Below are 113,137 nucleotides of genomic sequence, written 5' to 3' on the forward strand. Positions count from 1 at the left end.
TGCCGCAGCAGCTGCGCGGTTGACCTGACAACGTGGTGAAGCCCCTGGTAGATGGGTTTTCGACCAAGAGAACCGCGTCCATCAGAGGCTTCACGTGCTTGTCTACCCGTCGGGCGTCGACGTGTCCAGCTCTGCCCTGCGCTTCCTCAGCCAGCAGCTGCGGCGGCACCGTCGCGCCATCGGCTCACGCTGGCGGCGCCTGAGCGCCGGCCGCCAAGCCCTGCTCACACTCGCCCATCTTCGGGTGGGTCATACGTATGCCCAGATTGCAGCAGGATTCGGCGTGGGCACCACGACGGCCTACCGCTACGTCACCGAGGCTGTCGAGCTCCTGGCCGCCCTTGCCCCCTGCCTGGCGGACACAGTGCGAACCGCGTCGGTGAAGGCGTATCTGATCCTGGACGGCACGCTCCTGCCGATCGACCGCATCGCCGCCGACCGCCCGTTCTACTCCGGCAAGCACAAGAAGCACGGGATGAACGTGCAGGTCATCGCAGATCCCTTCGGCCACTTGCTGTGGGTCTCACCGGCCATGCCCGGTGCGGTCCACGACGTCCGTGCGGCCCGTGAACACGGCATTGTCGGCGCCCTCACCGAGGCTGACATCAAGTGCTGGGCGGACAAAGGCTACCGGGCGCCGGCGGCACGGTCCGGATCCCGTACTGGGGCAGGTGGGAGACACCCTCCGCAGGTCAGAAGGCGGCGAACCGGTCCCACGCGAAGATCCGGGCCCTCGTGGAGCAGGCCATCGCGACCCTCAAGTGCTGGAGGCTCCTCCGCAAACTGCGGTGCTCGACGACCCGGATCACCAGCCTCGTACAGGCCGTCCTCACCCTCCATCTGACCAGCTCAGAGTGAAGATGGAAAAGGCTCACTGAGCATTTTCAGCGTGGCCACTGTTCGGGTGACGGTGGCAGGGTGAGGGCGAGGTAGGTCCGCAACAGACAGGGCTCCCGTGCCGTTGAGCTGTCCGGCAGAGCGCTGAGGCTGTTCAGCACTACGGCAGCGTGCGGGACCAGCAGCACCAGGCCGACCACGTCGGCGGGTCCTCGGGGGGCGCCGGTCTGCGTGGCGGGTTCTGCTGCGGCTTTCAGCGGGCGAGCGGCATTTCCGTAAAAGCCAGCAGGTCCGGGCCCGGTGCCGGGCGGCTGGTGTCGCGTACCAGCGGGTGCAGCCGCGACCGGCAGCTCGTCCAGCCCGGCCGAGGGAGCGCCACGTTAACTCGACACTTCCTCCCGTCGCCGGTCATCGCTGGCCGTGGCGGGGATGGCGTTGTCGATGAGGACGGCGGCGATGGCGGCGGCGGTGGGGAAGGCGTCGGCGTTGAGGACACGGGTGCGGGCCGCGGCGCCGTCGATGAGCAGCGCGAGCTGCTCGCCGAGCTGTTCAGGGTCGGCGGCGCCGGCTTCGCGGGCGGTGTCGGCGAGCCGCGCGGCGACGGCTCTCTTGTAGTCGCGTGCGTACTGGGACGCGGGGTGCTGGGGGTCGTTCAGTTCGACGGCGGCACCGATGTAGGGGCACAGGGGGGTGGTGGGGGGGATGTCGAAGGCGGCGAGGAGTCGCTCGCGGGGCGTGAGGTCAGTGCGGTCGAACACGCCGGACAGAACGGAGGGGTCGAACCGGCGCAGGTACTCGGCGACGAGTTCGTCCTTGCCAGTGAAGTGCTGGTAGGCCGTGCGCTTGGACACCTCCGCCACCGCACAAAGCTGGTCCATGCCGGTGCGGTTGATGCCCTGCTCGCGGAACAGCTGCTGGGACGCGCTGAGGATGCGCTCGCGGGCGCCCCGGCCGCGGCGGCGGCCCGTGGGGCCCTTCTCCAACTCCGTCATGGCTCCACCCTACCGCAACTGGGTAACGACCGGTGTACATAGTTTGCGTCCTCACCGCCCGCCCCGTACCGTAAGCACACAGGGCGGTGTACATAACACCGTCACCCCAGTGCGCACGGCACCACCGACCCAAGGGAATGGCTATGGGAAAGCTCGACGGCAAGGTCGCGGTCATCACCGGCGGCTCCACCGGCATGGCGCTGGCCGGCGCGAAGCTGTTCGTCGATGAGGGAGCGCACGTCTTCATCACCGGCCGCCGCCAAGGCGCCCTGGACGAGGCCGTGAAGCAGATCGGCCGCAACGTCACCGGCGTCCAGGGCGACGCCTCCGACCTGGAGGACCTGGACCGCCTGTACGACACCGTCAAGCGGGAGAAGGGCAGCCTTGACGTGCTGTGGGCCAGCGCCGGAGGGGGCGAGCCTGCCCCGCTCGGCGAGATCACCGAGGTCCAGTTCGACACCTGGTTCGGGCTCAATGCCCGCGGCACCCTGTTCACCGTCCAAAAGGCCCTTCCGCTCTTCAACGACGGCGGCTCCATCCTCATGACCGGCTCCAACGCCTCCCTCGGCGCCTTCCCCGGCTGGAGCGTCTACGCCGGCAGCAAGGCCGTCCAGCAGGCATGGGCCCGAATCTGGCTCAACGAGCTCAAGGACCGCCGGATCCGCGTCAATGTCCTGACCCCCGGCCAGGTCGCCACCGCCAAGCAGGAAGAACTCTTCGACGAGGCCACCAAGCGCCAGTTCGAGTCCCTCATCCCCCGCGGCCAGATGGGCCGCCCCGATGAGATCGCCACCGCCGCCCTCTTCCTCGCCTCCGACGACTCCAGCTACGTCAACGGCATGGAACTCGTCGCCGACGGCGGCACCACCGCCATCTGAACCGAACAACACACAATCAGGGCAGGACATCTCATGAGCAGCATCAGCATCATCGGCACCGGGAACATGGCCCGCACCATCGGCGCGCGGGCGATAGCGGGCGGCAACACCGTCGAGGTCATGGGCCGCAATCAGTCCAAGGCCGCTGACCTGGCTAAGGCTCTCGGCGGCGGCACCACGACGGGAGAATGGGGGACCGCCCCGGCCGGGGACATCGTCATCGTGGCCCTGTTGTACGACGGTGTCGTGCCGGCCGTCGCCCAGTACGGAGACGCTCTCTCGGGCAAGGTCATCGTCGACATCAGCAACCCTTTCAATTCCACGTTCGACGGGCTAGCCCACCGCGAGGAAACCTCGATCGCGCAGGAAGTCGCCAAGGCCGCCCCGGCCAGCGCCAGTGTGGTGAAGGCGTTCAACACCATCTTCCGTCATGTCCTGGAGAAGGGGCGGCCCGACGTCTTCCTCGCCGGCGATAACGCGCAGGCCAAGGCAAGTGTGGAGGCGTTCATCGAGAGCCTCGGGCTGCGCCCGCTGGACGTCGGCGGCCTGAAAATGGCGCACTGGCTGGAAGGAGCGGGCGTGGTCACGGTGGGCCTCGCCAACCACGGGGTGGGGAACTTGAACTTCGCCCTCAGCGTCACCGAACTTCCCGTCTGAGCAAACGATTTACTGAGCCTTTTCGGAGCGGCTGCCGATCGGGGGACGGAGCTGGCGTGAGGGCGGGGTGCGCAACGCACAGCGCTCCCGTGCCGTTGAGGGAGGTGTCCGTTGCCTCAACTCAGCAGCACAGGAGCCCTGTTGGTTCCCTACCCGGCCGCACTCGACCTCCCGCACACCCTGGTCGAGTGGGTCACGATGCTCATCGTCACCCGTGAGGGTGACAGGCGCTGCAAACTCCCGCCGCACCGGCGCGCACTCGTCGCGCTGGTGTACCTGCACCGCCACGACACCCTCGCCCGGATCGCGGCCGGCTTCGGGATATCCGTCGGCACAGCCCATGCCTACGTGACCACCGTCACGAGCCTGCTCGCCGACCGGGCCCCGGGCCTGCTGAAGACGCTGCGCGAGTACGGTCCCGAGTTCGTCCTTCTGGACGGCACCCTCGCCGAGTGCGACCGCGTCGGCGGCAGCCGCGCTGATTACTCCGCCAAGCACCGCCGCCACGGCGTGAACGTCCAGGTCGTAACCGATCCGATCGCCGAGGTTCTGTGGATCTCGCCCGCACTGCCGGGCCGCACCCCCGACCTGACCGCGGCCCGCACCCACAAGATCATCCGGATCTGCGAACGCCAGGGTGTCCCCATCCTCGCCGACCGCGCCTACACCGGTGCCGGCCTGCACGTCACTACTGGCCTGAGACGTCCGCCCGGCGGGGAACTCACCCCCACCCAGCGCACCGTGAACCGTGCCCTCGCCCAGACCCGAGCTCCCGTCGAACGCGGCATGGCGCGACTGAAGTCCTGGCAGATCTTCCGCAGATCCCGCATCAGCCCAAACCGCATGACCATCATCGCCAAAGACATCCTCGCCCTTGAGAGGCAACGCTGAAAATGCTCACTGTCTCCGGCAACCTTTTCGTGAACTGCCGAGAATTACCACAGTCGTGAGAAAGCTTGCCGGGAATTTCCTGCCGATTACATCCGAAGAAGCACGAAGATGAATTCCTTCAACTCGGCGCACACGCCCAGAGGAATCATTACTGAATCGGCCCGGAGTTGTCACGCTTCAAAACCGGCCGATGCCCCAGCGTCACACTGTTTCGAAATCGGTTTACCGGGTTGAATGGCGGGAAAGCCGTCATTAGTGCTTCGGGCAGAGGGCACGTCCGTGGGAGCGATCAGCTCCGAAGGACGGGTGTCTCCCTTCATCCGTGCGTGCGCCCCATGGTGTTCTGCCCAGTCGGCAACCCCATGAGGGAGTTGTAAACACCATGCGCAGTACGATCACCACGAAGCGGCATACGCACTACGACGCCCCCGATACCGCTGCCCCGTTCGCCCACCTGGATGGTCTCCCCGACGGGCCCGAGCGACAGGCTCTGCGCGACGAGATCGTGCAGGCGTGGATGCCCATGGCGGAGCGAATCGCCGGCAAGTATCGCGGCCGGGGCGAGTCCGTCGAGGATCTGACCCAGGTCGCCGCGTTGGGCCTGCTCAAGTCCGTCGACCGTTACGAACCAGGCCGGGGCAACGCGTTCGAGAGTTATGCGGTCCCGACCATCGTCGGAGAGATCAAGCGTCACTTCCGCGACCACATGTGGGTCCTGCACGTGCCGCGCCGGGTCCAGGAGGCGCGTAACAGGGTGCGCACCGCCATGAAGGAGCTGGCACCGACGCTCTCGGGCCGCCGGCCCACCGTCACTGAGATCGCCGACTACGCACACCTGACGGAAGACGACGTACGCACCGGTCTGGAAGCCCTGGACAGTTTCGCGACCCTGTCCCTGGACGCCGAACTGCCCGGCGGTGACAACGGATACACGCTGACCGACGCACTGGGCGAGTCCGATGCCGGTTTCGACCTGGTCGTCGACCGCGAAGCCGTCAAGCCCGCTCTGCGCACCCTTCCCGAGCGCGAGCGGACAATCCTCTACCTGCGGTTCTTCTGCGGCATGACACAGAGCCGCATCGCGGAACAGCTCGGCATCTCGCAGATGCACGTATCGCGTCTGCTCAGCAGCAGTTGCGCGTCGCTGCGCGAGGAGGTGCTCTCGGATCGACGAGCAGAATGAGCCACACGGAGGGTGGCAGAGACCCCAGCCACACGGAGGGTGGCAGGGTCCCCAAGAAAGCGCCACGCTCCGTCGACACCCATTCATCGACCGGGCCATGCCATGCCGCCCCTGGAGAGGCGCCGGTCCTTGTCGAACCGGGCTCCCACGGGCGGGCCTTCGTCTCGTGCGCCTCCCGGCTGCCGAATCCGCGCCGTCAGTGGACTTCTTCGAGCCTGCCCGTGGCCACGTCGAAGACGAAGCCCCGAATACGCTCCTTGTGCACGATGAAGGGGTCCGCCTTGATCCGCGCGATCGACTGCCGGACGTCCGTCGCCAGATCCCCGAAGGCCTCCGCGGCCCACGGTGGACGGATACCGGTGTCCTCCTGGACCGCGTCCTTGAAACCGTCGTCGGTGAAGGTCAGCATGCCGCAGTCGGTGTGGTGGATGAGGATGACCTCCTCGGTGCCCAGGAGACGTTGGCTGATGACGAGCGAGCGGATCTCGTCCTGCGTGATCACGCCGCCGGCGTTGCGGACGACATGTGCCTCCCCATCGTTGAGGCCGAGGATCGCGTACACGTTCAGCCGCGCGTCCATGCATGCCACGACGGCGAGTTGCTTGGAGGGCGGCAGAGGGAGGGGGCCGGAGAAGGTCTCGGCGTACCGGGCGTTGTTGAGCAGGAGCTGATCGGTCACGGACATGACGGACCTCGGTTCTCGTGCGGTGCGGCTCGGGCGGGGAAGGGCCGGCGGCTCCGGAACACCCGGGCCGCAGGACGGGCTCACATGTCCCGGCGACAGAATCCGTCGAAGAGATCATCACGACGCGAGGGCCAGAAGCCCGTCAGCGTGATGAAGAAGGTCGGCATCACACCAGTGAACCCGTTGGCATCCGAGTCGGCAATGCAAAGCGTGTTCGGCTGTGCTTCGAGGCACCCGCGATGTTCCGCGGGGCGGACAGTTCGTGGTGCGGTGCCACCCGACGCCGTACCCCTTCTCCGTGATCCGCGAAGCCATGGTGTGCCGCCTGGTCGTCGACCTGTGCCGCCGTACGGCTTCACGGCCGGCGGCGGATTTCCTTCCCCTCGTCCCGCGGGTCAGCTCCCCCCTGCCATATGCCGTTCGCCCGCCGGGAACGTGGTGTTCCCGGCGGGCGAACGGTCCGAATCGGCGGGGTGTTACGGGACGAGCCTGAGGAGCTTGTTGGGCGAGCCGGTGCCGATGCCGGTCAGGACGTTTGATGTGGCGCCGCTGACCAGGGCGCCGGCTACCTGGGCCGGAGTGGCCGTGGGGTGGCTGGTGAGGTAGACGGCAGCCGCGCCCGACACGTGCGGGGCGGCGAACGACGTGCCCGACCCGGTGTAGGTGGCGGTGTCGGAACTGTTCCACCCGGCGGTGATGTCCGATCCGGGGGCGAACAGGTCAACCCTGGAGCCGTAGTTGGAGTAGCTGGCCCTGGCGTCGCTACTGGTGGTGGCGCCGACGGTGATGGCGCTGCTCACCCGGGCGGGGGAGTAGTTCGCGGCGTTGGCGCCGGAGTTGCCGGCCGCGATGGAGTAGGTCACTCCGGAGGCGATCGAGTTGCTGACCGCGGTGTCCAGGGAGGTGCTGGCGCTGCCTCCGAGGGAGACGTTGGCCACGGACGGGCTGGTGTGGTTGGCGGTGATCCAGTCGACCCCGGCGATCACTCCGGCCGTGGTGCCGGAACCGTCGTTGCCGAGGACCCGGACCGCCACGATCTTGGCCTTCTTGGCGACTCCGTAGGTGCTGCCCGCGACGGTGGTGGCGACGTGGGTTCCGTGGCCGTAGCCGTCCTGGGCGGTGGAGTCGTTGTCGACGAAGTCGTAGCCGTAGGAGGCCCGGCCGCTGATCTCCGCGTGGGAGATCCGGACGCCGGTGTCCAGGACGTAGACGGTGGCCCCGCCGCCCGCGGTGTCGGGGTAGGTGTAGGTGCCGCTCAACGGGCGAGCCGCCTGGTCGATCCGGTCCAGTCCCCAAGGGGCTTTGGACTGGGTGGCGTCGACGTGGACCTTCTGGTCCTGCTCGACAGTGGCGACGGACGGGTCGGCGGCGAGTCTGCGGGCCTCGGTGGAGGTGAGGGTCGCGGTGTAACCGTTGAGCGCGGAACCGAAGGTGCGCTTCACCTTGCCGCCGTAGCCGGATATCAGGTTCCTGCCGTTGGCGGAGGCGGCCTTGATGCCCGCCGAGGTCTTGAGGGTGACGATGTAGCTGCCGGGGACGGCCGTGGCCGACCCGGCGTGCAGCACCCGGCCTTCGGCCGAGGCCGCGTGTGCCGGTAACGCGGTTCCCGCTCCCAGGGCTGCGGCGGTGACGGTCGTCGCGATCGCCGCGGCGATCCGCCGCCCGGTGGTATGGATCAGTGTCATCGCGAGGGTTCCTTCTCGATCGGTGGCGCGCTGTGCGGGCGCGCTCGATGGGACATCGCTTCACACATCACCGGAGGCCGGAGTCAGCGCCTGCGGTCTCTCCACCGTTGAACACCGCGGACCGGGGGAACAAGGGAAAACGAGTTTTGTCATATCCCTGCCATGGCGCGTGCACGACACGCAACGGAGCGTCATGTGGGCGCAAAGAAGCTGCAGTGGTGGAGGGGGGCCGGCTGTGCTGAGCACCGACGGCCACGGGGTCGGCCGACGGACCGTCATGAAGACCGTGAGGGCCGTGAGGGCGATGAAGGCGATGGGGGCATGAGAGCCATCTGGGTCACGGGGGAGTCGTGGCCTTCACATGCTCAGCGCTGCGTCAGCTCCAACTCCAGCAGCCACTCGACGACTTCCGTGTGGTGCCGGGCCTGCCGCGGATCGGCGCCCCACGCGTACAGCCCGTGCCCGGCCACGACCACAGCCGGCATCCGTGGATCCCGCGCCGCCTCCAGCCGGTCCCCGAGCACCTTCATGTCCTGGCTGTTGCGGATGACCGGCAGCGTCACCTCGACGTCATGGGCCGGCTGGCCGACGCCCTTGAGCATCTCCAGGTCTTTGAAGACGATCCCGCCCGGCTGCCGGTACCCCATCGCCACCGAGGCCACGGTGTGCACGTGGACCACCGCGCCCGAACCTGTCAACGCGGCGACCCGCGCGTGCAGTTCGGCCTCGGCCGATGGCCTGCCCGCGCCGACCGGGGCGCCCTCTCCGTCGACCAACACGACGTCCGCGGGCGTCAGTTCGCCCTTGTCGTGGCCGCTCGCGGTGACCGCGAGCCGCAGCGGGTTCCGGGAGAGCACCACGGACAGGTTGCCGGACGTGCCGCGCATCCATCCGAAGGAGGCGAACCGGGCGGACTCCGCGGCGAGGACCGCCCCCGCCTCATCGAGGTCGAACGCGGTGATGTCGGCGGTCATGTGCTGCTCCCGGCTGTGCTGACGCTGATCTCCTCGAACGTTCCCGCCTGCGCGTGGTTGCCGACGCCCTGCTCGAAGTACGGCTCTCCGGGACGCCGGATCCCGACGGTGAGCCAGCCCGCCGAGCGGGCCGCGTCCAGCTCGCCGGGCCGGTCGGAGAGGAACAGAAGCCGCTCGGGCGCGAGACCTGTAGACCGAGCGATACGGCGGTACGACTCCGGTTCCTGCTTGGGGCCGGCGTTCTCGGTGTCGTAGAGGCCGAAGACCAGGGGCAGCAGATCGCCCTCGGGGGTCGAGGAGAACCACGCCCGCTGGGCCGCCACCGAACCGGACGAGTAGACGTACAGTCGCAGGCCCGCCGCGTGCCAGGCGCGCAGGGCCGGTACGACGTCGTCATAGAAGTGCGCGACGAGGTCGCCGTGTGCGAAGCCCGCCGACCAGATGAGGCCCTGGAGGGTCTTGAGCGGGGTCGCCTTGCGGTCCTCGTCGAGCCAGGCACCCAGCGTCTTCACGACGGCGGCCGCGTCGGCGTGCGGGTCGCCGGTCAGCTCGCGCACCTGCGCGACCGCCCGTGCCACCTCCGGATCACCGCCCCGCTCGGAGAGCAGTGCCGCGAAGCGGGAACGCGAGTACGGGTACAGCACGTCCACGACGAAGCCCGTGGCGCTCGTGGTGCCTTCGATGTCGAGCACCACGGCGGCCGCGTCGAAGCGGAGGGCCGGAGCCGGCAGGCTCACGCCGCGGACCTGTCCGCCTCGTACCGGACCGCGATCGTGTCGTAGTCCGGGAAGCGGGAGGAGATGGTCGAGCCCGTGAAATTGCCGATCCAGCCGTCCTCCTCGTGGAAGAAGCGGATCGCGGTGAACGACGGCTTCGTGCCCATGTCGAACCAGTGCGTGGTGCCGCGCGGCACGCCCAGGAGGTCGCCCCTCTCGCAGAGGACCGCGTGCACCTCGCCGTTGACGTGCAGGTAGAAGATGCCGGAGCCGGAGACGAAGAAGCGGACCTCGTCATCGTCGTCGTGCGTGTGCTCGCGCAGGAACTTCTCGCGCGCGGTCTTCGCCTTCGCCGGGTACTCGGGGTCGTCGCTCGGGTGCAGGCCGAGGACGTCGACCGTGGTGAAGCCCTCCTCGGCGCTCAGCCTGTCGATCTCCGGGCCGTAGGCGGCGAACACGGTCTCGCTGCCGGCGTCGAACGGCACGTCCTCGTGGATCGGCCACCGCTCGTAACGCACGCCGAGCGGCTTGAGCGATTCCGCGATCTCGGCAGGGTCCGAGGTGCGGCGGATCAGGGTCTCGGGACCGGAATCGGACCAGGTGGTCAACAGGGTCATCAGAGCAACTCCAGAGACTGGACGGGAAGTCCGGATAGCGACACGGACACCGGACGGGGCGGATCGGCCCGCGGAGAAGGAAGCGGAGGCGGCGCGCGGCAGCGGCGGACAGCGATCAGCCGCGACACCGCGCGCCGGTACAGCGCCGCATGCCGGGCATGGAGAGCGCGTTCACGCGTGGTGTCGCCATCGGGGCCTCACTGTGCCGGATCGGGTGCCGGTCCCGTGATGGTAACTCCAGGCCGAACAGCCCTCGGGGATACCGTAGTTGTTGTCTCATTTGGCGACAGAGAAGCCGCCGGCAAGGCGTCCGACCGGCTGGAAGTCGCCGGGTGAGCGCGTGCGGCGCCCGCCCTGACTTCAGCCGACTGCGAGACCGGGTGCAGGCGGCCATCCTGGCCTACGAGAGCGGGCTGATCCGCCCGCGCGGAGTTCCCGCCGACTGACTCCCCGCGGTCACAGCGCTCGCGCCGCGTACGCCCGGACATCCGCGTCCGGGTCGGCCGTCGCCGTGGCCAGGGCCGCGCGGGCGTCCTCGGCGGCACGGTGCCGGGTCAACGCCAGTACGGCGGCCTTGCGAACGTCGGCGTTCGGGTCGGCGAGAGCCTTGGCCAGGGCAGGGACGGCCAGGCCGGGGTCCGCGCCCGACAGGGCTGTGGCGGAGCCGACCCGGACCTGCCAGGCCTCGTCGGACAGGGCGGCCACGGCAAGCGCGTCCAGCGGCGCCGGGCAGCCTGTGGTGCCCAGTGCCTCGTAGGCGGCCGCACGCACCAGGGCGTCGGGATCGTCGATCAGCTCGGACAGGGCCGAGTGAGCCGCGCCGGGGCCGGGGCCCGTCGATGTGGTGTCGGCGATCTGGTTCGCGACGGTGGTGCCCAGTGCCTTGGCGATCGTGACGCGGACCTCGCGGGACGGATCCCCGGCCGCGCGGGCCACCTCCGCGGTGGCGTCGACCGACACGAGCGCACGCACGGCCGCGATGCGGACGGCGACGCTCGAGTCCGACAGGGAGTCCCGGAACAGTGCGGCGTCACCGAGACGCAGGGCGCGCAGGACGTCCAGCGCGGCGGCCCGCACGACGGGGTCGGCTCCGGACAAGGCGGCGGCGAGGCCGTCGCGCAGCGCCGGTTCGGGCGGCAGCGTCTCGACGAGTTCACGCAAGGAGCCGGCCGCGGCCTCACGCACACCGGCGTCGGCGTCGACGAGTGCCGTGGCGAGGGCGGGTCCGGTGCCGGGCGGCACGGTCTCGGTCAGGACCGTGACGGCCGTCCGGCGGACGATGGGATCGGCATCGCTCAAGTAGGGGGCGACGGAGGACAGTTCAGCTTCCTCCTCCGCGAGCGAGAGGAGTTCGAGGAGGCGCGGTGTGGTCGGCGCGTCCGTGGCGGTACCGCGGTGGACGGTCGCGCTGCCCGGTGCGGCCCCCTGCTGCATCGTCACCGGTGCCGCTTCCCGGGCGCCGGCCGTCGCCACCTGCTCCGGGTGGACCTCGCCCAGATGGCGGGAGGGGCCGCCGACCGGGGTGAAGCCGTCGACCGGAACCAGATACGGAGCCACCGGACGGGTGGTGAACTCCATGGTTCCGGACGGCGACTTGTACAGGTCGAGGTGGTGGAACCAGGAGGTGTCGTCGCGCTGAGGGTGGTCGAGGCGGTCGTGGTAGAGGCCCCAGCGGGACTCCGTGCGTGCCAGCGACGCGCGCGCGGCCATCTCCGCGCAGTCGCGGATGAAGGTGACCTCGGCGCAGCGCATCAGCTCGTGGGGGGTGCGGGCGCCCATCTCCGCGATGTCGTCGCGCATCCGCTCGAACGCCTCCAGGGCGAGGGAGAGGCGGGCGCCGGACTTCGGCGGGGCCACATAGTCGTTCACGAAGCGGCGCAGTTTGTACTCGACCTGGGTCTGCGGCGGGCCGTCCGGGTTGCGCAGGGGGCGGTAGACCAGTTCGTGAGCCTCGCGCAGTTGGCCGGACGGCAGTTCCCCCTCGTACGCCGTGTACCGGGCCGCGTCCGCGCCCGCCAGGTCGCCGAACACGAACGCGCCGATCATGTAGTTGTGCGGGACACAGGCCAGGTCTCCCGCGGCGTACAGACGCGGCACGGTCGTACGGGCGTGGTCGTCCACCCGTACTCCCGAGGCCGAATGGCCGCCGCACAGACCGATTTCGGAGATGTGCATCTCGATGTCGTGGGTGCGGTAGTCGTGGCCGCGGCCGGAGTGAAAGGTGCCCCGGGTCGGACGCTCGGTCGAGTGCAGGATCGACTCCAGGGCCGCGACCGACTCCTCCGGGAGGTGGCTCAGCTTCAGGTACACCGGGCCGCGGTCGGACGCCACCTCCGCCGCGAACTCGGCCATCATCTGACCGGACCAGTAGTCGGAGTCGACGAAGCGTTCGCCGTGCCGGTTGACCTGGTAGCCGCCGAAGGGGTTCGCCACGTAGGCGCAGGCCGGGCCGTTGTAGTCCTTGATCAGCGGGTTGATCTGGAAGCACTCGATACCGGTGAGTTCGGCACCCGCGTGGTACGCCATGGCGTAGCCGTCGCCCGCGTTGGTCGGGTTCTCGTACGTGCCGTACAGGTAACCGGAGGCGGGCAGGCCGAGGCGGCCGCAGGCGCCGGTCGCCAGGATCACGGCGCCCGCGCGGACGGTGACGAACTGCCCCGTACGGGTGTTGAATCCCGCCGCGCCCACTGCCTGCCCCCGCACCGTCAGCACGCGGACCGGCATCACCCGGTTCTCGATGCGGATCCGCTCCCGCATCTCGCGCCGTCGCAGCTGCCGGTAGAGAACCTTCTTGACGTCCTTGCCCTCCGGCATGGGCAGCACGTAGGAGCCGGAGCGGTGCACCTGGCGGACCGCGTACTCGCCGTGCTCGTCCTTCTCGAACTTCACCCCGTACGACTCGAGGCGCTGCACCATGGCGAAGCCGCGGGTCGCGGTCTGGCGGACGGTGGACTGGTCGACGATGCCGTCGTTGGCGCGGGTGATCTCGGCGACGTAGTCGTCGGGTTCGGCGCGGCCCGGGACGACGGCGTTGTTGACGCCGTCCATGCCCATGGCGAGGGCGCCGGAGTGGCGGACGTGGGCCTTCTCCAGCAGGATCACGTTCGCGCCGTGCTCCGCGGCGGTCAGCGCCGCCATGGTGCCGGCGGTGCCGCCCCCGATGACGAGGACGTCGCAGCTCAGCTCCTCGGCGTCGCCGAGGGCGGGGATCTGCAGGGGGGTGTTCACGGGAGTGGTCACCGGTGTGCCTTTCAGGTACCGAGCGAGGAGAGGACTTCGCGTCGCAGCGTCACGCGTGCCGGGTCGTCGTGCGCCGTGCGGTCGCGCGGCCGAGGCACGGCTCGTAGCGCGGCGAGCCGGCCGGAGCCGAGCAGCGCCACCCGGTCGCCGAGGAACAGGGCCTCGTCGACGTCATGGGTGACGAACACGACGGTCGCGCCCGTGCCCCGCAGCACCTCCACCAGAAGATCCTGCATACCGGCGCGGGTCTGGGCGTCGAGGGCGCCGAAGGGCTCGTCCATGAGGACGGCGCGCGGCGCCGGCGCCAGGGCGCGGGCCAGTTGCGCGCGTTGGCGCTGGCCTCCGGAGACGCGGTGCGGCAACTGCCGGGACTGTTCGGCGAGTCCGACCCGGGTGAGCCAGGACTCGGCCTGGGCGCGGCGGTCTGTACGCGGCAACCCCTGGATGGCGAGCGGCAGTTCGACGTTCGCGCGCAGGGTGCGCCAAGGAAGGAGAGCGTCCTCCTGGAAGATCAGGGCGCGGTCGGCGGAGGGGCCCGTCAGCCGGCGGGTGTCCTGGGTCACCTCTCCGGCGAGCGGAGACAGCAGCCCGGCCAGCGTGCGCAGCAGCGTCGACTTGCCGCAGCCGGACGGGCCCACGACGGTGAGGATCTCGCCGGGAGCCACGTCGAGGTCCACCCCGTCCAGCACGGGCGCGCCCGGGCGGCCGAGGGTGGCATGGCGCAGTGCGAGCCCCGCCCCGGGGCGCGACGGTGAACGGACGTCAGACAAGCTGGTCATGGGGCACGTCCTCCTCGGTCCTGGACGCCACCGGTACGGGGGTGGCGGTACCGTGAACCCGTCGCGGGACCCGCGCCCCGGGCACGTACGACGTACGCGGCAGCCAGTGGGTCAGGCGACGGCCCAGGAGCTCCACGGCCGTGGAGGTGATCCAGCCGAGGACTCCGATCGTGACCATCCCGACGAACACCCCCGGATAGTTGACGATCGTGTAGTCCTGCCAGGTGCGGTAGCCGACGCCGTACTGGCCGGAGATCATCTCGGCTGAGATGACGCAGATCCACGAGACGCCGAGGCCGACCGACAGGCCGCCGAAGATGCCGGGCAGCGCGCCCGGCAGGACGACCGAGCCGAGGATCCGCAGGCGGCCGCCGCCCATGGTGCGCACCCCCTCTTCCCACACCGGGGTCAGCGCGCGGACGGCGTGCCGGGTGGAGACCAGGACGGGGAAGAAGGCGGCGGTGAAGGTGATGAAGACGATGCCCTGTTCGTTGGAGGGCAGGAGGAGGATCGCCACGGGGACGAGGGCGATGGCCGGGATGGGCCGGATCACTTCCAGCAGCGGGCCGAGCAAGTCCTCGGCGAGGCGGGAGCGGGCGACGAGTACGCCCGTGGCCACGCCCAGGACGGCGGCGAGCAGGAAGCCGGTGAGGATGCGCGTAAGGCTGTCGGTGAGGTCCGTCCAGTAGTCGGGGCCGGACAGGCGGTCGGTGAAGGTGCGGGCCACGTCGGCGACCGTGGGGAACTGCGAGAAGCGCAGCCACAGGTCGACGTTCCGGCTGGTCAGCAGCTGCCAGATGCCGAGGGCGGCCGCCAGTGAACCAAGGCGCAGTGCGAACCGGCCGGCCCGCCGCGGATACCGGGGTGTGAACCGGCCGGTCCGGTGCGCGTCCCGGGTCATGAGGCCCGCCGCAGCGCGTCGGCGTATGTGATGACGCGGGCGCCGCCGTGCCCGGCCACGTACGCCTTCGCGGTCGCCGGTGCGACGAAGGGGAGGAGCCGGTCCCCGTCGGCCGCCCAGACCGCCTTGTCGGCGAACCACAGGGTGCCGGTGGTGGCGTCGGGAACGTAGGCGGCGCGGATCGCGTCCTTGTGCTGGGCGACGTAACGCAGCAGCGCTGTGGGGGACTTGAAGGTACGGGTCCGCTCGGCGTCCTTGAGCCACACCTCGCCCGCGACCGGTGCGGGCGTCGCGGCGAGGCCCTTGGCGTAGGCGGCACCGAGAGCCTTCCTGACGTACTGGTCGTCGACGAAGGCGTCCACGTCCACGTCGCCGGTGAGCTTCGCCGACCTGAGGATCGCCACGTCCCGCTTCAGAGCGGAGACGAGCTGCGGCTTGATCGCCGGGGCGAAGGTGGAGATGCCGTGGGCGCCGTTGTAGAGGTAGACGACCTCGGCGGGCAGGCCGGTGGCCTCGGCGACCTTCTCGGCGGCGGGGACGGGGTGGGCGTTGAGATAGTCCGTGGCCTCCGCCTGAGCCTTGAGGAAGGCTTCCAGGACGGCGGGCCTCTCCTTGGCGAAGTCCGCGCGGGCGGTGACACCGTGGAAGGTCGGCAGGTTCAACTGGGCGCCGTCGTAAAGGGCCTTGGCCTTGCCCTGGTAGGCGAGCAGACCCGGCCAGGCGACGAACTGCGACAGCGCGTCCGCACTGCCCCCGGAGAGGGCGGAAGCCCCCACAGCCGGCTGCTGGTTGAGCTTCTCGATGTCCTTGTCCGGGTCGATGCCGGAGCGTTGCAGGGCGCGTATGAGTGTGCCGTCGGCAGCCGAACCGATGCTCGTCGAGACCTTCTTGCCCTTCAGGTCCGCGAGGGAACGGAGCTGGGAGTCGGGGGCGGTGACGATGGTGTTGAGGCCACCGCGGAGGTTGTATCCGGTGACCGAGACGAGATGGGTGGGGCGGCCGAGCTGCTTGCCCCGGGCCGCGTTGATGAGCAGCGGGAAGTCACCCATCGAGCCGATGTCGATCTTCCCGGCGGTCATCTGGGCGGTGATGGGGGCACCGGTGGCGTAGTCCTGCCAGTCGACCTTGTAGGTGTGGCCGTCGTGGAGGGCGTTGAGGTCCTTCTCGAAGTAGCCGAGCGAGCGGAGGAGGGTGCCTGCCGTGACCGTGTTGATGGTCTTGGACTGGTAGCCGACGGTGACGGTGACGGTGGAGCCCTCGCCTCCCGCCGTGGCGCTGCCGCCGCAGGCCGTCAGGGGGAGGAGAAGGAGAGAGCTTGCGACAACTGCTTTGAATTTCATGGGAGTTCTGTGCCTTTCACCGGAGCAGGTAGGGCATGTTGACCGTGACGGCTCCGGTGGGACAGCGGGCCGCGCACGGGCCGCAGTACCAGCACTCGTCGACGTGCATGTACGCCTTGCCGCTGCCGTCGTCGATGGCGAGGGAGTCCAGCGGGCACATGTCCACGCAGAGCGTGCAGCCGTCGATGCACTTCGACTGGTCGATGGTCACGGGCACGTCGGCCCGCTGGGGTGCCAAGGGCATGGCTGTCTCCGGGAAGGTCGTACGGAGGAAAGGGACGGTGTCAGAGCGACCGGTGCAGAAGGCCGCTCATCGTGATGCGGTCGCCGCGGAATCGGATGAACTCCAGGTCGACCGGGCGGCCGTCGGCGAGGTGCGTGAGCCGTTCCAGCATGAGGACGGCCGCGCCGCGCGGGGCTTCGAGGACGGCGGCGGAGTGGGCGTCCGCCGTGACCGCCTCCAGGGTGATCTCGGCGTGACCGAGGGGCCGGCCGGTGATGGTCTCCAGGAGGCGGAAGACGTCGGTGTTCTCGAGGTCGGCGCCGAGCAGGGCGGTGCCGACGTCCAGGGGGATGTAGGTGAGGTCGAGGGAAAGAGGGAGACCACCCAGGCGGCGCAGGCGCTCGATGTAGAGGACGTCGGTGCCGGGCGGGACGTGCAGGCGCTCGGCGACGGGGGCGGGAGCCGGGGTGGGGCCCACCGTGCGGACCTCGTTGGTGACCCGGCCGTGTTCACGGAGGGTTTCGGCGAGGCCCATCAGGCGGTCGAGGCCGTGGGGATACTTCCGGGCGACGACCACGGTGCCGACGCCGGGCTGGCGTTCGACGAGGCCTTCGGCCCGTAGAAGGTCAAGGGCCTGGCGGACGGTGTTGCGGGAGGCCCGGTAGTCGTCGGCGAGGGTCGACTCGTGAGGCAGTGTGCCCGTGGGGAAGCCGCCCGTGAGGAGCAGACGGCGTAGGAGATCAGCCAGCTGCCGGGCCCGGTCGGCGCGCAGTCGACGCCGCGCCCGGTGGGCGGCGACGGTGGTCGCCCCCTGGCCGGCGTGGTCTCGGATGCGGTCGGTGGGAAGCACGGGTCGAACCCTATCCATCCGATAGGGATAGGCGTGTTGCTGAATTGTTGCGCCACCTGACGCATGGCCGAATGCCACCCTGACCTGGTGTTTTCCGACGGACGGCGATACATGTGCCAGCGACTGCCGGGCCGGGGGAGGGGTGCCGGACGCCGCGGGGTGCGTTCCGCGGCGAATCCGGTCCCGACCTCGCCATGCCGGCCCAGGGTCCCGGCCGCCACATGGCACAGCCCACGGCACTGCTCTCTCCACGGCCGGCAGTTCCATGTTTCCGCAATGTGAGACCTGGCCGGAACTTGTTGACCGACGGCGTGGTGTCTGCTCAACTCACGTCCCATGACCCCGCGCGTGGATTTGACTCGGAGGCGCCACATCGACCTGGCGCACGTCTCCAGCGCGTTCTGTTGTCGTTGACCCCCAAGGCGTGTCGCTGATCCGCGAAGCGGTCCTCGGCAACGGCCGGTGCGCGCCGATGGCGTAGCACCGGAAGGGGCGGGTGCGAAGCCTCCGCCCCGGTCTGTCCTCCCAGGGACCGCGGTATCCACCGCATGACTGCCTGCTTCCCCCGCTCCTCTCTCCGCTCCAGCTCTCCCTCCGTCGGAAGACGCAGCGCGGCGCGAGGCCGGTGAGGGGATGCCCCCGCACCAGCGGGGCCAGGGGCACGTCGCGCAAGTGGCGCGGGCCCGGCGGGACTTCGACACGCCACCCCCGGACAGGTGCGCGCCGACCGGCGTGACATCACGACCGCCGCCACACGGCTCGGCCTGCGTCCATTACACCCCGCGCAGTCGTCGGGGCCGTGGCATCGCGACCGGACCCCGCACCGGCTCGGTCACCGTTCCTCGCCGCCATCACCCGTTCATTCCGACGTTCGGCACCGACGGTGCGCCCGATTCCTCGAGAGGGACCTCCTCATGCCTCCGACCATCCGCAAACTCACGGGCCGCATCGGCGCGGTCGTCGAGGGCGTCGACCTCACCGCGCCGCCCGCCCCCCCGACGATCGCGACACTCCGACAAGCCATCGACGAGCACAAGGCGATCGTGTTCGACCGGGTCCGCCTCGACAACGTCGGGCAGGAGCGCGTGGCCGGGTGGTTCGGTGAACTCACCACCGCTCACCCGAACGTTCCGGCCGCCGACGGCACGACGAACGTGCTCGCCGTGGACAGCGAGACGTCCAAGGCCAACGAATGGCACACCGACGTCACCTTCGTGGTCAACCCGCCGCAGCTCACCACGCTCCGGTCCATCGTGAACACGCCGTACGGGGGCGAGACGCTCGTCGCGAACGCGGCCGCGGCCTACCGCGACCTGCCCGACCCGCTCCGCGCCCTCGCGGACGTGCTGCGCGTCGTGCACACCAACCAGTACGACTACGCGCGCCCTTCGGCCACGTCGGCGCCGCGCGAGGAGTACGACCGGGTCTTCGTCTCGACACCGTACGAGACAGAGCATCCGCTCGTACGGGTGCATCCGCTCACGGGTGAACGCGGGCTCTTCATCGGCGGGTTCGCCAAACGGATCGTCGGCCTGTCGAGCGGTGAGTCGGCGGACCTGCTGCGCATCTTCCAGTCGTACGTGACCCGTCCGGAGAACATCCTGCGCTGGGCCTGGTCCCCCGACCAGTTGTTGATCTTCGACAACAGGATCACCCAGCACTACGGCGTGGACAACTACGACGACCACCCGCGCCGCCTCAACCGTGTGACGGTCGCGGGAGACGTGCCGGTCGGTGTCGACGGCCGCCCGAGCGAGCAACTCGTCGGTGACGCCTCGCACTACAGCAAGGTGCTGGAGGTGGCGGCCCGATGACCGAGGTCAGCCTCAAGAGGCCGGTCGTCGGGCCCACGGCCGCCGAACCGACGACCGCGCCGGAGCGCGAGGTCTTCCTGCCGCGCGACGCCCGCCGTCCGACCCTGCTCCGCACACTCCGTGAGCGGCTGCGCTGGCCGCTCGGGATCTACACGACTCCGGCCGTGATCCTCATCGCCTGGGAGATCCTGGCCAGGACCGGAGCCGTGAAGAAGACCTATGCCCCGGCACCGACCTCCATCGTCAAGTCCGCCGTCGATCTATGGCAACAGGGCGTTCTCGGGCCGGACTTGGCCATCTCACTGCAACGGGCCGGCATCGGTCTCGCGCTCGGTCTGACGGTGGGCATCGTCAGCGGAGTGCTCGGCGGGCTGCTGCGCAGCGGCGAGTATCTGTTCAACGGCCTCGTGCAGATCCTGAACACGATCCCGCTCCTCGCGGTGCTGCCACTCATGATCGTGTGGTTCGGCATCGACGAGCTCACGAAGGTGCTGCTGATCTCGTTCGGCGCAGGCGTCCCGATGTATCTCAACCTGTTCGCCGCGATCCGGGGTGTCGACCAGCGGCTGATCGAGATGGCACGCACGACGGGCGCGGGCACCTGGCGCCTCGTGACGCGGGTACTGGTGCCCGGAGCCCTGCCGGGGTTCCTGGTCGGACTCCGGTTCTCTCTCGCGTACAGCCTTCTGGGTCTCGTCGCCGCCGAGACGGTCAACGCCGACAAGGGGCTCGGGTTCCTCATCACTCAAGGGCAGACCTACCTGCAGACCGGCCAGGTGTTCGTCGGGCTGGTGATCTACTCGCTCCTCGGTCTGATCGCCGACCAGTTCGTCCGGGTTCTCGAGCGGGTGCTGCTGCGGTGGCGCCCCAGTTATGAGGCGGCATGAGTACCACGGTTGTTCCGAACGGCACCCGGACCCACCAGCAGGCGGGCGCCGTCATCGAGCAGGTCGTCCGCCGGTTCGGGGACCGGGTCGTCCTCGACCACCTGGACCTCACCATCGCCGACGAGGAGCTCGTGGTCCTGCTGGGCCCCTCCGGCTGCGGGAAGAGCACCCTCCTGAGGCTGCTCGCCGGGCTGGACCGGCCCGACGGCGGGCGGGTGGAGGTCCCGGCGAAACGCGCGATCGTGTTCCAGGGCGACCGCCTGCTGCCGTGGCAGCGGGTGCTGCGCAACGTCACCCTCGGCCTGCGCGGACCGGACGCCGACCAGCGGGCCCTCGACGTGCTCACCGAGGTCGGACTCGCGGGCCGCGAGAAGGCGTGGCCCAAGGAGCTCTCCGGCGGCGAGGCCCAGCGGGTGTCGCTGGCGCGGGCGCTGGTCTCGGAGCCCGAACTCGTGCTGCTCGACGAACCGTTCGCGGCGCTCGACGCGATCACGCGGCTGCGCATGCACGACCTGGTGCGGGAGCTGCGGAGCAAGCACCACGCGGCCATGCTGCTGGTCACCCACGACGTCGACGAGGCGATCGCGCTGGCCGACCGCGTCGTCGTCATGAGCAACGGACGCATCGGCACCTCGCACCTCGTGGAGCTGTCGGCCGCGGACCGCGAGGCGAGCATCGCGCGAGAGGAACTGCGCTCCGCGCTCCTGGAGGACCTCGGCCTGGCCAACCAGAACTGACTTCATCCGCCACATCCACCGACCTCTCCCACCACAGCACAGAAAGCACGTGAGAACTCATGTCCAGAAGCACCTCCCGGATCGTCGCCGCCGTCGGCCTGCTCGCCCTGGGGAGCGGCCTCGTCGGCTGCGCGTCGACGTCGGAGGCCGCCGCGCCTCTGAGCGGCTCCAGCGCATCAGGCTCCGGCAGCCATCCCGAGTGGAAGAAGTACACCTTCACCATCGGTGACAACGGCGGTGACGGCAGCCAGGAGCTGGCGAAGATCACCGGCGTGTTCGACAACGCGCCCTACAAGGTGAAGTTCGCCCGCTTCACCTACGGCCCGCCGCTCGTACAGGCGGCCGCGTCGGGCGACATCGACCTGGGCAGCGTCGGCGACGTCCCGCCGATCACGGGCGCCGCGAAGGAGTACGGCTTCAAGATCGTCGCCGTCAACCGCTCTCTCAGGCCCGACCAGGCGCTGGAGAACATCATCGTGCCGAAGGGCTCGAAGCTGAAGACGCTCAACGACCTCAAGGGCAAGAGGATCGCTGTACCGCAGGGCAGTTCGGCGCACGGTCTGGCCCTGAACGCGATCAAAAGCGTGGGCCTCAGCCTCAAGGACGTGAAGCTGGTCTTTCTCGACCCGGCGGCCGGAGCCACGGCGTTCAACACCGGCAAGGTGGACGCCTGGTCGATCTGGAACCCGCAGTCGGCGATCGCGGTCAAGAACGGCGCGCGGATCCTGGCCAAGGGTCTTCCGCCGATCGACCAGACGAGCAGCTACTACGTCGCCAGTGACACGTCGCTGAAGGACCGCACGAAGCGGGCGGCTCTCACCGACGTCCTGAAGAGGCTGTCCCGCGAGTTCGCCTGGGCGGTCAAGCACCCCGACCAGCACGCGCAGGCGCTCTCCAAGGAGCAGGGCATCCCCCTGGCCGATGCCAAGGCGACTCTGGCCGCCTTCCAGTTCCGGGTCACTCCGGTGGGGAAGGCGGACATCGCGGCGGAGCAGAAGCTCGCCGACTCCTTCCGCGAAGCGGGCCAGATCACCAAGGAGGTCGACGTCTCGTCGATCACCGACAACCTGCTCCCGGCCGGATACGACAGTTCGAAGCTGTCGGTCGGCTGAGCCGGTACACCACGAACGGACTGGAGAGCAGCAGTGAGCGATCAGAGACGACGCCGGCTCCATCTCAACGCCTTCCTCATGGAGGCCGGTCACCACGAGGCGGCGTGGCGGCTCCCGCACAGCAACCCCCGGGCGGACTTCGACCTGCGGCACTGGATCGAGCTGGCTCGGCTGGCGGAGAGCGCCAAGTTCGACTCGCTGTTCCTCGCGGACGGCCCGGCCATCGCCGGCACGGGCGAGTTCCGGCCGCCGGGCCAGCTCGAGCCGCTCACCCTGCTGACCGCCCTGTCACAGGCGACCAGCAGGATCGGACTCATCGCGACCGTGTCGTCGACGTACAACGAGCCCTACAACCTCGCCCGTCGCCTCGCCTCGGTCGACCACGTCAGCGGCGGCCGGGCCGGGTGGAACATCGTCACCTCGGCGGGCGCCGACGAGGCGGCCAACTTCGGCCTCGTCGACCGTCCCGACCACGCCGGGCGGTACGCCCGGGCCGACGAGTTCCTGCACATAGCCAAGGCGTTGTGGGACAGCTGGGAGTCCGAGGCGGTCGTCGCCGACAAGTCCACGGGGCGCTACGCCGACCCCTCGCGGCTGCACAGGCTCGACCACCGGGGCACGCGCTTCTCGGTGGCCGGCCCGCTCAACGTCGCGCGCCCGCCGCAGGGTCACCCCCTGCTCGTGCAGGCCGGCTCCTCCGAGGACGGCAAGGACTTCGCGGCGCGGCACGCCGAGGCGATCTTCACCGCCCACCAGACGTACGAGCGCGCGGCCGACTTCTACGCCGACATCAAGGCCAGGACCAGCGCCGCGGGGCGTGACCCGGACGGCGTGATCGTGCTGCCGGGCATCGTCCCGTACATCGGGTCGACCGAGGCGGAGGCACGGGCGCTGGCGAAGCGGTTCGACGACCTCCGCGTCCCGGAGTACGGGCTGCGTCAGCTGGCCGCGGTCTTCGAGACCGAGCCGTCGGTGTTCGAACTCGACCAGCCACTGCCGGACTTCATCCTCGCGAGACCGAAGCTGGAGGGTTCGCAGAGCCGCTCCGACCTGATCATCGAACTCGCCGTACGCGAGAAGCTGACGGTCCGCGGGATCATTTCGCGGCTCGGCGGCGGCCGGGGGCACTTCGAGTTCATCGGCACGCCCGAACAGGTGGCGGACACGATCGTCAGCTGGTTCGAGGGCGGTGCGGCGGACGGGTTCAACATCATGGCGCCGGCCCTGCCCTCCGGCCTGGAAAGCTTCATCGAGCACGTCCTGCCGATCCTGCGCGGCAAGGGCCTGTTCCGTGAGGAGTACGAAGGCGCGACCCTCCGCGAGCACTACGGGCTGGCGGTGCCGGGCAACCAGTTCCACGGGGAAGGAGCCTCTGTGTCCCTGTGACCGACACAGGCCGCCTGCTCATCGCATGTCGGACGTGGCTGTCTCGCACGGTGAGACCAGCCGCGAGTGTCCCGACGGGTCAGGGGTTCGCCCAGGCGTCCGGCGTGTCGGTCAACGCGGAAACATCGGCGGGTAGTTGGGCCGATGCGACGTCGGCGAGCGACACGCCCTCGAGGATCTCGCGCACGTTGGACCGCAGCGCGATCCACAGGGGAAGCAGCGACTGGGCCGGACCGGTGTAGGAAAGGTCCGGGGGGCGGACCCCGCGCACTGAGACGAGCGGTCCGTCCACGGTGCGTATGACATCGGCGATGCTGATGGACTCGGCGGGTTTGGCCAGCCGGTAGCCGCCGTTGCCGCCGCGCTGGCTGAGCACGAGACCACCCCGGCGCATGTCGTTCAGGATGCCCTCGAGGAATTTGTGGGGGATGTCCTGGGCGTCGGAGATCGCCTCGGCCTTCAAGGGCCCGTCATCCCGTGACGCGGCGAGCTGCAGCGCGGCACGTACCGCGTAGTCCGCCCTGGCTGAAATCCGCATGTGCGCATTATCCCGTACGGTTCGGTCGGTCTCCATCGCGGGCGGGCAGCCGGGCGGGGGCAAGGGTTCCGCCCCCGCCCGGTCGCCCGGACCCCTGCCCGGCGCTCCATGTCCTGTCGGTCAGAGAGGCGGGACGAACGGAGGGTGCGCACCGTTGAGGAAGTAGTCCCCGACGTCACGGAGCCGGTGGGCGACGGGCTCGTAAAGGGTGTGGGTCCGCGCATTGCGCCAGAAACGGTCGAAGCCCAGTCGCGAGGACGCTGAGCGGGGGCCGACGATATCGAGGGCGCGGGCGGTGGACTCCTGTGCGGCCCGGGAAGCGGCGGCTTCGGCCATGGTTACGAGGACCGAGACTTCCGCGTACTCGTCGTAGGTGAGGTCTTCGCCCCGTGCCAGCCCGCTCTGCACGGCTGCCACCGCCTGCTCGGTGAGTGCGGAGGCGGAGCGGGCTAGGACGGTGAGTTCTCCGTAGACGGTCAGCACCTGCGGGTCCTGGGGGGAGCCGACCGGCCAGGTGGGATGCCAGAGCGCGTGGCCCGCCCTGCTGTACTCACGGGCTTCGGCGAGCACTCCCTCGGCCATGCCGAGAAGGAGCTGGACGGAGAGGAGGCGCCCGACCGGCGATGTGAGAGCTGTCCGGGGCGACAGGACGTCCTCGTCCGCGGACAGGGAGCCCAGTACGTTGTCGGCGGCGACCGGCACGGCGTCGAACTCCACGCTGCCGCCGGCCGCGAGCCGCTGGCCGAACGTGTCGGTGTCGCCCTCGATCCGCACACCGTGATGAGCGGGATCGACGACGACGGCGAAGGGTTCGCCGGTGTCGGCCCTCTCGGCCCGTACGGCGAGACGGTCGGCGACCAGGACGCCCGTGGCATAGCTCTGCCGACCGTCCAGCACATAGCCACCGGCCTTCCTGGCCAGCGTCAGAGGCGGTTCCTGACGGGCGAATCCACCACCCCAACACCAGGGTTCCTTCATGGATCGCCGCACGACCCGAGCGGCGGGGGCGGACCCGCCGAAGAACAGGGCGCTCCACGACAGGAAGTAGTGAGAGGCCAGCAGTTGACCGATCGCGCCGTCGGCTGCTGCGATCTCCCGGACGACGGCGTACGCCGTGGGCCAGTCCGCGCCACCTCCCCCGGCCCCGGCCGGTACGAGGAGCGTCAGCAGTCCCGCCTCGCGCAGTCGGGACACCTCGTCGAAGGGGGTCTTGCCTGCCTGCTCCCTGGCCACGGCGTCCATGGACAGGTCGTCCGCCGATTCGCGGGCCGCGCGCAGCCAGTGTGCGCGGCCGGGTCCTGTCCGGTCGGATTCCGCTGCGGGTCCGGACGGCGCGGTGGCAACGCCCATGGTGATGGTCTCCTCAAGTTCGTTGGCAGGGCGCGGTGTCGGGGCTCTCGTCCTGGTCGGGCACGTACCTGTAGCCCACGCGCCGTACCGTGACGATCCGGCGCCGGTGGGCCTCGCCCAGCTTGCGGCGCAGCCGCGCGATGTGGACATCCACGGTGCGGCCGTCGCCGATGTGGTCGTAGCCCCAGACGCCGGCCATCAACTGCTCGCGCGAGTGCACCTGACGGGGGTGCAGGACGAGATGGGCCAGCACCTCGAACTCCATGTACGTCAGGTCGAGTTCACGTCCGTCCAGTTCCGCGACATGGCGCGCCGTATCGATGCGGAGGGCACCGTCGTCCACCTGCCGCACGGGAGGTGAGTCGGTGTAGGCGAGCGGTCGGATCTCCGGCCGTGTCACGTCCTTGGCGAAGAGCTGGGTGGGGTCGGTCCCCTCGGGGACGAGCAAGAGGTATCCCACGAGGCGTGGGGAGCCGTGCTCCTCGGTGCCGCTCGGCGCCGCGTCGTCCACGAGGCGCAGACGGCGCGTGCCGGGGAGTGCTGGATCCGAGGAAGTGGTCTGGGCCGGGAGTGCCGTGGTCATGGCGGTCGCCCTTCAGAAGTTCGTCGGTCGTCGGGCGCAGGGGGTGGTGCGCCGGATCACCTGGGATGAGAGGGAGCGGGGTGGCACGCGCGGTGTGTGGCGCGTGCCCTACACGCGACAGCAGGCGGCGCTGACGACGTGACCAAAGTCGACATGCCGACGACGAACGAGTCGTTGCTGCGTGGGGGCCATGTGCATCATCCTGCGCACCCGCCGGACGGGCGGTCAATGCTTTCCTAGTAAATCGATAGGAAATGTAGGGAACGCAACACCGCGGGCGGGCCCGCCGGTTCACCGTCGACCGCCCGCAGGTACTGCTGAAGGCCGGTCCAGCATCCGGGCCGTAGTTGACGGGAAAGCGAGGTGTACTGCTGAATTGATCGCATGAACGCCGAGCAGCACCTGGTCACCCGCGACTACATCGACTTCGGTCGGGTGTGGTCCGCGGCGTGTTGCGGCTGACGCGGCAGCGGGCCGTCTGAACGGTTCCGCCCTCCCTCGGTGTCCCCGTAGCGTGCCGAGTTCTCTCTTCGCGTGACCGTCGTATCCCGTGCACTGAACTCACGTCGACTCCGTGCACGGACGGTTTTGCGAGGCGGGACAGCGCTACCTGCTTCCTTGCGGCGACCGAGGTCCCCACCCCACCCCGGCATCGTCACACCTGCTCACCCACGTGGATCCAGCGCCCTGAAGCGCCGTCACACCCCGCCGCACCGAGGGCCGCTCCGCCGCGCCCACGTGCTGCCCACGGCACGGCCCCACAGGACTTGAGGAAAGGTCATCTCCCATGCCAGTGGAGTTCCTTGGCATCGCAGCCACCAACGACGGCTCCGAAACCACCCCGCGCTCCGGCGCAGCCTTCGACAAGGAGTACACGCTCCGGCTCGCCCGTGCGCACGAGGACCACGGCTGGGACCGGGTGCTGTTCGCCTACGGTTCCGGATCTCCGGATCCCGCGCCGGCCGCCGCCTACATCGCGAGCAGGCTGGAGCGCCTCCAGATCCTGCTCGCCCACCGGCCCAACGTCTCGTACCCGACCTTCGCCGCGAAGACGTTCGCCACCCTCGACCAGATCAGCGAGGGCCGGCTGGCCGTGCACTTCATCACCGGCGGCAACGACCACGAACAGGGCCGCGAGGGCGACACCCTCACCAAGGACGAACGCTACGCCCGCACCCGCGAGTACATCCGGATCGTCAAGAAGATCTGGACCACGCACGAGCCCTTCGACCACGAGGGGGAGCACTACCGCTTCCAGGACTTCGTCAGCGACGTCTTTCCGGCCCAGCATCCCCGTCCGAACGTGTCGTTCGGCGGCTCGTCTCCTGCCGCGTACGCCGCCGGGGGCGCCGAGGCTGACATCTACTGCCTGTGGGGCGAGCCCCTGGAGAAGACCGCCGAGCAGATCGAAGCGGTGAAGGCCGCCGCGAAGGCTGCCGGTCGCACCGACGTGCCCCGCATCCAGGCGGCGTTCCGCCCGATCATCGCCCCGACCGAGGAACTGGCCTGGGAGAAGGCCCACCGCACGGTCGGCGCGATCAAGACCCGCAAGGAGAAGGGCGATCCGGTCACCAAGCGCCACAGCGGCCACGCTCAGCCGCAGAACTCCGGCTCGCAGCGGCTGATCGCCATCGCCGAGGCGGGGGAGCGCTACGACCGAGCCCTGTGGACCCCGACCGCCGCCGCGACCGGTGGCGCGGGCAACTCCAACGCCCTGGTCGGAACCCCGGAGACGGTCGCCCAGGCGCTGCTGGACTACTACGACCTCGGCGTCGACATCCTCTCCGCCCGCGGCTACGACCTGCTGGGCGACGCGATCGACTTCGGCCGGTACGTGATCCCGATCGTCCGCGAGGAGGTCGCCAAGCGCGACGCCGAGCGAGCGGCGCGTGGCACACAGGACCTCGCGGCGGTGCATGGATGACGTCCGTCACCCGACCACCCCGCCCGTAGCCGAGCTGACGGTCGTTCAAGTGGCCATGTCCGACCCGAGGGTGGGACCGCCGTGTACGTGGGATCCGGACACTTCAATGGACGACCGTCATCCCGGGAGGTCACGGCGGCGGGCCTGAACACCCGCCGCTAGCCCACGAGTTCGCATACGAGCGCGGCGACCTGGTCGGCTTCGATGAGGAAGCCGTCGTGACCATAGGGGGATTCGATCACCCGCAGGTCATCTGCCGTCCGGATCCCGGCGGCCAACTCCGCCTGCTGAGTGAGGGGATACAGGCGGTCCGAGCTCACGCCTGCGACAAGTGTCCTGGCGGTCACGCGGCGCAGGGCGGCGCGGGTGCCGCCACGACCGCGACCGATGTCATGGGTGTTCATCGCGTCTGCCAGCACCACATAGCTGGCCGCGTCGAAGCGTCGGACCAACTTGTCCGCGTGGTGGTCGAGATAGGACTCGACCCGGTACCGCCCGCCGTTCCAGGGATCCTCCGTCCCCTGGGGCGCGCGACCGAAGCGGACCTGCAACTCCGGCTCGCTGCGGTAGGTGACGTGGGCGATGCGGCGGGCCAGGCCGAGCCCAGCGTGCGGACCCCGGCCCGAGTCGTGGTAGTCGCCGCCGCGCCAGTGCGGGTCGCCGCGGATGGCATGGAGCTGGATGTTGGCCCAGGCGATCTGCTCCGCGCTTGCCGCCCCCGTGGTGGCCAGCAGAAGCAGAGCGCGCGTGCGCTCCGGATACGAGACAGCCCATTCCAGGGCGCGCATCCCGCCCATGGAGCCGCCGACCACCAGGGCCCAGCGGCCGATGCCGAGTGCATCGGCCAGGCCGGCTTCCGCAGCGACCTGGTCGCGCTGGGTCAGTGAGGGGAAGGCTCCACCCCAGTGCCGTCCGTCGGGACGCGTCGAGGACGGTCCGGTGCTGCCCTGGCAGCCGCCCAGCACATTGGGGACGACGACGAACCAGCGGTCCGTGTCCAGTGCCAGACCGGGCCCGATGAGCCCGTCCCACCAGCCGGGGGTGGGGTGACCGGGCTGGGCCGCTCCGGCGGCATGGCTGTCGCCGGTGAGCGCGTGGAGCACCAGTACGCCGTTGGAGCGGTCCGGCGCGAGCCGCCCCCAGGTTTCGAACGCGAGCCGCACGTCGGGCAGTTCACCTCCCGCTTCCAGCGCCAGGGGCTTCTCCCGTACGTGCCACTGGCGGCGACCCGGGGGGTCCCCCTCCCGCCAGGCCCCGGAGGCCGGCGGGAGAGGGACCGCGGAAGGCGTCAGTACGGTGTTCAGGACGCGCCCTTGGCCGCGCGGAAGCCTGCCTCCAGGTCCGCCTTGAGATCGGCGAGGTTCTCGATGCCGACCGACAGCCGTACCAGGCCGGGCGACGTGCCGGTCGCCGTCAACTGCGCGTCGTCCAACTGGCTGTGAGTGGTGGACGCCGGATGGATGATGAGGCTGCGCACGTCGCCGATGTTGGCGAGATGGCTGAACAGCTCGACGGCGTCGACGAACCGCTTCCCGGCTTCGACCCCGTCCCGCAGTTCGAAGGCAAGGACCGCGCCGGAGCCACGCGGCAGATACCGCTGCCCTGCCTCGTACCACCGGTTGGACTCCAGGCCCGGATAGTGGACGGCGGCCACCTCGTCGCGCTGCTCCAGCCATTCGGCCAGGGCCTGGGCGTTGGCCGAGTGCCGCTCGATCCGCAGGCTGAGCGTCTCCACGCCCTGCAGGAGCAGGAACGCCGAGTGCGGGGAGAGCGCCGGACCGATGTCGCGCAGCAGCTGCACCCGCAGTTTGATCGCGAAGGCGCCCGGACCGAGCGCGGGCCAGTACTGCAGGCCGTGGTAGCTCGGGTCCGGCTCACTGAAGTCGGGGAAGCGGTCGGCGTGCGCGCCGAAGTCGAAGGTGCCGCCGTCGACGACGACACCGGCGATCGTGGTGCCGTGGCCGCCGAGGAACTTGGTCGCGGAGTGGACGACGATGTCGGCGCCGTGCTCGATGGGCCGCAGCAGATACGGGGTCGGCACGGTGTTGTCCACGATCAGCGGGACACCCGCCTCGTGTGCGACGTCGGCCACCGCCCGTACGTCGAGGACGTTGCCGCGCGGATTGCCGAGTGTCTCGGCGAACAGGGCCTTCGTGTTCGGCCGGATCGCCGCTCGCCAGGCCTCGAAGTCGTCCGGGTCGTCGACGAAGGAGACCTCGATGCCGAACTTCGGCAGCGTGTGGCGGAACAGGTTGTACGTGCCGCCGTACAGGGACGTGCTGGAGACGATGTGGTCGCCCGCACTCGCCAGCGTCAGGATGGCGAGGGTCTCCGCGGCCTGCCCGGAGGCCAGGGCCACCGCGGCGACCCCGCCTTCGAGCGCGGCGATCCGCTGCTCGAAGACGTCCTGCGTCGGGTTGTGGATCCGGGTGTAGATGTTGCCCGGCTCGGCGAGCGAGAACAGGTCGGCGGCGTGCTGGGTGTCGCGGAAGACGAACGAGGCGGTCTGGTAGATCGGCACCGCCCGCGCCCCGGTCGTCGGGTCCGGCGCTGCACCGGCGTGGATCTGCTTGGTCTCGAACGACCAGGCCGAGGTGTCGGGCCCGGCCGGTTCGTCCTCGGGGGTGTGGCCGGCGGTGACGGAGTCGATGGGCTGGCTCATGGTTCTCCCTTGCGCGGGGCGTGCGGGGGTGCGTGAAGCGACCGCGGGACTGCCGTCCGGACCGCGAAGGAGCAGGGCGGAGGACGGTGCGGTGCGGTGATGAAGAGAGGGTTCAGATGCCGGAGCGCGGCGTCAGCTCACGGCGGAACAACACATGGTGGTGACACGCCCGTAGTCAACGTGGCGGCGGGTCACAAGCACGGTCATGGAGTCAGATAACCACAGATGGTGACGGTTCACCAGCGTGACTTGGAGGAAGGCGGCTCGGGCGGCCCCGCCCGGCCGTCGCCCCGGTCGCCGTCCCGGCCACGGCATCCGGACCACCGCCGCACCCGTCCTGCGCGGTGGGCGGCGGGGCGATCGTCGCCACGGCGGTGGCGTCCGGGCCGCGCGGCGACCCGGACACGGGGGTCTCGCGGAGTCCCGTCAGGGCTGTCCGCCACGCTCCAGGGGGAGCCTGTCGCCCGCCTCGATCGCGACCGGCAGCCGGTTCTCGGCCGGCGGCAGCGGGCAGGTCGCCAGATCCGTGTAGGCGCAGGGCAGGTTCGCGGCGCGGTTGAAGTCGAGCGTCACCCTGCCCTCACTGCCAGGTGCGGCGATCTGCAGGGCACGGTTCGCCGCGTAGGTGGTCACGCCGGAGGTCTTGTCCGTGAACAGCACCATCAGGCTGCCAGGAGCGTTGCCGTTGAACGCGGTGAGGTGCCGCGGCACTCCGTCCAGCTCGAACTCGACCTGGCCGGGGGAGTCGTAGACATGCTCCAGCCCTTCGACGGCCGCACCGACGGTGACCGCGCGCGGCGCGTCGAAGGGCAGGAACCGCCCGGCGCGGACCCAGCGGGGATCAGGGGCGTAGGCCGGGGTGCGGGTGAAGGCGGCGCGCAGCGCGTTGCCGGGATGGCGGGGCCGCAGAATGTCGTGCCCTCCGCGCTTGGCGACCTCGATCACCGCGTCACCCGAGCCGACATACACGCTGTCCCGTTCGGCGATGACGCCGAAGTCGTGTCGCCCGCGCACCACTTGCCCGTCGACGGTCAGTTCGTCCTCCGCCTCCAGCTCGACCACCACCCCGTCGGCGGTGCTCGACCAGGCTCCCGGGGCGTCCTCGAACCGGGTCGGCAGCGCACTCAGCCAGTGGAGGCTGGTGATCGCGAGAAACCCGTGGGGGCCGGCGAGTACCGCCTCCTTCCCCCGGTGCCACTCCTCCCACTCCTGGACGAAACTCACCCGGTCGATGTCTTGGACGGTCATGTCCACTCCCTCCGGCTGCACTTGATGTTCTCCGTGCAACTGCCGTGCCCGTCCATGTCATTCCGGCACGGCGAACTCTTGACGCCGAGAGAATTGTCGATCTACGGTGAGCGCGAGCTACGAGTTCCGGTGATCAAGCCCTGGCTGGCCGGACGGCAACCCTCGACGCAGCGGGGTGCCCCAGGTGAAGGCTCGGCGGATATTCCAGTTCTGCAAGTGCGATCCGACCGGCCCGTGAGCCGGCGACACCCCAGGAGGACGGCGTGGCAAGTGCCCTCGTGCTGTGCTCCCGACGTCATGTCGACCTGCTGATGGTCTGCAGCTGTCTCTGTCGCGGCTGATCGACTCGTCGGCCGACTCGACGACGTTCAGGCAACTCCCTTTTCATCCTTGACGTTTCACGCGACCGCGCACGCACGCCTGGTCGGCCTCCTGCCGACCCGTCCGGCTGCCGCGGCTCCCACGCGTCCCCACCCATGCGGAAGCAGAGACCTGCCATGGCTCAGCACAACAGCCCGAGACCGATCCGATCCGTCCGCCCCGGCCTTGGAGCCCTGTCACTCGGGACGGCGTTCCTGGTCGCCCTGACGGGCTGCACGAGCACCAAGGATTCCAGTGGTTCCGGTTCCGGCGGTGCGACGATCACCGTCGGTACGACGGACCAGGTGACCAGCCTCGACCCGGCGGGCGCCTGGGACGCGGGCTCCGGCACCATCGAGACCGAGGTCTACGCGACCCTGCTCAGCGTGAAGAACGGTGCCACGGAGGTTTCCCCGGACCTGGCCACCGGAATCAAGCTCACGGGTCCCAAGGAGTACACGGTCACCCTCAAGAAGGGGCTGAAATTCAGCAACGGTCACCGACTGACCTCGTCCGACGTCAAGTTCAGCTTCGACCGCAATCTGAAGATCGCCGACGAGAACGGCCCGTCGTCGCTCCTGTACAACCTCGACTCCGTCGCCGCCCCGACACCCACCACCGCCGTCTTCACCCTCAAGTCCGCCAACGACACGCTGTTCCCGCAGGTGTTGTCCACCGCGGCCGGCCTCGTCGTCGACGAGCAGGTCTTCCCCGCGGACAAGATCCTCGACGACAAGGCCATCGTCGCGGCCAAGCCCTGGAACGGCCCGTACGGCGTCACGAGTTACGACAAGAACTCGCTGGTCTCCTTCACCGCCAACAGCGCCTACGGCGGCCAGTTGGGCACCCCCAAGACCAAGAACGTCCAGCTCAAGTACTACACCGACGCCAGCAACCTGAAACTCGACGTCCAACAGGGCACCGTCGACGCCGTCTACCGCACCCTCACCACAGCCGACCTCGACGACCTGGCCAAGAAGAAGGACGTCAAGGTCCACACCGGCTCCGGCAACGGCATCCGCTACATCGTCTTCGACTTCACCACCCAGCCGTACGGCACCAAGACCAAGAACGCCGACAAGGCCAAGGCGCTGGCCGTACGCCGGGCCGTCGCCGACTCCGTCGACCGGGCCCAACTCGCCCAGCAGGTCTACAAGAACAGCTACCAGCCGCTGTACAGCTCCGTACCCGACGGACTCACCGGCGCAACCGACTCCTTCAAGTCGCTCTACGGCGACAAGAAGGGCGGCCCCGACAAGGCCGCGGCCGCCGCACGGCTGAAGGCGGCCAAGGTGAGCACCCCCATCACCCTCAACCTGCAGTACAACAGTGACCACTACGGCTCGTCCTCGGCCGACGAGTACGCGCTGATCAAGACGCAGCTCGAAGCCACCGGACTGTTCAAGGTGAACCTCCAGTCCACCGAGTGGACCCAGTACGGCAAGGACCGCATCAAGCACCTCTACCCGCTCTATCAGCTGGGCTGGTACGCCGACTACCTCGACGCGGACAACTACCTCGCGCCCTTCTACTCGGCCAACAGCTGGGTCGCCAACGACTACTCCGACCCCGCCGTACGCGAGCTGATCAAGAAGGAGGAGTCGGAGAGCGACACCGCCGAGCGAGCCGAACTGCTCAAGCGGGCACAGGACAAGGCCGCCGCGTCGGTGCCACTGCTGCCGCTGCTCCAGGGGTCCACCGCGATCGTCACCCGTACCGACATCAGCGGTGTGCCCGACGAGCTGAACAGCGCGTACACCTTCCGCTGGGCCGGGCTCGCGAAGAAGTGAGCGCCCTCACCCAGGACACCCCCGGCGCCGTCGGTATCCCGGCCGACGGCGCCGGGGGGTACGGACTCGCCCGCTACCTCGTGGTCCGCTTCCTCCTCATCATCCCCACCATGTTCATCCTGGTCAGCCTCGTCTTCTTCCTGATGCGCGCGACCGGTGACCCGATCAGCGCCGCCTTCGGCGACCGGCTCACCCCGGACCAGCTCCAGGCCAAGCTGCACCAGGCGGGCTACGACCGGCCGTTGCTCACCCAGTACCTGGACTACCTGAAATCCCTGGCGACCGGCGACTTCGGCCGCACCGTCACCGACAACCAGCCCGTGACACACGTGCTGGGCACGTACGGCGCCGCCACCGTCGAACTCGCCTTCTACGCCCTCACCGTGGCGCTCGTCGTGGGCGTCCCCCTCGGCATGGTGGCGGCCTCCCACCGGGACCGCGCACCCGACGCGGCGCTGCGGCTCTTCGCCGTCCTCACCTATGCCACCCCCGTGTTCTTCGTGGGACTGCTGCTGAAGCTCGTCTTCGCGATCCAGCTCGGCTGGCTGCCGGCGTCCGGCCGGGCGAGCACCGACGTCCAGCTCTTCCTCCAGAACCAGACCAGCACGACAGGGCTCTACCTCGTCGACGCTCTCCGCAGCGGCGACATACCGGCTGTCACGGACGTCCTGAAGCACGCCGTGCTCCCCGCCCTGGCGCTGGGCCTGCTCGTCGCCGGCATCCTCCTGCGGCTGGTGCGCACGAACCTGATCGGCACCCTCGGCGCCGACTACGTCGAGGCTGCCCGTTCCCGAGGCGTGGCGCCCTTCCGCCTGGTCACCCGGCACGCCACCCGACCCGCCCTGATTCCCGTCGTCACCGTCCTGGGACTCCAGGTCGCCGGGCTGCTCGGCGGAGCGGTGCTGACGGAGACCACCTTCGAGTGGAAGGGCCTCGGCTACGAACTCGCCCACTACCTGACGGTGCGTGACTTCCCCGCGGTACAGGGAATCGTGGCCCTGTTCGCCGTGGTCGTTGCGGTGACGAACTTCCTCGTCGATGTCGTCGCGGCGCTGATCGATCCCCGAGTGAGGTACTGAGCCGTGGCCCAACTCCTCGTGCGACGGCCGACCCTGCTGCCGGACCGCCTGCGCGCACGGCTGCTCACCGGCGGCGCGGTGCAGCGCGCCATGCTGCTCACCGGCGCCGTACTCACCGCGCTGTTCCTCCTCACCGCGCTCCTCGGCCCCCTGCTCGCCCCGTACGGATACTCACAACTCCAGGACGGCGGAGGACTGTTCGGGTCGCAGCAATCCCCCAGCGGGGCCCATCCGCTGGGCACCACCATCGCGGGGTACGACGTGCTGTCCCGCACAGTGTGGGGCGCCCGGACCGCGCTGGAGATCATCCTCGCCTCGCTGCTGCTCTCCGTGGTCCCCGGCACCGTGCTGGGCCTGGCCTCCGGCTATCTCGGCGGACGCCTGGACCGGTTGCTGGTGGGGCTGGCCGACGCGCTCTACGCGTTCCCGCCACTGCTGCTCGCCATCGTCATGTCCATCGTGATCAGCGGCGGACAGTCGAGTCTCGTCGGAGGCCTCGGCGCGGCGGCCTGCTCGGTCGCCGTGGCCTTCGTACCGCAGTACTTCCGCGTCGTACGGGCCGAGGTGATCCGGGTGAAGGCGGAGCCGTTCGTGGACGCGGCCCGAGTCATCGGCACCGGGACCTGGCGGATCATGTTCCGGCACGTGCTGCGCAACTCGGTCCGCACCCTCCCGCTGATCTTCACCATCAACGCCTCCGAGGCCATCCTCACCCTCGCCGGGCTCGGCTTCCTCGGCTTCGGCATCGAGCCCAACTCGGCCGCCGAGTGGGGCTACGACCTCAACCGATCGGTCGCCGACGTCACTTCAGGCCTGTGGTGGACCGCGATACCGCCGGGCCTGGCCATCGTGCTCACCGTGCTCGGCACCACCCTGCTCGGCGAGAGCCTCACCGACCTGGCCGACCCGCGGCTCCGGCGGCGCGGCGACTCGACCGCGACCGCCACCGGAACGGACGGAGGCGCGGACCATGCCTGACCTGCTGCGCATCGAGGACCTGCATGTCACCTTCGCCACGGACGCCGGTCCGGCCCCCGCGGTGAAGGGGGTGAGCCTGTCCGTCACTCCAGGGGAGGTGCTCGCCCTGGTCGGCGAGAGCGGCAGCGGCAAGACCGTGACCGCCAAGTCGGTCCTCGGGCTGCTGCCCGCCACCGCGACCGCCCGCGGCCGGGTACTGCTCGGCGACGGCACCGTAGGCCCGGCAGAGGACGTGCTCACCGCGTCCCCTGCCCGGCTGCGCGCACTGCGAGGCACACACGCCGCCATGGTGTTCCAGGAGCCGTCCACCGCGCTGAACCCGGTCTTCACCATCGGCTGGCAGCTCACCGAGGGCCTGCGCGCCCACGGGCACGGCGGCGGCAAGGCCGAACGCAGGGCCCTCGCCGTCGAATGGCTCGAGAAGGTCGGAATCCCGGACCCGGCCACCCGCGTGGACCACTACCCCCACCAGCTGTCCGGCGGCCAGAAGCAGCGCGCCGTCATCGCCATGGCCCTCGCGCTGGGCACCCGGCTCATCGTGGCCGACGAACCCACCACGGCCCTGGACGTCACCGTCCAGGCGGAGATCCTGGAACTCCTGCACCGCTGCCGCACCGACTACGGCACCGCCGTCCTGCTCATCACCCACAACATGGGTGTGGTCGCCGACCTCGCGGACCGGGTGGCGGTGATGAGCGAGGGCAAGGTGGTGGAACAGGCCCCGGTCCGCACGTTGTTCGCGGCGCCCCGGCACTCCTACACCCGCAAACTGCTGGCCGCCGTACCGGTCTTCGGCGAGGGAGGCCGTACGCCGGCCCCCGCTGGGGACGACGAGCCGCCGGTCGTCAGAGCTGCCGGGCTGGTCGTGGACTATCCAGGGCGACTGGGGAGGAAGGGTTTCCGGGCGGTCGACGGCGTGAGCTTCGAGATCCGGCCGGGTGAGGTGCTCGGACTGGTGGGGGAGAGCGGCAGCGGCAAGACCACCATCGGCCGGGTCGTCGCCGGACTGACGGACGCGACAGACGGTGAACTCGCGGTGTTCGGCGAGCCGTTGACGGCTCGAAGGCGCACGCGCGGTCGGGCCGGCCACATCGGCTACGTCTTCCAGGACCCCGCGGCCAGCTTCAATCCGCTGCTGACCATCGGCGACAGCATCGCGGAACCGCTGGCCGTTCACCGGCGCCAACTGGGGGCCACGGCGATCCGCACCGAGGCCGAGGCGCTGCTGGAGTCAGTCCACCTGCCCCGGGGCTATGCCGGCCGCTACCCCCACGAGCTCAGCGGCGGCCAGCGTCAGCGCGCCGCCCTGGCCCGTGCGCTCGCCCTGAGGCCCCCGCTGCTCATCGCGGACGAACCCACCTCGGCGCTCGACGTGTCCGTCCAGGCGAAGGTGCTCGACCTCTTCACCGAACTGCAGCGGGAGCTGGGCTTCGCGGCGCTCTTCATCAGCCATGACCTCGCGGTGGTCGAGCAGGTCGCCGACCGTGTCGTCGTCCTGCACCGCGGCCGGATCGCCGCGTCCGGTTCCACCGCCCAGGTCCTGGGCAGCCCACAGGACGACTACACCCGGCGACTGGTCGCCGCGCTGCCCGTCCCCGATCCGGTTCGGCAGGCCCGCCGCCGGGATCTGACCATCGACGCCCCTGACGCCCTCGACGAAGGAGTGGCAAACGTATGACCGACACCGTGGTGGACGTGGTCGAGCAGGTGCTGAGCAGTACCCCCGTGTTCGACGGCCACAACGACCTGCCCGTGGCGCTGCGCGCCCGCTCCGGCAACAGCGTCGAGGGGCTCGCCGACGGCCGCCCGGACCTCCACACCGACCTCCCCCGGCTGCGGGCGGGAGGGGTCGGAGCGCAGTTCTGGTCGGTGTACGTCTCCTCGGAACTGCCCGAACCCGAGGCCGTGGTAGCCACGTTGGAGCAGATCGACGCCGTCTACCGGCTCGTCGCCCGCTATCCGGACACGCTGCGGATCGCCTACACCGCGGCCGAAGTCGAGCACGCGGTCGCCGAGAGGCGGATCGCCTCCCTGCTGGGCGTCGAGGGCGGTCACAGCCTCGCCGAGTCACCCGGCGTCCTCCGCTCGTACGCCCGACTCGGCGTCCGCTATGTGACCCTCACCCACAACGACAACACCTCCTGGGCGGACTCGGCCACCGACGAGCCGGGCGTCGGCGGCCTGAACGACACAGGCCGCGCGATCGTCGCCGAACTCAACCGCACCGGCCTGCTCGTGGACCTCTCCCACGTCGCCGAGTCCACCCAGCGGGCGGCCCTCGCGGCCTCCACCTCGCCGGTGCTGTTCAGCCACTCGTCCGTACGCGCCCTCAACGACCACCCGCGCAACGTAAGCGACCCGGTTCTGGAACTGTTGCGGGACAACGGCGGTGTCATCCAGCTCACCTTCGTGCCGTACTTCATCTCCGCCGAAGTCGCCGATTGGTCAGCGGAGTTGCAGGCCGAGCGAGAGCGTCTCGGGCTGGCGGCCCAGGCCTGGACCTGGCCGCGCGCACCACGACCGGGCGAGGACCCGGCCCTGGTCGCCGAAGAGCACGCGGCGGCCTTCGCCGCATCCGCCGACGAACGGCTGCGGCGCTGGACCGAGGAACACCCCCGCCCCGAGGTGACGGTGGCCCAGGTCGCCGATCACGTCGAGCACGCCCGCGAGGTGGCGGGCAGGGACCACATCGGCCTCGGCGGTGACTACGACGGTGTCGACCACCAGCCCACGGGCCTCGCCGACGTCTCCGGTTACCCGGTGCTGCTGAGCGAACTCGCCGACCGCGGCTGGTCCCGGGCCGACCTGGAGGCGCTGACCGGCCGCAATGTGCTGCGCGTCCTGCGCGAGTCCGAGCACCGCGCGGCCGAACCGCTCTGGCCGACGGCCCCGCTGCGGTGAGCGCACGGTGATGCGCGCACGCCGATGGGCCGACGAGTTCGCCCGGTGGACGCCGGGCCTGCTCGCGGTCGGCGCCTGCCTGTGGGGACTTCCGGCGGACGCCGGAGCCGGGCGGTCGTCCGCCGTCCGGACACCCGGAGTGTCCCGCGGCCCACATCCCGCTGACGGACGTGGAGCGGGAGCTCTGGTCCGCCCTGAACCTGAAGGCCTGAGAACCAGCCCTCAGGATCTCCGGCGCATCACCCTAGGAACGACTCACCCGCGACCGCACCCGATCGAGGAGCCGGAGCCCGTCGCCGGTCGTGAACCACCGGGTGTGGTCCACCAGATACCGGTAGGCCAGATCGGCGTTGGCCAGCGATCCGGTGATGCCGTGGAAGTAGCCCAGTTCGGACAGGGCGAACTCGGCGTGCACGAGCGGCAGCAGCTCGGGCAGGGCGGCCGACTCGGCGGAGCTCAGCGCGCGGACCGAGGTGTACCCGTCGAGGAGCGCGTCCACGTCGTCCGGGCGGACGGGGCGGGACGGGTCGAGCCACTGGACGGTGTTGCGCTCGATGGCGGTCGCGAGGTCGTGAACGGCGGTCGTGCGGTCACTCAGGCCGAAGTCGAGCACGGTCGAGACGGCGCCGGTCGCCTGGTCCCAGAGCAGATTCGAGGCATGCCAGTCGTTGTGCGTCCACAGCGGTGCGAGGCGGCCGAGGTGAGGCAGCAGACGCTCGTGGAAGGGAAGATGCACCGTGCGCAGGTCCTCCCGCCAGGGACGTCCCGCCAACGCCGCCTCCAGCGCGGGCCGTTCGGCCGCGTACGCCTCCAGCGCCGCCTCGGGATCGACCGCCGCGAAGATGCCGAAGGAGGAGACGAGGGGCTGCGGGCGCCTTCTCGGGGCACCGAACCCCTCCGCCGCCAGATGGAGTTGGGCGAGTGCGACACCGGCGGCCCGGGCATGGGCGACGGACGCGAACGGCGACCACGACAGCGCGTCCCGGTAGAGATCCGTCCCCGTTCCGGCCGTATGGACCTCGTACACCCACGGCCCGCGCGCCTCGACCCCCAGCACCTCCACGACCGGCGCACCCCGGTCCCGCAGATACCGCAGGAAGGCGTGCTCCTCGGCCAGACCTTCCACGGTGCGTACGTCGCTGTGGTGCCGTTTCACGAAGAGCCGGCGCCCGCCCCGCTCGACAAGTGCGGCCGCCGACAACGGGCGCGGGCTGCGCCAAAGTATCCGTACGGGACCGACGACGGCCTCGACCTCCGCCTCGGTGAGCGGAGGCCAGTCCGGGGCCACCGGTTCCGTACCCATGCCATGGGCCAGGAGCGCGCTCATCCGGCCGTCACCTCCTTCACTCGGCTCACGCGGCCGCTGAGGGAGTCCAGCAGCCGCCGCTCGGTCGCCGCGAACTGCGGCTCGGAGAGGGCGTCGAGACCGCGCGGGCCCGAACGCGGCACCTCGATGCGCTCCACGACCGTGGCCGGGCGGGGCGAAAGGACATGCACCGTGTCGGCGAGCAGAACCGCCTCGCGAATGTCGTGTGTGACCAGGACGACCGTCCAGCGGTAGCGCTGCCACATGTCGGCCAGCCACAGCTGCATCTCGGTGCGGGTGAGCGAGTCGAGCGCGCCGAACGGCTCGTCGAGCAGCAGCACGGGCCGCTCCAGGACGACGGTGCGCAGCAGGGCCGCGCGCTGCCGCATACCGCCGCTGAGCTGGAAGGGGTAGGCGGACTGGAAGCCGTCGAGGCCGAAGGCGTCGAAGAGTTCGCCGGCCCTGCGCCGCGCCTCCTTCTTTCGCACTCCCTGGGCCTCGAGTCCCAGCGCCGTGTTGTCGAGCACCGTGCGCCAGGGGAACAGCAGGTCCTTCTGGGGCATGTAGGCGACCTTGCCCGAGGCTACGGACGCGGGGGCGCCCTCGACCAGGATCTCGCCCGAAGTAGGCCTGTCCAGACCGGAGATCAGGTTGAACAGGGTGCTCTTGCCGCTGCCGCTCGGGCCGATGACGGCCGCGAACTCACCCGGCTCCACGGTCAGGTCGAGGTCGCGCAGCACCGCGAGCGACCCGAACGTCTTTCCCGCGCCCCGCACTTCGAGGCTCATGACCGGCCCTCCTTCACCAGCGCCCGCTCCCAGGGGAGGACGAGTCGTTGCAGCAGATAGGTCGCCCCGAACAGGGCGATGCTCAGCGCGGCCGTCACCGCGACCGCCGCGAACACCAGGTCCGTGCGGAACGCGCTCTTCTGCGCCTGCATGTAGATCCCGAGGCCCTTCTCGGCGCCCGCGTACTCCGCGAAGACCGCGCCCACCACGGCGTACGTGATGCTCACCCGCAGTCCGGTGAAGAAGTGGGGCAGCGCGCTCGGTACCCGGACCAGCCGGAAGGCGCGCACCCGGCCCGTGCCCAGCGAGCGCAGCAGCCGCATCGCGTCGCGGTCGGTGGCGGCGAAGCCCGCCGCCAGGTTCGCCGCGAGCGGGAAGAACGTCGTCAGGGTCACCACCAGCATCTTCGGCAGCAGACCGAAGCCGAACCAGATGATGAGCAGCGGCGCGACGGCCACGATCGGGATGGTCTGCGAGGCCACCAGGAGCGGATAGAGGCCCCGGCGGGCCACGGCCGAGAAGTCCAGCACCACGGCCACCAGCCAGGCGGCGGTGAAGGACAGCGTGAAGCCGAGCAGGGTCTCCTGGAGAGTGGGCAGCGTCTGGTCCCACAGGTCGCCACGGTTCGCCCACCCTTGCGCCAGGACGCGGCCGGGGCTGGGCAGCACCGTCGGGTCGACGGCGGCGGCGGTCACGTACACCTGCCAGCCGGTCACGAGCACGGCGAGAACGAGCAGCGGCGGCCAGACCGCGCGCAGGGCCGTCCTCACTTGGTGTCCGGGAGGTAGGCGTCGGTGAAGAACGTCGAGGCGTCCGGCGCCTTGGTGAGCTTCTTGCCGTTCTTGTCCACCAGCAGTCCGGACGTGAACTCGAAGTCGGCGAAGTCCTGCCAGCGCTTCGCCGTCTGGGTGCCGATCGTGCCGTCTGCGGCCCGGTAGTACTCCTTGGCGAGCAACGCCTCGCTCCTCTTGACCAGTTCGGTGTTGGTGAGCGTGCTCCTGTTGGCCGCTATGAGGAGGTCGCCGGCCTGGTCGGGGTGGTCGGCGGCGTACTCGTACCCCTTGTCGACCACGGCCAGGAACTTCTTGGCGACCTCGGGGTTCTGCTTCAGGTACTGCCCGGAGGAGGCGATGAGGGTCGAGTAGATGGCCGGGAAGCCGTAGTCGGCGAGCTGGAAGTCCTTGAGGGGCTTGCCCGTGAGCTTCGCCTCCAGGCCCTCCCAGGTGGGCATGGGCATCGCGAAGTCCGCCTTGCCCGCGTAGAGGGCCGCGTACGCCGAGGTGTTGAGCGTGATCTGCCGGAACGCGCCCTTACCGCCGTCCTCCTGGATGACCTTCCGCAGCAGGGCCTTCTCATAGGGCGCGCCGAAGCCCGCGTACGTCTTGCCGTCCAGGTCCTTGGGGGACGTGATGTCGTCGCGGCCGGCGCGCACGGAGACCGTGACGTTCGTCTTCTGCGTGACGGCGTACACGGAGGTGATGTCCTGGCCCGCGGCGCGCGCGGTGGTGACGCCCTCCTGGTACGAGATCCCGAAGTCCGCCTTGTGGCCGGCGATCAGCGTCTCCGGCGCGGTCGAGCCGTACGGCACGATCTTCAGGTCGATTCCGGCGTCCTTGAACCAGCCCTTCTGCTGGGCGACGTAGATGCCGGTGTGGTTGGTGTTGGGCGTCCAGTCCAGGGCGAGGGTGACCTGGGTGGTGCCGTTCTTCGCGGCGGCGGACGTGGAGTCCTGCGCGGCGCAACCCGTCGTGGCCAGGGCGGCGGCGGTGGCCACGGAGAGCAGGATGGTCGTACGGGATCTCATGGGGTTTCCTCGGATGGGCGCGACGGTGCTGGGGGCGTGGGAAAGTGCTCGTCACGCCCGACACAGCGCGCTGTCGACCCGCATGAGGTCGATGGCCATGCGTCGCGTCAGTTCCCTTGCCTGGCAGGTCATTCGGCGCCCGCCAGGGCGGTGGCCAGCAGGTCGTTCGTGTACGACGACCGCCAGTCGCGGGCGTGCGGGACGGCCTTGTGCCGTGCGAGCCAGTCGGCGTAGGGGCCCATGCGGGTCTCGTCTATGACACCCCAGTTCCCGTCGGCGTCGGTCCAGGTCGGTGCGACCAGGCCGAGGGAACGGGCGATCAGGGGGCGCGAGAAGTAGGGGATCACGCGTTCCAGAAGGGCGCGGGCGCCGCTCTGGTCGGCCGCCGCGGAGGCGTAGCCACGGGCGGTGGCGGCCAGGAAGGCGCGTACCAGGTCGGGGCGGTCGCTAGCGAGGCTCTCACTCGTGCCGAGGAGGTAGCTGTGGTAGCGAGGGGCGCCGATCTCGTCGACCGGCCAGGTCAGGCGCTGCTCTTCGGGCAGGTCACCCCGCAGGGCGTCCCAGGACCAGTACGTGCCGAAGGCGGCGTCGGCCTCCCCGGAGGCTATGTCGTCCACGGTCAGCTCGCGATAGCCCGCGTCGACGGTGATCACGGCGTCGGGATCGCCGCCGTCCGCCGCGACCAGGTGCCGGACCATGGCGCGTCCGCGCGGGGTGGGGTTGTAGGCGAGGCGGCGTCCGGCCAGGTCGCGCGGGCGGGTGATGCCGGTGGAGCGGGTGGTCTGGATCGCCTCCAGGGCGCGGTGGTTGACGGCGGCCACGGCGAGCAGCGGCCGGCCGGGCGCGGCGCGGCGGGCCAGCAGCCTGTTCGGCGGGAAGAGGCCGAACTCCACCTCACCCCGGGCGAGGTACTCCAGGGTGTCGCCGCGTCCCGGATCCTGGACGGTGAGTTCCACGTCCAGGCCCGCCTCGCGGTACCAACCGCGCTCCCGGGCGACGTACAGACCGGCGGAATTCGGCCAGGGGTGGAAGTAGTCGAGCATGACTCGGACGTGCGGCATGGGCAGACGGCTCCATGGACGGCAGACGGCGGAAGGCCGAAGGCGGACGGCACTCAGGCGCGCGGGCCCGTGGCCCGGATGCCTGGTGAGAAGAGGAAGGAGAGGGGAGAGACCGGACGGGTCAACAACAGGAGCGGGCCGCCACGGCGGACGCCGGGGGACACTGCTGCTCGACTGCTGAAGACATGCGGTACTCCTACGCGGGCACTGTGGCTCAAGTGATGCGGTCGGCGTTCCCATGGGGACCGGACCGGCAGATGCCGGCACCGCTCCCAGACGCCCTCTCAGCCCAACCGGGTAGGGGCTCCCGCGTAGATGGCCGAAACCATAACCCCGGGCAGCCGATGCTGTGCAAACGAATCCCACGATGTGGGACGAGCACGCCTGGTGAACGAGACCTCGCAGATCAGGCGCGTCCCCGGCGAGCGCCACCGGGTTAGCATCCCCGCCATGACCGATCCCCTGCTCCCCGGGCCCCTGGTCGACGACGTGTGGCTCGCGGCCCGCCTCGGCGACCCCCGGCTGATCGTCCTCGACGCCACGGCGCTGCTGCCGTCGCCCCGCCACGACGGTGACCACCGGTCCGGCAGCGGTCGCGCCACATGGGCCGAGCGCAACATCCCGGGCTCGCGCCACGCGGACCTCACGGGCGAACTGTCGGAGCAGGGAGCGCCGTACCACTTCGCGGTCCCGGCACCGGAGACGCTGGCCGCCGCACTCGGGCGGCTCGGTGTCCGCGACGGCTCGGAGGTCGTCGCCTATGACAGCGGCGGAGGTATCTGGGCGGCCCGGCTGTGGTGGATGCTGCGGTCGATCTCCGTACCGGTGGCGGTACTGGACGGTGGATGGCAGGCGTGGGAGGCGGCCGGACACCCGATCGCCCGCTGTGACGAGTCGGGCGGCGGCGAGACGAGTGCCGCACCGGTCTCGGGTCCCCTCACCCCCGTAGCCCGTCCCGGCATGTGGACTGGCATCGAGACGGTGGAGGCCGTCAGCCGCGGAGAGCGTCCCGGCACGCTGGTGTGCGCGTTGCCGCCCGGCGGATTCGACGGCTCCGCCCCCACTCGCTACAGCCGACGCGGCCACATCCCCGGCAGTCTCAGCCTGCCGGGGCGTGGCCTCCTCGACGGCACGGGCCGTTACCTGCCCGCCGCCGAACTCGCCGAACGCGTCGGCACGGTCCTCAAGGACGACGGGTCGCCGGTGATCCTCTACTGCGGCGGTGGCATCTCAGCCGCCGGCACCGCGCTCGCCCTCACGCTCCTCGGCCGTCAGGACATCACCCTGTACGACGGTTCGCTGGAGGAATGGTCCCAGGATCCCTCCCGGCCGCTCACGACGGGCACCTGACTCCCGGCGGGCGCGTGAACGGCCCTGTCGGTCTTGGCCGTTGTTCCTCGCTGTTCCTCGCTGCTCCTCGCTTCATACGGCCAGCAAGGTCTTTCCCACGTTGCGACCCGCCTGCATCAGCTCGTGTGCCCGGGCCGCGTCGGCGAGCGGAAGGATGTCGGTGACGTCGATGTGCACGCTTCCCGAGGCGACGAGTTCCAGGGCTGCCAGAGCATGGGCTCGCAGGAGGCCGGGGGCGCGTCGGGCGACGTCACCGATGTTGTAGCCGGTCAGCGCGCGGTTGTTCTTCCACAGGGGGAGGAGCGGCAGGTTCAGGTCGGGGTGGCGTGCGGCTTCGCCGTAGAACGCGACACGGCCGAAGGGGGCCAGCAGGTCCAGACTGGCGAGGCGCGTGGGGCCGCCCACGGGGTCGAGGACCACGTCCACGCCTCGCCCGCCGGTCGCTTCGCGCACCGCGCCGGGGAAGTCCTCCCGCGGGAAGACCGCGTCGTATCCGAATCGTTTGGCGTACTCGGCCTTGTCGGCGCTGCCGACGGTGCCGTACACGGTGTCCGCGCCGAGCGCACGGGCCATCTGGGCGGCGACGGAGCCCACGCCTCCGGCCGCCGCATGGATCAGGACGCTGTCGCCGGTGCGGAGCCGGGCCGCTGCGGCGAGGACGCCGTAGGCGGTGGGAAGGACGAGTGCGGCCCCGCCGGCGGTCTGCAGGTCGGTCTCGCCGAGTGGGGTCCGCAGCGGAAAGGTGAAGCGGGCCGGGGCGATGGCGTACTCGGCGTAGCCACCACCGTCGGGCAGGTACACGGCGACAGGGTCCCCGACGGCGAGCCCGCTGACGTCCTCACCCAGTGCGGCGATATGCCCGGAGGCTTCCATACCGGGGATGTCCAGGGGGTCCGGCGGGCCGAAGTCGCCGAGGCGATGCTGCACTTCGGCATAGTTCACTCCGGCGTAGGCCACCCGGACCAGCACTTCTCCGGGACCGGCGTCGGGCGTCGGCACCTCCACGGTGCGCAGGACCTCGGGCCCGCCGTTCTCCTCGAATCCGATCGCGCGCATGACGTGTCCTCCTGTGATCGTTCTCGGTGGCAGTTCGGGTGCGCCCAGCTCCAGCGGCGTACGGCGTGATGTTCAGCCGCGCCCAGCAGGGCAACGCTCGCCTGGCCGGGGTAGGCCGGCAGCGGGATGGGGCGAGGCCAGGAACTCGGCGCGAGGTGCGTGATGTTCAGCGCCCGGCCTGACGGGTGATCAGCGGGTGGCGGCGCGACAGAGCGCGGCTGCGACCCGTACGAGATCGACGCAGCGACGGCAGGTCAGCGACTGGCGCGGCATGCGGTGATGCAAGCACGGGTGACCCGGAGGCGTCAACGGACTGCCGTCATCCGAGACGATCATTGCCAGGAGCTTGAACAGCCCTTGCTGGGAGCCGAGTTCGCGTACAAGCGCGGCAACCCGCTTCGAACGCGGAGAGCCGTGCGCAGGTTCACCCGGCGGTGTCCGGCAACGTCGGCATCGTCGCCGGCAACGAACCCTTCGCCGCCCAGATCCTGGCCTACTGCGCCGAGCTCGGACTGGAACCCGAGCGAGTGAACCCGCACGGCGGCTCGATCGCCCTGGGCGAGCCCTACGGCGCGGCCGGAGCACGACTGACCGCAACCGCCCTCGCCACGCTGTGCCACGACGACCTCAGCACCGCCCTGATCAGCGTCGTCGCCGCAGGCGGTCAGGGCGTGGTCCTCCTTCTGGAGCGCACCTCGTAGACCCATCACCCCACAACAGCGGGACCGCGCCGCGATGCGCCTCACCCAACGACACTGTCGGGAGCTTCCGGTCGCGTGAGCACTCCAGCCCAGCCGGCCCGGCCCAGGGGTCCGGCCTCGTCGGGATGTGTGCCGGACAGTGGTGTCCGGCGGCTGAGCCGGGCCGGGCGGCGGGTCCAGGTCGGCCACCGCCCTGCCGATCCGCAGCGGGACGCCGCCGACGGTGTCGGCTCGCCCGAACAGCGGCGTCGGCAGCCGTGGTGCGCCACCTGGATCGTCCTGACGATCTATCGTCACCTCAGATCAGGCTTCGATCCTCCGAGGTGCGGACATGAGGGCAAGGCGGTGGGTCGGGCGGCCGCCGGGAGTTGCGGTCCTGCGCGAGGTGGCGGTGCCGCTGGCCCTCTTCATCCTGTGGCAGTTGGCGGGTCACCAGTCGATGACGAGCGCGGACCGTGCGCTGGAGCGCGCGGTCTGGATTCACCACGCCGAAGCCGACTTCGGGCTGCCCGACGAGGTGGCATGGCAGCGCATGGCACTGCCGCACGCGAGTCTGCTCATGGCAGCCAACTCGTACTACGCCGTGATGCATGTCGCGACGATGGCCGGCTTGCTCCTCTGGGTCTTCTTCCGGCATCGAGAGCACTTCCGCCGGGTGCGGGGCACGGTGGCTCTGGTGACCGCGGCCTGTCTGCTGATGCAGTTCATTCCCGTGGCGCCGCCGCGGATACTGCGGCAGGACGGCTTCGTGGACGTCGCGGCGGAGCACGGCCAGTCGATCTTCGGCCGACCCGTCGCCGGGCTCGTGGTGAACGAGTTTGCCGCGATGCCTTCGATGCATGTCGCTTGGTGTGTCCTGGTCGCAGCCGTCGCCGCCCGGATCACGAGAAGCCGCTGGCGATGGCTGGCGGTGATGCATGCCGTGGTCACCCTGGTGGTGGTCGTGGTGACGGCCAATCATTTCTGGGCCGACTGCGTCATGGCGGTGACAGTGGTGCTGATGGGGTACACAGCTCAGGTGAGCATGGCCGCGGCACGGCGCCGACGAGGAAGGACCGCCGACTCACCGGACAAGGTGACGGCGATGGAGCCCGGTAGCGGCTGAAAGTGAGTGCTCATGCCGCAACTGCAGTTCTGCTGAGTAGGCGGCTGCAGCGACTCGACGCGGCGTCTTTGGAGTGTCGCGGTGAGCACCATCCGAATGGCACGCGGCATCGTTCCACATGCAGCTTGGTGCATCTGATATTCCTGCAAGGGCGGCGCCCGCCCAGAAAGCTCGTCCTGACGTCAATTCCTCAGAACAGCGCACTCTACCGGCGAAAGAGAACACTGCCATGCGGGATATCTCCTACCGATTCCTCAGCGAACTGGTCGCGTATCACTTCGACATTGGCGCCGACAGGCTCCGCCCGGACACTACTTTCGACGAACTGGGAATGGACTCCCTCGCCTTGATGGAACTCGTGGTCGTCCTCGAGAGCGAGACCGGAATCCAGATCCCCGACGACCTTGCGGAGATCGGTCCGACCGCGACCCTCAGCGAAATCGCCGACGCGGTCAAGCAGATCGGCGACCGCAGCGCCAATCCCCCCGCCGGACCGGTGCTGAGCGGGGACCATGCCCTGCCTCGCGTCGCACGCAACGATCAGTTCGAGGGATCGCGGGTTGAATGATCGACACGTGGCGGTGACCGGGCTCGGACTCGTGACCCCCGCAGGCGACAGTCCCCAGACCGTTTGGGACACCATGTGCGCCGGCCGTTCGCTGGCAGCCCGTGACCCGGCTCTTTCCGGCTTGCCCGTCGACTTCTCCTGCCAAGTGAGCGGGTTCGACGCCACGGCGGAACTGGGCGTCCGGATGAGCCGACGCCTGGACAGATTTGCGCACCTGGGGCTCGCGGCCGCCCGCCGGGCGGTGAGCGATGCCGGGCTCACCCCGGGCGGCTGGTCCGCGGAACGCGTCGGCGTGGTGCTCGGTGTGAGCAGCAACAGTCTGCAGACGTACGAGCAGGAGTTCTCGCGGCTCGGCGAGGGTCGACCGGGCGCCGTGTCACCCCTCGCGCTTCCCCGCAGCATTCCCAGCCTGCTGGCCGGTGAGGTGGCCATCGATCTCGGTGCGCGCGGCCCGAATTTCGTGACCACCAGCGCCTGTGCCTCCAGCATGACGGCCATCGGGGTGGCGCGTGACCTGATCCGAGCGGGTACCTGCGACATTGTCATCACTGGTGGCAGCGAGTCGCCGCGGGCACCGATGAACGCGGCGTGCTTCACCCAGATGAAGGCGCTCTCGCGGGAGCACTCGTGCCCCGAGTCGGCCTCGCGGCCCTTCGATGTCGATCGGGACGGCCTGGTGCTGGGTGAAGGGGCTGCCGTCCTTGTCCTGGAGGCGGCCGAGCATGCCCGCGCACGCGGTGCACGGGTACGGGCGGTGGTGCGTGGGTACGGCGCCTCGGCTGATGCGTACCATCCGATCGCGCCTCATCCGGGTGGGCGTGGCGCGGAACAGGCGCTGCGCGGCGCACTGGTGGACGCCGGCTGCGCGCCCGCCGACGTGGATCACGTCAGTGCTCACGGCACCGGCACCCAGCTGGGCGATGCCGTGGAGGCCGATGTGCTGCACCGTGTCTTCGGCACGCCCCCCGTGGTCACGGCGGCCAAGAGCATCGTCGGGCACGCCATGGGTGCGGCCGGTGCCATCGCGACCGCGCTCACCGTGCTCGCGATGGAACACCAGGCCGTACCTCCCACAGCCAATCTGACGCGGCAGGAGGCGGGCCGTGAGCTTGATATCCCGACAGGGCGACCGCGTGGCGCGTCGTTGACGACAGCGGTCGTCAACGCCTTCGGCTTCGGCGGTCAGAACGCCGTGGTTCTCCTGACGACGCCGTGACGTGCTGCCCGGGGGCACCGTCCCTTCGCCCTTGCCTCGCGGAGAAGCCCGCCACCTCGGAACGAGAGGGCCCCGTCAGGTTGCCAGCGCGCTCACCAGGGTGTCCGCCGCGGCGGCGACCTCGTCCTCGCTGTGGGCGCTGGTCACGCCGATCCGTAGACGCGCTCCTCCGATCGGTACGGCGGGCGGGAACAACGGGTTCACCAGGAGGCCGTTCTCGAGCAGGCGCGTGGCGATGCGCGCCGTGTCGTCGACCCGCCCGATATGGACGAGCACCACGTGCGCGGCGGAGGCCCCGATGTTCACACCGGCCTGCTGGAGGCGTTCGCGAAGGGCCTTCGCATTGGCCGCGTTCCGGGCCCGCCGGGGCACCCCTTCTGCCGTGGCCACCTGCACCGCCGCGAGGGAGGCGCCCACCGTGGCCGGAGCCAGACCGAGCGAGAGCAGATAGGCCCCGGCCGAGTGGCGCACGAGGCGCATCGCCCGGTCGCTGCCGCAGGCGAATCCCCCCGTGCTCGCGAACGCCTTGCTCATGGTCCCGGTGATGACGTCGACTCGGTCCAGCACCCCAAGGAGTTCGGCAGCGCCCCGGCCCCTTGCTCCCACCGTTCCGGCGGCGTGCGCCTCGTCGACGATCAGCAGGGCTTTGTGGCGGTCGGCGAGGTCTGCGATGCCGGCCAGTGGGGCGAAGTCGCCGTCAGCGCTGAAGAGCCCGTCGACGACGATGATCCGGCGACGCGCGTCGGCGGCCTCGGCGAGCTTGGCCGCCAGGTCGTCCAGATCGTTGTGACGAAAGGTCAGCAGCCGTGCTCCGGAGAGACGGCCGCCTATGGTGATCGATCCGTGGTTGAGCTGGTCGGAGAGCACCGCGTCACCAGGTCCGGCAAGCGTTGTCAGCACGCCGATGTTGGCCTGCATACCGGTGGGGAACAGCGCCGCGGCCGGTCTGCCGAAGAACTCCGCAAGGGAGTGTTCCAGGCTCCGGTGAAGCTCGGTGTAGCCGCCGACGGGCTGTGTCCCGTAGCAGTGCGTGCCGAACCGATCGATGGCGTCGACGGCGCCGCCGACGACGGTGGGATGCCTGCTGAGCCCCAGATAGTCGCACGAGCCGAACACCGTGACCACGCGACCGTCGGCCAGTCGGGCGCGGGTGCCCAGCGGCTCGGAGATGACCGGGAACAACGGGTAGTGCCCCTGTTCCTGCCATCGGTCCACGGTCTCGAGCACACCGTTGAGGGCGGGGCCGAAGTCCATGTCCGTGGTGGTCAACGCGCCGCTCCGATCTGTGCCGCCAGTTCGGCGATCAGATCGCCGAGCGGCAGGCCCGGAGTCATCCGCTCCGCGAAGCGGAGCGGATCGATGACGACGTCGAACCGCGACTCCAGCGCGACCAGCGACTCGGCCAGGAGCAACGAGTCCAGCCCCAGGTCTTCGAGAGTGAGGCTGTCGGGCAGCCGGTCGGGGGCCACTCGGATCTTGGCCGCGAGGACACTTCTGATCGCTTCGCCCAGGACTTCCGGATCGGCCTCCGCCACAGGTGAGAGTGGTGGGGTGGTGGAGAGATGCTGCACATCCGTCACGGCTGGTCTCCCTGTGCGTTTCGCGGTCACGATCGGCCGAACGGCAGCGGCCCGGAGCGAGAGAAGTGCGAGCCCCACGCGGCGGATGCGCCAGCACTTCTGAGTGATCGTCATGTTACGCACGGCGATCACGGGGTGGGTGGAGGCTGCGGCATCGCGGCATCGCGGGGCTCCGCCATCTGGCGCCTGCCGGGCACTCCGGCGGCGCCGCGCGCTACGTAGGCGGCGGCGAGTCGGGTGCGCCGCACCTTGCCGCTCGCGGTGCGCGGCAGCATGCCTCGGGCCACGACGAAGACATCACGGACCGGGATGTGGAAATCCCTCAGTACGGCCAGGCGTACCGTGTCGGTGATGTGCGAGGCGTCCTCGCCGACGGCCGCGCTCCCCAGGGCGGAGACCGCAGTGCTTCCGACTTCGACGAACAGTACGATGCTCTCGGCGGCTTCGTCGTCCGGTGCGACCGGAACGGCCACCACGGCGGATACCGAGGGAGGGCACGCAGCCAGAGCGACGGTCTCCAGGTCGCCGGGTGCGTACAACATGCCGGCGTGCTTGAAGGTCTCCTTCAGCCTGCCGACGACGAAGAGCTCGCCGTCGATGTACGCCCCGAGGTCGCCGGTGGGGACGAAGCCGTCGGGATGGGCGGGCTCCCATCGGCCGTCCGTCACCATCCGGGCCGTGGCGGACTCTCCGCCGACCTGGATCTCGCCCACACAGCCGTCCGGAAGTGCCCGCCGCTCACCGTCCAGCGCCGTGATACGTACCCGTGTGCCCAGAACGGCGGTGCCGTGGCCCACCAATGACTGGGCGTCGGCCGGATTGACGCCCGCTGTGTGGTCCGGGGTGGGAGCGGCGACCAGTCGGCCTTCTCCCAGTGCGTGGCGATCGAAGACCCGTACGGTGGTGGGTGTCAGCGGCCTGCGGGCGGCCACCGCGACGCAATTCTCGGCGAGGCCGTAGGCGGGGAGCAGCACATGGGGCTTGAGTCCCAGTGGGGCCAGCGCCCGTTCGAAGTCCGCGCACAGGGCAGGGCTGATCCGTTCCGCGCCGATGAGGGCCACCTCGAGAGCGGACAGGTCCATGGTGGACGGGCGGGTGGTTCTCTCCCTTGCTCTGCGCCCGGCCAGTTCGTAGCCGAACGGCGGGCCCGCGGTATGGGTGGCGCGGAAGCGGGACAGTTCCGTGATCCAGCACATCGGGTCCCGTACGAAGGACTCCGGAGGCAGCGCCCGGACCGACGACCCTGAGTACAGACTGCCGGCGAAGCAGCCGATCAGGCCCATGTCGTGCGACAGGGGCAGCCAGAACACGCCGCGCCCCTGGTGGTACCCCACCCGGTTGTTCAACGCCGTGAGATTCACCGCGAGGTTGCGATGCGTGAGCAGGATGCCCTTGGGCGTGGAGGTGCTGCCGGAGCTGAACTGCAGCAGCGCGGCGTCATGCGGATCGAGCACCACCGGGGGAGGGGGCACAGTCGCGGGGACGGACGGGCCGGCCCGGGAGGCGAACTCGCCCGTGGGCAGGACGATGGCGGACAGTTCCGCGTCACGGGCCAACTCGGCGTACGAGTCCGTGCCCTCCGCCGGAGCAAGGCACCAGTGCGCCCTGCCCAACGTCATGGCGTCGCGGGCCCGGTGGGCGTGCTGGCTGCCGGGCCGCACACGCGTGACGGCGCGCAGCGGCACCAGCACGCCCCCGGCGGCCTGGACTCCCACGGTGGCGATCATGGTCTCGAGCGAGGTCCGCATGACCAGCGCGACACGGTCGCCGGTGCGTACCCCCCGCTGTCGCAGCCTGGCGGCGCACTCCACGGCCCGGTACCAGAAAGTCGGGTAGTTGATCCCCTCGCCGCCCTGCGTACCGAGGCCGGCCGCGCACACCTCGCCGGTGACCCCGTCCCGGGCGTGGGCGTACACCGCGTCGATCAAGGTGGGATGAGGGACGCTGACGATGTCGGCCATGGTGTGACCTCTTCACGCTCGGCGGTGAGGGGTGCGCGCGGGCGACCGGCACAGGGAGCGCCCGGACTGAGGTCCCATTTAGCCAGATCCATGGGTGCTATTGTCCAGTTTCGTGGACATTCTGACGGTGTCTCCCGTGTGCGGCCGGGCGCAGCGAAAGGCCTTCGTCGACTGCGAGTACGCATGGCGCCGTGCCGACACCTGCTGGGTTCCACCGCTGCGTCGGGACCAGTACCGGCTGTTGTCCGCCACGCGGAACCCGTTTCTGTCGTTCGGTGACATCGGGCTGTACCTCGCGCGCCGGGGCGGCAAGGTGGTGGGACGCATCGCCGCAGTGCACAATCCCCGCTTCAACCAGCATCACGGAACCCGCGACGGTTTCTTCGGCCTCTTCGCCTGTATCGACGATCCGGAGGTCGCCCGCGGTCTCTTCCAGGCCGCCGGCTCCTGGCTCAGTGAGCGGAACATGACCTCGATGGTCGGACCGGTGAACTTCTCGACGAACTACGAGTGCGGGGCACTCGTTGACGGGTTCGATCTGCCGGCGGCTCTGCTCATGCCGTGGAACCCGCCGTCCACCCCCAGGCTGATCGAGAGCTGCGGGTTCACGGCGGTCCAGGACCTTCACGCCTGGGAGTGGGAATGCGTGCCGAAGCAGCCCCGGGCCCTCGGGCGCGTCGCCGCCGCGGCGGCACGGAACGGCGACATCACCGTCCGAACCGTCGACGTCCTCGACTTCGACGCGGAAATGCGGCAGATCCGCGACCTGTACCACCGTGCCTGGCGGCACAACTGGGGCTTCGTTCCCATGACGGACCGTGAGTTCCAGCACCTGGCCGTCCAGTTGCGTCCGGTGCTGCGCCCCGAACTGGCTCTCATCGCCGAGGTCGCGGGCCGACCGGTGGGCTTCGCCCTCACCCTCCCCGACCTGGCCCCGGCCCTCCGGGCCGCCGGCGGGCGTCTGCACCGGTGGGGGGTGCCCACCGGCCTCGCCCGGATGGTGCGCGCGTCCCGGAGGGTCCGGCGCGGCCGGCTGATGGCGCTGGGCGTCGTCGAGGAGTACCGGAACTCAGGAGTGCTGCCCGTGCTGCTGGCGGAGACGGAGCGGTCCGTACGCCGCCTGGGCTACGAGACCGTCGAGATCTCCTGGGTCCTGGAGGACAACAAGCCGGCACTTCGATCACTGCGGGCCGTCGGCTGCCACCGCACCAAGACGTACCGGATCTACCGACGCGAGTTGCGGCACAGTTCGGGCTAGCCAGCCCTCCGAGACCTTCGAGGACGGTTCATGCGTGTTCTGGTCACCGGCGCCACGGGGTTCATCGGCCGCCGGCTCACTCACCGTCTCGTGGCGCGCGACCACGAGGTGACAGTGATCGTGCGCTCCACGTCGTACCTCGGCGCCCTCCCACGGAGCGTCCGCCTGGTGCAGGGAGACCTGACAGACGGGACAGGCCTGGCCGAGGCGGTCACCGGCGTGGAGTGCGTGCTGCATGTGGCGGGCGTGGTCAAGGCACCCCACGCGGATGGCTTCGACCGGGTCAACGCAGCGGGTACCCGACGGCTCGGTGAGCACCTTGCCGCGCTCCCCTCACCGCCCCGAATGATCCTCTGCTCCTCGCTCGCCGCCGCCGGTCCGTCGGTGCCGGGCAGACCCCGGAGAGAGGAAGACCCTCCGGATCCCGTGTCCCGATACGGCCGGAGCAAGCTCGCAGGGGAGCAGGCCCTCCGGGAGCTGGCACCGGACCTGGGCACCGTCGTCGTGCGCCCGCCGATCGTCTACGGTCCGGGCGACCCGGCCTTCGTTCCCGCTCTGGCGGCGATGGTCCGGGCGGGTGTCGCGCCCCGCCCGGTCAGCGTCACCTGCCGGTACTCCCTCGTCCATGTCGACGACGTGTGTGCCGCGCTGGAGGCCGTGATGGAACGAGGCGGGACGCTGTCCCGAGACGATCCCGCCGCCGGCGTGTACACGATCTCCGACCGGGCGGAACATTCCTGGGACAGCCTGTGCGCCGCTGTTGCCCGCGCCATGGGCCGCAGGTCGCCCGTGGTGGTCCCTGTTCCTCCCCGGGCCGTACACGGTGTGGCCTGGCTGTTGGAGACGGTCGCCCGGCTGCGAGGCCCTCATGCGTTCCCGGCCGCCAACCGGGACAAGGCGGCGGAAGGGCGTTGCGCGGCATGGACCTGTTCCGCGGACAAGGCGGCTCGCGAACTCGGCTTCACCGCGGCGGTACCGCTGGACGTGGGACTTGCGGAGATGTTCGACGCCAGCCGCCGGCGGCCGGGATGCTGACCACCCAGGCCGCCCCGGACGGCACGCGCGGACCGGACCGAAGGAGCTTGCCCCTCAGCCCCGGCCGTGCCAAGCCGCCCGGGCGGCGCCTGGGCGAGCAGGCGGCCCAAGCCGTGACCGAAGCGCTGACGTCGAAACTCGCGCGTCTCCTGCCGCACACCTCTCCGGACGGCCACGCCCGGATGTGCACAGCACTCCGGTATTCCACCAGCCGCGGTCTGCTGGGCACTCGATGTGACATCCGTGTCCGGAGAGTGCCCGACGGATGGCGCGCCGACGGACGTGCCGACCACGTCCTCGGACTGCCGCACGCAGACAGCATGCTGTTGGAAGCCATCGGTGGGGAAGGCGAGACGCTCCTCGTTCTCCTGCCCGCCGACGCCCCTGGACTCGTAAAGACTGAGCACCATCCCTCCCCGCTTCCCGGGGCGTCGTTCGGATCTGTGCGAGTGGACTCGGTGTCCGTCCTGGACGCTGCCGCCCTCCACCCGAGCCCCAGCGACCTCCACGCGCTGTACGAGGCAATCGCCACGACCCGGCTGAGGCTGGCGCGCCTGGCCACCGACCTGGCCGCGGACGCTGTCGCGGCGGCCATCGATCACGTGGCCCGACGACCGTTCGGGGGCGCTCATCTCGTGGACAAGCAAGTAGTGCGCCACACCGTGGTTGAGGCCACGGCGCAGGTGCGGATGTGCGACGCCTACCTCAGGCGGGTCGACGCCCCGCCACAGACGGCGTCGGCCCAGCGGCGACCGCGGACGGCGCGAGAGCAAGCGACACCCCCCGCATGCTCCTTCCACGACGCCGCGACGCGCGCGGCAGCGTATGTGGCCCTCGCAGCCCCACAAGCTGTGGAGGCCTCCTGCCAACTCCATGGTGGTTACGGCTTCCTCGAAGAGAAGTGGATCGCCCGGGCCTACCAGGACTCCGTCTTCATTCCCGTGCTCCTGGGCGGTCGGAATCACCTGGACCGGGCCGCCGGACTGCCCTTCCCCGTCACCGCCGAAACGGTCGCCGAATGACCATCCCCTCGCTCCGTACCGACTCCATGGCTGCCTTCTGCGCCTCTGCGCGCACTCTGGTGAGCCGCCACATCGCACCGCACCTGACGGAATGGGAGACGAACGGCGGGGCTACCCGTCGGCTGTTCGCCGTAGCCGGCCGCGCCGGGGTGTTCGGTGTTCCCGTTCCGGTACGCGACGGTGGTCTGGGCCTGGGACTCGCGCACGGCGTCGCCTTCATCCGTGCCGTCAGTCGCTACGCCGCGGGTGGGGTCTGCGCGAGCCTGTGCGTGCAGACGCACGTCGCCGTGCCCCTGCTGCTGGGTCAGGGCAGCAGCGAACAGAAGCGGACCTGGCTGCGACCCATTCTGAGCGGCAGCATGATCACGGCTGTGGCTATCACCGAGCCCACGGGAGGGTCGGACCTGGTCAACAGCACGACCACTCGGGCGGTCCCGACCGAGGAAGGATGGCTTCTCGACGGCGAGAAGACCTTCATCACCAACGCGCCGCTCGCCGACTGCCTGCTGGTCCTGGCTCGTACGGATGACAGGGCCGGCGCCCTGGGCATGACGTTCTTCCTGGTGCCGGCCGATCTCCCGGGTGTTCAGGTGCGCCAACTGGAAACCGCGGGGCTCCGCAGTTCACGCACCGGCCGTGTCCGTTTCACACGCTGCCCTCTGCCGGCGGACGCCGTGCTCGGACGACCGGGTCTGGCCATGGTGCAGCTGGCTCAGGTCCTGGTCGAGGAACGGCTTGCGATCTCCGCCGGTGTGCTGGAGTGCGCGCGATGCACTGTGGAACGTACGGCCGCGCTACCAGCGGTGGCCGTCTCACACCGGGCACGCGCCGAACTCGCGGGATGGCTCGTCGAGGTGGAGGCCGCGGAAGCCTTTCTGGACGCCGCCGTCGAGCGCTTCGACAACGGCCAAGGAGACCGTCTCGACGCGGACCTCGCCAAGACCATGAACGCCCGGCTCACCCAGCGGATCGTCAACGGATGTGCTCGGCTCATCGGACCCGACGCGTTCATCGGCTCAGATGATGGGGGTGGTCTCCTCCCGACGCTGCGGGACGTCCGGGTCCTGAGTGTCTTCGGAGGGAGCTGCGAGACGGTCAGGGACAGCGCGGCCACAGAGATCCTCCGAGGTGCTGTCGCTCGCCGGCGAACCGACGCCCTCGCGCCGACGGGGGGACGCCATGTGTAGTTCCTCGGCTCGCTTCCTCGCAGAACCGGCCCGAATGGCTCACATGCCACCGGGCGATTCCGGGCCGGATCGGGCTCACGTTTCTCTCCCGTACGCCGTTCCCAGCCAGGAGAATCCATGCAACGTCCCGCCGATGACCTTCCGCAGGACGACGAGTCCGTACTCCGGGAGCTGGAGTCCACCGTCGCCGCCAACCTTGATCGACACCTCTCCATGGCTCAGGAGTGGTTTCCCCATCAGTACGTGCCATGGAGCCGCGGCGATGACTTCGACGGACCGCTGCGGGGACGCTCTTGGACGCCCGATCAGTCCGAACTGCCCGCCCACGTACGGTCCGCCCTGGTTCTGAGTCTGCTCACTGAAGACAACCTGCCGAGCTATCACACAGAATTGATCACCGAGCTGGGCCGCGAAGGAGCCTGGGGCGCATGGGCCCATCGATGGACAGCTGAGGAAGACCGGCACAGTACTGTCCTGCGGGACTACTTGCACGTGACGCGTGCTGTGGATCCGGTGGCCCTGGAGCGTCACAGGATGCAGCACATGAGCATCGGCTACACCCGCGAATACCCCGGGTCGGTCATCCACGGCATCGCCTACGTCATGGTGCAGGAACAGGCCACCCGGGTCGCGCACCGCAACACCGGAAGAGTCAGCGGCGACCCGGTGTGCGAACGGCTCCTCTCCAGGATCGCGGCGGACGAGAACCTCCACATGGTGTTCTACCGTGACCTGCTGGCCGCCGCTTTCGACCGGTACCCGGACCGCACCATGCACGCCCTGAACGACGTGGTGACGACCTTCCGGATGCCGGGGTACGGCGCTCCCAACCTGCGATCGGCCGCCCGAAGCATCGCCGTCTCCGGCATCCTCGACCGGACTGTGCTGCTCGTCGAGATCCTTCAGCCGCTCCTTCGATCCCTGCGAGTGTTCGAGCGAACCGACCTGACGGGCCATGGGGAAGACAGCCGCGAGCGACTTGAACAGCACCTTGAGAAGCAGAGGATCATGATCGAACGTTCCGCCCACTGGCGTGCCGATCGCGGCGCGCAGTCGGCGCCGGCCGGGGCGGTCGAGGCATGAACTGCACCCGGACCGCCCGGGAGGGGATCGGCGCGATCTTCGCTGGTTGCTTCGTTTGCCGCGCCCAGGGTCGATCGGCCCAGGCCCGACACCTTCGGCGCCCGGTGGGACCGATGTCGATCAGGTCGGGAAGGCGGCCAGGGCGAGATCCCACTGGTCGGCCGCGTGAAGCAGCGCAGCTCTGTCCATGCGTATCTCCACGAAGTACTGGTGGATACCGACCCTGTCCTCACCTTGCTGCCATGGGGGTGTCGCCTCCACGACAGGTGAAGGCGAATCACCGCCCCAACCTCGCTTCGGTCGGCGAGGCTGAAGGCCAGGACCGGCTCGTCGAACCATGTGTCCGGAGAGAAATAGCCTTCGGCATCAGGTCGGGTCACAGTCACCGTCCCCGCGGCGACGGCGCGCAGCCAGTCTGCGACCTGGCGGGCTTCGTGGGTCAGCAGAGACGGATCAGTGAAGGACCAGGTGCCCTCGGGGGTCGCCACCGTGCCGCCGACGACCAGCCAGTTGTCGTCGTAGCGTTTGCCCCGGACCGTGGCGAACTCATAGCGCAGTGGGCGGAGTTCGGCACTGCTTGCCTGATCACTCAAAACATGGCCAGAGGATGTCACGAGCCGTCCCGCAGTGGCACAGCGTGGACCGACGATCAGGGCGACGCCGCGGACAGACAGCGGTGGCGTGACCTGGGCAGCGTGCTCCCGCGGTCGGCGCCACGGGGCGGGGCACACCCCGCCCTTCCGTGGCGCCGACGGCCGCAACGGCGAGGGCCCGAACCGACCGCTGAATCTCAGTCGCGTCCCAGCACCAGCCCGTACTCCAGGTCACTCGTCGACGACGGCAGACCCAGACTCTTCGGCGTCAGGGCTCCGGAACCCGCCGCCGTGGGCCCCTGCGGGGTCCCCGGGAGCAGCCAGACGCCACCCGTTGCCGCGTTCTCGCCGGGAGTCCCCGTGACGAGGTCCGCGTGGCCGTCGGCGTCGTAGTCCTGGAGCCCGACCGAGGCGCCGAAGTGGTCACCCTTTTCCGCGGTGCCCTGGACTCCGGCCGTGTTCTGGCTGAAGCCGAGGCTCATCGCCGTCCCGCCCGACGACAGCAGGCCGGTGCCGGAGCCGCGCACGAGAAGCACCGAGCCCGCCTCCTGCCGCGTGCCGATCGCCTCGTACGGGTCGCCGACGGCGAGGTCCGCGTAGCCGTCACCGTCGATGTCGGCGGCGGCGAGAGAGATGCCGAGGCGGTCCTCGGACTCGGCGGTACCGGCGATGCCCGGGGTGTCCTGGTGGATGTCGTGAGTGCGGGCGCCGAAGCCTCCGGACTTCGATCCGTACGCGATGTGCACCAGTCCGCCCTTGAACACCTCGGCTCTGCCCGTCGAGTAGTCCGCGCAGGCCGGCTCGTCGGCCTCGTAGTTCGGGTAGCAGGCACCGAGCGCGAGATCCGCGGTGCCGTCCGCGTCGAAGTCACCGGCGGCGAGGGAGGAGGCGGAAGCCGTGGTGCTCCACAGACGCACCGGCGCGCCCTCCTGCCAGCGGTAGACCTGGGTGAATCGGGTCTCCGTCGCGGAGATCGAGAGCGCCAGGTCGTCGTCGCCGTCTCCGTCGAAGTCACCGGTGGCGAGGCTGGGCCGACGGCCGAAGTCCGCCTCGGCTATATCTCCGGTCAGGGTGTCCGCGGACGCGGCGGTGAGCGGGCCGGGACGCAGGACCACGCTGCTGTGTTCCTCCCCGCTACGGCCGAGGGCGAGGTCTGTGAGGCCGTCGCCGGTCACGTCCGCGGCGGCGAGCACCGCCCCGATCCGGGAGAACTCGCTGTCGCCCCGCGCGACCGTGTAGCCGGCGGCGAACCCGGTGGCGGAACCCCGCAGCACGGTGACGGTGCCGTGTTCGGCTTGCGGATCGTCGGACAGGGACTCGCTGGAGGCGCCCACGACCAGGTCCGCGAACCGGTCGCCGTCGACGTCCGCGGCGGTGACGGCGGAGCCGAAGAGGTCGCCCGCCTCGGGGGTGCCCGGCACCCCGGCGGTGGCCTGGCTGACCCGCACGGACCCGTGCCGGCCCGGGCCGTCGGGTCCGCCCCACAGGACCTGCACGTACCCGGCCTTGGACGCGGCCCCGACCTGGGCGGAGGGCACGCCCACCGCCAGGTCCGGGTAGCCGTCGCCGTTGAAGTCCCCTCGCGGCGCGGTGGTCCCGCCCGGCCCCGCGGCAGCGGATGTGGTGGGCGCGGTCAGACCCAGCAAGGTCACCGCGCAGATCGCCGTCGCGGAAAGAAACTTGTTGCGCATCGGTGTTCGGGCTCCGTCTGTTCTCGGCTGCATCTCGGGGGTGGTTCTCGGGGGTGGTTCTTGTGGTGCTTCTCGGGGGGCGGGGCACCCGGTTGGTGTTCTCCGAGCCCGTCCGGGAACGGCTGCCCGTACGCCCGTACGCCCGTACGCCCGTACGCCCGTACGCCCGTACGCCCGTACGCCCGTACGCCCGTACGCCCGTACGCCCGTACGCCCGGACGGCCGGGCTATCCGGGTGCCTGGATGGTGGGTCAGCGGCCGAAGACGTCCGCGAACCTGCGCCCGTCGACATCGGGGTAGCCGAAGTCCGTCGCGTTGAAGGCCGTCGCGGACGTGCTCGTCAGGCCCGCGGTCGTGCCGCGCAGGACCCACGCCGCCCCGTCGTCGTATCCGTCGGGCAGGACGTCCTCGCCGAACGCGCCGATCGCCAGGTCCGCCCTGCCGTTGCCGTTGATGTCGCGCAGCCGCAGCGAGGAGCCGAAGTGGTCGCCTCCCTCGGCGGCGCCCGGCACACCCGGCGTGGCCTGGTGGAAGGACTGGGCGCCGGTCGTGGTCAGGCCGCCCGAACCGCCCTTCAGGAAGACAATGTTGCCGACGCTGCGCTTGCCGTTCACGGTCTCGTACTGGGCGCCGACCGCGACGTCCGCGCGGCCGTCGCCGGTCGCGTCGCCCACCGCCACGGCCGCGCCGAAGTTGTCGTACGTCTCGTCGGTGCCCGGCACACCCGCGCTGGCCTGGGTATAGGTCCTGCCCGTGACGGGCAGGCCGGACGCCTTGCCGTACCGCACGGTGAACGAGCCGCCCCGCGCGACCGCGGTGTTGCCGGTGACCAGATCGTCGTATCCGTCGCCGTTGATGTCCCCGCCCGCCACGGCCTTCGCCCATTCGGCGCCTCCCGGGGCGATGCCTTCGGCCAGCACCGAGTAGTGATGGCCGATGTCCCCGGGACCGCCGCGCAGGAGACCGACGTAGGTGCCGGAGACGGTGCCCGTGGCGTCCAGGGTCCGGCCGTGCAGCACGTAGTCGCTGCCGTCGGTGTTGGAGAAGTGACCGGCGACGACACCGTCGAGACGGACGTTCCCGGGCAGGAAGGCGACCTCCGGCGCCAGCGCGCCGTCCTGGGAGGGCTTCCCCTCGGCGTACCACCAGAAGGTGTCGTCTCCCACGACGACCAGGTTGCCGGTGCCGTCGCCGTCGAGGTCGGCGAAGGAGACGCCTTCGCCGAACGCAGAGGCCTCGGCGGTCGGGGCGGTGAGCGCCGTGCCACCTGACGTGAACGGGTGCGCCCCGCCCCACACGATGGTGACCGAGCCGCGCGGCTTGCCCGTGACCTCCTCGCCGGGCGCGCCGACTATCAGATCGGCGTAGCCGTCACCGTCGACGTCGCCGCTGGTGACGTTCTCACCGAACCTGTCCACGGACTCCGACACGCCCGGCACACCGGCCGTGTTCTGCGTGACGTTCACCGAGCGCGCGGGGCTGACACCGGAGGCCGAGCCGAGGAGGACGGTGACCGTGCCCCCGCTCGCCTTGGGGGTGCCGATGACCAGGTCGCGGTAGCCGTCCCCGTTGAAGTCGTCCGGCAGTCCGGAGGGAGCCGCGACGGCGGCGGGGGCTCCGAGCCCCGCGACGGCGAGGACGGCAGCCGTGGCGACGGCCAGAGTACGTGCGTGCAAGGTCATGCTCCCTGTCTGTGAACCGACACCGGTGCGGCTTCGGTGACGTACGACCCCTCGAGTGGACAAAGGGTTGTACGAGCGGGAAGGCCAGGTGAACGGGTCGCGCGGCCATGGGCGTTGGCCGGGCCGACGGAGGTCGGGCGGGGTGTCGCCCGCGGCGCGCCCTGCGCCGCGACGGGGAGCCGAGGACTGCCTGCCCGGCATCCCCGGGCAACTGCTCGCAACCCGCATCGAGCTGAGCCGCGGACGGACTGGCGAGTGCTGCGAAGCCATGGATGAGGGCGGTCGGGGAAGCGGATCACCGTGGTGGCCGTGAGCGGGGCCGGCGAAAGGTTTTGGCCATGCGCGGTCCCGCCGAGCCTGCGGCCAACAGCCCGGTACCAGGAGGGATTTGCTGCGCCGAGCGAGGGGCCACGCGCCGAGCCGCGCGAGAAGGGAAAGCAGCAGTTGCGGCAAATGGGGCAACCATGAGCCATGGTTGACCGTCTACAACCGCGTAGTGAAAGGAGCCCCACTGAGTGAAAATCGTCTTCCTGATCCACAACGTCTACGGCATCGGCGGCACCATCCGGACCACGCTCAATCTCGCGTCGGCCCTCGCGGACCGCCATGAGGTGACGATCGTCTCGATGCTGCGCCACCGCACCAAACCCCGGTTCACCATCGACAAGCGGGTGACCCTGTTACCGCTGGTCGACCAGCGTAAGGACGCCGCCGACAGGGCCGACCCACGGTCGCGTCATGCCGCCGAGGGGTTCCCTTCCGCCGAGAAGCGTCACGGGCAGTACAGCCGTCTCACCGACCTGCGGGCCGAGGAGTATCTGCGCACCTGCGACGCCGACGTGATCATCGGCACTCGTCCGGGCATCAATGTCTACCTGGCGCGTTTCGCACCCCGCCAGGCGCTGCGCATCGCTCAGGAACACCTCACGCACGACACCCACAGCAAACGGTTGCGCGGCCAACTCGCCCGGCACTACCGCGCCTTGGACGCCGTGATCACCACCACCGAAGCGGACGCCATCGCCTACCGCACCAGGATGCGTTTGCCCGGTGTGCACATCCAGGCCATTGCCAACAGCGTGCCCGAACCCGACGTGCCGCTCACCGTCGGCGGAGCCGACGTCATAGCCGCGGCCGGACGCCTGGTCCCCGCCAAACGGTTCGACCTGCTCATAGAGGCCTTCGCCAAGGTCGCCGCCGAGCGCCCGGACTGGTCCCTGCGCATCTTTGGCACCGGCGCGGACAAGGAGCGGCTCCAAGACCTCATCGACGACCGCGGCCTGGTGGGGCGGGCGACTCTGATGGGCGCGACCGCACGCATAGAGGCCGAGTTCGCCCAGGCATCGATCGTGGCGAGCGCCTCCGACGCGGAGTCGTTCGGCATGACCCTGGTCGAGGCCATGCGCTGCGGAGTCCCCGTGATCAGCACCGACTGCCCTCTCGGCCCGGCCGAAATCATCCACGACCGTGTCGACGGCCGACTCGTCCCTGTCGGCGACTCCGAGGCGCTCGCCGCAGCCCTGCTCGAACTCATCGACGACGAACCCGCCCGTCGCCGCATGGGCGAGGCCGCGCGCGCCGCCTCCCGTCGCTTCGACCCGGCCCCGATCGCCCGGTCCTACGACGACCTGCTCACCGAACTTGCCGGGACCCGCCGCTCCCGCGCCTGGCTGCGCAGACGCGGCTGGTTGCGCTCCCGCGTCGGTCCGCTCGCACGCCGGCTGCTCCCGTCACCTCGCCGCTGAACACAGCGTCCACCCCGCCCCGTCCGCCCCACGCGAGAGTGTGGGCCGCGCCGGGCTCCTGGGCATCGTGAACACCTGCGTCGGACTATTTCGCGTGCTGCGCCGCCGCGGAGGCACTTAGCATTCCGGGCATGGCGATGTTCGTGCATTTGATGTCTGCGGCGAACGCGCCGCGCGTCCGGCGGTCCGGGATACGCGCGGACAGTTCCGGGCAGGGCGGTGCGCGCGGCGTCTACTGCTTTCCGGTGCTGCCGTCGTACACGCTCACCCACCAGTGGGTGAGGGAACTGTCCCGGAGCGGCACCCGGGGTGGGCTGGTCGCCGTCCATGTGCGGCTGGACGACTCCCAGAGCGTGCTGGTCGGGCACTACTCGGACCGGGCCCGGGATGCCCAGGCGTGTGTCACCGCGGCCGAGGCGGTGCGGCGCGTCGCGGCTCGTGAGGACCCGCGCGGGTGGGAGGTGTTCGTGCCCCGGGCCATCAGGCCGCGCGAGCTGCACCGGATCCGTTCCGTGTCGCAGGTGGCGGGCTGGCGGTACTGGCCGGACGCGCACGGAGTGCGCCCCTGCACCTGCTACGGATGCCGGGTGCGCGGCGAGTACGGATCGCGGCGCCTGCGTGAGCGGCTGCCGCATCCGCTGGACGGCCCGCCCCCACCGGTCGCGGTGCTGCTCGCCCGTGTCGCGGCGGCGGGTGAGCCGGGTGACCCTGACGTGCTGAGCGACGTGCTGCACTGGTTCGGCATGCGGCGGCGAGGCCCGCTGGCCCGACTGGCGCCTCTCGCCGCCCATCCCTACGCCGGCGTGCGGGAGAACCTGGTGTGGGCGGTGGGCCGCTGGACCACGCCCGGAGTCGCCGAGTTGCTGGACGGCCTCGCCGACGACCCGCACCCGGATGTGCGGGAGGCGGTGGAAACGGTCCGCGAGCCGGCGTGACGGCAGCGGTCGCCGACCGTTCCTCCGCACCGGCGCGCGTCGATCCGCGGGCGCCCCCGGAACGTACCGACTCGGTGTGTCGTACGAGGCGAAGACCGGGGCAGTACGTCGCCCCGCCCCGACGATCAGGAACGTCGGGAAGGAGAGGCGTGCTTTAGGCGGGAGCGCAGGGTGGAGGCGAAGTCCTCGGCGCGGGTCAGCTGGACGCGGAGCCGGTCGACCTGCTCGGTGGCGGCCCGCTCGTATTCGCGCACACGGGTGAGAAGCGACTCCCGCTCGTCCGCGTCGAGTTCCCCGTCCGCGTCGAGCCGGTCGGTGGAGTCCAGGAGGTCGCGCATCTGGTCGAGGGTGAAACCGAGCGGTTTCATCCGGCGGATGACCATGAGGCGGGTGACGTCGGCCTCCGCGCAGAGACGGAAGCCGCCCTGGGAGCGCGCGGAGGGGATCACCAACCCGGTCTCGCGGCCCACATCTGGGACGCCTCCTCGGTAGCAGCCCTCGACGCCATCGAGACCAGATACAAGCAGCGTGGCAAGACGGTCGAGATCGTCGGTCTGAACGATCCCAGCGCGGACCTGCACAGCAAACTCACCGGCGAACTCACCAGCCACTGAGGCCGGCTCGCGAACCACGAAGGACCTCGGCCGCCGGCCGAGGTCCTTCGCCCATGTCATGGGCATCCCCCGGGGAGAGCAAGGCACGGCTGCCGCCGACCGCAGCCCGATGGCCACGTTGACGCCGGCGCCGCGCCTGGGCGAACTCAGCTCACCGGCGTGACGTCCTGACGAGACCGGCGTGACGTCCTGACGAGCTGCCCACCTGTGAGTTACCTCACCCGTCGTGGTCGGCCGCCGTGGGCAAACTGCCTGGCCAGCAGCCCCTCTCACGCATCCGGCGACCCCTGGTGGCCGGATACGTCAGTAATCTGTCATTGCAGCCAGTGCGATAGCCGATACAGGCTGTGACCGTGTCTGAGCGACGTGTTGTTGTGGTCGTGTACGCGGGTGCCATGGCACTCGACATCACCGGACCGATGGAAGTGTTCGATGTCGCCAACCGGCTCCTTGCCCCGTCTGCCGCCCCCTACCGGATCGACCTGGTCTCCGCCGACGCGCCCCTGGTGCGCACGAGTTCAGGTGTGGTCGTGGAGGCCTCGCCGCTGGAGGCGGGTCAGGGATCCATCGACACCCTCCTCGTCCCGGGCGGATGGAGTCTCAGCGAGGTGCTCGGGGACCGGCCGCTGGTCTCGTGGATCGGCAGGGCGGCGGCCCGGTCGCGCAGAGTCGCCTCCGTATGCGGCGGATCCTTTCTGCTGGCCGAGGCGGGCCTTCTGGACGGCAGACGCGCCACCACGCACTGGGCGTACAGCGAGGCGATGGCCTGCCGCTATCCAGCCGTGACGGTGGAAGCCGAGCCGATCTTCGTCTGGGACGGCCCCTTCGTGACCTCAGCGGGCGTGTCGACTGGAATCGACATGGCACTTGCCCTGGTGGAGGCCGATCACGGTGCGGCGCTCGCGTTGGAGACGGCCCGCTTCTTGGTGCTCTTCCTCAAACGGCATGGAGGGCAGTCCCAGTTCAGTGCGGTACTTGACGCCCAGTTGGCCGACCATCCACCCATCCGGACCGCACAGGAGTGGATTCTGGACAACCTGCACAACCCGTTACCCGTGGCCGAGATGGCCATGCGGGCCAACATGAGCCCGCGCAACTTCGCCCGGGTCTTCAGGCGCGAGGTGGGCACGACCCCCGGCCAGTTCGTCGAACGCACGCGCATCGCCCGCGCGCGAGAGCTGCTGGAGACGACCGATCTGCCGATCGGTCAAATAGCGGGCCGCTGCGGATTCGGCGTTCCCGAGACCTTCTTCCGCTGCTTCGGACGAAGCCTGGGACTCACTCCGAGGGAGTACCGGCACCGCTTTCAGGTCGTCACGCCGTCCGGCCTCATCGACCGGCGCCACGAGACGGACAGGAGCCCCGTATGACCACCACCTCGGACTTACCCGAGGCAGGGACAGTACGCATGGTCGACCATCTGGCAGCGGAGCTCGCCAGGGCCGGTGTCACCCATGTGTTCGGCGTCGGCGGCGCGAACATCGAGGACTTGTATGACGCGGTTCACCGCGGCGGCACTGTTCGTGGTGTCGTGGCCAAGCACGAGTTCTCGGCTGTCACGATGGCCGACGGATACGCCCGAACCACCAGGCGCCTCGGCGTTGTTGCGGCAACCTCGGGCGGCGGTGCGATGAACCTGGTACCGGGCCTGGCGGAAGCCTACGCCTCCCAGGTGCCCGTACTGGCTCTGGTGGGCCAGCCGCCGACCGGCCAGGAAGGTCACGGAGCGTTCCAGGACTCCAGCGGCAAGGGGGGTTCCTTCGACGTCGGGAAGGTCTTCACGCCCATTTCCCGTTTCTGCGCCCGGGTCGAGGACGCGGACTCCCTCATGGAACTGCTGCCGCGGGCGGTGGCGGCGGCACAGACCGCTCCGCGCGGGCCGGCGGTGCTGCTGCTGCCCAAGGATGTGCAGCAGGCGCGGATCCGGTTGCCCGGCCGCGGCTCGGCACCGACACCGGGCATGCCGATGTCCGCGCCGACGACATCGGCGGCACGGCTCGACGGCGCGGCACTCGCCGAGGTGTCGAACGTCCTTCGTGAGGCCGACAGGGTCCTCGTCATCGCCGGTGAGGAGGTCGCCGCTGCGGACGCGCGTCCGGAACTGGCGGAACTGGCCCGGAGCCTCGGGGCGTGGGTGGCGGTCACGCCGGACGCCAAGGACGTCTTCGACAACCATGATCCCCGGTTCGTCGGCGTGGCCGGGGTGATGGGCCATGCCAACGTCGAAGACTGTCTGCGGCGGGCCGACGTGTGCCTGCTGGTAGGCACCCGGCTGCCGCTTCTGGCGCGCGGTGGCCTGGAGCGGGCCCTGGCCGCCACCGAAGTCGTGTCTGTGGGCCACGAACGGCCGTTCGTGGCGGGCGCCGCGCTGGGCGGGGACCTGCGGGACGCCCTGCGCGCGGTGACCGGCGGGCTCCCCGCACGCCCACATGCCTGCCCACAGCACTCCGGTCCCCTCCCCACCCTCATGCCGGGCCCGGTCTCCCCGCCCGCCCACGGGCGGACCGTCCCCTACACCGAGGCGGTCGCCGCGGTGGAGGCGGCACTCCCCCAAGACGCGCACGTTTTCGTGGACGCCGGCAACGCAGGCGCCAGCGCGATCCATCTCCTCCCGGCACCGCGCCACGGTCGTTTCGTGGTGGCGGTCGGTATGGGGGGCATGGGCTACACCTTCGGTGCCGGCATCGGCGCCGCGCTCGCCACCGGGCGACGCACGTACGTGCTCGCCGGCGATGGCGCCTTCTTCATGCACGGGATGGAAGTGCACACCGCCGTGGAGTACGACGCACCCGTGACCTTCGTCATCTTCAACAACAACGCCCACGCCATGTGCGCGCTGCGTGAGGAGTTCCTCCAGGGCGGCACCCGCACCGACGACCTGTTCGGTCGGACCGACATCGCCGCCGGGGTGGCCGCTGCCTTCCCGTCCCTCGACGTCACCGGAGCCGAGAACGCTGCGCAGTTGCGCAACGCGCTGCTGCGCAGCAACACGGGCGGTGGCCCGGCCTTCGTAGCGCTGGACTGCGACCCACAGGAGATCCCTCCGTTCCTCCCCTTTCAGTCCTTCGCCGATGCCACCGGCAGTCATGAGAACGCCGACAGCAAGGAGTATTCAGATGAGCGACGAGTCGTCCGCATTGGCTGACATCCCGGGTCTGATGCGGATCGAGAACCCGGGAAGGGACGAGCTGACCGCCCACTGCATGGAGCTCACCCACGCCGTCTACCCCCACCATCAGGTCTACGGGCAGTACTGCACCATCCATGAGTACGTCGACTGTCCCCCGGAACTGACCTACGACTACCTGAGTCAAGGTCACCACCTGGAGGAGTGGACCTGCAGTCTGCGGGACTTCGCTCCCTCCGGCACATCCGGGCTGTGGATCGGCCACGACCGGCTCGAGGACGACACCAGGATCTACTGCAAAGTGGTCGCCAACCCCGAGGCCATGACCGTGGACTACCACTGCTCCTGGGATCAGGCCGACAAGCTGTGGATGATCTACCTCATGCGCGTCGTACCGGCCCGCCCGGTGCTCGACAAGCCGGGATCGGTGATCACCTGGACCAACTGCCGCCATCCCTACTACGACAGCAACCCGCACCCCGACCTGGCTCCCCGCCCGGACCGGCCCTGGGTGGGCGACTACTGGGACCTCTTCTACGCAGGGCACACCGTGGAGATGAACAACCTGAAGGCGATCCTGGAACACCGCCACCGCAACGGCCTGCCGGTCAGCGTGGCTCCGGCCAGGGCGGTGGCCGCACAGTGACCACGGTCAGCCTCACCGATGTCGCAAGCTACCTTCCCGGAGAGCCGGTCCCCGCGGAGTTCTACACCGACTACCCCGGAGCGGAGGACAAGCTCCGCAACCACCCCATGTTCAAGGTCCCGCCGTCGCGGCATCATGTGGCCGCGGACGAGACCAACGCGGACATGGTCGAGCGCGCCGTAGAGCCCTTGATCGAACGGCACGGCAGGGACGAGATCCGGGGTGTGGACGTGCTGTTGGTGCACAGCCAGCTGCCGGACCTGCCGTTCGTCGGCGCCGGCACCGAGGTGGCACGCCGTCTGGGCTTGAACCCGGAGTGGCTCGTCGATGTGGCCAACGCGGGTTGCGCGTCCTTCGTGTACATGCTGAAGCTGGCTCGGCAGATCCTCACCACCACCGATGCGAAGACCGCTCTGATCTGCAATGCGCAGAGCGCCGCGGGCCAGTGTTTCACCCAGTCCGAGGTGCGCAGGCTCGCCCAGGCGGCGATCCCGGGCGACGGCTGCGGCGTGGGATACGTGACGACATCGGCCCACACTCCCGTCCTCGACGTGGAGACCCGGCACATCGGCGAGTACGCGGGGGACATGACCGTGGCGGTCGACGACGGCCGCAAGTACTGGGAGCCGGGGGAGTCCCAGCTACGGATCGGGTTCACCGACGCCAGCGTCGCCAAGGTTCTGGCACGCGGCAACCGCCTCGTCCCGGAGGTGATCACGGACCTGTGCCGGCGGCTCGGCGTGGCGACCGGCGACATCGACGTCCTCGTCACCAACCAGCCGAACCGCACCTTCCTGCGGAACTGGCGCGAGGCGCTGGAACTGCCCGCCGAACGGCACCTGAACACCTTCGACCAGTACGGGAATCTCTTCGGAGCGGCGATCCCGATCACCCTGGACCGCGCGATCCGCTCCGGTCAGGTGAAGGACGGTGACCTGGTGGTCGTTGGGGGATTCGCTCACGCAGGCGACTTCGCCGGTGCCGCCGCCGTCCGCTGGCACGGCGGGCAGGGGTGACCCATGGGCGTTCCCGTGCTGCACCGACTGGCCCTGAACGAGAGCCCGTACCCCCCGTTGCCCTCGGTGCGCAGAGCGATGCAACGGGCCGTCGCACAGGCTCACCGATACCCGCAGTTCTACCCCGACGAACTCACTGAGCGGATCGCCGGTTGGTGCCGGGTGGCCCCCGACAGCGTCGCGGTGGGCAGCGGGTCGGTGGGGGTGGCACTGCAGTTGCTTCAGGCGATGACGGAGCCCGGCGACACGATGGTCCACGCCTGGCGCACCTTCGACGCGTATCCCTTGCTGGCCACCATGGTCGGCGCACACCCCGTTCCTGTGGCCCTGTCGCCGGAGGGACACCAGGATCTGGACGCCCTGCTGGCCGCGCTCGACCACCGGACCCGGGTCGTGGTGGTGTGCAATCCGCACAACCCCACCGGAAGCCGGGTTGCCGTCGACGATCTGTCGGCGTTCCTGCACCGGGTCCCTCGACACGTCACCGTGGTCCTCGACGAGGCGTACGTGGAGTTCGCCGGCGACACCCATCCGCCGGACACCCCCGCGTTCCTGGCCGCGCACCCCAACGTGCTGGTCCTGCGCACCTTCTCCAAGGCCTACGGCCTCGCCGCCCTGCGGATCGGCTACGGACTGGGCGCTCCCGCGCTGGTGGAACGGATCCGTCGGCAACAGCTGCCCTTCGGGATCAACGCGGTGGCGACCGCGGCGGTGAAGGCCTCACTGCGAGCCGGCAGCGAGCTCCGTCTACGTGTGGACACCATCGTCACCGAACGCGAACGGCTCCGGCACGAACTCGTCGACCTGGGCTGGCTTGTACGTCCGGGCTACGCCAATTCCGTCTGGCTCGCCTCGCCCGACCCGATCGATGAAGGCGCAGCGGCGCTCACCGACGCCGGTGTCCTGACGCGCCACTACCCCGGCGAGGGACTCCGGGTCACCGTCGGCAATCGGAGGGCCAACGACACGGTGCTTGCCGCCCTGGCAGGGGTGCGCGCACCCCTTCGCAGCGCGTCCTTGTCCGCGTCCGCCAGTGCCTGAAAGACGCGCGCGCACCCGACGTGAGGCGCCGGCTGCCGTCTGCTGGTCACACGAGGTGATCAGCCGTCTATGACGCCATCGGCGTGACATATGGCCGCGACCGCAACCGAAGCGGCCCTTGCGGGGCTCTGGATCAGTAGTCAGCAACGCATTTGTGAGGAGACAGAGATGGCCCCCTGGAGCAACGAGAACCTCAGTTCCTGTGCCTTCGTCGACCCCTATGCCGCACATCCCCGAGACAGCGCCCGGCCGATTCAGACCCAGCCCCGCGACGACGTCGACTATTTCCTGGCACCGCCCGACCCCGCCCAGCGTCTCAGCTACACCCTCGACCCACGCGACCAGCAGCGTCTCGACCTGCACGCGGCACTCACCGCCGCCGGCATTCCCCCGATGCCCGAAGACCGTGCCGTCATCGACCAGATCAGCGCGCTGCCGGCAGACGTCAACAACGCCCTTCAACGCTGGTTGCACCACGCCCTGTAGAGCGGGCGAGCCGCTTCCTCGACGCGACGGCCGGCGCTCTCATGCACGCACGCGGCATGACGCGCCGGCGCCGTCCCACACAGGGAGCAGCGCCCCCTCGACGCCTGTGGTCGCCGGAAGACTCCCGGGCGGGCTGGGGCTTCCCTTCCGACTTCACGCTGCCGCAGGTTCAGGAGTTGTTCGCCGTACAGCCGGACGGCCGGGACCCGGGGCTCCTGCCGGCACCGGACGACTGGCTGGCGGACCTGGCCCGGGTTCCGCTGCTGTACCAGCCGGGCGAGGCCTGGCTCTACAACACCTGCTCCGACCTCCAGGGAGTGCTGATCTCCCGGGTCACGGGCCGTCCGCTGCCGGAGTTCCTCGAGGAGCGTGTCTTCGAGCCGCTCGGGATCAAGGACACCGCGTTCGAGGTCCCGGCGGGCAAGCGGGACCGCTTCACCAGTTTCTACCGGCCAGGCCCCGACGGCCGCGGGCTCATGCGGGCCGACGCCCCCGACGGGAACTGGAGCAGTGTGCCGGCGTTCCCGTCCGGCGCGGGTGGGCTGGTCTCCACCGCTGACGACTGGCTGGCCTTCGCGCGGATGCTGCTCGCCGACGGCACAGTGGGCGACCGCGTCCTGCTTTCCGCTGACTCCGTACGGCGGATGACCACCAACCACCTCACCCGACCCCAGCGCGACATCGGAGCGCTGTTCCTTGAGGGCCAGGGCCAGGGCTGGGGCTACGGCGCCCAGGTCGACATCACCCCAACCGCCCCCTGGAACGTGCCCGGCCGCTACGGCTGGACCGGCGGCACCGGAACGACCGGCCACCTCATCCCGTCCACCGGCACGGTCACCCTCCTGCTCACCCAGGTCGCCATGGTGAGCCCGATGCCCACGCCGCTGATGCGGGACTTCTGGCGCGTCACCGCCCGGTGAGCAGCGTACGGTCCACCTCGTTCGCCGACGATCGACCTGGGGACGCTGACCCATTACCGCAGGAGCGGAGCGCCGTTCGCCCACGACGTGGCCTCTCCTATCGGTCGTGCGACGGGCACGCCCCTATTGCGAATCCGCGAAGAAGCAGACTTCGGAGCGGGAGGCGGTGGCGGTGAGATCACACGCGGCCGCATCGGCGTCCTCCTGCGTCGGGTGCTGCTGCACCATCGCCGCTGTCGCACGCGTCCCGGCATCGAAGCATGTCGGATTCTGCCTCACGATCATGCTGAGGATCTTCACCTGGGTGGCATTCAACTCCAATTGCACGGAGTCGAGGTCTTCGTCGTCGTAGGGCGGCCGTTGCTTCTGCATCCGGAGCTGGCCTGCCCGCGTCTTGAACTCTTGATTGGCCTGCTCGCAGGTCGTGGACCGCTCCGATGCATCGTCGTGTCGCGTCGCACCCACGGCGTAGCCGCCTATGGCGAGTGTCATTGCTCCCGCGCTGACCAGCGCGATCATCGAACGCTTCATGGCGGTGGATGGTATACGCCCACGTGAGGCCACTCGTCACCGCCTCATGGCTTCTCGACCGACTGGCTCTGGGTGACCCTGTGCCAGCCCGGGTGGAAACCGAATCTGCGGCCCAGCGTCGTGCGCGGCAGTGGTGGGCCCTCGGACACCGGAGTCATCCATGGGGCGCGAGAAGGGGAGCAGAGCAGCCCATACGGGCGTGCTTGGTCACGGAACCGGTGCCGCCAGGCTTAGGAGCCGGGGTGGCATCGGCTTCAGCGGGAGATATGATCCGCTGCCGACCTGCGGGAAGTCCGAACGGGCGGCTTCCAGGGGGTGTGAAATGGCTGGAGCTGTGAGGCTGCCGAGCTGGCAGGCCCGGTTCGCCTGCGGCACGCTTGCCGCGTTCGCGCTGGTGGCTGTCGCGGCCGGGCTGGCAGCGTGGCACAAGTACCAGCTGCTGGCGGGACCGGTGGCGCCAGGGCCGTACGCCGACAACCCGTTCGTCGAGGTCGACACATACTTCAGAAACCTGATGGGGTGGCGGACGGGGCTGTTCCTCGCGGCCCTGCTCCAGTTCAGCATCTGGCTCGCCAACATGCGTGACCTCGCCGATGTGCTCTGGGGAGAAGGACAGCGCCGACGCAGGGCGTGGCTGGTCTTCGGCTGGGTGATACCGGTGGCGCAGCTCTTCATACCCAAGATGTTCGTCAACGACCTGTGGGCTGCGGGCCGGCCGGAAGCACGGCGCCGTCGCGGACATCCCCTGCTCACGGCATGGTGGCTGTCCGTCCTCGTCGCGGCGAATGCGTACAGCGATGCTCTCGACGATCTGAAGAAGGCGGTCAGCGCGAGCCAGGCTCGTGATGCCCTGAGGCAGCTGATGGTCAGCGATGGTCTGCACATCTGCGCCGCTGCGCTGTCGATCGCCGTCGTCTGGCAGCTCGATCGCGCGTTGGAGCATGCCGCACGAACCGCGAATGCTCCGACTGAGGTCTTCCCGACGGGCCAAAGCGAGGTCCTGAAGACCACGCGCGCTTGATTGCACAGGCACGCTTCCCACACCCAAGGCAGGAGTACGCCCCTCACCGGGTGAATCGACCGGGGGCCGTTCTCATGTGCGCTGCCCGTCAATCACCGTGACTGCTTGGCAGTTGGCCGGTCGATGGGGCGCGGTAGGGGCACGCGTAAGCGGTGGTGGCACATGCGCGCCGCTCCTCAACGGACGGCCTGGCGGTCGGACAACACGCGCCCGCGGCGGGGCACGTGGAGCTGTCCGGGCGATCACGACCGGCGTCGATCCGGCCGTTCCCGGACTCGTCGTCAACGAGCGTCTTGCCCATGGAATCCGTCCAACGGCCCCAGCGACGCGCCCGGTTGCCGGAAGCGTTTGCGGCAGGGCGAGTTGATGGCGGCAGCGATCACCGCCGTTGGGTTGATTCGTAACGTGGGTCCAGGTGGGCGGGGCGATCTCACCGTTCCACCGTGCCGAGTTGAGACGCCTGACCGTGTCGAGTGCCACTTGATCGCCGTACAACCAAATCGTCGATCTCTGATCGTTACGTCAAGCGACCTCAATGCGCTGGCAAAGCCCGCAGGTTGTGGGCTTTGATGTCGGCTCGGCGCGCTCGGATCGTGGACGCGCCCATGGACACATGAGGTGGGAACGAACGTGAAGTCAGCTCTGGGGCGCGTCCTGGTCGGCATCGGTGTGACGGCTGCGCTCGCCGCTACGGCCGCGTGCGGCGGCGGGCAGGACACCGACGACAAGAGCAGCGGGTCGAAGAAGCCTGCGGCCAAGGCGGCGTCGCCCGCCGCCCAGGATGCTCTGAAGCCGCTCACCGAGGCGCAGTTGGCGAAGGCTGTGATCACCGAGGCGGACGTGAAGGGTTACCGCGTCCGCAACACGCCGGACGACGAGATCCCTGAGGTGAGTGTGCCCGCGAAGCCCGCCACCTGCCAGGCCATCGCCGATATGTTCCTGCTCGGCACCGAGCCTGACGCCACGGCCCGTGTGTCCCGTTCGGTGACCAGCCGGAAGCAGACCGACGCCATGGTGCTGCGGACGGGTCTGCTCGCGCACAAGGAAGCGGACGCCAAGGACGTGGTCGCCGACCTGCGCACCCAGAGCGAGAAGTGCAAGTCCTACGAGCACACCGACTACCAGTACACCGGCATCAAGGCTCTCGAGGCGCCTGACCTCGGTGACGAGGCGGTGTCGTACACGATGACCAGTGACATCGACGGTACCAAGATCCCGATGACCTACACCGTCGTGCGCAGCGGCTCGACCCTGGTCGTCTTCTACGCGATGAACATCCTGGGCGGAAAGGTGCCCGAGGTGCCGGCCGCTGTCGTGGAGGCGCAGGTCGCCAAGCTCGAGAAGACCGCCTGACGGACCGCTTGACGGTCCCGGTTCGGCACGAGTGAAGGGCCCCGCAGACGAGCTGCGGGGCCCTTCGCCTTCGGCTCCCCTCAGCCAGTAGTGGGGCCGGACGGCGTCGGCCCGGTCGCGTGCTTGTCATCGCTGCCAATCGATGTGCCAATCGCTGTCACGGTGGGACGCGACACCGGGCACGGCTCGACGACGTCACGGCGGTGCCGCTCGACGACGTCCGTCGGTGCCGTCCGGCGAGAGCGGATGTCCCGACCTCGTACTCATGCGGACCGACGGACGAACCGATGGACGGACGGACCGACGGACGGACCGATGGACCGACGGTCGGGGCACCGGGGCACTTGGGCTCCCAGGCGAGTCGGTCTGGAAGCGTCGCGGCACCGTTGCTTTCGCGGAGCGAAAGGACGCAGCCGTCGGTACCCATGCGGCTGCGGCTACAGCTGCCGAGGACGGCACAGGAGCCGCAGCGGCTATCCTTCTCACCGGCCGGGGCAGACTGCCACAGCCTGGGGGACCGGGCCCCCGCCCGATGCGGCAAACCGCAGGTCGATCTTGGAATGGATGGCCCTTCGGCATTGCTGCACTCCTGATGGGCTCGCCCTGTTCCAGGGGTGCTCCGGGCAATGGCGCTCGGCACGACCGGACACGAGAACTGCCAACGATCTCGATCCTGCCTGCTCCTTCCTCCCTGGCCCGCTGTCTTCGAAAGGTTCTCCTGCACCATGCCTTTGGCTCTGCTGGCCCTGGCTGTCGTCGCGTTCGGTATCGGCACGACCGAGTTCGCCACCATGGGGCTGCTGCCTCAGATCGCCGACGGAATCGGTGTGTCCGTGCCGCACGCCGGCAACGTTGTCTCGGCCTACGCGCTCGGTGTCGTCGTCGGCGCACCGCTGCTGACGGGCATCGGCGCGCGCGTCCCGCACAAGCGCCTGCTGCTGCTCCTGACCGGGCTGTTCGTGGTCGGCAACGTCGCGTCCGCGCTCGCTCCCGACTTCGGCACGCTTTTCGCCGCGCGCTTCCTGGCCGGCCTGCCGCACGGTGCGCTGTTCGGCGTGGGCGCCGTCGTCGCCTCACGACTGGTCGCACCGGAGCGCGCGGCACGCGCCGTCTCGAAGATGTTCCTCGGCCTCACCATCGCCAACATCGTCGGGGTGCCGGTCTGTACCGCCCTCGGACAGCAGCTGGGCTGGCGGTCCGCCTACGGCACGGTCGCTGTCATCGGCCTCATCGCTCTTGCGGCCCTGGCCGCCTTCGTCCCGCACCAGCCGCGCGGGCAGCAGTCCGGCATCCGGCACGAGCTGCGGGCCATGGGGAACAAGCAGGTCGCCATCGGGCTGGCCACGGCCGTCATAGGGTTCGGCGGATTCTTCGCCGTCTACAGCTACCTCGTGCCCATGCTCACGCACCTGACCGGCGTCTCCGACTCCTCGACCACCGTGGTCCTCGCGCTCTACGGCGTCGGCATGACGCTCGGCACCCTGATCGCCGGACCGCTCACGGACCGCGCCCTGCGCCCCACGCTGTACTGGGGGCTCGCGCTGCTCGCCGCAGGGCTGGTGACGTTCTACTTCACGGTCCACAGCACCGTGCCCGCCCTGGTGACGATCACGTTCATCGGTGCGATGGGTTCCCTCATCACCACGCCGGTCCAGATGCTCCTCATGGCCAAGGCGAAGGACGCCCCGACGATGGCGGCGGCCTCCAACCACTCCGCCTTCAACCTGGCCAACGCGGGTGGTGCCTGGCTCGGCGGCCTGGTCATCTCGGCGGGCTGGGGATGGGCCGCGCCCAACCTGGTCGGCGCGGCGCTCGCCGTGGCCGGTCTCGGCCTCGCCTTCACGGGCGGTCTCATGGAACGGGGCCACGGACGCTCCGATGTGATCACGAAGGCGTCGCCCGTAACCGGACAAGAGGCGCGCGTCCCCACAGCTGACTGACCCTCCGACCGTTCGTCGCCCTCAGGATCTGCCGACGCGCTGGGCCCGCCACTGTTCTGGGCGCCGCGACGGTGCCCTTCGACGCACCGGTGGGACTACTCGGACCCGGCGGCACCTTCCGCCACCGGGCCTGCGGACCCCACGGGTCCGGCATGGTCCGTGACGCCGGCGTGGTGGGCTGGGGCTGCGAGCCCGCACGGCCCGCAGCCCGACGCCTGGTCCGTGCTGAGCGGGACTCCATTGCCGCGCAGTACGTCGCGAAGGTCGAGGATGAGCGGGAAGACTTCGTGGTTGTGATCTTCGCCCTGCTCGTCCCAGGCACGCTGTTCGGCCTCGACCGCCGTCCGGTCCTGGGCGAAGACCCGCTCGGTGAAGCGGCGGATGAGCGGCCAGGCGAGGTGGAGCGCCCCGGGAACCGACGGCTTCGCGATCGTGAGCAGGCCGTAGGCGTGGTTGACGCGCTGCTCCGCGTCCTCCGGTACGTACGCGGCCCAGAGAGAGAACACCGGAAGGTCGGTGCCTTCAGGGACATCCCGCAGGGTCTGATAGGGGTACTCGGTGCGGATGGTGATGACGTCGGGCCTGTCCTGCCCGCCGATCCCCTCCGCGGACAGCAGGCCCGCGCCCCGGTCCTTGCGGCCTCCGGCAGGAACGAAGAGGTACCGGGCCTCGACGTGCCGTGGGCCGGTCTCGTACCCCAGCAGCTCGGGTTGGATCCTGCCGAGCACACTCCGGTGCAGGAACTGGTGATTCATGTCGAGGAGGTTCTCGTGCATGAACGAGTAGTGGCACCGCACGGTCCGGGAGAACGTCATGGTCCGGTGGGCGGCTGAACGGTACTCGGGCAGCAACGGGAACGGCGCCGCCGAGGCCAGAGCCGGGTCCCCGGGAAACACGAAAACCAGGCCGTAGGCCTCTCGGACCGGATAGGAGCGCACACCGCGCGGCGGCCGCTCACAGCCCTTCGGCAGGTAGGGGATCTGCGAGATGCGGCCGTCACCCCGATAGGCCCAGGCGTGATAGCAGCATCGCAGGATCTCGCCCTCCACCACACCCATGCTCAGCGGCACCTGACGGTGGGCGCAGCGGTCCTCCAACGCGTGGACCGTGCCGCTGCGCCCCCGGTACAAGGCGATCCGCTCGCCGGCGAACGCGGTCGCGAAGGTCCGACCGCGCCGTACCTTCCGGGAGGTCGCCACCGGATACCAGTGGTTCGGGGAGATACCGACCCTCCGGAGGTCCTGGACCGGACCGGGCAGAGCCCTGAGCCGGCCGTCCGGGAGATGTGGCGGGTACGCCGCCGGGTCGGCGGTGGAATGCCGGTCCTGCTGGTCTGCTCCGGGACGGACGGGTCGGGCCTCAGTCATCTGCTCTGATCCCTTGCGCTAGGGCGGAGGTCGTGTCGGGTGGTCGCGGGGGCGCCGCGCGCCAGGCACACGGTGTCCTGCACGCCCGCGACCCCACCACGGACGGCCGCCGCCGACGCAGGGATCCGCCCGCCGCCGCGGGGCTCCACCTTCCTACGGTCGCCGGGGCCACCCCGGTCGTCAACCGCGGAGGTGCATTGGTGTCGCAACCGGTCCGGCACATACCAAGGCGGCCGGAAGGCGGCGCCGGCCTCGACTCGTCGAGCTGCCGGAGGGGCAGCCAGCCGGGCTGCCACCGCCGCGCCCGCGCAACCAGCACCCCTGACCCACGCGTCGCAGAAGACATGGAACGTGAATGGCTCTTCTCGCTCATCCCGCTGACGATCGGCGTGCTCTTCCTCAGCTTCGGCGTGTACGGACTTCGCCGTGCCAGTGCGCTGCGTCGCACAGGTGTCACCGCAAAGGGTTGGATCGTCCGCCACGATGTGAGGCGGGATGAAGAAGGGGCCAGGTATCACCACCCGGTCGCGGCCTGGACGACCCGGGACGGCCGTGCGTGCGAGCACGCATCGAGGTTCGGCCGCGGTTCCGTCCGGGGTGGCTTCGGCGTGGGGAGCATGGTCACCGTGCAATACGATCCGGAAGACCCCCGCCGGTTCGCGATCCAGGGCTGGGACACCACGGCGGTCGACATTCTGTTCACCGTGTTGGGGTCGCTGTTCACGGCGGGCACGTCGGCGGTGGTGCTCGTCCGACTGCTCACTCTGTGACCGCAGACGACTCCCTTCGCTGCGACGCCGACATGTCCGCACCGAGTGGCTCGGCCTGCATCTCCTGCGTCGCTTTCTGGTGCGCGTGTCAGGGGGCATGACCTGGCGGGCACACGGGGCTGGGTCGAGGCCGAGGGACTGTGCGCGGACGAGCGGCGGAATGCCGCGCATGACAACGTGAAGAGACGAGAACGTCTGCTTCGTAAAGAAGCCGCGCTGATCGAATACCTGGACAGATGAGACGTCGTTCCCGATGGCGGACCGGTGGCCTTGAGAAACCGGTGGTCTGCCTGAGGGCCTGCTCCGTACGGTGATCCGGTGTGCATCTACGCCCTGACCCACTACAAGCTGCACTACGCGTGCGTCTCATGCCGTGTCAGCTTCAAGCGGCATGCGGATCCGCGGCGGGAGCACCTGTGCCCGAACTGCGCCCGGCCTCTCGTTTGCGCTGGTCATGACTTCGCTCCGCCGCGCAGGCGGAATGTCCGTGGATGGTCTGTGGTGGCGGCGGTCCTGGGCGAAGGACTGCGGTACGAAGGGCGATCGGTGTGCGGGTGCGGCAAGGAGCCCACATACCGTCCGCGGACGCGTGCCGAACTGCGGGTGCGTCGGATCGTTGCCGCGAGAGACGGGCTGACGTTGTCCGACACGTTGTCCCGACCGGATCCGCTGACCCCGGCGACCGACTGACCTCGCCACCTCGCCACCTCCGCGTGCAAGGCGGCGCCGGCGGAGCGGATCAGGGCTGCCGCGACGACGACGAAGGCCAGGGAATCCTCGGGATTGCTCCCGTAGCGGCGGCGCAGTCGTCGGCAGCCGCCGCATTCGGTCTCGCGGCCTATGCCCCCTCGGCACTCCGTCAGAATCCGGACCAGCATCTCGGCTCAGCGGACGGACTTGGCCACTCGGGCGAGCAGGGCGGCCGACTCCTCCGGTGAGAGTGCGTGGTCATACACGAGTTCACCGGTCATGCCGGGGAAGAAGCGGCCGGCGTCCCAGCCCCTCTGGTACGGAGGCGGATCGAGGACCACGAGACGGACGCCGTCCACGACAGGGATGTCCGCCGGATTCCCCTCGTTCCAGATCCACTCGCCGTCGGCGCCGACCAGGTTGAACGAGCCGGTGGTCGCCACCATCCCGGCCCGGTCGCGGCAGCAGGCGACGGCAGCGGCCGACGGTGCCTGGCCCTCCGCAAGGCCCCGGCCGATCAGGGCATCGGCGAGGAGCGTGTGCAGTTGGAAGTTGTCACCGATGCCGGAGATGCGCAGTGCGAAGCCTTTGCCGGTCGCGCGGTCGAGCGCGACGAGCGGTTCGTCGTCGAGGACGGCGAGGGCGTAGGCGAGGCACTTGAACGGCTCGTCGGACAGTTCCGCGACTCGGGTGACGGCGGCACGCAACTCCTCGCGACCCGGGACCTCGCGGCGCACTCGCGGGGAGTTGAGCATGGCCACGCAGGCCATTTCGAACTGCGGGAGCGCCTGCCAGGCCATGACGGGCTCGAGGCCGATCCGCTCGAAGTCGGCCTCCTCCAGGCCCTCGCCCTCGTGACCGGGCAACTCACCACGGTCCGCGGCCGCCCACCCCTCGCAGAAGACGGCAGCCTGCTCGAAGGCGTCCAGGGCGCCCGCGAACACCGCCGGCGCGCAGGTCAGCGGGTCGGCGCCCCGCTCGACGCACGCCCCGGTCATCACGGCCACCACCGCTCGCGGACCGGGCGGCACCTCTCCGAGCAGGGCGGAGAGCCGAGGCGCGGCTGCCGACAGCTCGGCGTCCGTGGCTTTACCGAAACCGCGCGTCAGCCGCGCGAAGGCACGCTCCGACGCGTCCGCGTCCTGAGCCCGTACAGCCGTTTCGAAGTCCTCGACGGCGGCCGCGAACCGCCCACGTCCGAATATCATCCGCGCACCCTAGCGGAGACCTCCGACACTCCCCGCCCAGCGCCCGGCAATCACGCCTTCCCATGCCTTCGAGGGCAACCGTTCATGTGTCCCGTGGGTCTGCTGTGGTGACGGTACGGCGCATACCGCGCGGACCGTCCGCGTATCGGCGTAACTGCACGAGGACGACACAGACGACACAGGAGTGTGAACGGTATGGGACGGCGACGGATCCTCGCGGCGTGTGCGATGGCGCTGGCGGTAACGGGCGGGGGCTTGGGCCTGATGCCCGCGCATGCGGCGCCCGGCAGCGGGTCGGCAGCCGCCCGCGCCGGTGATCTCGACGGTGACGGTTTCGGCGACCTCGCGGTCGGCTCGCCGGAGGGGACAATCGCCGGGTTCTCGAAGGCCGGCTACGTCTCGGTGGTGTACGGGACCGCGCAGGGCGTCCGGACGACTCGTCACAAGGGCATAACCCAGCGCACGGCGGGCATCCCCGGCACCCCTGAGGCGGGCGACCGGTTCGGGTCCGCCGTGGCCGTCGGAGACGTGGATGGTGATGGGTACGCGGACCTCGTCATCGGCTCGGGCGGCGAGGCGATCGGTTCCGTCAAGGGCGCCGGCTCGGTGACGGTCGTCTTTGGTGCGAAGGGAGGGGTGAGCGGCGACGCGATCGCGTTCCACGCACCCACCCCGACGGCCCGTCAGGCCTTCGGCGACAAGCTCGCGGTCGGCGACTTCGACCACGACGGCCGCGACGACATCGCGGTCGCGGCCGGCACGAAGGTGCAGGTGGTGAAGGGTGCTGCCAAGCTCCGCGACACGACGAAGCCCGCCATGAGGTCCTACACCCCGCCCGGCGGCGGCGCCGGCACCGGGCAGATCGCGGCCGCCGATGTGAACGGCGACGGGTACACCGACCTCGCCACCGTCGCCTACTTCGACGACCCGGCGGACGAGGGCACCCTCGGCGTCCTCGCCGGTTCGGCTCAGGGCCTCACGGGAAAGACGCTGGGCAAGACCGGGCTGCCCTTCGCGGGATACAGCATCGTCGCAGGTGACGTCACCGGTGATGGCAAGGGCGACATCGTCGTGGACACCGGATTCTCGGACGGCCCGGACGACTTCCTGCTCCGGATGTTCCCGGGCACAGCCTCGGGCCTCGGCGGGGGTGTGGCCTACGGCGGCCCGGCGCAGCCCGGCCGCGCCGCCGCGCTCGCCGACCTCGACGGCGACGGCCACGCCGACCTGGTCACCTCCGACACCAGCGCCGTTGACCCGGACGGCTTCAACAACGCGGGCGCGGTGACGGTCGTTCCGGGCACGGGGGCCGGCCTGGATGCGGCGCACGCGCGCACCATCACCCTGGCCACGCCGGGTGTGACCGGCGCGAGCGAGGGCAACGACCTCTTCGGCGCGGCCGTGGCGGCAGGCGACTACAACGCGGACGGCACCGCCGACCTCACGGTCGGCGTTCCGGGCAAGTACCTCGGCACCGGTGCGGTCAGCGTCATCCCCGGCTCGGCCGACGGGCCCACCGGAACGGGGTCCATCCTCTTCAACCCCGAGGATCTGGACCACCCGGCAGCCAAGGCGCGCTTCGGCCTCGCTCTGGGCGCGACCACCCGACCCTGACCTGAGATTGAACTCGTCGTGTCGTAATGGGGCTGACTGTGACTCAGCAAGCACGTCAACTGACGAGCGAGCAGTTCACCTGGTGGGGCTGAGAGTTCCGGTTGGCGCCGAGGCTCGCGGCCGGCGAGCGACTTGATCTCTGTTTTGCGACGGTACCTGCGGATGTCGTTGCAGAGCGGGCGCATAGGATCGCCGGCATGGCACTGCGACCAGTTCAGGTGAACATGAAGGCTGTTGATGGCTTGGCGGTCGGCCGGTTCTGGGCGGAGGCGCTCGGCTGGAGTGCCTACAGCCCCGGCGTGACGACCTACGTCGGACCCGCCGGCGGCCTCGTCTGGCCGGACCCGGTCGCCGTCTGCGTCGACGTCGTTCCCGTTGCGGAGCCCAAGACGACCACAAAGAACCGTGTTCACCTCGATCTCGCCACCACCTCCGTGGCCCATCAGGCGGAGTTGGTCGCGCGTCTCCAGGCCCTCGGTGCGACGCCCGCCGACGTGGGCCAGGGCGACGTGCCGTGGACGGTCCTCGCGGACCCGGAGGGCAACGAGTTCTGCGTCCTGGAGCCTCGTGAGATCTACCGGGACACCGGGCCGATCGCCGCAGTGGTGGTCGACTGTGCGGATCCGCGGGCCATGGCCCGGTTCTGGGACGAGGCGATGGACTGGACCCTGCATGACGTGACTGACGATCATGCGGCGTTGCGCTCCGCCAAGGGTGTCGGCCCGTACCTCGAGTTCATCCGCACGCCCGGCGTGAAGACCGTGCCGGACCGCGTCCATCTCGACCTGCTGCCGTATCCCGGTGACGACAAAGCGGCGGAGGTGGCCCGGCTGCGGGCCCTCGGCGCCACCGACCTCGACCTCGGCCAGGGCGACGTCCCGTGGACTTGCCTGTCCGACCCGGAGGGCCACGAGTTCTGCGTCCTCGCCTTGTCCTGACGCGGAGCCTCATCGACGCCTCGACACGCGAACCTTCCGTGCTCATCTGTCATGGCCCCGGGGGACTTTGGTGAAATCCATGCTAGGCCTTGGTCACATCGGTAGTCCTCTGGAGTGGCCCTGCGCGGACCTTCGCGGTTGCCGGTGCCGGTTTTTGGATCGCTCGGCCCCGGCGAGAGCGCGAAGACAATGCAGCCGTCATCATCCTGACCGGCGACGATTCGAGGCTCGCCGGCTTCGACAAGTTCCTCGAAGCTGCCGCCGACAAGCAGGCACTCCCACTCGAGCACGGCTTCTTCGGGATCGAAGTTGCCGCAGGAGAGCGACTCGAATGATCGTCCCGGCCCAGCCTGAAGCGCCAAAGCCGCTGACGTGTCATCCGGCGCCACGAAGAACTTGACGATAATGCTCACCAGGGCATCATGCCCGACCGCCCCCGACCATGATCGGGCCGGACAAGTCCTCATCGCCATGGGCAAGCCTTCGCAGCACTTCTGGACTCATGGCAGCGGGAGCGTAGCGGGGCGTGCCCCATCGCGCCCCATCGCGTCAGGCGCTCTCAGGCCACCGCTTCGTCGAGGGAGATGTCCATCCGTTCGGCCACGATGGTGAGGGCTGCTCCCAGGGGGAGCGCGACCCGGGTGAGGGCGTGCTGGTCGCCCCGGGTCGGATCCCGGTTGACGATCAGCACCGGCTTCCCGGCCTGGGCGGCCTGGCGGACGAACCGGAGCCCGGACATCACCGTCAGTGAGGAGCCCAGGACCAGCAGCGAGGTCGCCTCACTGACCAGCCCGCGGCAGTGCTCGACCCGCGACGGCGGAACCGTTTCGCCGAAGAACACGACGTCCGGTTTGAGGATGCCGTCGCATGTGGTGCAGGGCACCACGCGGAAGTCCCCGACCTGTTCATCGGTGAGATCGGCGTCACCGTCCGGGTTGATTGCGGCGGTCACCGGCTCGAAGCCCGGATTGGCCTCCTCCAGGCGCCGGGCGAGTTCGCGGCGCGGGCTGGAGGTGCCGCAGGAAAGGCAGACGACCCGGTCCAGGCTTCCGTGGAGTTCCACGACGCCCTCGCTGCCGACGGCCTGGTGCAGACCGTCGACGTTCTGGGTGATCACCCCGGAGAGCAGGCCGTGCCGCCCGAACGCGGCCACCGCCCGATGGCCGTCGTTGGGGCGGGCCCGGCCGAAGGTTCGCCAGCCGAGGTGGCTGCGCGCCCAGTACCGCCGCCGGGCCCCTGCGCTTGCGGTGAAGTCCTGGTAGGTCATCGGGGTGTGCCGGCTCAGGCTCCCGCCCTCGCCCCGGTAGTCGGGGATGCCCGACTCCGTGGAGATGCCCGCGCCGCTCAGTACCAGCACGCCGCCGGTGCTGAGCGCGTCGGTGACCGGCTCAAGGTCCGTGGTGCCCGGCGGCAGGTCCTCGGTGGGGGTCCAGTGCAGAGTGGGGCGCATGCGCATGTCGCCAGGGTACGGACTCGACGCACACTGCGCGGGGCTCGCGCCATCGCCATCGCCATCGTCTCCGCCGGAGGCGCTCCGCGCAGGTCGCCGATTGGCTGACCTCCGGCACTGCCGGTGCTGTACGCCGGCTAAGCCCGGCTGATTCCGGCATCAACGGTGGAGGAGGCAGGGGCCGGCGCCGAGGGCCACGCGGTGATCTGCGTCCACTGGCCGGGGGAGTGGCGGACCGTGTGTGCGCCGCGTGTCCCGTCGCGGACCGAGTGCGCGCCGGGTGTCCCGTCGGCGTATCTCACCCGTTCTCGCTCCACCGGTGACCCAGTGTGGTCAAAGCGGCGTCGGGCAGGAGGCGTGTTGCCACCCCGGGCCAGGGTGTTGGCGCGGTCTTGTCTGTTCGTCTGTTCATGTTCCGCATCGAGGGGTCTTCCGGACGAGACTGCAGGCTCCGGAGGGCCGACGGCGTGTGTCCGGTGCTGTCGGCCGAAACAGCCGATGCTGCGGCAGTCGACGCTGGCGGTTTCCGGCTGGGGAGGGTGCCTGCTTCCGCTCTTCACCCGCCTGCAAAGAACACGGTCACGCGCAGCGAATTGGGTGTCACCAGCGCCACAAGCCCGTGATCAGCCTGGCCAGGAACACGGCTGCTCCGACACCCTTGGCGCCTATCACCACGCCGCGTCGCGCATCACCGTGGACCGCGTCAAACAGCAGCGCGGGACTCGCCACCACCAGGAAAGCAGCCCCAGCAAGGATCACGGCGGAAATGGCCACGTACATCGTCTCGACGGTGACGTCGTCCTTCTGCGCCTGGGTCCTCTGGTCCCCCATGGGGGCAGTATGCCCAGACGGGTTTACTGCAATCGGTACATCCACGCGCAGATCCGGGCAGCGGCAGCGCGTACTCGCACGTACGCCTGTTTTCGTGAACTGGGCTGCTGAGTTCGGCTGTTGAGGCATTCGGAGGCGGCTGGACGCGTCCAACGGCGGGAGGTGCCCAACCCTCCTCGGGGAACAGGGCGCGAAGGTGCTCATGGTGATGGCCCTCTGTGAGCCGGGCGCCTGGCGGTGAGTCCGTGGGAGGGCCGGACCTCAAGGAAGCAGGGCCAGTGCTTCTCGCAGATTGCGTTCAGCGATGCCCTGCATGAACTCCCGGTCAGGGAAGTCGCCGTCGAGGAGCCGGAGGGGGCCGGCCACCAGGGAAAGGCGCATGGCCAGCATGTAGAGATCGAGGCGTCGCAGGTCGAGACCGGGCCGGGCAAGGGCCGAAGAGTGCTTCGAGCGTGCCGCCGGGGATGTCTTCGACCACAGCGATGTCAGCCGCGTACCGCTGCTTGGTGTGATCGGCCAGCAGGAGGTGCGGAACGCGTGCCCCGATCTCCTCCAGCCTGTGTCGCGCGGCCCGGAACGGCACCAATCCGGAGGCAGGCGCGAAGGGGTCCTTTCTATCGTCCTCGGCGGCGCCAGGCCAGAAGTTCTCCCCGTCCGCCCATCGGCAGACGATCACGCTCGCCGTCTCGGCTCCCTTGAGCCGGATTCGGTACACACCCTTCTTGCTGCCGCCGCGCAAGCGGTCCACTCCGACGATCCGGCACGCGGCTCCCAGCGCGTCGCGCACGCATTTCCGACAGGTCCTCGGCCTCCGCGAATCTACGCATCCGCAGAACGTACTCGGAGTTGTGCGCAGCGGGCACCGCTCTGTGGCACCGAGCCCCGGGCTCTACAGCCGAGTTTTCGTTTGGATCACTGTCAGGCGGTGCAGTGGGCGGGGCCATAGGGTGGCTTGATGGTCGATCGGTTGGAGATCGCGGTGCTGCCACCGGGACCACGCTTCCCCGCCCAGCTGCGCTTCTGGGTCAACGGCGAGGAAGTTGTGGAAATGGCGGTTGGCGCTGGAGGCCGCGGACCGCTCGCCGTAGAAGCGTTGCCCTTCGAACTCCCCAGCACCCTACGGGCGACACGTGAGCCGCGCCGGGTGAAGTTGGGCGAGCCGGAGTGCACCGGGGGTTGCTGCGGCATTCTCTCCGTGGTCGTGCAGCGCATCGGAAACGTCGTCCAGTGGTCGGACTGGCGGGCTCCCGACTTGGAGACCCGGCCGCCGGAGTTCGACTTCGACGCGAGCGAGTACGACGCGGAAGTGGCCCGCGCTGGAGCGGATTTCCGGCGGCGGTTCTCGGCCTACTGATCGTTCCGGAATGAGGACACCGTGTCATCCGCGTGGGCGCGCGTCAGGTGTGCCGCGGCGCCAGCCGCGGCGGCTGGGAAGATCGCTGTCCCGTTGTCGGAGCACGGTGATAGACAGTCAGCGTGGCAAATACTCACATGGACCACCCCTCTTTCCACTCCTGGCACGACGCCCGCCACCACTGCCGGCGAGGTCCCGGACACGGCCGACGCCTCTATACAGGGAACGGCCGGCGAGCTGGTTCTGGCCCTGTACGGCCGCATTCCGGTGGACTCCTTGAAGCTCGACGGCGACCGACGTCTCTTCGACCTGCTCCTGGCCTGGGACCCTGACGAGTAGGACGTGACGATGCGCCACATCGTGCGCCCCGTGGGCATGCCTCCCGCCAAAAGCTGCAGCCACGCCGTCGTCGTGTCCGGGCCGCTGATCGGGCCTCCGACCCTGTCTCTCAGTATGCGAAGAAGCCGCCAGGCCGGGGCCCGCTCCGCGCAAGGCCACCGGTGGCCTTGCGGAGATGGGGACTTGTGCGGACCCGTGCGCTGGCAGACGGAGCCGCTCAGCGCAGCACGGCCGCCAGCAGGTCTGGGCCCAGCGCTGTCAGATCGGTCGCGTTGAGGGCGTACCGGACGTAACGACCGTGCCGCCGGGTCGTGAGCAGGCCCGCGCGGCGCAGGACAGCGAGATGACGGGAGACCTCTGGGGGTGAGAGATCCCAAGCGTGGGCCAGCTCACGGGTGGTGTGCGGACCGCGCGCCAGGGTGCGCAGCAGCCGCAGCCGTACCGGATGGGCGAGTGCCTCCAGCCGCAGCGTGACCGTTTCCAGCGAAACCGGCTCTGATGGACCGGGCTCGGCCACGGGGTACTGCACCACCGGTTGCCACCCGGGCGCGTGGACCGCCACCAGGTGCGGGCGGCCGAAGACACTGGGTATGAAGGTGACCCCGGTGCCGTGGGCGGAGGTCGCCTTGTCCTGCAGTTTGTCCACGATGATGCAGTCGCCGTCCGGTGCCAGGGCGACCGCGCCGGAGACCGACGCGAGTGCCGCACCGATGCCCAGGCGCCTCAGCAGGTCGTTCTTCAGGCGCAGGTCGGTGGCGAGCTGCACGGCGACGCTCGTCCAGGCGGCGTCGAAGAACGCCTCGGCGCACTGTTCGAGAGTGTGGCGCAACCGCGCCCGCACCGCCGCCGGGTCCGCGAGCAGCCGTTCCGCGAAGGCCTCCTGCCGCGCGCCACGGGCCTGGGCCAGGTCCAGGGCCCGTCCGCGCGCAGTCGCGTCGGTGAGCGGCGACGGCGCGCCGAAGTGGACCCGGTTGCTGCCGCACGTGGTGACGAGCGCGGCCGTCACATACGTCTCGTGGTCGATCCGGTCCACCTCGTCCAGCTCCTCGCCGAGGGTCGGCCGAGGCCGGGCGGGGAGCAGGAAGTCGGCCTGTGACGAACGCCAGAGGAACTCGGCCTCCCGCAACCGCTCGGCCAGCTCCGGCCGAAGCCCGGCCCACACATCCCCGGCCCAGTCGGCGAGTTGCGAATGATGCCCGGGTTCGGCCAGCACGTGCAGCATCGCGGTCAGTTCGGCCAGCGGGGAGGCGGCGAACCGCAGTTGCTCGGACGGCAGGCCGCTGATGTCGATCCTCAAGGTCACCCCTCATCATCACTGACCGGAGAACCGACGACGACGTCGGTTGACGGTCTCCGTCAATCGACGTGGCCCGCAGGCCGGTTGAACGCACCTTGGCGCCATGGCAACCACCGCCAAGATCCGGCCCCGCGCCCTCGTCCGTGCCTCCGGAGGCCCCCGCTACGCCGTCGCCCTCGTCGTGGACGCCCTCGGCACCGGCCTGCTGCGCCCCTTTCTGCTGCTCTACGGGCTGACGGTGGTGAGGCTGTCCGCACCGGCCACCGGCATCGCCATGACGGTCGGCATCGTGGTGGGTCTGGTGTGCATGCCCGCGGTGGGCCGATGGCTGGACCGGGGGGCACGCAGCACGGTCGTGGCGGCGTCGATGCTCGTGCGGGTACTCGGCGTGGCGCTGCTGCTGGCCACTCCGGCAGGGCACGTCTGGCTGTTCGCGACGGCTGTGCTCTTCCTCGGCATCGGCAACCAGGCCTGGCCGGCCGCCCACGCTGCTCTCGTCGCCACGGTCGCCCACGGTCGGGAACGCGACGCCGCTCTCGCAGCGGGCCGCGCCCTGCGCAACGCCGGCCTGGGCGCGGGCGCGCTCGTCGCCACCGCATGTCTTGCCGGCGGCACCACCGCATTGCAGGCGATGGCAGCCGTCACGGGGCTCGCCTATCTCACTGCGGCGGCCCTGGCGTGGTCGGTCCACCTGCACGCGGATCCGGCCGTTGCCCCGGCCGAGGACACGGACGACGGGCCCGCACCCCGGATGCGTGTGCTGCTGGCCGCCAACGTGGTCTACGTCTTCTGCCTCAACGTCCCCGAAATCGCGCTCCCTCTGGTCCTGGTGACACAGCTGCACGCATCCCCGGTGTGGTCGGCAGCCATCTTCGTGGCCAACACGGTGCTGGTGGTCACCCTGCAGGTTCCGGTCACCGTCCTGATGTTCCGTTTCACCCGGCGCGCCGCGCTGGCTCTCGCCGGCGCGGTCCTCACCGCGTCCTACCTCGGCTTCCTCGCGGCCACCTCTCTGGGCCACGGCTGGGGAGCCCCGGCCGTCGCCACGGTGTCCGTGGTCTGCACCATCGGCGAGATCATCTACGCCGGCAGTGCCACGGCGCTCGTCACCGACCTCGCCCCGGCCCATGCCATGGGACGCGTCCTCGCCCGCTTCGAGCTCTCCACCGGCTTCGGCCTCGCCGTGTCCCCGGCGGTCATCACCGCCCTCGCACCCCGCGGCTCGCTCGCACTCTGGGGAAGTCTCGCCGCCGCGACACTCCTCTCCGCCTCCGCCGTAGTCGTCGAGAAGGATCGAGGAACGCGGCTCAGCGGATTGCTGCCGCCGGGTGCGAGCTGCGACCCCCAGCCATAGATGGCGGTTGGAGGACGGGCAGGCAGCGCGTACTTCCGTATTCCCAGGCGTAGTTGGCGGGTGTGCTCGGGTCCTCTCGGCCGGTCCGTACATGATCTTGTATCGGGGTGGAGATGAAGTAGGCCGCTGCCCTGTTGCGTGATCTACGGCCCTCTCCAGGCGACTTGGCCAGGCGAGGACCTGAAATCAATTCGCCTCCGCTCGCCTCGCCCGGTACGGTCGCGAGCTGTTCTCACTGCAGGGAGCCCATGAGATCCGTGTGCGGCCACCCCGGCAGTACCCCCGCTGAGAGTAGGTTGCGTCAATGGCATGCCGTATCAGTGAGCTCGTGCTCAAGTGCCACGACCCCGAGGTGTTGGCGCGGTTCTGGTGCGAGGTCCTGGACTTCATTGAGCTCGATCGCGAAGCGGAGGGCTGCATCGAAATCGGTCCGCGCGAAGGATTCGGCGGCCCGCAGCCGACGATCTTCCTCATCCGCGACGACGAGCCGAAGAACGGGCACGCCCGGCTGCACATCGACGTCAACCCCACCGACCGCGATCAGGACGCCGAGCTCGAGCGCCTCCTGGCCGCCGGGGCCGAACTCGTCGACATCGGTCAGCCCGCGGAGGCGTCCTGGCACGTCCTCGCCGATCCAGAAGGCAACGAGTTCTGCCTGCTCAAGCGCCGCCTCGACCCGCTCTGACGGCCCTTGCCCAAACGATTGGCCGGGGGTCGCACGAGCACGCGTTGCGCACCCCTCCTGTTCTCCCGGGGGCCATAGTCGGTGACATCTGACGCGGAAGGTCACACACGGACCTGCTCGTCCCGAAGCGACGTGGGGGAGCGCTGCGCCAGAGGCCAGTTTGGCTCTCCCCCGCTGCGAGGGTCCGCGGGCGTCCTCGCTTGTTCGTCACGCCGACGCAGCCACGACGATCACCAAACGATTGGTGAAGACTGGACAGATGCCTCACGATCCCGGCGGACTCCTGTTCATAGCGCTCGGTCTCGTACTCGTCGCCGCCGGCTTCGTCTGGCGGGGGCGTGTCCTGCGCCCCCTCTCGGCGAAGCGGGCCCGGGCGGCCGCGATTCGGGACCGTGCCAGAAACCTGCTGCGTTCTGCGGACATGGCGATCGCCGAAGCCCGCCGTCGGGCCGCGCGGGGCGAACCGGCCATCGTCACGGTCGAGGACGTGGTCAGGGTGGCGGGTCAGCACTATGGGCACCTCTTCGTGGAGCGCGAAGAGGCAGCCGCCGCCCTCCGTCGGCGTTTTGAGGCCGCCGACTGCCGGGTGGACTGCATGACCGACGCTTTCAGCTGACTGTCCGGCTGTCCGGCTGTCCGGCTGTCCGGTTGACCGGCCGACTTGCTGACGGCTCGGTGAGCCTTTGTTGCCAGGCCCGAAGCCGTCATCTGATCGATAGTCACGCGGAAAATGCTCGCCGCGGTCCGGTGGGCGTGGCTGACAGTGGGCAGGTGTCAGTGGCGGGTGGGAAACTGCCGGGCATGGCCGAATCGAACCCGAAAGCGGACCTTCTCCGGTACCTGCAGGATGCTCGCGATGCCTTGCTGTGGAAGCTGGAGGGGCTCTCCGAGTACGACGTCCGCCGACCTTTCACGCCGACCGGCACCAACTTGTTGGGGCTGGTCAAACACGTCACGGGGGTGGAGTTGGCGTACTTCGGCGACACGTTCGGGCGGCCGTATTTCGACGCGGAGCCTCCGCACTGGTGGTACACGGAGGACGCCGAATCCAACGCGGACATGTGGGCCACCGCGGAAGAGTCGCGTGAACAGACCGTGGGGCTGTACCAGCAGGCATGGGAACACTCCAACAGCACGATCGAGACCCTGGCACTGGACACGATCGGCCACGTTCCGTGGTGGCCCGAGGAGCAACGAGAGGTGACTCTGCATCACGTCGTCATTCGCGTGATCGCCGACACTCACCGGCACGCAGGCCACGCCGATGTCCTGCGTGAGCTCATGGACGGGTCCGTCGGGTGGCTGAAGGGCAAGGAGAATGTGCCGCCAGGCGATGAGGAATGGTGGGAGGACTACCGGAGCCGATTGGAGCGGGTGGCGCGGGAGGCCGGCAACGGCTGATCCCGCCCGACACAGGCGGCTGCTCCTCCAGCACTCAAGGTCAGCATCGAGACGAACGAAGGCCTCGGGATGGTGCCCGTCACCGCTTCGCGGGCTTGGAGCGGCCGCCGTCGAGAACAGCCTCAGGACGCCGTGGGGGTGGACCGCGATGGCTCCCGCGCGGTGGGTGGGATCACAGCACGACGCGGTAATGGGTGGTCAGGCGCCGGTCGTCGCCGAGGATGTGGAAGGCAATGCCGGGCGGCTGGTCTCGGTCTGCTGGTTGGTCGCCCTCCCAAGGCATGCGCAGGGTCCAGGTGATGGCCGGTCCCACGATCAGGGGACGGGCGGCGAAGGTCGAGGCGGCGGCTGTGTGCGCGTGTCCGGTCAGGACGGCGACCACCTGCGGGTGTGCCTCCAGCAGGGCGGCCAGCTGCTCAGGCTGTTCGAGCATTCCGGAGTCGGGTAGGGGGTGGTGGAGCTCTACCGGCGGCTGGTGGAAGGCGATCAACGCCGGGGTGTCCCGCGGCAGTCCGGTGAGCTGGGCATCGATCCAGTCGAGCGTCTCCGTGTCGAGGCGCCCCTCGTCCCGGCCGGGGATGGTCGAGTCGCACATCAGGATGGCGGTCCCGGCGATGTGATGGATCCGGTTGACGGGCCCATGGTCCGGTGCCTCTCCGAGCAGGGCCTTGCGGTAGGCCGGACGCGCGTCATGGTTGCCGGGGCAGGCGAGCACCGGGAAAGGAGCCGTCAGAATCCGGGCCGCTTCCTCGTATTCGGCTTCCTCCCCGTTATCGGCGATGTCTCCGGTGACCAGGACGGCATCGACCGGATGTGGCAGGGCCCGCAAGTAGTCCATGACGCGGTCGGCGCGCTGGGCGGCCCTCTCGCTGCCGTCCAAGTGCAGGTCACTGATCTGGGCAAGCAGCACCGTCATTGTCCGTCCCCTTCCGGCGGAGGTTCGGGCCGCCGGTCCACAGCGAGGCGGGGTTGTCGTCCCACCTCTGCCTAACGGAAGTTCTCGTTTTTCCGTTAGAGACCTTAGGCTGTGCGGGGGTTGTCCTCAAGGGGTATGTGACCTGGCAGGCAAGGAGAGGCTGATGGAGCGCTGGCTGGCACTGGAACTGGCGAGCACGATCCGCCATGACGGGGACGGCGGCGTCATCGACGACCTCGCCACAACGCATGGAGCAACCCGCTGGATTCACGCGCAGGCAGACCTGCTGGCCGGCCACGTCCCGGCCGGGGAACTGGCAGCGGACGAGAGCCTCAGGACGGAGATCATCGAGCTGCGGCGGGCAGTTCGGGCACTCTTCGCCCGCGCCGTCAGTCCCGCTCCCGCCAGCTCGGCGGACGCCCGTCAACTGATGCCGTCCGACCAGGCATTGGCTCACCTCAACACGGTGGCCGCACGTGAAACGGTGGTCCCGCAGTTGGACTGGACACCGCACGGCGCCCCCGCTGCCCGTCTGCTGTCGGCGCAGAACGATCCAAGGATCCGACTCGTGGCTGCCCTGGCCCGCGCCGCGATCGACTTCCTGAGCGGCCCGCAGCGCGAGCAGTTGCGCGCTTGCACCGCGCCCCGCTGCGTGCGCTACTTCCTCAAGAGCCATGGTCGGCAGGAATGGTGTAAACCCTCGTGCGGAAACCGCGCCCGAGCAGCTCGCCACTATCGACGCCTGCGGATGGCCACCGAACTCGGCGACATCGGCTTCGTGGAGAGGGAGTAGTCGACCTCTCGGTGTCCCGGGCCCTCCCGCGGCCGGGTGCTTCCCGCGACACGCCCTCGCCGAGGCGGGCAGACCGCGCATTCATTCTGTTTCAGGTGCCACGAGGTCCGCATGCACGTAACGACCGTGCCGCCCGCGCCGGCCACGCAGTTCTTCGACGCGGACACCCCGTCGGCCCAGGCACTCTTGGCTTGCTTTCTCAGAGTGACCCCATAGTCGACCGACCGACCGACCGACCGACCGACCGACCGACCGCACGAGCGGCCGCGGACGAACGCGGCATGACCTCGACCCCAGCAGCGATGGAAGACGGCGCAAAAAATTGCGTGACTTGCGTTCGCTTGCATTGTATGGCGCAAGGCCTGGATTGGCGTGTGCGGGAGTTGAGGCCCGGTGATGCCCGTGCCGGGCGAGGCTTGCCTCCTGACGGGCGACGAGAGGCTTTCGGTGGGCGGAGTAAGGAGATTGCATCCGGGGGAGCGGTGCTCCGGCGGCGTCCCGTCGGCTTCCCTTTGCTCTTTGAGGTCTCACGCATCGCCGGTTCATCGGTCTGGGGGCTGCGCGTGTTATGTCTTCCCTCTTGAGGTGCGGGTGTTGATGGTGAAACTTGTGGCGTGCTGACCGTAGACGTGCTCGCACTGCTCTGCAATATTGCGATGAAACAATGAAAGAAGCTGCGCACGATGCTCTCTTGAGGATCGTGTAGATCTGTACAGACAGCTCCTGCCGCTCTGTCGTACCGCGCCACCGCTCTGCCCAGGAACGAGCCGACCTCGCCGCCCCCTCCGGCGCGCGAACCTCCGCAGGGAGTGACCCCGCATGATTCGACACAAGCCGAGATCCTGGAGACGGCGCGCAGCAGCCGCTGCGGTCGCCTCCACCGTCATGGTTCTGGGCGTGCCCGCCATCGGCGCCCACGCGGCCGGCGGCCCCAACGCAGCCGCGGACGCCGCGACCAAGGCCGGCAGCGCCCGTGGCGCGCACACGGCCGCCAATGTCACCGACGGTGACGCGGACACCTACTGGCAGGCCGGAAAGAAGTCGGCCCAGTGGGTGCAGACCGACCTCGGGCGGACCAAGCGCGTTCGTCAGGTCGTGCTGCGTCTGCCCCGGGACTGGCAGACCCGCAAGCAGACGCTGGCGCTCCAGGCCAGTGCCGACGGAAAGAGCTTCGCCACGCTCAAGTCGTCGGCGCAGTACGTCTTCAGCCCCGGAAATGGCAACACGGTGAAAGTCACCTTCCCCGCGACCCTCGCCCGGTACGTACGGGCCGACTTCACCAGGAACTCGGTCGCCTCCACCGCCCAGCTCGCCGAGATGCAGGTCCTGACGACCGCCGCCTCGACCCCCAACCTCGCCCAGGGCAAGACCTTCAGCGAGAGCGGGCACGCCGACGTGTACGGCGCGGCCAACGCCGGTGACGGCAACCGGGCCACGTACTGGGAGAGCAAGAACAACGCGTTCCCGCAGTGGATCCAGGTCGATCTCGGATCATCGGTCAAGGTCAACCAGGTGGCGCTGCGGCTGCCCAGCGGATGGCCGAGCCGCAGCCAGACGCTGAAGATCCAGGGCTCGACCGACAACCAGAACTTCACGGACCTGACGGCCTCGAAGGCGTACACCTTCGACAGCGGCAACGACCAGTCGGCGACCATCAGCTTCGACGCCACCACGACGCGATACGTGCGCGCGCTGTTGACCGCCAACACCGGCTGGCCCGCTGGGCAGTTGTCCGAGCTCGAGGTCTACGGACCGGCGAGCGGTGACACTCAGGCGCCCACCGCGCCGTCGAACCTGGCCTACACGGAGCCGGCCACCGGGCAGATCAAGCTGACCTGGAACGCGGCGAGCGACGACACGGCCGTCACCGGGTACGACATCTATGCCAACGGCCAACTGCGGGCGAGCGTTGCCGGGAACGTCGTGACCTATACCGACACGCAGCCGGCCGGCAGCGACATCACGTACTTCGTGCGGGCCAAGGACGCCGCGGGCAACGTCTCCTCCAACAGCAACAGCGTCACCCGCCAGGGATCGGGCGGAGACACCCAGGCCCCCACGTCGCCCGGCAACCTCGCCTACACGCAGTCCGGCAGCGACGTGAAGCTCACCTGGCAGGCGTCGAGCGACAACGTCAAGGTCACCGGCTACGACGTCTACGCCAACGACCAGCTCGTCAAGTCCGTGGCGGGTGACGTCACGACGTACACCGACACCCCGTCGGCCGCGGCCACGGTCACCTACTACGTGAAGGCGAAGGACGCAGCCGGGAACGTGTCCACGGCGAGCAACAGTGTCACCCGGCCCGGCTCACCGACCGGTCCAGGTTCCAACCTCGCCCAGGGCAAGCCCATCGAAGCCACCTCGTCCACCTTCACGTTCGTCGCGACCAACGCGAACGACGGTCTGACCAGCACCTATTGGGAGAGTGCGGGCGGCGCGTACCCGGCCACCGTCACCACCAAGCTGGGTGCCAACGCCGATCTGAGCCAGGTCGTCGTCGAGCTCAATCCGGACGCCGCCTGGTCGACGCGCACGCAGAACATCCAGGTGCTCGGCCGTGACCAGGACGCCACGGCCTTCGCCAGCCTCGCCGCGGCGAAGGACTACACCTTCTCGCCCGGCAGCGGCAACACCGTAACCATCCCGGTCTCCGGTTCCGCCGCCGACATCCAGCTCAAGTTCACCGCCAACTCCGGTGCTCCGGGCGCGCAGGTCGCCGAGCTGCAGGTGATCGGCACCCCGGCCGCCAATCCGGACCTCAAGGTCACCGGCATCACGAACACGCCCGCTGCCCCCGTCGAGTCGGACGCCATCAGTCTCACGGCGACGGTCACCAACAGCGGCAGCAAGGCGGCCAAGGCCACCGACCTGAACTTCGCGCTCGGCGGCACGAAGGCCGCCACGGCGGACGTCCCGGCCCTCGCGGCCGGTGAGTCGAAGACGGTCAGCGCGAGCATCGGGACCCGTGACGCGGGCAGTTACCCGGTCGGCGCCGAAGTGGACCCGACGAACAAGGTCATCGAGCAGAACGAGGCGAACAACGCGTTCACCCGCTCCGACGCTCTCGTCGTCAAGCCCGTCTCCAGCTCCGACCTGATCGCCGCACCGGTCTCCTGGACTCCCACCAGCGCCTCCGCCGGTGACGACGTCAAGTTCAGCGTCGCGATCAGGAACCAGGGTTCGACGGCCTCGGCGTCCGGTGCCCACGGCGTCACGCTGACGATCCAGGACTCCAAGGGCGCCACCGTCAAAACGCTCACCGGCTCCTACAACGGCGCCATCGCGGCGGGCCAGACCGCCGCACCCATCAGCCTCGGTTCATGGACGGCCGTCAACGGCAAGTACACCGTCAAGACGGTCATCGCGGACGACGCCAACGAACTCCCGGTCAAGCGGGCCAACAACACCACCACCCAGCCCCTGTTCGTCGGTCGCGGCGCTGACATGCCGTACGACATGTACGAGGCCGAGGACGGCACAGTCGGAGGCGGCGCCAAGGTCGTCGGCCCGAACCGGACCATCGGCGACGTCTCCGGTGAGGCGAGCGGACGCAAGGCGGTGACGCTCACCGGGACCGGTCAGTACGTGGAGTGGACCACCCGCGCGGCGACCAACAGCCTGGTGACCCGCTTCTCGATCCCGGACGGCACCGACACAACGCTCAACGTCTACGTCGACGGTCAGCTCCTCAAGGCGATCGACCTGACCTCGAAGTACGCCTGGCTCTACGGCAACGAGACCGCTCCCGGAAACTCGCCCGGCTCCGGTGCCCCGCGCCACATCTACGACGAGGCGAACCTGCTGCTCGGCAAGACCGTTCAGGCCGGTTCGAAGATCCGGCTCCAGAAGGACGCCGCCAACAGCTCCACCTACGCCATCGACTTCGTCAACACCGAGCAGGCCACGGCAGCCCCGAACCCGGACCCGGCCGCGTACACGGTCCCGACCGGTTTCACCCACCAGGACGTGCAGAACGCGCTCGACAAGGTCCGTATGGACACGACGGGCAAGCTCGTCGGCGTCTACCTGCCCGCGGGCGACTACGAGACCTCCAGCAAGTTCCAGGTGTACGGCAAGGCGGTCAAGGTCGTCGGAGCCGGGCCGTGGTTCACCCGCTTCCGCGCCCCCGCTTCGCAGGAGAACACCGACGTCGGCTTCCGGGCCGAGGCCGGCGCCAAGGGCTCGACCTTCGGCGGCTTCGCCTACTTCGGCAACTACACGTCCCGGATCGACGGCCCGGGCAAGGTGTTCGACTTCTCCAATGTCTCCGACATCACCATCGACGACGTCTGGGTCGAGCACATGGTGTGCCTCTACTGGGGCGCCAACACCGACAGCATGACCATCAAGAACACCCGCATCCGGGACACGTTCGCCGACGGCATCAACATGACGAACGGATCCACGGACAACCACGTGGTCAACAACGACGCCCGCGCCACGGGCGACGACAGCTTCGCTCTCTTCTCGGCGATCGACGCCGGCGGCGCCGACGAGAAGAACAACCTCTACGAGAACCTCACATCGACGCTCACCTGGAGAGCGGCGGGCATCGCCGTCTACGGCGGCTACAACAACACCTTCCGCAACATCCGCGTCGCCGACACCCTGGTCTACTCCGGCATCACCATCTCTTCGCTGGACTTCGGCTACCCGATGAACGGCTTCGGGACCGAACCCACGACGATCGAGAACGTCTCCCTGGAAAGGACGGGCGGCCACTTCTGGGGCTCGCAGGTCTTCCCCGCCATCTGGGCGTTCTCCGCCTCCAAGGTCTTCCAGGGCATCCGGGTCAACGACGTCGACATCGACGACTCCACCTACGGAGGCGTCATGTTCCAGACCAACTACTCCGGCGGCCAACCCCAGTTCCCGGTGAAGGACACGATCTTCACCGACATCTCCATCACCAACTCCAAGAAGAGCGGAGACGCCTTCGACGCCAAGTCCGGATTCGGCATCTGGGCGAACGAACTGCCGGAGCCCGGCCAGGGCCCAGCCGTCGGTGAAGCCACCTTCCGCAACCTGCGGATGAGCGGCAACGCCGAGGACATCCGCAACAGGACCAGCACCTTCAGGATCAATATCGAGTAGGTGGCGAACGGCACTGAACGGATCCGAATGGCACGGGGTCGCCCTCCGCGAGGGCGGCCCCGCGCCGTTCGATCAGCGCCGGTTGAGCGAGCGTGTGACGCCGGTGACGATCGTCGTCGCGAGGATCCACCCCGAGGCGGTGAGCAGGTAGCCGATCCACTGAGTGCCAGGTGTGGGAGTGAACGCCCCTCCTTGTCCGAGGCCGATGACGGGGAGCAGAACGTCGAGGGTGAAGATCACTGGATTGAAGACCTCGGTGCCACCGGAGTCGGCTCGGGTGGGCCGCTGGACGGTGAAGACGACAGAGCCGAGTACCAGCAGGGCCAACAGCCAGAGCGTCGCGCGCATGGGGCGATAGCCGTAGCCGACGGTGACGTCCTGGATGACTCCCCAGATCCGTGCATGCCATGGCAGGGTCTCGCGGCGGAGGCGCTCCTTGAGCAGTGAAACCGTGCGGGCCTCGTCCTCGTGCCCCAACGAGCGGTAAGTGAAGGCCAGTTGCTCGAAGGGCTGCGGCGCGTATTCCGACCCGTCACGGAGCAGCCAACGTATGCGCTGCCTAGGAGGCAGCGGGTTCTCGAACCGGTCGTAGCGAAGACCGTCGAGGTTCAGCTCGTCCGGCCAGCTCTCCCGTTCGTCGCGGATGATTCCCAGCACCGCGTGACGGAGGTCGACGATGCCCTGGGGACGCTGCGCCATCCGCAGATCCACCTCTTCCGCCTGGACGTGCGTCAGGGCGAGCGCGACGCGGCCGGGAGCCGTGATCCGCGCATCCCACAGGGTGAGCCGGCCATTGACCCGGGCCCCGGCCAGCTCGATGCTCCCTTCCGCCGTGAATCCGCTGTTGAGGTGCACGCTCGTACCGACCTCCAGGTGGTATCCGTACAGCGCCCTCCCCCTCGGATTGCTGAGCTGTGCGCCCCAAAAGCGAACGACCCCATTGACTCGGGCGCCCGAAAGGTCGACTTGGCCCGACGTCTTGATCCGGTCGCACAACACGTCGCCCTCGACATGTATCTGCGAGACCGTCAGCGCCACGCTTCCAGGATTCGACAATTGAGAGTCACTCATGTCGAGGTCTCCGCCGACATGAGCAGCGCGCAGAGTCACCTCACCCTCAGCGGTGAAGCCGTGGCGCATCCGTACGTGGTCGTCCACCTGGAGCCGGTTGGCACTCAGGCAGGGACCGTCGGAGTTGGTCAGCACGCTTCCATCGAGGTCGAGGACGCCGGTGATGTGAGTGCCGTCCAGCTTCAGCAAGCCGTCCAGTTGAGACCGATGGACCCTCAGAGTGCCGTCGACCGACGCATTGGCGGCGTAGAAGCGGACGAGGCGGCAGTGCTTCAGACTGAACTGCCGGGTGCGCGCGCTGTACAGGGTGACGCGGCCCCGGAAGTCGCAGCCATCCATGGTGACGCGGTACGGGATCTCCGCGTAGTCGAGTTCCAGCGATCCGTCGATACGTGCGCCGTCGAGGCGCAATGCGGGTACGTGACCCGGTTCGGCAATGGCGCCGTCGAGGAGCAACCAAGTGAGGGCGGCGCCCCTGACCACACGATCGGGCCCCCAGCCGTCGCTGTTGGCCGGGTCGTCCTCCCCTGGATCACCGGTCCGCAGGTCCAGCCTCTCGCCTCGGGAGAACGCATCCCGAACTTGTAATTCCAATGGAGTCAGATCCTCTGCCCGCACTCCCGCCTCCCCCTGGTCGCGTCGCCCGGAACGCTACCCGGGTCCCCCGGCGCGGTTGGGTCGTTCAAGACCGTGTGGAGCTCCCGTTGCCGAACGTCCAAGCCTCGATATCGCGGTAGTGGATCGGCCCGCGGCTACGGCCGAAGTTGCTGCCGACCAGGTGCAGACGCTCGGCAGGCCAGCGGCGGCCGGTGAATTCAGCAATGGCCCGGGCGATTTCTCCCGCCGAGGATGGGTCTCCTCGGCGGGCACGGGCCAGCGTCAGATGGGGGCGCAGCGGCCGGTCCTCGAGGGCGACCCCGCAGTTCCTGACGGCGGTACGTACATCGGTGGCGAGCCTTTGCAGCTCATCGAGGTCTCCGTCGATTCCGCTCCACAGCACGCGGTCGTCGAAGGTGCCGCTGCCGCGCAGTGACAGGCAGGGTGGTTCGCGGTCCGCCGCGAGGGCGGCGAGAGGCAGTCGCAGGAGCGGTACCGTCTCCACCGGAAGCTCCCCCAGGAACGCCAGAGTGATGTGCCAGTCTTCAATGCGGTTCCATCGCATGTGAGGAAATGTGTCGTAAGCGGCCCGCAGTTGCCGGTCCAGTTCTTCCTTCGCGTGGTCAGGTGGGGCGAGGGCGATGAACACGCGCACGGACGTGGGCAGGGTCTGATCGTTCACACGAGACTTCGTACCGCACCTGGGCCGTGGATGCGAAAGCCGAGGTGCTGCGTGGCGCTGGACCGGCTCTGTGCGAGCGGCGAGCTGGACTGGTCGCGGTGGGTCATCGACACCCTGACTCGACCTCGCCCTCCATGGACACAGTGGTCGGCAGGTCCCAGGAACGGGGTCGGGTGAGCGCCTGCCACTCGTCCCGGAGCAGCGACAGCACGGCGACGTCGTACCGGCGGCCCCGGTGCAGGCAGGCCGAGCGGCGTACTCCCTCCTGAGCGAACCCGGCCCTGGCCAGGACGCCGAGGGCCCCGGTGTTGATGGTGTGCGTGACCGCCTGGACGCGGTGCATCGGTAGTTCACCGAAGGCGAGGTCGAGCAGCGCGTCGACGGCGTCCACGCCATGGCCCTGGCCCCGGTGGTCGGGGGCCAGAATCAGCATGATCTCGGCCGTGCCGTCGACCATGTCCTGGTCCGTCAGCGCGATGTGGCCGATCGGCGTGCCGTCGGGGAGCAGGACGAGGAAGTCGTCGCGGTCGTGCTCGTCGCGGTCGCGCTCGATGCGCTCGCGCACGGCAGAAAGGGAACGCGGCCACATGCCGATTTCATGGGCGGCCACAGGGTCGGAGCGCCAAACCTGGACCAGGTCCGCGTCGTCGACGTCGAGCGGCGCGAAGGCGACGCCCCTGCCCCGCCAGCAGACCTCCCGAGACGACTCAGCGTCCCCGTCCTCCAGTTGCTCCCCGGTAAGGCGTACATCCACAGCCTTTGCGACGTCTTCGATCATGCACGGAGGCTAGCGACCACCGGGATGGGTGGACCAGTCAGTTCTGTCCCCGGCCAGCCGGCCAGCTGGCCTGCTGCGGGCGGGATGGAGTGGTCCGAGTCAGAGACTGGAGTCAGACTTTGCGATGTGCTGGCATCTGCGGGAATCGAGCGCTCCCCAGAGCGCGGATGGTACGTGGGACATGTGGCCCTGGCGGCCAAAGCGACTGAAGGTCAGCACGTCGGCCGAGGATGTCAGGAGCACCCGCTTCCCATGGGCCCGCAAGTCACGGCCACTCCTCGCGTGCCAATTCCGTGGTGCAGAATGCTCGTTGACACTCAGACGAGGGCGGGGGAGCCGGTTCGTGGGCCAGGATCTGACGGTCAATCTCGTGGCTTCGCTGCTGGCGTTCACCGTGGGCTGGCTCGGCCGTGCTCTGGTGCACTACTACCGGACCAGGATGCCGGCGGGACGTGTGTGGCGGCTGGACCGCGACCGGCGCGTGGTGATGGTCGTCGGTGAGTCGGGCGGAGCGTCGTCCGCGTATCCGAAGATCCCGGAGACGGACGCCCTGGCGGCCATGAACCTGCGGCAGTTCCTCTCCCAGGACCTGCGGTTGCACGAGGCGGCGACGGTCAGGGCCAGGGCCTTCACCATGGCGTCGGACGCCGAGGAGAACCTGGTCGTGATCGGCGGACCACGGCACAACGACATCTGGCGGTTGATGGCCGACCGGCTCGACGCGCCGTACGAGTTCCGGCGGTTTCCCACGGAATTTCGCATTGTCTGCGTGGAGAGTGACGAGGAGTACGGCGAGTCGGAGGTCGACGAGTCGACACTCGTGGATCACGCCATCGTCCTGCTGGCCCGCAATCCCTTCGCGGCCGGGAGCCGCCTCGTCATGGTCGCGGGCTGCGCCCTGCTGGCGACCTCGGGTGCGACCCAGCTTTTCGCCCGGGGCGAGATCCGCGCACTGGCCAAGGCGTACGACACGAGGTCACCTCTGGCACTCGTCGTGCGCGTGGAGAGCATCGGCGGCTACGTCCGCCCGCCCGTGGTAGTGGCCGCCGCCAACTTCCCCCAGGCCCGCGCCGTCCGTCCCGCCCCCGCCACCCGCTCCTGACGTCCGCGGCAGCGGTGGCCGTGAGCGGTTCGCTGCGTGTCCTTCGTAAATCGGTGGTGCCGTATCCGACCTCGGGTGGATGATCCGCAGGGTCCGGGGCCGCCATGAGCCCTCTCCTCACGCTTGCGAGGAACCTTGATGACCGTTGCCGAGTCCAAGCCGTCGGGGTCCCGGCCCGAGGTCCGCGCGGCGGCCGGGCAGCTGCGCGGCAATCGGGAGGCAGGCGTGGCGGTCTTCCGCGGCATCCCGTTCGCCGAGCCCCCGGTCGGCGCGTTGCGCTTCGCCGCGCCCCGACCGGTACAGGGCTGGAGCGGGGTGCGCGAGGCCCTCTCGTACGGCCCGCCGCCCCCGCAGGGCGGGCATTTCGGCATGGACTCGCTGGAGAAGGCCTCGTCGGGCGAGGACTGGCTGACGGTCAACGTCTGGTCGCCCGAATCCGACCCGGGCGCAAGGCTGCCGGTGATGGTGTGGATCCACGGCGGCGCCTACGTGATCGGCATGTCCGGCCTCCCCGAGTACGACGGTGGCCGGCTCGCGCGGGACGGTGGCGTCGTCGTGGTGACGTTCAACTACCGTGTGGGCATAGAGGGTTTCGCGCAGATCGACGGGGCTCCTGCCAACCGGGGTCTGCTCGACCAGGTCGCCGCTCTCGAGTGGGTGCGGGACAACATCCGGGCCTTCGGCGGCGACCCCGACCGGGTCACGGTTTTCGGCCAGTCGGCGGGTGGGGGATCGGTCGCCGCGCTGCTGGCGTTGGGCCGGGCGGCCGGGCTCTTCCGCCGGGCCGTCGTGCAGAGTGCGCCGGGCACGTTCTTCTCACCGGAGCTTGCCGCGGACATCACCGCCGCCTGCGCCGCCGAGCTGGGGCTGCGGCCCACGGTGGCCGACCTGTCCGACGTTGCCCCACGCCGGCTGTCCGCCGCCGCCGACACGGTCGGCGCCACGATGGACCAGCGGGCGCAACGCTGGGGCCGGCCCGCACACACCATGATCCCGTTCTCGCCCGTCGTCGACGGCGAGGTCCTGACCGTCACACCGTGGCAGGCCCTGACCGACGGCGCGGGCCGCGACATCGAACTCCTCGTCGGCCACACCCGCGACGAGCAACGCCTGCTCACCGCGCTCAGCGGTCTGCTCGGTGAGGTGAGCGAGGAGCAGGCGGCGCATGCGCTCCATGTCCTGGCACCCGGCCCGGACGGCGCGAGCCGCTACCGCGACGCCTTCCCTTCTGCGGGCCCCGACGAGCTGTACGAACTGGTCCATTCCGACTGGCTGTTCCGCATGCCTTCGCTCCACCTCGCCGAGGCCCAGACAACTGCCGGCGGGCGCGCGCACGTCTACGAGCTGACCTGGCCCGCCCCGGGCATGGGCGGCGCCCTCGGCGCCTGCCACGGCCTCGACGTACCACTCGTCTTCGGCAACCTGGACCGCGGCCAGCCTGCCACGCTGATCGGCGAGACACCTTCCCCGGAGGCAGAGGCACTGTCCGCCCGAATGCGCGCCGCGTGGACTTCGTTCGCCGCCCACGGCGATCCAGGCTGGCCCACGTACGACACCGAGCAGCGCCTCGTTCAGCGCTTCGACACCCAGCCGGCTGTCACCGCCTACCCGGAAGAGCCCTCCCGCCTGATCTGGCAGAGCCACACCTTCCCCGTGCTGCCGCTCATCAGCCGGTAGCGCCGACCACACGCCGGCCGCGCGGTGGGGACATGGGCGGTGGTGAGTCGCACCAGACGGAAAACCTGCGCGAGTGGGGAATGCGGCAGCAGCGATCGCACGTTGACGATCGCCGACCGACTCTCCTGTCCCGGGAAGAAGGCAGCCCCATGACGTCCTCGCCGACCACCATGCGCCGTACGGCTCTCCGCCCCCGGCCCCGTGGACAACCTGCGGCTGACCACACTTCCGCTGCCGCCCGAGAGGGACGGCTGGGTGCGCATCCGTGTCGAGGCGTTCGGCCTCAACACAAGCTCGTCGTCCGCGTCCGGCATTAGCGCCGTTCTCCCTCAAGTCATCGGAGGGAGCACTGCCGGGCAGGAGGGCATCACCTCGCCGCACCTACCGTGCGGTGCGCGTCCGCGCGCGGGCCCCCGGACCCCGTCGTCCGGATCCGCGACCGGGCCCCTCCGCCGAGGAGCCGGCCCCCGGCCCGAGGAGCCGGCCGGTCGCCCCGCGAGCCGTCAGCCTTCCTCGCGCAGACCCCACGGCGAGCCGTACTCGGTGAGCAGGTCGAGGAACGGGCGGGGCGGCAGGGCTTCCGGGCCGAGGACGCCACTGCCGGACCAGGTTCCGCCCGCGACGAGTTCGAGGGCGATGACGGGGTTGACGGCGGTCTGCCACACCACCGCCTGGGAGCCGTATTCGCGCATCGACCATTCGTTGTCGACCACGTGGTAGAGGTAGACCTCGCGGGCCGAGCCGTCCTTGGTGCCCTTGACCCAGGTGCCCGCACAGGTCTTGCCGGTCATGCGGTCGCCAAGCGTGGCCGGGTCGGGAAGGCAGGCGGCGACCACGTCGCGCGGGGAGACCGCCACGGGTCCGTTCTCCGAGGGGACGGTGACCTTCTTGGTGGCGTCGAGACCCAGCTCATGGAGCGTCTTCAGCTTGGCGATGAAGTCGTCGCCGAGGCCGTACTTGAACGTCACCCGGCGGGCGTCGACCCAGCGGGGGATGAGCAGGACCTCCTCGTGCTCCACGTTGACGCATTCCACCGGGCCGATGCCCTCGGGGAAGTCGAAGACCTCCGGTTCGCTGAAGGGGGCGGTGGTGAACCAGCCGCGGTCCTTCTCGTAGACGACCGGGGGATTGAGGCATTCCTCGATGGTCGTCCAGATACTGAAGGACGGGGCGAAGTCGTAGCCCTCGACGGTCAGGTTGGCGCCGTCGCGGACGCCGATCTCCTCGATCTCGTCGAAGAGTTCGTCGGCCGCGTACCTGGCGAAGACGTCCGACAGGCCCGGCTCCACCCCCATGCCGACCAGGGCCAGCCGCCCGGAACGCTCCCATGGACCGGCCTGTTCGAACTGCGCGTCGCCGAGCTTCACGCCGCATCGCTCGTACGGGTGGGTGGCGTGCGGCGCGGACAGGGACATCGCCATGTCGAGATAGTGCGTGCCCGCCGCGCGGGCCGCGTTGAACAGCGGCATCACGAACCGCGGATCGGTCGCGTTGAGCAGGGCGTCACACCTCTCCTCGGTGAGCGCCTGGCGTACCGCGTCCTCGTCGGAGGCGTCCAGGCGCCTCGCGCTGAACCGGCCCCCGTGTCCCTCGAGCGCCGCGACGGCTGCTTCGGCGCGTGCGAGGTCGTAGTCCGCGACGACCATGTGGGTCAGGAACTCGCGGCGGGCCGCGATCCGGGTGACGGCCGTGCCCACGCCGCCGGCGCCCACGAGAAGCACTCGCATGTCACACACCTTTCGTTGCCGGAGACGGACGTCTCCAGGGCTGCACCGATGCAACGGGATGCCCTGGCTTAAAGTCAACGACGTTGGCATAAGTGTCTGCGCGGCGAGCAGGGAGAGTCGGCATGGCGAAACAGGTGGTGCCGGAGGTGGCACGGCGCAGGCGCCGGCCGACGAGGCAGGGCACGGTGCTGTCCGAGAAGCTGATCGTGCAGACCGCGTTGCGGATGCTGCGCGAGCACGGCGGCACCGGACTGACGGCACGCAGGCTGGGTGCGGCACTCGGTGCCGACCCCAGCACGCTCTACCGGTACTTCGCCGGACTGGACGACCTGACCAGGGCCATCGGCGAGGAGCTGATGGGTCGGGCGCTGGATGCCTGGACGGCCACCGGAGAGTGGCGGTCCGACCTGCGGGCCCTCGGCCAGGCCATTCACGCCTCCTACCTCGCCGATCCCCAGGCCGCCATGCTGACCGCCAGCCGAGTCACCGGACGGCCGCGGGAGATCGCGGTGGACGAGACGATCCTAGGCATCCTGCGTTCCGCGGGCTTCCCGGACGCCGACGCGGTCGTCGCCTACCACGCGTTCATCGATCTCACTCTGGCCTTCGCCGCCCTGGATGCCGGGTCGCTGGCGCTGACGGGCGAGGCCCGCGCGGCGGACGAGGAGATGTGGCACTCCACCTACGCCGAACTGCCCGCCGACACCCACCCGCACATCGCGGCCACCGCGCGGCTCCTGGCCGGGCGGATGACACACAGCGCCTACCCCGTCGTCCTCGACACGCTCCTGAACAGCGCGGCGGAGCAGCTCGCCTGGGCACGTGCGCGCCGATATCCCGCCGACACCGCAACCACGGAAGAGCCCTGACTCCGACGCTTATGCCAACGGAGTGGACTCCGTTCCTTCCCGACACGATGGGTGATCGTCTGGGCGGTGTGACCGTCGGGGGTGTCGCGGCCCTAGGAGGTCGGGACTGCGATGGCCAGGTGCTCTCCGGGGAGGTACGCCTGGGCGGCGGTGTAGCCGAAGAACAGCGCGTGCCGGGAGACCGAGGTGTTCAGGACGAGCAGGCTGATTCCGTAGTGGCGGCCGCCCGGCGCTGCAGCCCGGGTCCGAACGTGACCCGCGTGGCCCCGAGTTCACCCCGTTCGCCGGCCGGCACTCCGTCGAGCCCGGCGAACACGTTCACCGGTCCGCGGATGCCGGACCGACCGAGCGGACCCATGACCTCTTGTTGGAGCAGGACGTCGAGCGGGGTCCCGGTCATCTTCTCCAGGGCGGCGCCGAGGAGGACGAAGTTGGCGTGCGAATAACGCCAGTTGGTGCCCTGCACTGGGCTGGTCGGTGAGGAGCCGATCGGCGCTCTCGGCGTCTGCTGCGTGTCCGTGTCCGTGAGCGTCGAGGTGATCGGGGTGGTGCCACCTCGGCCGCTCGTAACGGTCATGCAGGGAGAGGTCGTTCCGCAGGCTGGGCAGCTGACCGCCGCCCAGCCTGCTGCACGTCGCGACATGCCCTACTTCGTCACGGGGTCCAGGCAGAGGACGAACTTGTCGGCGTCCCACTCCTGCGCGAGCGCGGCCTCGCCAACCGTGCAGGCGTTGACGTCGAAGGTGTTCTTGACGACCTTGACAACCTTGTAGTTGGCGTCAGCGTCGTCGCAGCCCTTGGTCTCGACGTCGGGGTTGTTCTCGGAGCCGGTGACCTTGACGCAGTCGCCCACCTCGGCGCGTACCGGGGAGTCGAAGACGTAGCCGAGGCCGAGCTTCACCACCACCGCGACGACGATCATGACGACGATGGTCAGAAACTTCTTCAGCCTGCTCTTCTTGGCGGGCGCGGGCGCTGCAGGCTCGGCCCCGGGTATCGGCTGGCCCTGCGGGAACTGCGGGAACTGCGGGTCTTGCGGGGCGGCGGAGGGCGTCGGAGCGCTCATCGGCGGTCTTCCTAGAGGTCGCGTGGAGATGGAACGCGCGCACGCTACACGAAGAATAAGAACGAGATAAACGCGAGGCGCCACGGAGTCCCTGATCTCCCTGTCTGACACCCTTTCGCGCCTCTGACCAGCGAGGAGAGGCGCGCGCTGACCACCGCGCAACGCCGTGAGCGTGGTGCGTGGTGTGGCGTCCCGCTGCGGTTTCATGCCGTAGCACGAGGGGCTGGAGCAACGGCGGAAGGGCTACGGTGACCGGGATCGGACCTCGCTTGCGCGGGGGCCGTCGCTGCGCGTGCAGCGATACCATTGCCGGGGCCTGGTGAACCGGGACGACCGACGGGGACAACGGGCTTGTCCCTCACCGCCGATCTGGTCTGCCGGCGAGGGTGCGGCGTAATGTGCCGCCAGTGCCTGCCGGGGCAGGCCAAGAGGCGAAAGGCGCGACCGTGGTGCAGTGGCAAGGGACCAACTTCACCGTGGACGGACGCGAGCCGACCAGTGCCGAGGAGTACTACCAGATCGGTCTGCACTGCTGGAACTGCGGGCAGCCCCGTGGTGCGGAGGCCTTCTTCCTGGAGGCCGCGGCTGCCACCCGCCACAGTGCCGCGATCGAGCTTCTGGGGCACATCGACTATGTGCAGGGGCGATACGCGAGCGCGGTTCCGCGGCTGCGGGACAGTAGCGGGTCGCCGCGGGCGGCCTACTACCTAGCTTCGCTCTACCACCGCGGCTGCCCTCAAGCGGCCATCGCGCAGTCGTTCGACGAAGCAGGCCGCTGGTATCACGCCGCGGCCGAACTGGGCGAACCCGAAGCGATGCTGGCCCTGGGTGACCTGTACCTGGAACGCTTGCTGCCGCTCACCCGGGCCCCGGCAGAACACGCCCTGGAACAGTTCCTTGCGGCCGCCGCTCGCAACCATCCCTACGCCCAGTACCGCGCCGCGGAGCTCTACCGCACCCTGTTCCAGGACACCGAACGAGCCGCCGCGCTGTACCGGTCCTGTGCGGAAAACCCGATGACCGGGCGCCACGCACTGGGGTCGATGATGATGCTGCAGAGCCAGGCGCACCTGCGGGAGATATCAGCCACCACGAGGGCCCGGCTGTTGCAGCAGCGGCGTGACACGATGAATCCCGCGCAGCGCCGAGACGACTTCTACTGAAGCCCTCGGGCCCCTTCACCCCCGAGAATGGTACCCATGCGCGCTCTTTTCGACCGCCCCGAGCCCCGTCGCGTCTCGGTGGGCGAGTACCCGATGTGGGACCGGGCCCTCGCCCTTCTCAACCGCGACCTAGCGGGGACCCTTCCTGAGCAGGAACCCCTGCAACTGCTGGCCCTTCCGCCCTGCGATGCGGACGAACAGGAGAACGTCTACGTCGCTCTGGCCAGCGGCGAGTGGCACGGCAACTGCCTGTACCCGGACTCGGAGGACGACCCTGCCTCTGCGCTGGCGGTCGTCGCCGATGCCGCGCAGGAGACCGTCACCGAGCTTCTGTGGCAGGCGTGGCCCCTGTGCGCCGAGCATGACCTCGGCATGCATCCGCGGGAATCGGACGGGCAGTTGTCCTGGTGGTGCGCGGGCGAACGGTTGCGTCGCGGCCCGGCCCATATCCGTGCGGCGGTGGGCGCGCTCGACACCTTCGTCCGCCCACATCGCCCCCATCGCAAGAGGCGACGGGCGGGTTGATGTCCCCCTGCGCCACGGTCGTTGAGCGCGATGTGACGTGACGTGAAAAGGGCCGTGCGGGTTGGGTGTTGTTGCGCGCGATACCTGGAGAGTCCGCCACTGCTTGTGTCCGGCGTTGGCGTGCTCGGCGCAGATCCGTTCCGAGGACTGCTGATGGCGGGCCGCGTCCCAAGCAGTGTCTTCTTCGGGCAGGGCGTCCGCTGCCCTGGCCTCCGACCGCACCGCGGAGAGGTGATTGCCAAACCCGGACAGGGCCGCGGCTGTATCGGCCAGCCGCGATGCCCGCCACAGCCAACTCGGCGTCGGGCAAACGACGGTGGCCGGCTGGTCGACCAGTTCGCAGCCACGGCCGATCCGTGCACCCGCCGACCGTTCCTGGTTGGTGGGCCGCCATGCCCCCTGCCCTCGCAGGTCGTCCGCCCGCTGCATGGCCTCGCGAGCCAGGGCAAGGGCGGCCGGCCAGTCCCCGAGCTCCCAGTCGGGAGTGGCCCGCACCTCCCGGACACGGTAGCCAAGGGTCAGTTGCGGCCCGGTGGGGCGCGGTTGCGGAAGATCGTCCCCGGCATGGGCCTGCAGTACGGGTCTGATCTTGCCACCGATGCGGCACTGCCGACTCCGATCCCAGCGCCACGCGCGGCATCGGGCAGGGGACCCGCGGCCGAAGGGTCGGCTCCCTGCACGCAGTAGCGCATGGCATCGCCCAGGGAGACCTGGTCGACCAGGATCCCGGCCTCGTAGGCGGCCCGCCAATGCAGCAGGCCCACGGTCTGCACGGCATTCCCCCAAGGCCACTTCACACGCCATCCGGGGTCCGCGTAGAACCGCCGAGCTGCCGGTACGCCAAAGCCGAGATCGTGCTCCTCGTGCCAGGCGACCAACACCCGCGCCTGCTGACAGGCCCGCTCCCACGCCCCACAGCCGTACGCGACCCGGTGCCCCGACTCCCACCCCTCGACGTCCACGGGCGCACCGTACCCGGCCGACCCCACCATCCTCATGCGCCGACCCCACGGATCCACGCTGAAGTGCGCGGGATCGCTTGTCTGGAAGTAGGTCGTGCCGTTCAGGTGGGGTCAGGACAGCACGGTGTGAATGCCGTCGACGGCGGAGATGGTGGAGATGGCGGCGTTGCCAGTACGGCTGACGTCGCGTCACCTGTGTCGTCCGGCGGCAGGAGGCGCTGCCGGACGGCGCTGACCACCGAGCCTTCAGCCGTACTGGCTGAAGAGTGTCTGGAGGTACTCCTCCAGACGCTGGGCTAGTGTCCTGCGCCAGTAGTTGATCGTTAGTAGTTGTATGACTTCTGCTGCTGGTGCGTCAGTTCCTCGTCGGGGTCCAAAGCTTGAGCCGTTGCTGCTGTCTGATGACGAGCGGGCGGTGTTGGAGCGGTGGACGCGCCGGTCGACATCTGCCCAGGCGCTGGCCCTGCGTGCGCGGATTGTGCTGGCGTGCGCGGGGCCGGAGGTGCCGCCGATTGTCACGGTCGCCCGGGATCTGCGAGTGACCGCGGACACCGTCCGCAAGTGGCGGCGACGCTTCCTGGCCGAACGGCTGGAC

Annotated in this window: 101 protein-coding genes, 4 pseudogenes and 1 riboswitch (1 of these 106 cut by a window edge); of the genes and pseudogenes, 58 read left to right on the forward strand and 47 right to left on the reverse strand. The window is 69.6% G+C overall.

Going from position 1 to position 113,137, the window contains the following annotated elements:
• Positions 1 to 94 precede the first annotated feature (94 nt).
• Positions 95 to 858 (forward strand): annotated as a pseudogene (locus tag ACWD68_RS15735) (IS5 family transposase).
• Between the two features lie 359 nt (positions 859 to 1,217).
• Here ACWD68_RS15735 and ACWD68_RS15740 read toward each other — a convergent pair.
• Entirely contained in the window at positions 1,218 to 1,829 is a 612-nt protein-coding gene (locus tag ACWD68_RS15740) for a TetR/AcrR family transcriptional regulator (protein WP_451806978.1), read from the reverse strand.
• A 143-nt stretch (positions 1,830 to 1,972) separates the two neighbouring features.
• Here ACWD68_RS15740 and ACWD68_RS15745 point away from each other — a divergent pair, with 143 nt between their 5' ends.
• From ACWD68_RS15745 to ACWD68_RS15760, 4 genes are all read left to right on the forward strand, one after another.
• Positions 1,973 to 2,707: an SDR family NAD(P)-dependent oxidoreductase gene (locus tag ACWD68_RS15745; protein WP_451806979.1), complete on the forward strand. Its 735-nt coding sequence runs from the start codon at positions 1,973 to 1,975 to the stop codon at positions 2,705 to 2,707.
• A gap of 33 nt (positions 2,708 to 2,740) precedes the next feature.
• On the forward strand, positions 2,741 to 3,364 hold the full coding sequence (locus ACWD68_RS15750; protein WP_451806980.1) for an NADPH-dependent F420 reductase: 624 nt from the start codon (positions 2,741 to 2,743) through the stop codon (positions 3,362 to 3,364).
• A 141-nt stretch (positions 3,365 to 3,505) separates the two neighbouring features.
• Positions 3,506 to 4,255, forward strand: coding sequence for a transposase (locus ACWD68_RS15755; RefSeq protein WP_451806981.1), 750 nt, complete (start codon positions 3,506 to 3,508; stop codon positions 4,253 to 4,255).
• Between the two features lie 382 nt (positions 4,256 to 4,637).
• The gene (locus tag ACWD68_RS15760) at positions 4,638 to 5,438 is read left to right on the forward strand and encodes a SigB/SigF/SigG family RNA polymerase sigma factor (protein ID WP_451806982.1); all 801 of its coding nucleotides are present in this window, start codon (positions 4,638 to 4,640) and stop codon (positions 5,436 to 5,438) included.
• A 196-nt stretch (positions 5,439 to 5,634) separates the two neighbouring features.
• Here ACWD68_RS15760 and ACWD68_RS15765 read toward each other — a convergent pair whose 3' ends face one another.
• The 11 genes from ACWD68_RS15765 to ACWD68_RS15815 form a co-directional block, all read right to left on the reverse strand.
• On the reverse strand, positions 5,635 to 6,123 hold the full coding sequence (locus tag ACWD68_RS15765) for a beta-class carbonic anhydrase (protein ID WP_451806983.1): 489 nt from the start codon (positions 6,121 to 6,123) through the stop codon (positions 5,635 to 5,637).
• 476 nt (positions 6,124 to 6,599) lie between these two features.
• Positions 6,600 to 7,808, reverse strand: a complete 1,209-nt coding sequence (locus ACWD68_RS15770) for a S8 family peptidase (RefSeq protein ID WP_451806984.1) — start codon at positions 7,806 to 7,808, stop codon at positions 6,600 to 6,602.
• Between the two features lie 365 nt (positions 7,809 to 8,173).
• Positions 8,174 to 8,782, reverse strand: a complete 609-nt coding sequence (gene mtnB, locus ACWD68_RS15775; protein WP_451806985.1) for a methylthioribulose 1-phosphate dehydratase — start codon at positions 8,780 to 8,782, stop codon at positions 8,174 to 8,176.
• The gene (gene mtnC, locus ACWD68_RS15780; RefSeq protein WP_451806986.1) at positions 8,779 to 9,519 is read right to left on the reverse strand and encodes an acireductone synthase; all 741 of its coding nucleotides are present in this window, start codon (positions 9,517 to 9,519) and stop codon (positions 8,779 to 8,781) included. Before mtnC ends, mtnB begins: the two co-directional genes overlap by 4 nt.
• Complete coding sequence (locus tag ACWD68_RS15785; protein WP_451806987.1) at positions 9,516 to 10,115, reverse strand: 1,2-dihydroxy-3-keto-5-methylthiopentene dioxygenase; 600 nt, start codon at positions 10,113 to 10,115, stop codon at positions 9,516 to 9,518. Before ACWD68_RS15785 ends, mtnC begins: the two co-directional genes overlap by 4 nt.
• 456 nt (positions 10,116 to 10,571) lie before the next feature.
• Positions 10,572 to 13,355 carry a fumarate reductase/succinate dehydrogenase flavoprotein subunit gene (locus ACWD68_RS15790; protein WP_451806988.1) on the reverse strand — a complete coding sequence of 928 codons (2,784 nt, stop codon included), beginning with the start codon at positions 13,353 to 13,355 and terminating at the stop codon, positions 10,572 to 10,574.
• Between the two features lie 11 nt (positions 13,356 to 13,366).
• Positions 13,367 to 14,134 (reverse strand): ABC transporter ATP-binding protein, encoded by a 768-nt coding sequence (locus ACWD68_RS15795; protein WP_451806989.1) that lies wholly within the window; start codon positions 14,132 to 14,134, stop codon positions 13,367 to 13,369.
• Positions 14,118 to 15,035 carry an ABC transporter permease gene (locus tag ACWD68_RS15800; protein WP_451806990.1) on the reverse strand — a complete coding sequence of 306 codons (918 nt, stop codon included), beginning with the start codon at positions 15,033 to 15,035 and terminating at the stop codon, positions 14,118 to 14,120. The genes ACWD68_RS15795 and ACWD68_RS15800 overlap by 17 nt, the downstream gene beginning before the upstream one ends.
• Positions 15,032 to 16,375, reverse strand: a complete 1,344-nt coding sequence (locus ACWD68_RS15805; protein ID WP_451806991.1) for an ABC transporter substrate-binding protein — start codon at positions 16,373 to 16,375, stop codon at positions 15,032 to 15,034. Before ACWD68_RS15805 ends, ACWD68_RS15800 begins: the two co-directional genes overlap by 4 nt.
• Before the next feature lie 16 nt (positions 16,376 to 16,391).
• A complete protein-coding gene (locus ACWD68_RS15810) occupies positions 16,392 to 16,619 on the reverse strand; it encodes a 4Fe-4S dicluster domain-containing protein (RefSeq protein WP_385705641.1) in 228 nt (75 codons plus the stop codon).
• A 40-nt stretch (positions 16,620 to 16,659) separates the two neighbouring features.
• Positions 16,660 to 17,466 (reverse strand): GntR family transcriptional regulator, encoded by an 807-nt coding sequence (locus ACWD68_RS15815; RefSeq protein WP_451806992.1) that lies wholly within the window; start codon positions 17,464 to 17,466, stop codon positions 16,660 to 16,662.
• Between the two features lie 896 nt (positions 17,467 to 18,362).
• Between ACWD68_RS15815 and ACWD68_RS15820 the strand changes: the two genes are divergently transcribed.
• The 5 genes from ACWD68_RS15820 to ACWD68_RS15840 are packed head-to-tail and all read left to right on the forward strand — an operon-like array spanning position 18,363 to position 23,384.
• On the forward strand, positions 18,363 to 19,262 hold the full coding sequence (locus ACWD68_RS15820) for a TauD/TfdA dioxygenase family protein (protein ID WP_451806993.1): 900 nt from the start codon (positions 18,363 to 18,365) through the stop codon (positions 19,260 to 19,262).
• Positions 19,259 to 20,149, forward strand: coding sequence for an ABC transporter permease (locus tag ACWD68_RS15825; RefSeq protein WP_451806994.1), 891 nt, complete (start codon positions 19,259 to 19,261; stop codon positions 20,147 to 20,149). Before ACWD68_RS15820 ends, ACWD68_RS15825 begins: the two co-directional genes overlap by 4 nt.
• Complete coding sequence (locus tag ACWD68_RS15830) at positions 20,146 to 20,886, forward strand: ABC transporter ATP-binding protein (RefSeq protein WP_451806995.1); 741 nt, start codon at positions 20,146 to 20,148, stop codon at positions 20,884 to 20,886. The genes ACWD68_RS15825 and ACWD68_RS15830 overlap by 4 nt, the downstream gene beginning before the upstream one ends.
• Before the next feature lie 59 nt (positions 20,887 to 20,945).
• The gene (locus tag ACWD68_RS15835) at positions 20,946 to 21,998 is read left to right on the forward strand and encodes an aliphatic sulfonate ABC transporter substrate-binding protein (RefSeq protein ID WP_451806996.1); all 1,053 of its coding nucleotides are present in this window, start codon (positions 20,946 to 20,948) and stop codon (positions 21,996 to 21,998) included.
• A gap of 33 nt (positions 21,999 to 22,031) precedes the next feature.
• Complete coding sequence (locus ACWD68_RS15840) at positions 22,032 to 23,384, forward strand: LLM class flavin-dependent oxidoreductase (RefSeq protein ID WP_451806997.1); 1,353 nt, start codon at positions 22,032 to 22,034, stop codon at positions 23,382 to 23,384.
• Positions 23,385 to 23,463: 79 nt separating this feature from the next.
• Here ACWD68_RS15840 and ACWD68_RS15845 read toward each other — a convergent pair whose 3' ends face one another.
• The 3 genes from ACWD68_RS15845 to ACWD68_RS15855 all read right to left on the reverse strand — a co-directional run bounded on the left by ACWD68_RS15845 (position 23,464) and on the right by ACWD68_RS15855 (position 25,855).
• Positions 23,464 to 23,922, reverse strand: a complete 459-nt coding sequence (locus ACWD68_RS15845) for an RrF2 family transcriptional regulator (protein ID WP_451806998.1) — start codon at positions 23,920 to 23,922, stop codon at positions 23,464 to 23,466.
• A gap of 120 nt (positions 23,923 to 24,042) precedes the next feature.
• A complete protein-coding gene (locus ACWD68_RS15850) occupies positions 24,043 to 25,272 on the reverse strand; it encodes an acyl-CoA dehydrogenase family protein (RefSeq protein ID WP_451806999.1) in 1,230 nt (409 codons plus the stop codon).
• Positions 25,273 to 25,285: 13 nt separating this feature from the next.
• Complete coding sequence (locus ACWD68_RS15855) at positions 25,286 to 25,855, reverse strand: winged helix-turn-helix domain-containing protein (protein WP_451807000.1); 570 nt, start codon at positions 25,853 to 25,855, stop codon at positions 25,286 to 25,288.
• 787 nt (positions 25,856 to 26,642) lie between these two features.
• Between ACWD68_RS15855 and ACWD68_RS15860 the strand changes: the two genes are divergently transcribed.
• Positions 26,643 to 27,779 (forward strand): LLM class flavin-dependent oxidoreductase, encoded by a 1,137-nt coding sequence (locus tag ACWD68_RS15860; protein WP_451807001.1) that lies wholly within the window; start codon positions 26,643 to 26,645, stop codon positions 27,777 to 27,779.
• A 158-nt stretch (positions 27,780 to 27,937) separates the two neighbouring features.
• Here the strand turns inward: ACWD68_RS15860 and metX are convergent, their stop codons facing one another.
• From metX to ACWD68_RS15875, 3 genes are all read right to left on the reverse strand, one after another.
• Positions 27,938 to 29,083, reverse strand: coding sequence for a homoserine O-acetyltransferase MetX (gene metX / locus ACWD68_RS15865; RefSeq protein WP_451807107.1), 1,146 nt, complete (start codon positions 29,081 to 29,083; stop codon positions 27,938 to 27,940).
• Positions 29,080 to 30,441, reverse strand: coding sequence for a bifunctional o-acetylhomoserine/o-acetylserine sulfhydrylase (locus ACWD68_RS15870; protein ID WP_451807002.1), 1,362 nt, complete (start codon positions 30,439 to 30,441; stop codon positions 29,080 to 29,082). The genes metX and ACWD68_RS15870 overlap by 4 nt, the downstream gene beginning before the upstream one ends.
• A 426-nt stretch (positions 30,442 to 30,867) precedes the next feature.
• Complete coding sequence (locus ACWD68_RS15875; protein WP_451807003.1) at positions 30,868 to 31,689, reverse strand: DUF1684 domain-containing protein; 822 nt, start codon at positions 31,687 to 31,689, stop codon at positions 30,868 to 30,870.
• 115 nt (positions 31,690 to 31,804) lie between these two features.
• Positions 31,805 to 31,914: riboswitch (SAM riboswitch) on the forward strand.
• 272 nt (positions 31,915 to 32,186) lie between these two features.
• Between ACWD68_RS15875 and ACWD68_RS15880 the strand changes: the two genes are divergently transcribed.
• The 6 genes and pseudogenes from ACWD68_RS15880 to ACWD68_RS15905 form a co-directional block, all read left to right on the forward strand.
• Positions 32,187 to 33,839: an ABC transporter substrate-binding protein gene (locus ACWD68_RS15880; RefSeq protein WP_451807004.1), complete on the forward strand. Its 1,653-nt coding sequence runs from the start codon at positions 32,187 to 32,189 to the stop codon at positions 33,837 to 33,839.
• Positions 33,836 to 34,918: an ABC transporter permease gene (locus ACWD68_RS15885; RefSeq protein ID WP_451807005.1), complete on the forward strand. Its 1,083-nt coding sequence runs from the start codon at positions 33,836 to 33,838 to the stop codon at positions 34,916 to 34,918. The genes ACWD68_RS15880 and ACWD68_RS15885 overlap by 4 nt, the downstream gene beginning before the upstream one ends.
• Positions 34,919 to 34,921: 3 nt before the next feature.
• Positions 34,922 to 35,896, forward strand: coding sequence for an ABC transporter permease (locus ACWD68_RS15890; protein ID WP_451807006.1), 975 nt, complete (start codon positions 34,922 to 34,924; stop codon positions 35,894 to 35,896).
• Positions 35,889 to 37,574 carry a dipeptide ABC transporter ATP-binding protein gene (locus ACWD68_RS15895; protein ID WP_451807007.1) on the forward strand — a complete coding sequence of 562 codons (1,686 nt, stop codon included), beginning with the start codon at positions 35,889 to 35,891 and terminating at the stop codon, positions 37,572 to 37,574. Before ACWD68_RS15890 ends, ACWD68_RS15895 begins: the two co-directional genes overlap by 8 nt.
• The gene (locus ACWD68_RS15900) at positions 37,571 to 38,797 is read left to right on the forward strand and encodes a dipeptidase (protein ID WP_451807008.1); all 1,227 of its coding nucleotides are present in this window, start codon (positions 37,571 to 37,573) and stop codon (positions 38,795 to 38,797) included. The genes ACWD68_RS15895 and ACWD68_RS15900 overlap by 4 nt, the downstream gene beginning before the upstream one ends.
• Before the next feature lie 89 nt (positions 38,798 to 38,886).
• A pseudogene (locus ACWD68_RS15905) lies at positions 38,887 to 39,009 on the forward strand (DUF6059 family protein); the annotation flags it as partial.
• A gap of 32 nt (positions 39,010 to 39,041) precedes the next feature.
• Here ACWD68_RS15905 and ACWD68_RS15910 read toward each other — a convergent pair.
• From ACWD68_RS15910 to ACWD68_RS15930, 5 genes are all read right to left on the reverse strand, one after another.
• Entirely contained in the window at positions 39,042 to 40,124 is a 1,083-nt protein-coding gene (locus ACWD68_RS15910) for a phosphotransferase enzyme family protein (RefSeq protein ID WP_451807009.1), read from the reverse strand.
• The gene (locus ACWD68_RS15915; protein ID WP_451807010.1) at positions 40,121 to 40,891 is read right to left on the reverse strand and encodes an ABC transporter ATP-binding protein; all 771 of its coding nucleotides are present in this window, start codon (positions 40,889 to 40,891) and stop codon (positions 40,121 to 40,123) included. Before ACWD68_RS15915 ends, ACWD68_RS15910 begins: the two co-directional genes overlap by 4 nt.
• On the reverse strand, positions 40,888 to 41,661 hold the full coding sequence (locus ACWD68_RS15920) for an ABC transporter permease (RefSeq protein ID WP_451807011.1): 774 nt from the start codon (positions 41,659 to 41,661) through the stop codon (positions 40,888 to 40,890). The genes ACWD68_RS15915 and ACWD68_RS15920 overlap by 4 nt, the downstream gene beginning before the upstream one ends.
• Positions 41,658 to 42,695, reverse strand: coding sequence for an ABC transporter substrate-binding protein (locus tag ACWD68_RS15925; protein WP_451807012.1), 1,038 nt, complete (start codon positions 42,693 to 42,695; stop codon positions 41,658 to 41,660). Before ACWD68_RS15925 ends, ACWD68_RS15920 begins: the two co-directional genes overlap by 4 nt.
• A gap of 128 nt (positions 42,696 to 42,823) precedes the next feature.
• Positions 42,824 to 43,756, reverse strand: a complete 933-nt coding sequence (locus ACWD68_RS15930) for an ABC transporter substrate-binding protein (RefSeq protein WP_451807013.1) — start codon at positions 43,754 to 43,756, stop codon at positions 42,824 to 42,826.
• 450 nt (positions 43,757 to 44,206) lie between these two features.
• On the opposite strand from ACWD68_RS15930, the gene ACWD68_RS15935 reads away from it, so the two are divergent.
• Positions 44,207 to 45,106 carry a sulfurtransferase gene (locus tag ACWD68_RS15935; RefSeq protein ID WP_451807014.1) on the forward strand — a complete coding sequence of 300 codons (900 nt, stop codon included), beginning with the start codon at positions 44,207 to 44,209 and terminating at the stop codon, positions 45,104 to 45,106.
• Between the two features lie 72 nt (positions 45,107 to 45,178).
• On the opposite strand, the gene ACWD68_RS15940 is transcribed toward ACWD68_RS15935, so the two are convergent.
• The gene (locus ACWD68_RS15940; protein WP_451807015.1) at positions 45,179 to 46,162 is read right to left on the reverse strand and encodes a quinone oxidoreductase family protein; all 984 of its coding nucleotides are present in this window, start codon (positions 46,160 to 46,162) and stop codon (positions 45,179 to 45,181) included.
• Between the two features lie 434 nt (positions 46,163 to 46,596).
• Here ACWD68_RS15940 and ACWD68_RS15945 point away from each other — a divergent pair, with 434 nt between their 5' ends.
• The 4 genes from ACWD68_RS15945 (at position 46,597) to ACWD68_RS15960 (ending at position 49,752) form a co-directional block, all read left to right on the forward strand.
• The gene (locus ACWD68_RS15945) at positions 46,597 to 46,863 is read left to right on the forward strand and encodes a hypothetical protein (protein ID WP_451807016.1); all 267 of its coding nucleotides are present in this window, start codon (positions 46,597 to 46,599) and stop codon (positions 46,861 to 46,863) included.
• 331 nt (positions 46,864 to 47,194) lie between these two features.
• Positions 47,195 to 47,968 (forward strand): phosphatase PAP2 family protein, encoded by a 774-nt coding sequence (locus tag ACWD68_RS15950; protein WP_451807017.1) that lies wholly within the window; start codon positions 47,195 to 47,197, stop codon positions 47,966 to 47,968.
• Positions 47,969 to 48,197: 229 nt separating this feature from the next.
• Positions 48,198 to 48,536 carry an acyl carrier protein gene (locus ACWD68_RS15955; protein WP_451807018.1) on the forward strand — a complete coding sequence of 113 codons (339 nt, stop codon included), beginning with the start codon at positions 48,198 to 48,200 and terminating at the stop codon, positions 48,534 to 48,536.
• Between the two features lie 7 nt (positions 48,537 to 48,543).
• Positions 48,544 to 49,752 carry a beta-ketoacyl-[acyl-carrier-protein] synthase family protein gene (locus ACWD68_RS15960; RefSeq protein WP_451807019.1) on the forward strand — a complete coding sequence of 403 codons (1,209 nt, stop codon included), beginning with the start codon at positions 48,544 to 48,546 and terminating at the stop codon, positions 49,750 to 49,752.
• A 75-nt stretch (positions 49,753 to 49,827) separates the two neighbouring features.
• On the opposite strand, the gene ACWD68_RS15965 is transcribed toward ACWD68_RS15960, so the two are convergent.
• The 3 genes from ACWD68_RS15965 to ACWD68_RS15975 all read right to left on the reverse strand — a co-directional run bounded on the left by ACWD68_RS15965 (position 49,828) and on the right by ACWD68_RS15975 (position 53,293).
• A complete protein-coding gene (locus ACWD68_RS15965; protein WP_451807020.1) occupies positions 49,828 to 51,021 on the reverse strand; it encodes an aminotransferase class I/II-fold pyridoxal phosphate-dependent enzyme in 1,194 nt (397 codons plus the stop codon).
• On the reverse strand, positions 51,018 to 51,332 hold the full coding sequence (locus ACWD68_RS15970) for an acyl carrier protein (RefSeq protein WP_451807021.1): 315 nt from the start codon (positions 51,330 to 51,332) through the stop codon (positions 51,018 to 51,020). The genes ACWD68_RS15965 and ACWD68_RS15970 overlap by 4 nt, the downstream gene beginning before the upstream one ends.
• A 128-nt stretch (positions 51,333 to 51,460) precedes the next feature.
• Complete coding sequence (locus tag ACWD68_RS15975) at positions 51,461 to 53,293, reverse strand: AMP-binding protein (RefSeq protein ID WP_451807022.1); 1,833 nt, start codon at positions 53,291 to 53,293, stop codon at positions 51,461 to 51,463.
• A gap of 112 nt (positions 53,294 to 53,405) precedes the next feature.
• On the opposite strand from ACWD68_RS15975, the gene ACWD68_RS15980 reads away from it, so the two are divergent.
• The 5 genes from ACWD68_RS15980 to ACWD68_RS16000 all read left to right on the forward strand — a co-directional run bounded on the left by ACWD68_RS15980 (position 53,406) and on the right by ACWD68_RS16000 (position 58,878).
• Positions 53,406 to 54,551 (forward strand): N-acetyltransferase family protein, encoded by a 1,146-nt coding sequence (locus ACWD68_RS15980; RefSeq protein ID WP_451807023.1) that lies wholly within the window; start codon positions 53,406 to 53,408, stop codon positions 54,549 to 54,551.
• Positions 54,552 to 54,581: 30 nt separating this feature from the next.
• Complete coding sequence (locus tag ACWD68_RS15985; RefSeq protein ID WP_451807024.1) at positions 54,582 to 55,586, forward strand: NAD-dependent epimerase/dehydratase family protein; 1,005 nt, start codon at positions 54,582 to 54,584, stop codon at positions 55,584 to 55,586.
• Positions 55,587 to 55,906: 320 nt separating this feature from the next.
• Complete coding sequence (locus ACWD68_RS15990) at positions 55,907 to 56,608, forward strand: acyl-CoA dehydrogenase family protein (RefSeq protein WP_451807025.1); 702 nt, start codon at positions 55,907 to 55,909, stop codon at positions 56,606 to 56,608.
• Complete coding sequence (locus ACWD68_RS15995; RefSeq protein ID WP_451807026.1) at positions 56,605 to 57,795, forward strand: acyl-CoA dehydrogenase family protein; 1,191 nt, start codon at positions 56,605 to 56,607, stop codon at positions 57,793 to 57,795. The genes ACWD68_RS15990 and ACWD68_RS15995 overlap by 4 nt, the downstream gene beginning before the upstream one ends.
• 117 nt (positions 57,796 to 57,912) lie before the next feature.
• On the forward strand, positions 57,913 to 58,878 hold the full coding sequence (locus ACWD68_RS16000) for an acyl-ACP desaturase (protein ID WP_451807027.1): 966 nt from the start codon (positions 57,913 to 57,915) through the stop codon (positions 58,876 to 58,878).
• A 120-nt stretch (positions 58,879 to 58,998) separates the two neighbouring features.
• Here ACWD68_RS16000 and ACWD68_RS16005 read toward each other — a convergent pair whose 3' ends face one another.
• The 4 genes and pseudogenes from ACWD68_RS16005 to ACWD68_RS16020 all read right to left on the reverse strand — a co-directional run bounded on the left by ACWD68_RS16005 (position 58,999) and on the right by ACWD68_RS16020 (position 62,838).
• Positions 58,999 to 59,139, reverse strand: a complete 141-nt coding sequence (locus ACWD68_RS16005) for a hypothetical protein (protein ID WP_451807110.1) — start codon at positions 59,137 to 59,139, stop codon at positions 58,999 to 59,001.
• 44 nt (positions 59,140 to 59,183) lie between these two features.
• Positions 59,184 to 59,609, reverse strand: a pseudogene (locus tag ACWD68_RS16010) (WapI family immunity protein); the annotation flags it as partial.
• 59 nt (positions 59,610 to 59,668) lie between these two features.
• Complete coding sequence (locus tag ACWD68_RS16015) at positions 59,669 to 61,162, reverse strand: FG-GAP-like repeat-containing protein (protein WP_451807028.1); 1,494 nt, start codon at positions 61,160 to 61,162, stop codon at positions 59,669 to 59,671.
• Positions 61,163 to 61,413: 251 nt separating this feature from the next.
• The gene (locus ACWD68_RS16020; RefSeq protein WP_451807029.1) at positions 61,414 to 62,838 is read right to left on the reverse strand and encodes an FG-GAP-like repeat-containing protein; all 1,425 of its coding nucleotides are present in this window, start codon (positions 62,836 to 62,838) and stop codon (positions 61,414 to 61,416) included.
• A gap of 521 nt (positions 62,839 to 63,359) precedes the next feature.
• Between ACWD68_RS16020 and ACWD68_RS16025 the strand changes: the two genes are divergently transcribed.
• Entirely contained in the window at positions 63,360 to 64,589 is a 1,230-nt protein-coding gene (locus ACWD68_RS16025; protein WP_451807030.1) for a glycosyltransferase family 4 protein, read from the forward strand.
• A 131-nt stretch (positions 64,590 to 64,720) separates the two neighbouring features.
• Entirely contained in the window at positions 64,721 to 65,524 is an 804-nt protein-coding gene (locus ACWD68_RS16030) for a HEAT repeat domain-containing protein (RefSeq protein ID WP_451807031.1), read from the forward strand.
• A gap of 125 nt (positions 65,525 to 65,649) precedes the next feature.
• On the opposite strand, the gene ACWD68_RS16035 is transcribed toward ACWD68_RS16030, so the two are convergent.
• On the reverse strand, positions 65,650 to 65,994 hold the full coding sequence (locus tag ACWD68_RS16035; RefSeq protein ID WP_451807032.1) for a MerR family DNA-binding protein: 345 nt from the start codon (positions 65,992 to 65,994) through the stop codon (positions 65,650 to 65,652).
• On the opposite strand from ACWD68_RS16035, the pseudogene ACWD68_RS16040 reads away from it, so the two are divergent.
• From ACWD68_RS16040 to ACWD68_RS16075, 8 genes and pseudogenes are all read left to right on the forward strand, one after another.
• Positions 65,986 to 66,138 (forward strand): annotated as a pseudogene (locus ACWD68_RS16040) (SulP family inorganic anion transporter); the annotation flags it as partial. The gene ACWD68_RS16035 and the pseudogene ACWD68_RS16040 sit on opposite strands and share 9 nt — an antisense overlap.
• 353 nt (positions 66,139 to 66,491) lie before the next feature.
• Positions 66,492 to 67,508 carry a GlxA family transcriptional regulator gene (locus ACWD68_RS16045; RefSeq protein ID WP_451807033.1) on the forward strand — a complete coding sequence of 339 codons (1,017 nt, stop codon included), beginning with the start codon at positions 66,492 to 66,494 and terminating at the stop codon, positions 67,506 to 67,508.
• Entirely contained in the window at positions 67,505 to 69,283 is a 1,779-nt protein-coding gene (locus ACWD68_RS16050) for a thiamine pyrophosphate-binding protein (RefSeq protein WP_451807034.1), read from the forward strand. Before ACWD68_RS16045 ends, ACWD68_RS16050 begins: the two co-directional genes overlap by 4 nt.
• Entirely contained in the window at positions 69,255 to 69,911 is a 657-nt protein-coding gene (locus ACWD68_RS16055) for an SRPBCC family protein (RefSeq protein WP_451807035.1), read from the forward strand. Before ACWD68_RS16050 ends, ACWD68_RS16055 begins: the two co-directional genes overlap by 29 nt.
• On the forward strand, positions 69,908 to 70,927 hold the full coding sequence (locus ACWD68_RS16060; protein WP_451807036.1) for a 3-oxoacyl-ACP synthase III family protein: 1,020 nt from the start codon (positions 69,908 to 69,910) through the stop codon (positions 70,925 to 70,927). The genes ACWD68_RS16055 and ACWD68_RS16060 overlap by 4 nt, the downstream gene beginning before the upstream one ends.
• A gap of 3 nt (positions 70,928 to 70,930) precedes the next feature.
• On the forward strand, positions 70,931 to 71,968 hold the full coding sequence (locus ACWD68_RS16065; RefSeq protein ID WP_451807037.1) for a histidinol-phosphate transaminase: 1,038 nt from the start codon (positions 70,931 to 70,933) through the stop codon (positions 71,966 to 71,968).
• A gap of 168 nt (positions 71,969 to 72,136) precedes the next feature.
• Positions 72,137 to 72,454, forward strand: coding sequence for a hypothetical protein (locus ACWD68_RS16070; protein WP_451807038.1), 318 nt, complete (start codon positions 72,137 to 72,139; stop codon positions 72,452 to 72,454).
• A 56-nt stretch (positions 72,455 to 72,510) separates the two neighbouring features.
• Complete coding sequence (locus tag ACWD68_RS16075; protein ID WP_451807039.1) at positions 72,511 to 73,374, forward strand: serine hydrolase domain-containing protein; 864 nt, start codon at positions 72,511 to 72,513, stop codon at positions 73,372 to 73,374.
• A gap of 123 nt (positions 73,375 to 73,497) precedes the next feature.
• Here the strand turns inward: ACWD68_RS16075 and ACWD68_RS16080 are convergent, their stop codons facing one another.
• Positions 73,498 to 73,905 (reverse strand): hypothetical protein, encoded by a 408-nt coding sequence (locus tag ACWD68_RS16080; RefSeq protein WP_451807040.1) that lies wholly within the window; start codon positions 73,903 to 73,905, stop codon positions 73,498 to 73,500.
• A 334-nt stretch (positions 73,906 to 74,239) separates the two neighbouring features.
• Between ACWD68_RS16080 and ACWD68_RS16085 the strand changes: the two genes are divergently transcribed.
• The 3 genes from ACWD68_RS16085 to ACWD68_RS16095 all read left to right on the forward strand — a co-directional run bounded on the left by ACWD68_RS16085 (position 74,240) and on the right by ACWD68_RS16095 (position 78,219).
• Positions 74,240 to 74,926 carry a DUF4328 domain-containing protein gene (locus tag ACWD68_RS16085; RefSeq protein WP_451807041.1) on the forward strand — a complete coding sequence of 229 codons (687 nt, stop codon included), beginning with the start codon at positions 74,240 to 74,242 and terminating at the stop codon, positions 74,924 to 74,926.
• Positions 74,927 to 75,556: 630 nt separating this feature from the next.
• Positions 75,557 to 76,279 (forward strand): hypothetical protein, encoded by a 723-nt coding sequence (locus ACWD68_RS16090; protein WP_451807042.1) that lies wholly within the window; start codon positions 75,557 to 75,559, stop codon positions 76,277 to 76,279.
• Positions 76,280 to 77,004: 725 nt separating this feature from the next.
• Positions 77,005 to 78,219, forward strand: coding sequence for an MFS transporter (locus ACWD68_RS16095; RefSeq protein WP_451807043.1), 1,215 nt, complete (start codon positions 77,005 to 77,007; stop codon positions 78,217 to 78,219).
• Between the two features lie 95 nt (positions 78,220 to 78,314).
• Here ACWD68_RS16095 and ACWD68_RS16100 read toward each other — a convergent pair whose 3' ends face one another.
• Positions 78,315 to 79,586 carry a Rieske 2Fe-2S domain-containing protein gene (locus ACWD68_RS16100; RefSeq protein WP_451807044.1) on the reverse strand — a complete coding sequence of 424 codons (1,272 nt, stop codon included), beginning with the start codon at positions 79,584 to 79,586 and terminating at the stop codon, positions 78,315 to 78,317.
• Between the two features lie 200 nt (positions 79,587 to 79,786).
• Here ACWD68_RS16100 and ACWD68_RS16105 point away from each other — a divergent pair, with 200 nt between their 5' ends.
• Positions 79,787 to 80,356 (forward strand): DUF3592 domain-containing protein, encoded by a 570-nt coding sequence (locus tag ACWD68_RS16105; RefSeq protein ID WP_451807045.1) that lies wholly within the window; start codon positions 79,787 to 79,789, stop codon positions 80,354 to 80,356.
• Positions 80,357 to 81,240: 884 nt separating this feature from the next.
• On the opposite strand, the gene ACWD68_RS16110 is transcribed toward ACWD68_RS16105, so the two are convergent.
• Entirely contained in the window at positions 81,241 to 82,254 is a 1,014-nt protein-coding gene (locus tag ACWD68_RS16110) for a hypothetical protein (protein ID WP_451807046.1), read from the reverse strand.
• Positions 82,255 to 82,449: 195 nt separating this feature from the next.
• Between ACWD68_RS16110 and ACWD68_RS16115 the strand changes: the two genes are divergently transcribed.
• From ACWD68_RS16115 to ACWD68_RS16125, 3 genes are all read left to right on the forward strand, one after another.
• Positions 82,450 to 83,868 (forward strand): FG-GAP-like repeat-containing protein, encoded by a 1,419-nt coding sequence (locus ACWD68_RS16115; protein WP_451807047.1) that lies wholly within the window; start codon positions 82,450 to 82,452, stop codon positions 83,866 to 83,868.
• Positions 83,869 to 84,065: 197 nt separating this feature from the next.
• Positions 84,066 to 84,806, forward strand: a complete 741-nt coding sequence (locus tag ACWD68_RS16120; RefSeq protein WP_451807048.1) for a VOC family protein — start codon at positions 84,066 to 84,068, stop codon at positions 84,804 to 84,806.
• 89 nt (positions 84,807 to 84,895) lie between these two features.
• On the forward strand, positions 84,896 to 85,141 hold the full coding sequence (locus ACWD68_RS16125) for a hypothetical protein (protein ID WP_451807049.1): 246 nt from the start codon (positions 84,896 to 84,898) through the stop codon (positions 85,139 to 85,141).
• Between the two features lie 224 nt (positions 85,142 to 85,365).
• Here ACWD68_RS16125 and ACWD68_RS16130 read toward each other — a convergent pair whose 3' ends face one another.
• The 3 genes from ACWD68_RS16130 to ACWD68_RS16140 form a co-directional block, all read right to left on the reverse strand.
• On the reverse strand, positions 85,366 to 86,262 hold the full coding sequence (locus tag ACWD68_RS16130) for an NAD-dependent protein deacetylase (RefSeq protein WP_451807050.1): 897 nt from the start codon (positions 86,260 to 86,262) through the stop codon (positions 85,366 to 85,368).
• A gap of 594 nt (positions 86,263 to 86,856) precedes the next feature.
• The gene (locus tag ACWD68_RS16135; protein ID WP_451807051.1) at positions 86,857 to 87,087 is read right to left on the reverse strand and encodes a DUF6332 family protein; all 231 of its coding nucleotides are present in this window, start codon (positions 87,085 to 87,087) and stop codon (positions 86,857 to 86,859) included.
• A gap of 261 nt (positions 87,088 to 87,348) precedes the next feature.
• Positions 87,349 to 87,477 (reverse strand): hypothetical protein, encoded by a 129-nt coding sequence (locus ACWD68_RS16140; protein WP_451807052.1) that lies wholly within the window; start codon positions 87,475 to 87,477, stop codon positions 87,349 to 87,351.
• Between the two features lie 565 nt (positions 87,478 to 88,042).
• Here ACWD68_RS16140 and ACWD68_RS16145 point away from each other — a divergent pair.
• Together ACWD68_RS16145 and ACWD68_RS16150 are read left to right on the forward strand one after the other, a co-directional pair.
• Entirely contained in the window at positions 88,043 to 88,441 is a 399-nt protein-coding gene (locus ACWD68_RS16145; protein ID WP_451807053.1) for a hypothetical protein, read from the forward strand.
• 21 nt (positions 88,442 to 88,462) lie between these two features.
• A complete protein-coding gene (locus ACWD68_RS16150; RefSeq protein ID WP_451807054.1) occupies positions 88,463 to 88,780 on the forward strand; it encodes a hypothetical protein in 318 nt (105 codons plus the stop codon).
• A gap of 217 nt (positions 88,781 to 88,997) precedes the next feature.
• Here the strand turns inward: ACWD68_RS16150 and ACWD68_RS16155 are convergent, their stop codons facing one another.
• Positions 88,998 to 90,083, reverse strand: a complete 1,086-nt coding sequence (locus ACWD68_RS16155; protein WP_451807055.1) for a DUF5937 family protein — start codon at positions 90,081 to 90,083, stop codon at positions 88,998 to 89,000.
• A 97-nt stretch (positions 90,084 to 90,180) separates the two neighbouring features.
• Between ACWD68_RS16155 and ACWD68_RS16160 the strand changes: the two genes are divergently transcribed.
• The 4 genes from ACWD68_RS16160 to ACWD68_RS16175 all read left to right on the forward strand — a co-directional run bounded on the left by ACWD68_RS16160 (position 90,181) and on the right by ACWD68_RS16175 (position 93,517).
• Entirely contained in the window at positions 90,181 to 91,431 is a 1,251-nt protein-coding gene (locus tag ACWD68_RS16160; RefSeq protein WP_451807056.1) for an MFS transporter, read from the forward strand.
• Positions 91,432 to 91,735: 304 nt separating this feature from the next.
• Positions 91,736 to 92,116 (forward strand): VOC family protein, encoded by a 381-nt coding sequence (locus tag ACWD68_RS16165; protein WP_451807057.1) that lies wholly within the window; start codon positions 91,736 to 91,738, stop codon positions 92,114 to 92,116.
• A gap of 259 nt (positions 92,117 to 92,375) precedes the next feature.
• Entirely contained in the window at positions 92,376 to 92,732 is a 357-nt protein-coding gene (locus ACWD68_RS16170) for a hypothetical protein (RefSeq protein ID WP_451807058.1), read from the forward strand.
• Between the two features lie 185 nt (positions 92,733 to 92,917).
• Positions 92,918 to 93,517 (forward strand): DinB family protein, encoded by a 600-nt coding sequence (locus tag ACWD68_RS16175; RefSeq protein ID WP_451807059.1) that lies wholly within the window; start codon positions 92,918 to 92,920, stop codon positions 93,515 to 93,517.
• Positions 93,518 to 93,689: 172 nt separating this feature from the next.
• On the opposite strand, the gene ACWD68_RS16180 is transcribed toward ACWD68_RS16175, so the two are convergent.
• Complete coding sequence (locus ACWD68_RS16180) at positions 93,690 to 94,433, reverse strand: metallophosphoesterase (RefSeq protein WP_451807060.1); 744 nt, start codon at positions 94,431 to 94,433, stop codon at positions 93,690 to 93,692.
• A 163-nt stretch (positions 94,434 to 94,596) separates the two neighbouring features.
• Between ACWD68_RS16180 and ACWD68_RS16185 the strand changes: the two genes are divergently transcribed.
• The gene (locus ACWD68_RS16185; protein WP_451807061.1) at positions 94,597 to 95,226 is read left to right on the forward strand and encodes a CGNR zinc finger domain-containing protein; all 630 of its coding nucleotides are present in this window, start codon (positions 94,597 to 94,599) and stop codon (positions 95,224 to 95,226) included.
• Positions 95,227 to 96,045: 819 nt separating this feature from the next.
• Positions 96,046 to 100,323, forward strand: coding sequence for a discoidin domain-containing protein (locus ACWD68_RS16190; RefSeq protein WP_451807062.1), 4,278 nt, complete (start codon positions 96,046 to 96,048; stop codon positions 100,321 to 100,323).
• Positions 100,324 to 100,395: 72 nt separating this feature from the next.
• Here the strand turns inward: ACWD68_RS16190 and ACWD68_RS16195 are convergent, their stop codons facing one another.
• From ACWD68_RS16195 to ACWD68_RS16205, 3 genes are all read right to left on the reverse strand, one after another.
• Complete coding sequence (locus ACWD68_RS16195; protein WP_451807063.1) at positions 100,396 to 101,988, reverse strand: hypothetical protein; 1,593 nt, start codon at positions 101,986 to 101,988, stop codon at positions 100,396 to 100,398.
• A gap of 88 nt (positions 101,989 to 102,076) precedes the next feature.
• The gene (thpR, locus tag ACWD68_RS16200; RefSeq protein ID WP_451807064.1) at positions 102,077 to 102,673 is read right to left on the reverse strand and encodes an RNA 2',3'-cyclic phosphodiesterase; all 597 of its coding nucleotides are present in this window, start codon (positions 102,671 to 102,673) and stop codon (positions 102,077 to 102,079) included.
• A gap of 103 nt (positions 102,674 to 102,776) precedes the next feature.
• Positions 102,777 to 103,451, reverse strand: a complete 675-nt coding sequence (locus ACWD68_RS16205; protein ID WP_451807065.1) for a GNAT family N-acetyltransferase — start codon at positions 103,449 to 103,451, stop codon at positions 102,777 to 102,779.
• A 343-nt stretch (positions 103,452 to 103,794) separates the two neighbouring features.
• Between ACWD68_RS16205 and ACWD68_RS16210 the strand changes: the two genes are divergently transcribed.
• Together ACWD68_RS16210 and ACWD68_RS16215 are read left to right on the forward strand one after the other, a co-directional pair.
• The gene (locus ACWD68_RS16210; RefSeq protein WP_451807066.1) at positions 103,795 to 104,553 is read left to right on the forward strand and encodes a hypothetical protein; all 759 of its coding nucleotides are present in this window, start codon (positions 103,795 to 103,797) and stop codon (positions 104,551 to 104,553) included.
• 138 nt (positions 104,554 to 104,691) lie between these two features.
• The gene (locus tag ACWD68_RS16215; protein WP_451807067.1) at positions 104,692 to 106,230 is read left to right on the forward strand and encodes a carboxylesterase/lipase family protein; all 1,539 of its coding nucleotides are present in this window, start codon (positions 104,692 to 104,694) and stop codon (positions 106,228 to 106,230) included.
• Between the two features lie 503 nt (positions 106,231 to 106,733).
• Here the strand turns inward: ACWD68_RS16215 and ACWD68_RS16220 are convergent.
• Positions 106,734 to 107,957 carry a saccharopine dehydrogenase family protein gene (locus ACWD68_RS16220; protein WP_451807068.1) on the reverse strand — a complete coding sequence of 408 codons (1,224 nt, stop codon included), beginning with the start codon at positions 107,955 to 107,957 and terminating at the stop codon, positions 106,734 to 106,736.
• Positions 107,958 to 108,079: 122 nt separating this feature from the next.
• Between ACWD68_RS16220 and ACWD68_RS16225 the strand changes: the two genes are divergently transcribed.
• Complete coding sequence (locus ACWD68_RS16225) at positions 108,080 to 108,826, forward strand: TetR/AcrR family transcriptional regulator (RefSeq protein WP_451807069.1); 747 nt, start codon at positions 108,080 to 108,082, stop codon at positions 108,824 to 108,826.
• Positions 108,827 to 109,016: 190 nt separating this feature from the next.
• Here the strand turns inward: ACWD68_RS16225 and ACWD68_RS16230 are convergent, their stop codons facing one another.
• Entirely contained in the window at positions 109,017 to 109,403 is a 387-nt protein-coding gene (locus ACWD68_RS16230; RefSeq protein ID WP_451807070.1) for a serine hydrolase domain-containing protein, read from the reverse strand.
• A 69-nt stretch (positions 109,404 to 109,472) separates the two neighbouring features.
• Positions 109,473 to 109,892 (reverse strand): LppU/SCO3897 family protein, encoded by a 420-nt coding sequence (locus ACWD68_RS16235; RefSeq protein WP_451807071.1) that lies wholly within the window; start codon positions 109,890 to 109,892, stop codon positions 109,473 to 109,475.
• Positions 109,893 to 110,338: 446 nt separating this feature from the next.
• Between ACWD68_RS16235 and ACWD68_RS16240 the strand changes: the two genes are divergently transcribed.
• Together ACWD68_RS16240 and ACWD68_RS16245 are read left to right on the forward strand one after the other, a co-directional pair.
• Entirely contained in the window at positions 110,339 to 111,055 is a 717-nt protein-coding gene (locus tag ACWD68_RS16240; protein WP_451807072.1) for a tetratricopeptide repeat protein, read from the forward strand.
• Between the two features lie 36 nt (positions 111,056 to 111,091).
• Complete coding sequence (locus ACWD68_RS16245; protein ID WP_451807073.1) at positions 111,092 to 111,580, forward strand: hypothetical protein; 489 nt, start codon at positions 111,092 to 111,094, stop codon at positions 111,578 to 111,580.
• A 518-nt stretch (positions 111,581 to 112,098) separates the two neighbouring features.
• Here the strand turns inward: ACWD68_RS16245 and ACWD68_RS16250 are convergent.
• Positions 112,099 to 112,542: a hypothetical protein gene (locus ACWD68_RS16250; protein ID WP_451807074.1), complete on the reverse strand. Its 444-nt coding sequence runs from the start codon at positions 112,540 to 112,542 to the stop codon at positions 112,099 to 112,101.
• A gap of 334 nt (positions 112,543 to 112,876) precedes the next feature.
• Here ACWD68_RS16250 and ACWD68_RS16255 point away from each other — a divergent pair, with 334 nt between their 5' ends.
• Positions 112,877 to 113,137 carry the 5' portion of an IS630 family transposase gene (locus ACWD68_RS16255; RefSeq protein WP_451807075.1) on the forward strand. 861 nt of this gene lie beyond the right edge of the window, so only the first 261 of its 1,122 coding nucleotides appear in the window; the start codon lies at positions 112,877 to 112,879; its stop codon lies beyond the right edge, outside the window.

The sequence above is a fragment of the Streptomyces sp. NPDC005141 genome, assembly GCF_053599975.1.

What these genes read in the sequence shown, in the direction of transcription:
- ACWD68_RS15740 (WP_451806978.1), bottom strand. Translation starts at nt 1,829, where the DNA reads ATGACGGAGTTGGAGAAGGGCCCCACGGGCCGCCGCCGCGGCCGGGGC.
- ACWD68_RS15745 (WP_451806979.1), top strand. Translation starts at nt 1,973, where the DNA reads ATGGGAAAGCTCGACGGCAAGGTCGCGGTCATCACCGGCGGCTCCACC.
- ACWD68_RS15750 (WP_451806980.1), top strand. Translation starts at nt 2,741, where the DNA reads ATGAGCAGCATCAGCATCATCGGCACCGGGAACATGGCCCGCACCATC.
- ACWD68_RS15760 (WP_451806982.1), top strand. Translation starts at nt 4,638, where the DNA reads ATGCGCAGTACGATCACCACGAAGCGGCATACGCACTACGACGCCCCC.
- ACWD68_RS15765 (WP_451806983.1), bottom strand. Translation starts at nt 6,123, where the DNA reads ATGTCCGTGACCGATCAGCTCCTGCTCAACAACGCCCGGTACGCCGAG.
- ACWD68_RS15770 (WP_451806984.1), bottom strand. Translation starts at nt 7,808, where the DNA reads ATGACACTGATCCATACCACCGGGCGGCGGATCGCCGCGGCGATCGCG.
- mtnB (WP_451806985.1), bottom strand. Translation starts at nt 8,782, where the DNA reads ATGACCGCCGACATCACCGCGTTCGACCTCGATGAGGCGGGGGCGGTC.
- ACWD68_RS15785 (WP_451806987.1), bottom strand. Translation starts at nt 10,115, where the DNA reads ATGACCCTGTTGACCACCTGGTCCGATTCCGGTCCCGAGACCCTGATC.
- ACWD68_RS15795 (WP_451806989.1), bottom strand. Translation starts at nt 14,134, where the DNA reads ATGACCAGCTTGTCTGACGTCCGTTCACCGTCGCGCCCCGGGGCGGGG.
- ACWD68_RS15800 (WP_451806990.1), bottom strand. Translation starts at nt 15,035, where the DNA reads ATGACCCGGGACGCGCACCGGACCGGCCGGTTCACACCCCGGTATCCG.
- ACWD68_RS15805 (WP_451806991.1), bottom strand. Translation starts at nt 16,375, where the DNA reads ATGAAATTCAAAGCAGTTGTCGCAAGCTCTCTCCTTCTCCTCCCCCTG.
- ACWD68_RS15810 (WP_385705641.1), bottom strand. Translation starts at nt 16,619, where the DNA reads ATGCCCTTGGCACCCCAGCGGGCCGACGTGCCCGTGACCATCGACCAG.
- ACWD68_RS15815 (WP_451806992.1), bottom strand. Translation starts at nt 17,466, where the DNA reads ATGGATAGGGTTCGACCCGTGCTTCCCACCGACCGCATCCGAGACCAC.
- ACWD68_RS15820 (WP_451806993.1), top strand. Translation starts at nt 18,363, where the DNA reads ATGCCTCCGACCATCCGCAAACTCACGGGCCGCATCGGCGCGGTCGTC.
- ACWD68_RS15825 (WP_451806994.1), top strand. Translation starts at nt 19,259, where the DNA reads ATGACCGAGGTCAGCCTCAAGAGGCCGGTCGTCGGGCCCACGGCCGCC.
- ACWD68_RS15830 (WP_451806995.1), top strand. Translation starts at nt 20,146, where the DNA reads ATGAGTACCACGGTTGTTCCGAACGGCACCCGGACCCACCAGCAGGCG.
- ACWD68_RS15835 (WP_451806996.1), top strand. Translation starts at nt 20,946, where the DNA reads ATGTCCAGAAGCACCTCCCGGATCGTCGCCGCCGTCGGCCTGCTCGCC.
- ACWD68_RS15845 (WP_451806998.1), bottom strand. Translation starts at nt 23,922, where the DNA reads ATGCGGATTTCAGCCAGGGCGGACTACGCGGTACGTGCCGCGCTGCAG.
- ACWD68_RS15850 (WP_451806999.1), bottom strand. Translation starts at nt 25,272, where the DNA reads ATGGGCGTTGCCACCGCGCCGTCCGGACCCGCAGCGGAATCCGACCGG.
- ACWD68_RS15855 (WP_451807000.1), bottom strand. Translation starts at nt 25,855, where the DNA reads ATGACCACGGCACTCCCGGCCCAGACCACTTCCTCGGATCCAGCACTC.
- ACWD68_RS15860 (WP_451807001.1), top strand. Translation starts at nt 26,643, where the DNA reads ATGCCAGTGGAGTTCCTTGGCATCGCAGCCACCAACGACGGCTCCGAA.
- ACWD68_RS15870 (WP_451807002.1), bottom strand. Translation starts at nt 30,441, where the DNA reads ATGAGCCAGCCCATCGACTCCGTCACCGCCGGCCACACCCCCGAGGAC.
- ACWD68_RS15875 (WP_451807003.1), bottom strand. Translation starts at nt 31,689, where the DNA reads ATGACCGTCCAAGACATCGACCGGGTGAGTTTCGTCCAGGAGTGGGAG.
- ACWD68_RS15880 (WP_451807004.1), top strand. Translation starts at nt 32,187, where the DNA reads ATGGCTCAGCACAACAGCCCGAGACCGATCCGATCCGTCCGCCCCGGC.
- ACWD68_RS15895 (WP_451807007.1), top strand. Translation starts at nt 35,889, where the DNA reads ATGCCTGACCTGCTGCGCATCGAGGACCTGCATGTCACCTTCGCCACG.
- ACWD68_RS15900 (WP_451807008.1), top strand. Translation starts at nt 37,571, where the DNA reads ATGACCGACACCGTGGTGGACGTGGTCGAGCAGGTGCTGAGCAGTACC.
- ACWD68_RS15910 (WP_451807009.1), bottom strand. Translation starts at nt 40,124, where the DNA reads ATGAGCGCGCTCCTGGCCCATGGCATGGGTACGGAACCGGTGGCCCCG.
- ACWD68_RS15915 (WP_451807010.1), bottom strand. Translation starts at nt 40,891, where the DNA reads ATGAGCCTCGAAGTGCGGGGCGCGGGAAAGACGTTCGGGTCGCTCGCG.
- ACWD68_RS15925 (WP_451807012.1), bottom strand. Translation starts at nt 42,695, where the DNA reads ATGAGATCCCGTACGACCATCCTGCTCTCCGTGGCCACCGCCGCCGCC.
- ACWD68_RS15930 (WP_451807013.1), bottom strand. Translation starts at nt 43,756, where the DNA reads ATGCCGCACGTCCGAGTCATGCTCGACTACTTCCACCCCTGGCCGAAT.
- ACWD68_RS15935 (WP_451807014.1), top strand. Translation starts at nt 44,207, where the DNA reads ATGACCGATCCCCTGCTCCCCGGGCCCCTGGTCGACGACGTGTGGCTC.
- ACWD68_RS15940 (WP_451807015.1), bottom strand. Translation starts at nt 46,162, where the DNA reads ATGCGCGCGATCGGATTCGAGGAGAACGGCGGGCCCGAGGTCCTGCGC.
- ACWD68_RS15950 (WP_451807017.1), top strand. Translation starts at nt 47,195, where the DNA reads ATGAGGGCAAGGCGGTGGGTCGGGCGGCCGCCGGGAGTTGCGGTCCTG.
- ACWD68_RS15955 (WP_451807018.1), top strand. Translation starts at nt 48,198, where the DNA reads ATGCGGGATATCTCCTACCGATTCCTCAGCGAACTGGTCGCGTATCAC.
- ACWD68_RS15975 (WP_451807022.1), bottom strand. Translation starts at nt 53,293, where the DNA reads ATGGCCGACATCGTCAGCGTCCCTCATCCCACCTTGATCGACGCGGTG.
- ACWD68_RS15985 (WP_451807024.1), top strand. Translation starts at nt 54,582, where the DNA reads ATGCGTGTTCTGGTCACCGGCGCCACGGGGTTCATCGGCCGCCGGCTC.
- ACWD68_RS15990 (WP_451807025.1), top strand. Translation starts at nt 55,907, where the DNA reads ATGCTGTTGGAAGCCATCGGTGGGGAAGGCGAGACGCTCCTCGTTCTC.
- ACWD68_RS15995 (WP_451807026.1), top strand. Translation starts at nt 56,605, where the DNA reads ATGACCATCCCCTCGCTCCGTACCGACTCCATGGCTGCCTTCTGCGCC.
- ACWD68_RS16000 (WP_451807027.1), top strand. Translation starts at nt 57,913, where the DNA reads ATGCAACGTCCCGCCGATGACCTTCCGCAGGACGACGAGTCCGTACTC.
- ACWD68_RS16015 (WP_451807028.1), bottom strand. Translation starts at nt 61,162, where the DNA reads ATGCGCAACAAGTTTCTTTCCGCGACGGCGATCTGCGCGGTGACCTTG.
- ACWD68_RS16030 (WP_451807031.1), top strand. Translation starts at nt 64,721, where the DNA reads ATGGCGATGTTCGTGCATTTGATGTCTGCGGCGAACGCGCCGCGCGTC.
- ACWD68_RS16050 (WP_451807034.1), top strand. Translation starts at nt 67,505, where the DNA reads ATGACCACCACCTCGGACTTACCCGAGGCAGGGACAGTACGCATGGTC.
- ACWD68_RS16055 (WP_451807035.1), top strand. Translation starts at nt 69,255, where the DNA reads ATGAGCGACGAGTCGTCCGCATTGGCTGACATCCCGGGTCTGATGCGG.
- ACWD68_RS16065 (WP_451807037.1), top strand. Translation starts at nt 70,931, where the DNA reads ATGGGCGTTCCCGTGCTGCACCGACTGGCCCTGAACGAGAGCCCGTAC.
- ACWD68_RS16070 (WP_451807038.1), top strand. Translation starts at nt 72,137, where the DNA reads ATGGCCCCCTGGAGCAACGAGAACCTCAGTTCCTGTGCCTTCGTCGAC.
- ACWD68_RS16075 (WP_451807039.1), top strand. Translation starts at nt 72,511, where the DNA reads ATGACGCGCCGGCGCCGTCCCACACAGGGAGCAGCGCCCCCTCGACGC.
- ACWD68_RS16080 (WP_451807040.1), bottom strand. Translation starts at nt 73,905, where the DNA reads ATGAAGCGTTCGATGATCGCGCTGGTCAGCGCGGGAGCAATGACACTC.
- ACWD68_RS16095 (WP_451807043.1), top strand. Translation starts at nt 77,005, where the DNA reads ATGCCTTTGGCTCTGCTGGCCCTGGCTGTCGTCGCGTTCGGTATCGGC.
- ACWD68_RS16100 (WP_451807044.1), bottom strand. Translation starts at nt 79,586, where the DNA reads ATGACTGAGGCCCGACCCGTCCGTCCCGGAGCAGACCAGCAGGACCGG.
- ACWD68_RS16110 (WP_451807046.1), bottom strand. Translation starts at nt 82,254, where the DNA reads ATGATATTCGGACGTGGGCGGTTCGCGGCCGCCGTCGAGGACTTCGAA.
- ACWD68_RS16115 (WP_451807047.1), top strand. Translation starts at nt 82,450, where the DNA reads ATGGGACGGCGACGGATCCTCGCGGCGTGTGCGATGGCGCTGGCGGTA.
- ACWD68_RS16120 (WP_451807048.1), top strand. Translation starts at nt 84,066, where the DNA reads ATGGCACTGCGACCAGTTCAGGTGAACATGAAGGCTGTTGATGGCTTG.
- ACWD68_RS16130 (WP_451807050.1), bottom strand. Translation starts at nt 86,262, where the DNA reads ATGCGCATGCGCCCCACTCTGCACTGGACCCCCACCGAGGACCTGCCG.
- ACWD68_RS16135 (WP_451807051.1), bottom strand. Translation starts at nt 87,087, where the DNA reads ATGGGGGACCAGAGGACCCAGGCGCAGAAGGACGACGTCACCGTCGAG.
- ACWD68_RS16140 (WP_451807052.1), bottom strand. Translation starts at nt 87,477, where the DNA reads ATGCTGGCCATGCGCCTTTCCCTGGTGGCCGGCCCCCTCCGGCTCCTC.
- ACWD68_RS16145 (WP_451807053.1), top strand. Translation starts at nt 88,043, where the DNA reads ATGGTCGATCGGTTGGAGATCGCGGTGCTGCCACCGGGACCACGCTTC.
- ACWD68_RS16160 (WP_451807056.1), top strand. Translation starts at nt 90,181, where the DNA reads ATGGCAACCACCGCCAAGATCCGGCCCCGCGCCCTCGTCCGTGCCTCC.
- ACWD68_RS16165 (WP_451807057.1), top strand. Translation starts at nt 91,736, where the DNA reads ATGGCATGCCGTATCAGTGAGCTCGTGCTCAAGTGCCACGACCCCGAG.
- ACWD68_RS16170 (WP_451807058.1), top strand. Translation starts at nt 92,376, where the DNA reads ATGCCTCACGATCCCGGCGGACTCCTGTTCATAGCGCTCGGTCTCGTA.
- ACWD68_RS16175 (WP_451807059.1), top strand. Translation starts at nt 92,918, where the DNA reads ATGGCCGAATCGAACCCGAAAGCGGACCTTCTCCGGTACCTGCAGGAT.
- ACWD68_RS16180 (WP_451807060.1), bottom strand. Translation starts at nt 94,433, where the DNA reads ATGACGGTGCTGCTTGCCCAGATCAGTGACCTGCACTTGGACGGCAGC.
- ACWD68_RS16185 (WP_451807061.1), top strand. Translation starts at nt 94,597, where the DNA reads ATGGAGCGCTGGCTGGCACTGGAACTGGCGAGCACGATCCGCCATGAC.
- ACWD68_RS16190 (WP_451807062.1), top strand. Translation starts at nt 96,046, where the DNA reads ATGATTCGACACAAGCCGAGATCCTGGAGACGGCGCGCAGCAGCCGCT.
- ACWD68_RS16205 (WP_451807065.1), bottom strand. Translation starts at nt 103,451, where the DNA reads ATGATCGAAGACGTCGCAAAGGCTGTGGATGTACGCCTTACCGGGGAG.
- ACWD68_RS16215 (WP_451807067.1), top strand. Translation starts at nt 104,692, where the DNA reads ATGACCGTTGCCGAGTCCAAGCCGTCGGGGTCCCGGCCCGAGGTCCGC.
- ACWD68_RS16220 (WP_451807068.1), bottom strand. Translation starts at nt 107,957, where the DNA reads ATGCGAGTGCTTCTCGTGGGCGCCGGCGGCGTGGGCACGGCCGTCACC.
- ACWD68_RS16225 (WP_451807069.1), top strand. Translation starts at nt 108,080, where the DNA reads ATGGCGAAACAGGTGGTGCCGGAGGTGGCACGGCGCAGGCGCCGGCCG.
- ACWD68_RS16230 (WP_451807070.1), bottom strand. Translation starts at nt 109,403, where the DNA reads ATGACCGTTACGAGCGGCCGAGGTGGCACCACCCCGATCACCTCGACG.
- ACWD68_RS16235 (WP_451807071.1), bottom strand. Translation starts at nt 109,892, where the DNA reads ATGAGCGCTCCGACGCCCTCCGCCGCCCCGCAAGACCCGCAGTTCCCG.
- ACWD68_RS16245 (WP_451807073.1), top strand. Translation starts at nt 111,092, where the DNA reads ATGCGCGCTCTTTTCGACCGCCCCGAGCCCCGTCGCGTCTCGGTGGGC.